Origin of the sequence: Chryseobacterium indologenes, assembly GCF_002025665.1 — a bacterium.
Lineage (GTDB): Bacteria > Bacteroidota > Bacteroidia > Flavobacteriales > Weeksellaceae > Chryseobacterium > Chryseobacterium metallicongregator.
In genome coordinates, this window is the sequence record NZ_CP018786.1 from 4,959,462 (window position 1) to 5,074,804 (window position 115,343).

95 protein-coding genes, 2 tRNA genes, 3 rRNA genes and 1 pseudogene (2 of these 101 cut by a window edge) are annotated in these 115,343 nt (G+C 36.6%); 59 read left to right on the forward strand and 42 right to left on the reverse strand.

All coding sequences use genetic code 11. The features are described from left to right. From BUE84_RS22395 to BUE84_RS22405, 3 genes are all read left to right on the forward strand, one after another. On the forward strand, positions 1-627 hold the 3' portion of the coding sequence (locus BUE84_RS22395) for an FAD-dependent monooxygenase (protein ID WP_079243562.1). Its footprint begins 450 nt before the window's first position; the window shows 627 of its 1,077 coding nt (coding positions 451-1,077); its start codon lies beyond the left edge, outside the window; the stop codon is at positions 625-627. Then, on the forward strand, positions 627-1,787 hold the full coding sequence (locus BUE84_RS22400) for a pyridoxal phosphate-dependent aminotransferase (protein ID WP_238594314.1): 1,161 nt from the start codon (positions 627-629) through the stop codon (positions 1,785-1,787). Before BUE84_RS22395 ends, BUE84_RS22400 begins: the two co-directional genes overlap by 1 nt. A gap of 162 nt (positions 1,788-1,949) precedes the next feature. Then, positions 1,950-4,379, forward strand: a complete 2,430-nt coding sequence (locus tag BUE84_RS22405; RefSeq protein WP_079243564.1) for a TonB-dependent receptor plug domain-containing protein — start codon at positions 1,950-1,952, stop codon at positions 4,377-4,379. 117 nt (positions 4,380-4,496) lie between these two features. Here the strand turns inward: BUE84_RS22405 and BUE84_RS22410 are convergent, their stop codons facing one another. Next, entirely contained in the window at positions 4,497-5,714 is a 1,218-nt protein-coding gene (locus tag BUE84_RS22410) for a PQQ-dependent sugar dehydrogenase (protein ID WP_079243565.1), read from the reverse strand. A gap of 106 nt (positions 5,715-5,820) precedes the next feature. On the opposite strand from BUE84_RS22410, the gene uvrB reads away from it, so the two are divergent. Beyond that, complete coding sequence (uvrB, locus tag BUE84_RS22415; RefSeq protein WP_079243566.1) at positions 5,821-7,812, forward strand: excinuclease ABC subunit UvrB; 1,992 nt, start codon at positions 5,821-5,823, stop codon at positions 7,810-7,812. 82 nt (positions 7,813-7,894) lie between these two features. Here the strand turns inward: uvrB and BUE84_RS22420 are convergent, their stop codons facing one another. The 4 genes from BUE84_RS22420 to BUE84_RS22435 form a co-directional block, all read right to left on the reverse strand. Next, complete coding sequence (locus BUE84_RS22420; protein ID WP_079244015.1) at positions 7,895-8,119, reverse strand: DUF3820 family protein; 225 nt, start codon at positions 8,117-8,119, stop codon at positions 7,895-7,897. Between the two features lie 19 nt (positions 8,120-8,138). After that, complete coding sequence (locus BUE84_RS22425) at positions 8,139-9,218, reverse strand: AI-2E family transporter (protein WP_079243567.1); 1,080 nt, start codon at positions 9,216-9,218, stop codon at positions 8,139-8,141. An 11-nt stretch (positions 9,219-9,229) separates the two neighbouring features. Further along, complete coding sequence (locus tag BUE84_RS22430) at positions 9,230-9,958, reverse strand: beta-carotene 15,15'-monooxygenase (RefSeq protein WP_034692782.1); 729 nt, start codon at positions 9,956-9,958, stop codon at positions 9,230-9,232. Positions 9,959-10,031: 73 nt separating this feature from the next. After that, complete coding sequence (locus tag BUE84_RS22435; protein ID WP_079243568.1) at positions 10,032-10,757, reverse strand: hypothetical protein; 726 nt, start codon at positions 10,755-10,757, stop codon at positions 10,032-10,034. Positions 10,758-10,803: 46 nt separating this feature from the next. Between BUE84_RS22435 and BUE84_RS22440 the strand changes: the two genes are divergently transcribed. Next, positions 10,804-11,781, forward strand: a complete 978-nt coding sequence (locus BUE84_RS22440) for an aminodeoxychorismate synthase component I (protein ID WP_079243569.1) — start codon at positions 10,804-10,806, stop codon at positions 11,779-11,781. Further along, complete coding sequence (locus tag BUE84_RS22445) at positions 11,765-12,391, forward strand: aminotransferase class IV (RefSeq protein ID WP_079243570.1); 627 nt, start codon at positions 11,765-11,767, stop codon at positions 12,389-12,391. Before BUE84_RS22440 ends, BUE84_RS22445 begins: the two co-directional genes overlap by 17 nt. Positions 12,392-12,393: 2 nt before the next feature. Here the strand turns inward: BUE84_RS22445 and menD are convergent, their stop codons facing one another. After that, positions 12,394-14,064, reverse strand: coding sequence for a 2-succinyl-5-enolpyruvyl-6-hydroxy-3-cyclohexene-1-carboxylic-acid synthase (gene menD, locus BUE84_RS22450; RefSeq protein WP_079243571.1), 1,671 nt, complete (start codon positions 14,062-14,064; stop codon positions 12,394-12,396). An 84-nt stretch (positions 14,065-14,148) separates the two neighbouring features. On the opposite strand from menD, the gene BUE84_RS22455 reads away from it, so the two are divergent. Further along, positions 14,149-15,099: an isopenicillin N synthase family dioxygenase gene (locus tag BUE84_RS22455; RefSeq protein ID WP_079243572.1), complete on the forward strand. Its 951-nt coding sequence runs from the start codon at positions 14,149-14,151 to the stop codon at positions 15,097-15,099. Positions 15,100-15,142: 43 nt separating this feature from the next. Here BUE84_RS22455 and BUE84_RS22460 read toward each other — a convergent pair whose 3' ends face one another. After that, positions 15,143-15,412, reverse strand: coding sequence for a hypothetical protein (locus BUE84_RS22460; RefSeq protein WP_079243573.1), 270 nt, complete (start codon positions 15,410-15,412; stop codon positions 15,143-15,145). 223 nt (positions 15,413-15,635) lie between these two features. Between BUE84_RS22460 and BUE84_RS24590 the strand changes: the two genes are divergently transcribed. Beyond that, positions 15,636-15,797, forward strand: a complete 162-nt coding sequence (locus tag BUE84_RS24590) for a bacteriocin-like protein (protein ID WP_167595399.1) — start codon at positions 15,636-15,638, stop codon at positions 15,795-15,797. 682 nt (positions 15,798-16,479) lie between these two features. Here BUE84_RS24590 and rrf read toward each other — a convergent pair. From rrf to BUE84_RS22495, 7 genes are all read right to left on the reverse strand, one after another. Beyond that, positions 16,480-16,587, reverse strand: a 5S ribosomal RNA gene (gene rrf / locus BUE84_RS22465). Between the two features lie 126 nt (positions 16,588-16,713). Further along, positions 16,714-19,470: ribosomal RNA gene (locus BUE84_RS22470) — 23S ribosomal RNA — on the reverse strand. Positions 19,471-19,623: 153 nt separating this feature from the next. Beyond that, positions 19,624-19,697 (reverse strand) — tRNA-Ala (locus tag BUE84_RS22475). An 82-nt stretch (positions 19,698-19,779) separates the two neighbouring features. Beyond that, positions 19,780-19,853 (reverse strand) — tRNA-Ile (locus tag BUE84_RS22480). 192 nt (positions 19,854-20,045) lie between these two features. Next, positions 20,046-21,562 (reverse strand): 16S ribosomal RNA (locus tag BUE84_RS22485). The 16S, 23S and 5S rRNA genes sit together here with 2 tRNA genes alongside, the layout of an rRNA operon. A 1,367-nt stretch (positions 21,563-22,929) precedes the next feature. Beyond that, complete coding sequence (locus tag BUE84_RS22490; RefSeq protein ID WP_079243574.1) at positions 22,930-23,976, reverse strand: PA0069 family radical SAM protein; 1,047 nt, start codon at positions 23,974-23,976, stop codon at positions 22,930-22,932. A 123-nt stretch (positions 23,977-24,099) separates the two neighbouring features. Continuing rightward, positions 24,100-24,294, reverse strand: a complete 195-nt coding sequence (locus BUE84_RS22495) for a hypothetical protein (RefSeq protein WP_034693837.1) — start codon at positions 24,292-24,294, stop codon at positions 24,100-24,102. A 175-nt stretch (positions 24,295-24,469) separates the two neighbouring features. Between BUE84_RS22495 and BUE84_RS22500 the strand changes: the two genes are divergently transcribed. Further along, entirely contained in the window at positions 24,470-24,820 is a 351-nt protein-coding gene (locus tag BUE84_RS22500; RefSeq protein ID WP_079243575.1) for a hypothetical protein, read from the forward strand. Between the two features lie 113 nt (positions 24,821-24,933). On the opposite strand, the gene BUE84_RS22505 is transcribed toward BUE84_RS22500, so the two are convergent. Beyond that, complete coding sequence (locus BUE84_RS22505) at positions 24,934-27,585, reverse strand: hypothetical protein (RefSeq protein ID WP_079243576.1); 2,652 nt, start codon at positions 27,583-27,585, stop codon at positions 24,934-24,936. A 41-nt stretch (positions 27,586-27,626) separates the two neighbouring features. After that, complete coding sequence (locus tag BUE84_RS22510) at positions 27,627-28,424, reverse strand: DUF2797 domain-containing protein (protein WP_079243577.1); 798 nt, start codon at positions 28,422-28,424, stop codon at positions 27,627-27,629. A gap of 89 nt (positions 28,425-28,513) precedes the next feature. Here BUE84_RS22510 and BUE84_RS22515 point away from each other — a divergent pair, with 89 nt between their 5' ends. The 11 genes and pseudogenes from BUE84_RS22515 to msrA all read left to right on the forward strand — a co-directional run bounded on the left by BUE84_RS22515 (position 28,514) and on the right by msrA (position 44,316). Then, positions 28,514-29,542 carry a GDP-mannose 4,6-dehydratase gene (locus tag BUE84_RS22515; RefSeq protein WP_079243578.1) on the forward strand — a complete coding sequence of 343 codons (1,029 nt, stop codon included), beginning with the start codon at positions 28,514-28,516 and terminating at the stop codon, positions 29,540-29,542. A 136-nt stretch (positions 29,543-29,678) separates the two neighbouring features. Then, complete coding sequence (locus BUE84_RS22520) at positions 29,679-29,900, forward strand: DUF2795 domain-containing protein (RefSeq protein WP_002662059.1); 222 nt, start codon at positions 29,679-29,681, stop codon at positions 29,898-29,900. A 123-nt stretch (positions 29,901-30,023) separates the two neighbouring features. Continuing rightward, a complete protein-coding gene (gene secA / locus BUE84_RS22525) occupies positions 30,024-33,098 on the forward strand; it encodes a preprotein translocase subunit SecA (RefSeq protein ID WP_079243579.1) in 3,075 nt (1,024 codons plus the stop codon). 151 nt (positions 33,099-33,249) lie between these two features. After that, positions 33,250-35,439, forward strand: coding sequence for a TonB-dependent siderophore receptor (locus BUE84_RS22530; RefSeq protein WP_079243580.1), 2,190 nt, complete (start codon positions 33,250-33,252; stop codon positions 35,437-35,439). A 33-nt stretch (positions 35,440-35,472) separates the two neighbouring features. Then, positions 35,473-37,683: a TonB-dependent siderophore receptor gene (locus tag BUE84_RS22535; RefSeq protein ID WP_079243581.1), complete on the forward strand. Its 2,211-nt coding sequence runs from the start codon at positions 35,473-35,475 to the stop codon at positions 37,681-37,683. Positions 37,684-37,723: 40 nt separating this feature from the next. Next, positions 37,724-38,923, forward strand: a complete 1,200-nt coding sequence (locus BUE84_RS22540) for a PepSY-associated TM helix domain-containing protein (RefSeq protein ID WP_079243582.1) — start codon at positions 37,724-37,726, stop codon at positions 38,921-38,923. Positions 38,924-39,021: 98 nt separating this feature from the next. Next, positions 39,022-39,303, forward strand: a pseudogene (locus BUE84_RS25080) (TonB-dependent receptor plug domain-containing protein); the annotation flags it as partial. Between the two features lie 288 nt (positions 39,304-39,591). Then, positions 39,592-41,037 (forward strand): TonB-dependent receptor, encoded by a 1,446-nt coding sequence (locus BUE84_RS22545; protein ID WP_409993853.1) that lies wholly within the window; start codon positions 39,592-39,594, stop codon positions 41,035-41,037. Between the two features lie 51 nt (positions 41,038-41,088). After that, positions 41,089-42,300, forward strand: coding sequence for a PepSY-associated TM helix domain-containing protein (locus tag BUE84_RS22550; RefSeq protein ID WP_034693861.1), 1,212 nt, complete (start codon positions 41,089-41,091; stop codon positions 42,298-42,300). Positions 42,301-42,379: 79 nt separating this feature from the next. Further along, entirely contained in the window at positions 42,380-43,348 is a 969-nt protein-coding gene (locus BUE84_RS22555) for an ROK family protein (protein ID WP_034693864.1), read from the forward strand. Between the two features lie 413 nt (positions 43,349-43,761). Then, on the forward strand, positions 43,762-44,316 hold the full coding sequence (gene msrA / locus BUE84_RS22560; RefSeq protein WP_079243583.1) for a peptide-methionine (S)-S-oxide reductase MsrA: 555 nt from the start codon (positions 43,762-43,764) through the stop codon (positions 44,314-44,316). Positions 44,317-44,345: 29 nt separating this feature from the next. On the opposite strand, the gene BUE84_RS22565 is transcribed toward msrA, so the two are convergent. After that, positions 44,346-45,188: a hypothetical protein gene (locus BUE84_RS22565; protein WP_079243584.1), complete on the reverse strand. Its 843-nt coding sequence runs from the start codon at positions 45,186-45,188 to the stop codon at positions 44,346-44,348. A gap of 402 nt (positions 45,189-45,590) precedes the next feature. On the opposite strand from BUE84_RS22565, the gene BUE84_RS24510 reads away from it, so the two are divergent. The 13 genes from BUE84_RS24510 (at position 45,591) to BUE84_RS22620 (ending at position 54,395) form a co-directional block, all read left to right on the forward strand. Further along, positions 45,591-45,758: a hypothetical protein gene (locus BUE84_RS24510; RefSeq protein ID WP_158521394.1), complete on the forward strand. Its 168-nt coding sequence runs from the start codon at positions 45,591-45,593 to the stop codon at positions 45,756-45,758. A 47-nt stretch (positions 45,759-45,805) separates the two neighbouring features. Beyond that, positions 45,806-47,461, forward strand: a complete 1,656-nt coding sequence (locus BUE84_RS22570; RefSeq protein ID WP_079243585.1) for a hypothetical protein — start codon at positions 45,806-45,808, stop codon at positions 47,459-47,461. 13 nt (positions 47,462-47,474) lie between these two features. Then, positions 47,475-48,140 carry a response regulator gene (locus BUE84_RS22575; protein WP_079243586.1) on the forward strand — a complete coding sequence of 222 codons (666 nt, stop codon included), beginning with the start codon at positions 47,475-47,477 and terminating at the stop codon, positions 48,138-48,140. Between the two features lie 144 nt (positions 48,141-48,284). Then, entirely contained in the window at positions 48,285-48,455 is a 171-nt protein-coding gene (locus BUE84_RS24595; RefSeq protein ID WP_167595400.1) for a hypothetical protein, read from the forward strand. Positions 48,456-48,520: 65 nt separating this feature from the next. After that, positions 48,521-48,859, forward strand: coding sequence for a YegP family protein (locus BUE84_RS22580; protein ID WP_079243587.1), 339 nt, complete (start codon positions 48,521-48,523; stop codon positions 48,857-48,859). A gap of 5 nt (positions 48,860-48,864) precedes the next feature. After that, complete coding sequence (locus tag BUE84_RS22585) at positions 48,865-49,935, forward strand: type I restriction endonuclease (RefSeq protein WP_079243588.1); 1,071 nt, start codon at positions 48,865-48,867, stop codon at positions 49,933-49,935. A 12-nt stretch (positions 49,936-49,947) separates the two neighbouring features. Further along, positions 49,948-50,451 (forward strand): SH3 domain-containing protein, encoded by a 504-nt coding sequence (locus BUE84_RS22590; RefSeq protein ID WP_079243589.1) that lies wholly within the window; start codon positions 49,948-49,950, stop codon positions 50,449-50,451. 17 nt (positions 50,452-50,468) lie between these two features. Then, positions 50,469-51,095, forward strand: coding sequence for a PH domain-containing protein (locus tag BUE84_RS22595; RefSeq protein ID WP_079243590.1), 627 nt, complete (start codon positions 50,469-50,471; stop codon positions 51,093-51,095). A gap of 3 nt (positions 51,096-51,098) precedes the next feature. Beyond that, entirely contained in the window at positions 51,099-51,314 is a 216-nt protein-coding gene (locus BUE84_RS22600) for a TM2 domain-containing protein (protein WP_079243591.1), read from the forward strand. An 8-nt stretch (positions 51,315-51,322) separates the two neighbouring features. Beyond that, positions 51,323-51,715 (forward strand): DUF6804 family protein, encoded by a 393-nt coding sequence (locus BUE84_RS22605; RefSeq protein ID WP_079243592.1) that lies wholly within the window; start codon positions 51,323-51,325, stop codon positions 51,713-51,715. Between the two features lie 16 nt (positions 51,716-51,731). Next, positions 51,732-52,139, forward strand: coding sequence for a hypothetical protein (locus BUE84_RS22610; RefSeq protein ID WP_079243593.1), 408 nt, complete (start codon positions 51,732-51,734; stop codon positions 52,137-52,139). Positions 52,140-52,145: 6 nt separating this feature from the next. Then, a complete protein-coding gene (locus BUE84_RS22615) occupies positions 52,146-53,486 on the forward strand; it encodes a beta-carotene 15,15'-monooxygenase (RefSeq protein ID WP_079243594.1) in 1,341 nt (446 codons plus the stop codon). A 9-nt stretch (positions 53,487-53,495) separates the two neighbouring features. After that, positions 53,496-54,395 (forward strand): hypothetical protein, encoded by a 900-nt coding sequence (locus tag BUE84_RS22620; RefSeq protein ID WP_079243595.1) that lies wholly within the window; start codon positions 53,496-53,498, stop codon positions 54,393-54,395. A 60-nt stretch (positions 54,396-54,455) separates the two neighbouring features. Here the strand turns inward: BUE84_RS22620 and BUE84_RS22625 are convergent, their stop codons facing one another. The 3 genes from BUE84_RS22625 to BUE84_RS22635 form a co-directional block, all read right to left on the reverse strand. After that, positions 54,456-54,905 (reverse strand): GNAT family N-acetyltransferase, encoded by a 450-nt coding sequence (locus tag BUE84_RS22625; protein ID WP_079243596.1) that lies wholly within the window; start codon positions 54,903-54,905, stop codon positions 54,456-54,458. After that, positions 54,898-55,521, reverse strand: a complete 624-nt coding sequence (gene yihA / locus BUE84_RS22630) for a ribosome biogenesis GTP-binding protein YihA/YsxC (RefSeq protein WP_079244017.1) — start codon at positions 55,519-55,521, stop codon at positions 54,898-54,900. Before yihA ends, BUE84_RS22625 begins: the two co-directional genes overlap by 8 nt. 62 nt (positions 55,522-55,583) lie before the next feature. Further along, on the reverse strand, positions 55,584-56,345 hold the full coding sequence (locus BUE84_RS22635) for an alpha/beta fold hydrolase (protein ID WP_047426276.1): 762 nt from the start codon (positions 56,343-56,345) through the stop codon (positions 55,584-55,586). A 272-nt stretch (positions 56,346-56,617) separates the two neighbouring features. Here BUE84_RS22635 and mraZ point away from each other — a divergent pair, with 272 nt between their 5' ends. The 18 genes from mraZ to BUE84_RS22725 all read left to right on the forward strand — a co-directional run bounded on the left by mraZ (position 56,618) and on the right by BUE84_RS22725 (position 76,988). Further along, positions 56,618-57,076 carry a division/cell wall cluster transcriptional repressor MraZ gene (gene mraZ / locus BUE84_RS22640; protein WP_062672632.1) on the forward strand — a complete coding sequence of 153 codons (459 nt, stop codon included), beginning with the start codon at positions 56,618-56,620 and terminating at the stop codon, positions 57,074-57,076. A gap of 49 nt (positions 57,077-57,125) precedes the next feature. Beyond that, positions 57,126-58,019 (forward strand): 16S rRNA (cytosine(1402)-N(4))-methyltransferase RsmH, encoded by an 894-nt coding sequence (gene rsmH / locus BUE84_RS22645; RefSeq protein ID WP_079243597.1) that lies wholly within the window; start codon positions 57,126-57,128, stop codon positions 58,017-58,019. 99 nt (positions 58,020-58,118) lie between these two features. Beyond that, positions 58,119-58,484 (forward strand): FtsL-like putative cell division protein, encoded by a 366-nt coding sequence (locus BUE84_RS22650; protein WP_002981890.1) that lies wholly within the window; start codon positions 58,119-58,121, stop codon positions 58,482-58,484. After that, positions 58,468-60,459 carry a penicillin-binding transpeptidase domain-containing protein gene (locus BUE84_RS22655; RefSeq protein WP_079243598.1) on the forward strand — a complete coding sequence of 664 codons (1,992 nt, stop codon included), beginning with the start codon at positions 58,468-58,470 and terminating at the stop codon, positions 60,457-60,459. The genes BUE84_RS22650 and BUE84_RS22655 overlap by 17 nt, the downstream gene beginning before the upstream one ends. A 44-nt stretch (positions 60,460-60,503) precedes the next feature. Beyond that, a complete protein-coding gene (locus BUE84_RS22660) occupies positions 60,504-61,964 on the forward strand; it encodes a UDP-N-acetylmuramoyl-L-alanyl-D-glutamate--2,6-diaminopimelate ligase (protein WP_079243599.1) in 1,461 nt (486 codons plus the stop codon). A gap of 190 nt (positions 61,965-62,154) precedes the next feature. Then, positions 62,155-62,382 (forward strand): four helix bundle protein, encoded by a 228-nt coding sequence (locus tag BUE84_RS24875; RefSeq protein ID WP_238594432.1) that lies wholly within the window; start codon positions 62,155-62,157, stop codon positions 62,380-62,382. A 44-nt stretch (positions 62,383-62,426) separates the two neighbouring features. Next, positions 62,427-63,668 (forward strand): phospho-N-acetylmuramoyl-pentapeptide-transferase, encoded by a 1,242-nt coding sequence (gene mraY / locus BUE84_RS22670; protein ID WP_079243600.1) that lies wholly within the window; start codon positions 62,427-62,429, stop codon positions 63,666-63,668. 62 nt (positions 63,669-63,730) lie between these two features. Next, positions 63,731-65,056 carry a UDP-N-acetylmuramoyl-L-alanine--D-glutamate ligase gene (gene murD / locus BUE84_RS22675; protein ID WP_079243601.1) on the forward strand — a complete coding sequence of 442 codons (1,326 nt, stop codon included), beginning with the start codon at positions 63,731-63,733 and terminating at the stop codon, positions 65,054-65,056. A 64-nt stretch (positions 65,057-65,120) separates the two neighbouring features. Then, complete coding sequence (locus BUE84_RS22680) at positions 65,121-66,359, forward strand: FtsW/RodA/SpoVE family cell cycle protein (protein ID WP_034694212.1); 1,239 nt, start codon at positions 65,121-65,123, stop codon at positions 66,357-66,359. A gap of 1 nt (position 66,360) precedes the next feature. Beyond that, positions 66,361-67,464, forward strand: coding sequence for an undecaprenyldiphospho-muramoylpentapeptide beta-N-acetylglucosaminyltransferase (gene murG, locus BUE84_RS22685; protein ID WP_079243602.1), 1,104 nt, complete (start codon positions 66,361-66,363; stop codon positions 67,462-67,464). A 51-nt stretch (positions 67,465-67,515) separates the two neighbouring features. After that, the gene (gene murC, locus BUE84_RS22690) at positions 67,516-68,874 is read left to right on the forward strand and encodes a UDP-N-acetylmuramate--L-alanine ligase (protein ID WP_079243603.1); all 1,359 of its coding nucleotides are present in this window, start codon (positions 67,516-67,518) and stop codon (positions 68,872-68,874) included. Between the two features lie 203 nt (positions 68,875-69,077). Continuing rightward, entirely contained in the window at positions 69,078-69,455 is a 378-nt protein-coding gene (locus tag BUE84_RS22695) for a GxxExxY protein (protein WP_079243604.1), read from the forward strand. Positions 69,456-69,499: 44 nt separating this feature from the next. Beyond that, positions 69,500-70,468 (forward strand): cell division protein FtsQ/DivIB, encoded by a 969-nt coding sequence (locus BUE84_RS22700; RefSeq protein WP_099049867.1) that lies wholly within the window; start codon positions 69,500-69,502, stop codon positions 70,466-70,468. A 78-nt stretch (positions 70,469-70,546) separates the two neighbouring features. Beyond that, complete coding sequence (gene ftsA / locus BUE84_RS22705; protein WP_079243605.1) at positions 70,547-71,932, forward strand: cell division protein FtsA; 1,386 nt, start codon at positions 70,547-70,549, stop codon at positions 71,930-71,932. Between the two features lie 122 nt (positions 71,933-72,054). Next, positions 72,055-73,968, forward strand: a complete 1,914-nt coding sequence (ftsZ, locus tag BUE84_RS22710; protein ID WP_079243606.1) for a cell division protein FtsZ — start codon at positions 72,055-72,057, stop codon at positions 73,966-73,968. Positions 73,969-74,058: 90 nt separating this feature from the next. Then, positions 74,059-74,505: a GatB/YqeY domain-containing protein gene (locus BUE84_RS22715; RefSeq protein WP_079243607.1), complete on the forward strand. Its 447-nt coding sequence runs from the start codon at positions 74,059-74,061 to the stop codon at positions 74,503-74,505. Between the two features lie 452 nt (positions 74,506-74,957). Next, positions 74,958-75,368 (forward strand): BrxA/BrxB family bacilliredoxin, encoded by a 411-nt coding sequence (locus tag BUE84_RS22720; protein ID WP_079243608.1) that lies wholly within the window; start codon positions 74,958-74,960, stop codon positions 75,366-75,368. Between the two features lie 105 nt (positions 75,369-75,473). After that, complete coding sequence (locus tag BUE84_RS22725) at positions 75,474-76,988, forward strand: GH3 auxin-responsive promoter family protein (RefSeq protein ID WP_079243609.1); 1,515 nt, start codon at positions 75,474-75,476, stop codon at positions 76,986-76,988. Between the two features lie 69 nt (positions 76,989-77,057). On the opposite strand, the gene BUE84_RS22730 is transcribed toward BUE84_RS22725, so the two are convergent. The 10 genes from BUE84_RS22730 to BUE84_RS22775 all read right to left on the reverse strand — a co-directional run bounded on the left by BUE84_RS22730 (position 77,058) and on the right by BUE84_RS22775 (position 86,468). Continuing rightward, positions 77,058-77,468, reverse strand: a complete 411-nt coding sequence (locus BUE84_RS22730; protein WP_079243610.1) for a hypothetical protein — start codon at positions 77,466-77,468, stop codon at positions 77,058-77,060. A 29-nt stretch (positions 77,469-77,497) separates the two neighbouring features. Then, a complete protein-coding gene (locus BUE84_RS22735) occupies positions 77,498-77,860 on the reverse strand; it encodes a hypothetical protein (protein WP_079243611.1) in 363 nt (120 codons plus the stop codon). 4 nt (positions 77,861-77,864) lie between these two features. Beyond that, complete coding sequence (locus BUE84_RS22740) at positions 77,865-78,836, reverse strand: endonuclease/exonuclease/phosphatase family protein (RefSeq protein ID WP_167595401.1); 972 nt, start codon at positions 78,834-78,836, stop codon at positions 77,865-77,867. Positions 78,837-78,909: 73 nt separating this feature from the next. Further along, the gene (locus tag BUE84_RS22745) at positions 78,910-79,899 is read right to left on the reverse strand and encodes an endonuclease/exonuclease/phosphatase family protein (protein WP_238594315.1); all 990 of its coding nucleotides are present in this window, start codon (positions 79,897-79,899) and stop codon (positions 78,910-78,912) included. Between the two features lie 9 nt (positions 79,900-79,908). Further along, entirely contained in the window at positions 79,909-80,637 is a 729-nt protein-coding gene (locus BUE84_RS22750; RefSeq protein ID WP_079243613.1) for a rhomboid family intramembrane serine protease, read from the reverse strand. A gap of 5 nt (positions 80,638-80,642) precedes the next feature. Next, on the reverse strand, positions 80,643-82,439 hold the full coding sequence (gene mutL, locus BUE84_RS22755) for a DNA mismatch repair endonuclease MutL (protein WP_079243614.1): 1,797 nt from the start codon (positions 82,437-82,439) through the stop codon (positions 80,643-80,645). A 315-nt stretch (positions 82,440-82,754) separates the two neighbouring features. Beyond that, positions 82,755-83,582 carry a YoaK family protein gene (locus tag BUE84_RS22760; RefSeq protein ID WP_079243615.1) on the reverse strand — a complete coding sequence of 276 codons (828 nt, stop codon included), beginning with the start codon at positions 83,580-83,582 and terminating at the stop codon, positions 82,755-82,757. Positions 83,583-83,612: 30 nt separating this feature from the next. Then, positions 83,613-84,107: a hypothetical protein gene (locus tag BUE84_RS22765; RefSeq protein WP_079243616.1), complete on the reverse strand. Its 495-nt coding sequence runs from the start codon at positions 84,105-84,107 to the stop codon at positions 83,613-83,615. 234 nt (positions 84,108-84,341) lie between these two features. Further along, positions 84,342-85,757, reverse strand: coding sequence for a sensor histidine kinase (locus BUE84_RS22770; protein ID WP_079243617.1), 1,416 nt, complete (start codon positions 85,755-85,757; stop codon positions 84,342-84,344). Between the two features lie 3 nt (positions 85,758-85,760). Continuing rightward, positions 85,761-86,468 carry a response regulator transcription factor gene (locus BUE84_RS22775; protein WP_079244020.1) on the reverse strand — a complete coding sequence of 236 codons (708 nt, stop codon included), beginning with the start codon at positions 86,466-86,468 and terminating at the stop codon, positions 85,761-85,763. A 192-nt stretch (positions 86,469-86,660) separates the two neighbouring features. On the opposite strand from BUE84_RS22775, the gene BUE84_RS22780 reads away from it, so the two are divergent. The 6 genes from BUE84_RS22780 (at position 86,661) to BUE84_RS22805 (ending at position 95,921) form a co-directional block, all read left to right on the forward strand. Next, positions 86,661-87,230, forward strand: a complete 570-nt coding sequence (locus BUE84_RS22780; protein WP_079243618.1) for a helix-turn-helix domain-containing protein — start codon at positions 86,661-86,663, stop codon at positions 87,228-87,230. Positions 87,231-87,695: 465 nt separating this feature from the next. Next, positions 87,696-90,521 (forward strand): TonB-dependent receptor, encoded by a 2,826-nt coding sequence (locus BUE84_RS22785; RefSeq protein ID WP_079243619.1) that lies wholly within the window; start codon positions 87,696-87,698, stop codon positions 90,519-90,521. Between the two features lie 9 nt (positions 90,522-90,530). After that, complete coding sequence (locus BUE84_RS22790; protein WP_079243620.1) at positions 90,531-91,835, forward strand: DUF5690 family protein; 1,305 nt, start codon at positions 90,531-90,533, stop codon at positions 91,833-91,835. Between the two features lie 11 nt (positions 91,836-91,846). Then, a complete protein-coding gene (locus BUE84_RS22795) occupies positions 91,847-93,001 on the forward strand; it encodes a TIGR03364 family FAD-dependent oxidoreductase (RefSeq protein WP_079243621.1) in 1,155 nt (384 codons plus the stop codon). A 7-nt stretch (positions 93,002-93,008) separates the two neighbouring features. Beyond that, positions 93,009-93,677 (forward strand): HAD-IA family hydrolase, encoded by a 669-nt coding sequence (locus BUE84_RS22800; RefSeq protein ID WP_079244021.1) that lies wholly within the window; start codon positions 93,009-93,011, stop codon positions 93,675-93,677. Between the two features lie 390 nt (positions 93,678-94,067). Then, entirely contained in the window at positions 94,068-95,921 is a 1,854-nt protein-coding gene (locus BUE84_RS22805) for a LamG-like jellyroll fold domain-containing protein (RefSeq protein WP_079243622.1), read from the forward strand. 76 nt (positions 95,922-95,997) lie between these two features. Here the strand turns inward: BUE84_RS22805 and BUE84_RS22810 are convergent, their stop codons facing one another. The 8 genes from BUE84_RS22810 to BUE84_RS22845 form a co-directional block, all read right to left on the reverse strand. Next, entirely contained in the window at positions 95,998-96,483 is a 486-nt protein-coding gene (locus tag BUE84_RS22810) for a GNAT family N-acetyltransferase (RefSeq protein WP_079243623.1), read from the reverse strand. Between the two features lie 14 nt (positions 96,484-96,497). After that, a complete protein-coding gene (locus BUE84_RS22815; RefSeq protein WP_079243624.1) occupies positions 96,498-97,913 on the reverse strand; it encodes a PLP-dependent aminotransferase family protein in 1,416 nt (471 codons plus the stop codon). A 41-nt stretch (positions 97,914-97,954) separates the two neighbouring features. Then, positions 97,955-98,323: a hypothetical protein gene (locus BUE84_RS22820; RefSeq protein WP_079243625.1), complete on the reverse strand. Its 369-nt coding sequence runs from the start codon at positions 98,321-98,323 to the stop codon at positions 97,955-97,957. A 221-nt stretch (positions 98,324-98,544) separates the two neighbouring features. Beyond that, a complete protein-coding gene (locus BUE84_RS22825; RefSeq protein WP_079243626.1) occupies positions 98,545-103,347 on the reverse strand; it encodes a DNA repair ATPase in 4,803 nt (1,600 codons plus the stop codon). Between the two features lie 155 nt (positions 103,348-103,502). Next, positions 103,503-105,524: a flotillin family protein gene (locus BUE84_RS22830; protein WP_034693954.1), complete on the reverse strand. Its 2,022-nt coding sequence runs from the start codon at positions 105,522-105,524 to the stop codon at positions 103,503-103,505. Positions 105,525-105,647: 123 nt separating this feature from the next. Beyond that, positions 105,648-106,304 carry a hypothetical protein gene (locus BUE84_RS22835; RefSeq protein WP_079243627.1) on the reverse strand — a complete coding sequence of 219 codons (657 nt, stop codon included), beginning with the start codon at positions 106,302-106,304 and terminating at the stop codon, positions 105,648-105,650. A 3-nt stretch (positions 106,305-106,307) separates the two neighbouring features. After that, complete coding sequence (locus tag BUE84_RS22840; RefSeq protein ID WP_079243628.1) at positions 106,308-107,009, reverse strand: PspA/IM30 family protein; 702 nt, start codon at positions 107,007-107,009, stop codon at positions 106,308-106,310. Positions 107,010-107,028: 19 nt separating this feature from the next. Continuing rightward, positions 107,029-107,424 carry a YbjN domain-containing protein gene (locus tag BUE84_RS22845; protein WP_079243629.1) on the reverse strand — a complete coding sequence of 132 codons (396 nt, stop codon included), beginning with the start codon at positions 107,422-107,424 and terminating at the stop codon, positions 107,029-107,031. Between the two features lie 122 nt (positions 107,425-107,546). Here BUE84_RS22845 and BUE84_RS22850 point away from each other — a divergent pair, with 122 nt between their 5' ends. Next, positions 107,547-108,176 carry a helix-turn-helix domain-containing protein gene (locus tag BUE84_RS22850; RefSeq protein ID WP_079243630.1) on the forward strand — a complete coding sequence of 210 codons (630 nt, stop codon included), beginning with the start codon at positions 107,547-107,549 and terminating at the stop codon, positions 108,174-108,176. 144 nt (positions 108,177-108,320) lie between these two features. Then, positions 108,321-109,067 carry a ThiF family adenylyltransferase gene (locus BUE84_RS22855; RefSeq protein ID WP_079243631.1) on the forward strand — a complete coding sequence of 249 codons (747 nt, stop codon included), beginning with the start codon at positions 108,321-108,323 and terminating at the stop codon, positions 109,065-109,067. A 4-nt stretch (positions 109,068-109,071) separates the two neighbouring features. On the opposite strand, the gene BUE84_RS22860 is transcribed toward BUE84_RS22855, so the two are convergent. The 4 genes in view from BUE84_RS22860 to BUE84_RS22875 are tightly spaced (at most 16 nt apart) and all read right to left on the reverse strand, a layout consistent with a single transcriptional unit that may run on beyond the window. Next, entirely contained in the window at positions 109,072-110,166 is a 1,095-nt protein-coding gene (locus tag BUE84_RS22860; protein ID WP_079243632.1) for a DUF7005 family protein, read from the reverse strand. A gap of 16 nt (positions 110,167-110,182) precedes the next feature. Beyond that, on the reverse strand, positions 110,183-113,095 hold the full coding sequence (locus BUE84_RS22865; RefSeq protein WP_079243633.1) for an NHLP bacteriocin export ABC transporter permease/ATPase subunit: 2,913 nt from the start codon (positions 113,093-113,095) through the stop codon (positions 110,183-110,185). 11 nt (positions 113,096-113,106) lie between these two features. After that, positions 113,107-115,299: an NHLP family bacteriocin export ABC transporter peptidase/permease/ATPase subunit gene (locus BUE84_RS22870; RefSeq protein ID WP_079243634.1), complete on the reverse strand. Its 2,193-nt coding sequence runs from the start codon at positions 115,297-115,299 to the stop codon at positions 113,107-113,109. Positions 115,300-115,315: 16 nt separating this feature from the next. After that, positions 115,316-115,343, reverse strand: partial view of an NHLP bacteriocin system secretion protein gene (locus BUE84_RS22875; protein ID WP_079243635.1) — the final stretch only. It continues 1,235 nt past the right edge of the window; 28 of the gene's 1,263 nt are visible here — the last part of the coding sequence; its start codon lies off the right edge, out of view; its stop codon occupies positions 115,316-115,318.

The window sequence follows — 115,343 nt, forward strand, 5'->3', positions numbered from 1 at the left end:
AGAAAACATCTTTTTAAAGATGAAATAATGAGAGCAGTAAGAGAAAGTGAAGTAGTGAATATCATTCAAAACAAAGAAATTGCAGATTCTGTTGAAAATGATTTTATGAAGTTTCACCATGAAGACGGAGGCCTTACTTTCGGGATTCTTAAACTTTCTGATGATATTGTTCTTTGGTATTCACAGTTTGACAACCAAAAATATATGATCAATGAATGTTCTGTGGAGAACTTAAGAAAATACATGGTTGAAGTTTTTGAAAGCTGGCATCCTCTAGTCCCGGAAATCATCCAAAAATCAGACTATAAAAATGTACATTTATGGAATGTTTATGAACTTGAAAAACTCAATCCATTTTATCAGGAAAACACAGTATTCATAGGCGATGCAGCGCACCCACTGATTCCATTTACCAGTCAGGGAGTCACCTCTGCTTTGAAAGATTCGCTCTTATTAACTAGGCATTTAGTTGAAGAAGAAAATATACAGACCGCTTTCAGTAAGTACGAAGTAGAGAGAAAACCTGAAATCGAGGTTCATATCAACAACGGAAGGATATTACTCAATCAGTTTCTGCTCCCGCTAAGTCAACAAACAGAAAATATTTTACCCATATCTTATAAATAATGATGTTCACCAATAACGATATCAATTTTGAAGCCCTGAAAAGAAAGGCGTATAACGGAAGATGGGCTACGCTCGAAGACGGAATCATTCCTCTTACGGCAGCTGATCCCGACTTCAGAACAGCACCTGAAATAGAACAGGGAATTATTGAATACCTGAAAGACGGTTACCTCAGCTATGGCCCGTTTTCCGGACTTCCTGAGTTTAAGAAAAGCGTTGCGGATCATTTTAACATGGAAAAACATGGAAGTTTCTCACCGGAGAATGTTCTGGCTGTCAACAGTGCTGCCCAGGGAATGTTCCTTATTGCATCTTATGTTCTCAATCCCGGAGATGAAGCCATTATTCTGGATCCTGTAGATTTTCTTTTCAAAAAATCAGTAGAAATTGCTGGTGGTAAGGTAATGCTCTGCCCTGTGGATACGATAACAGGAGAAATTGATTTTGAAAAACTGGTTTCATTAATCAATCCAAAGACTAAACTTATCAGCATATGCAATCCTCACAATCCGCTTGGAAAAGTTTATTCTAAAGAAGTATTGATAAAAGTAGCAGAAATTGCATCCTCTCATGACCTTTGGGTAATGAGTGATGAAATCTGGAGTGATATTATTTATGATCATAAAGACTTTTATACGTATTCTTCCGTTTCGGAGAAGGCAAAGAGAAAGAGTTTTACCGTGTATGGGTTTTCAAAATCATTCGGAATAGCAGGATTAAGAATTGGGGCTGTACTCTGCAATGATCAGGACATTCTTGAAGACTTCACAGAAAAATCCAATTTCAACTCCACAATAGAAGGGGTTTCTACGCTGTCTCAGATTGCCGGAAGTGTAGCACTGGAGAAAGCAAAACCATGGTACAAAGAATTTTTGACTCACTTACAGAGCAACAGAGATCTTGCTTTCAGATTATTAAACCGTTCAGAAATTGTAACCTCTAATCTGCCTGAAGCCACTTTTGTACTGTTTCCAAAGATAGAAAACGGAATGTCCAGTGATGAATTTGCCCAGCACGTCTTAAAACATGGAAAAGTAGCGATTGTTCCCGGATCAGAAAGATGGTTCGGAAAAGGAGCAGAGGGACATATCAGAATTTGCTTTTCTACATCCCAGGAAATTTTAGAAGAAGGAATTAACAGAATCATTACCAGCTTTTAACATTAAAAATTTTAATTAAATTAACATAATAGATTATTATTTTTCCGAATTTATCACAAATCAAAACAAAATTAAGATATCCATACTAAATATTTTATTTTCGTGTTGATTTAAAAATAAATATTGATAATTTTGATTAAATCATCACTCAAAATTATTAATATGAAAATAAAATACATCAGCATTATTTTCCTTGGAGTTTCTGCCTTCTCCTATGCCCAGCAGGTAAAAGATACTTTGAAAGAATCAAAAATTGACGAAGTTGCCATTACCGGGAGCCGAAACAAGAAAAGAACAGTTGTAAACACGCCTGTTCCTATTGATATTATAGACATTAAACAGGTAAGCCAGTCAACGGGACAGGTGGAAATCAACCAGCTTTTACAGTTTTCTGCACCTTCTTTCAACTCCAATAAACAATCAGGATCCGACGGTGCTGATGCTGTAGATCCCGCGACGTTAAGAGGTCTTGGCCCTGACCAGACCTTACTTTTGTTAAATGGAAAAAGATATCACCAGTCTTCATTGATCAATCTTTTCGGAACTAAAGGAAGAGGAAACACCGGATATGATATGAATACCATTCCGATTGGCGCGATAAAAAGAGTGGAAGTTCTTCGTGACGGAGCATCAGCTCAGTACGGCTCTGATGCTATCGCAGGAGTTATCAATGTTATTTTGAATGACAGAGACAAAGGTTTTGAAGGAAATGCTTTTTATGGAATGAATCTTTTCAAAAGCCCCGGAAACAATGATGTTGTATCAGACCATAAAGTGGATGGAAATACCTTTGATTTCAGTGGAAACCTGGGAACTAAAATAGGTTCAAAAGGAGGCTTTGGAAACTTTACGGTAGAATTTATGAACAAAGATTATGCGATACGAAACGCAAATCCTGACATGTATACCGCACCAAGACAACGTTTCGGAGATGCAAAAGCTCAAAATATTTACTTTTTCGGAAATATTGAAGTTCCTTTATCAGACGGACTGAAATTCTATTCCCGCCAAGGATTTTCGCATAGAAATACCAAGGCTTATGCCTGGACCAGAACACCGGATGCAGATGGTAATATTCCTGAAGTTTATCCTACAGGATTTAACCCGATTGAAGACACTAGTATTACAGATTTCACGTTTGACAATGGCTTAAAATTCAAGGTTGCCGATTGGGATGTAGATGTTTACAATGCTTTTGGCAACAACAGATTTACCTACCAGATAGATAATACCATTAATGCAACTTTAGGAGTCAAATCACCTACAAGCTTTAATGCCGGAGGGCATTCATTGCTGCAAAATACAACTGGTTTTAATGCTGTAAAACAGTTTAAAGTACTGGAGGGGCTAAACGTTGCTTTTGGATCAGAATTCAGACATGAAAAATTTGACATTATCAAAGGTGAAGAAGCCTCCTACGCAATGTATGATATCAATGGAAATGTAGTTACAAAAGATACTCCTAAAAATTTATGGGTAACAGTTCCTGGTTCTAACCCTGAACGTTATCGTCCAGGGGGTTCACAAGGGTTTCCCGGCTATTCTACTGATATTGGCAAAAGCAGAAATAATTTTGCCGCCTATGTAGACACCGAATTGGATGTGACTAAAAACTGGATGATAAGCATTGCCGGAAGGTTTGAAAATTATAATGATTTCGGAAGTACTTTAAATGGTAAATTTGCCACAAGATATGCCATTACTCCGCAGTTTGCCTTCAGAGGTTCCATTTCTACAGGATTCAGAGCGCCTTCTCTGGCTCAGAAATACTACAGCCAGCAGTTTACCAATTTTCAAGGTGGTCAATTGGTTACTGTTCAGCTTGCTGCTAATGACAGCAAGCTTGCAAGCAGTTTGGGAATTCAATTGAAACAGGAAACCTCTGTAAACGGGAGTGCTGGATTTACGTTCAATAAAGGAAAATTTACAGCAACTGTTGATGGATATTATATTCAGGTAAAAAACAGAATCGTTCTGACCGGATATTTTGCACAAGCAGACTTGCCGGCAGATGTTCAGGCAGAGAACCCATTTATTGACCAGGTACAGTTCTTCTCTAATGCCATCGACACGAAAACAAAAGGAGTTGATGTGATCTTAAGCTATACAGAAAATATCGGTTCAGGAAAACTGACCGCTACCCTAGCCGGAAACTATAATGATATGGAAATCACAAAAGTGAATACCTCAGAACAACTGGCAGGGAAAGAAGACATTTACCTGAGCTCAAGAGAAAAAGCATTCATTCTTGCTTCTGCTCCGAAGACAAAAGTGAATTTAAACCTTAATTACAGACTCAACAAATTCAATGTAAACCTTCAGATGGTAAGGTTTGATAAAGTAACGCTGATTGGCTATGACGACTCAGAACAGGTATATAATCCAAAAGTTACCACCGATCTTTCTTTCGGATATGAATTCTGTAAGAACCTGAATCTGACTTTAGGTAGTAAAAACCTATTCAACAGATACCCTACTTTACAGACCACTCATGTATCCGACGGAAATACGGAAGCCGGAGGTATTTTTGATCCTGTACAGATGGGATTTGCCGGAAGACAGGTTTTTGCCAGACTTAATTTTAAGTTTTAAGAAATGAGGGAAGCCAGATGATGGAAGTTACATCAGGGAGAAATTCATTTTAAACCACTATAACTTCCAGCCTCCAGCTTCCTTACAAAAGCCTACAGAAAATCTCTGTAGGCTTTTTTATTTTTTTGAAATTTTATAAAGCTTACCACTGTCTGTTACAGCATACAGATTTCCGTCCATCCCATTCAGTACATCACGGAAACGTTCTTTCTGATCAGCAAGAAGGCGTTCTTCTCCTACTACTTTATTATCTTTCATTACGATTCTGTTGATATGCTCACCACTCAGACATCCGATAATAAGATTTCCTTTCCATTCATCAATATTCCCCGTGTAAAAGGTAATACCACTTGGTGAAATCACAGGATCCCAATAATAGACAGGTTGCTCAGTTCCTTCTTTTTGGGTGATTCCCTGCCCTACTTTATCTCCTGAATATTCAATCCCATAAGTTACATCTCCCCAGCCGTAATTTTTTCCCGGCTGGATCAGATTGATTTCATCACCACCTCGTGGTCCCATTTCCACATCCCACAAATTTCCGTTGGGATCTATAGCCATTCCCTGCGGATTTCGGATTCCATATGCATATATTTCAGGTTTATAACCAGATTTTCCAATAAAAGGATTTCCTGGTGCAGGTTTACCATCTTTGGTAATCTTTAAAATTTTTCCAAGATAATTATCTGTTTTCTGCGCATATACACGGGTAACTTTGTCTGATCTTTCTCCCGTACTGACAAATAAATTTCCATCTTTATCAAAAGCCAGACGGCTTCCGTAGTGCTTATCTCCGTCATAAGAAGGTTCAGCACGGAAAATAACTTTTACTTCTGAAATATTTTTAAGATCTGCAGATAGTTTACCTTTTGCTACAGATGTTAAGTTTCCTTTTCCAAAAGGTTCCGAAAAACTGAAGTAAATAATATTGTTGGTTTTAAAATCAGGATCAAGCGCTACATCCAGCATTCCACCCTGCCCTTTTGAATCTACCTTTGGAAAACCTTCTATTTTAGACACTTGTTTACCATCTGTTGAAACAACATTCATATAACCTTTCTTATCTGTGATGAGAAATTTTCCATCAGGTAGATTGACAATCCCCCAAGGTCTTCCTAAATCTTTATTCAATATTTCAACATTATAGGCTGTGGTTGTCTTTACAGCTTTAATTCTTGTCTGCCCTTTAAATGCCGGCTTATAGTCAGAATTAGGATTATCAGTTTCCACACTTCCGTCATTTCCTGTCCTTTGAGCATTAGCATGATTCTCTTTGCATGAAGATAAAAAAAGTAAAAGGCTTACTACAGGGATGTAAAATTGATTGATTTTCATAGCATTATGATTAGGTGATTGTAGGCTATGAATGGAAAAATAATGCCACAAAACATTATACGGTCTAATAATTTCTTTCGTATTTTTGTTGTATACATTCTTTTCTATGGATTTTAAGCTTCAATCAGAATATAAACCTACAGGAGATCAGCCTCAAGCTATTGAAAAACTTACCGAAGGAATAGAGATCGGTGAGAAATATCAAACGCTTCTTGGGGTAACAGGTTCCGGAAAAACCTTTACCGTTGCAAATGTAATACAAAAGGTACAACGTCCCACTTTAGTATTGGCACATAATAAGACTCTTGCGGCACAGCTTTTTATGGAATTTAAAGAATTTTTCCCGGAGAATGCAGTGGAATACTTTGTCAGCTACTATGACTACTACCAACCCGAGGCCTATATTGCCACTACAGGAACTTATATTGAAAAAGACCTGAGCATCAATGAAGAAGTTGAAAAGTTGCGTCTTTCTGCAACTGCCAGTCTTCTTTCAGGAAGGAGAGACGTTTTGATTGTAGCTTCTGTTTCATGTATTTATGGTATCGGGAACCCTACGGAATTTCATAAATCATTAATTTCTATAGCGATTGGTGAAAAGGTGACGAGAACAGCTCTTCTCCATTCATTAGTTAATGCATTGTATGCCAGAACCCTCAATGAGTTTCAAAGAGGAACATTTCGTGTAAAAGGAGATGTGATTGATGTTTTCCCTGCCTACACGGATAATGCGATCAGAATTCAGTTTTTTGGAGATGAAATTGAAAAAATTCAAAGTTTTGATCCTGTTACAGGCAATGTAGAGGATAATTTTGATCAGATACAGATTTACCCTGCCAATCTTTTCGTAACGTCGAAGGAGACTTTAAATGGAGCGATTAAAGACATTCAGGATGACATGGTAAAACAGGTTGATTTCTTTAGTTCTGTCGGAAAGCCATTAGAAGCAAAACGACTTCAGGAAAGAACGGAACTGGATCTTGAAATGATTAAAGAACTGGGCTATTGCTCAGGAATTGAGAACTACTCTAGGTATCTGGATGGCCGTCTTCCGGGAACAAGACCGTTCTGTTTGATTGATTATTTTCCTAAAGATTTTTTAATGGTTATTGATGAAAGCCACGTTACTGTTCCGCAAGTTCATGCTATGTACGGAGGAGACCGAAGCAGAAAAGAAGCATTGGTGGAATATGGTTTCAGACTTCCGGCAGCAATGGACAACAGACCTTTAAAGTTTGAAGAATTTGAAGCCATTCAGAATCAGGTAATTTATGTTTCTGCAACGCCGGCTGATTATGAACTGGAAAAAACCGGAGGAGCTTATATTGAACAAATCATCCGACCTACCGGGCTTCTTGACCCGATTATTGAAGTAAGACCCTCATTAAATCAGATTGATGACCTGATGGAAGAAATCCAAAAAAGATCCGATGCAGATGAAAGGGTTCTGGTGACTACTCTAACAAAGAAAATGGCAGAAGAACTTACAAAATACTTTACCAAATTCGGAATCAGAACAAGATATATTCACTCGGATGTTGAAACACTGGAACGTATTCAGATCATGCAGGATCTTCGTTTAGGACTTTTTGATGTATTGATTGGGGTTAATTTATTGAGAGAAGGTTTGGATTTACCTGAAGTTTCTCTGGTTGCCATTCTGGATGCTGATAAAGAAGGAATGTTGAGAAGCAGAAGATCAATGATACAAACTGTGGGACGTGCCGCAAGAAACGTGAATGGAAAAGCAATTATGTACGCTGATAAGATTACAAAATCCATGCAGGCCACTCTGGATGAAACCGAATACCGTCGTGCTAAACAAATGCAGTACAATGATGAACATGGTCTGAAGCCAACAGCTTTAAATAAAAAGATTTCTGAAAATCTTGTGGGAAGAAGCAAAGACTTCCCTGATGAAAAATATACCCAAAAAGAGATTCTCCAAAAAGTAGCGGAAACAAAAGCAACTTATGCCAGTGAAGATATTGAGAAAATGATTGCTCAGAAACAAAAAGAAATGGAATCTGCAGCAAAAAATCTTGACTTTATTAAAGCAGCCAAGCTGAGAGATGAAATTGCAGCTTTGAAAGCTTAAAAGGATTAATGATAAAATAATTTCGGCGGCATCTTCGATGCCGCCGAAATTATATACTAAAATGGGTATACTTTAATTTTTACTATCCATTTCTCACCGATGCCCTGATGGGAGCCAAAAGATCCATCAACCCGTTTAATTTGATCTCATAAACTGTTGAAAGCTGCATTCCCAGTTTTCCCTTTGGCATTCCGTTTTTATTGAACCATTCAAGATAGCTGATCGGAAGATCAATAAGAACCGTTCCTTCATACTTACCAAAAGGCATTTTCATTACACAGATTTCTTTTAATATTTCGGGATTCAGTCCTTCCACTTTTATATAATTAAATTAATTTTTCTTTAATATCATCCTCACCGGGTAATTCAAGATCCGGAGGGGTTTCTTCATCCGAAAATTCATTTCTGTATACCTGAACCAAAAGAAGGGTCAGGGAGATCAGAATAGGACCAAAAATAAGCCCCATGAAGCCAAAAAGATTCATTCCCATGATGATTCCGAATACGGTATTCAATGGGTGAATATTTTCCAGCTTCTTTAAAAGGGTAAAGCGAAGCAGATTATCTGTAAGCCCTACCACCACAAGACAGTAGATTGCCAAACCAATTCCTTGTCCGGTATTGCCTTCCGCGATCATAAAGATACACACCGGAACATAGATAATAGCTGTTCCTACTACAGGAATCACAGAAGCGGCAGCCGTTAATGCAAAAAGCAATGCTGCTCCCGGTGCTCCAAAAATCAGATAACCGATGAGAGCAACAATACCCTGTCCTATAGCTACAACCGGAATCCCGATAGCATTGGCCATGATCAGTTTTCTCATTTTATCGCCTATCAAAGAAATGTTGGATCTCTTCAACGGTGCTGAAGAAGTAAGGATCTTTTCAAAAAGCCTTGGTCTTTCCAGCATAAAATAGAGAATAAAATACATGGACATCACTACTGTAAGAGTATTGAATGTACCGCTGACAGCAGAAGTAGAAACTTTTCCTACATTATCTTTCAGCTTGGTCATATTTTCTTTACTCAGAATATCAAATCCTGTTTTAGAGAAAATATAAGAATGAATTTTATCCAGGAAGATATTGAACTTGGCCATATAAGCCTGTGCATTTCCCAGCTTATCAATAATCAGATCAGCAATAAAATAAATCGGAAGAATAAGAACAATAAGACTTGCAAACATCAATGCAAAAGCCGCAAGTGACGGTTTCCATTTTTTTTCTTCCTGCAGATAAAAATTATACTTCCTGCAGACTACATAAATGGTAATTGCTCCCAAAACCGAGGGAATAAACAATGCCAGATTAAAACAGATCAATCCTGCCAATACCAGAATGATTGCCAGCAATGACATCTGCTTTATCGCAACACTGCTTATTTGTTTGTCCTTATTCATCATGTATTTTTATTTTATTTGCTGTACATAATTTGTCTTGGTTTTCCTAAGAAAGCACAATAAGTAGAGTACATTACAATCATAATAAACGGAGCTGTCAGGATAACTCCTATACCACAAAGAATAACCCCTGCAATAGAAATCAAAAATCCTAAAAATCCTGTCAATAAGAAAGTTCCATAGTTTTCTTTAGCAATGTTGAACGACTTTGATAAAGCTTCTGTAGCTGAAGCATTTTCAAATAACAGAATCGGATATCCTATTAAAAGGAAAGGATATACAAAAATGATAGGTAAAACGCACAATGCCAGAGCAATTGAGGAAATAATCCAGGCAAGAAGACTGTAAATCAAAATGTTTACAAAATTCTGGCGGTATCCGATAAAAAGATCAGAAAATTCAATCGGGCTTTTGGTATTGTATTTATTGACCATGTAGATCAATCCTACATACAAAGGAGATAATAAAAGGCCGAAAAGGCTGGAAGCCCCCATATATAAAGGAAGCCCCGGAGCACTCCAATAATTAAAATCACCTCCTGAAGATTTCATCTCTTCTACCATAGAAGCAGAATCAAACCCCGTAAGCATCTGAATAACAGATCCTCCAATTAGATAAATAATCATAGCTACAATTCCGTAACCGAAAACGCCTTTGTACATTTCAAAAGCATGAGAAATAATTGATCCCGTATCTCTATTAGGTACAGAGCCTTGCTGATCAAATTCGTTAAATTCAGACATAGTTTAAATATTTAATGATTTTACCAAATTTACTTTTTTTTAGTAAAAACATCACATTAAACACGAATGAATTTTAACTTTTCTCCGAAAAGACAGTTTTATAAAGTGAGTAAATCATTGCATTCCAAAAAGGAAAAGTGAAAAGTCCACCTATCAGAAACAAGGCAAAACCTAAATACTTAAATAGAAAAGCTACGATCACACACACCATGATTTCAACGAAATACATTTTAAGAGCTTTAAAATTCAGGGAAATGGCTTCAAAAATTCTTTTATTGGTAAAGAACATCAATGGAGCAACAAAGATGGTTACAGCAACCCAAATTACTGCCAATACAACGGTAGGAATGGTAAATCTGTAAATGAAGAACCAAAAAAGAAAATATCCCACATACTTAAAAAAGTTAAGCCCGTTATACCCTGCAAACAAATCTCCTATCACAATATTCTCTTTAAGATCAAGCTTACGGAAGATCTGGAACATTCCAAGATTCAAGGGATACAGAAAAGCCGTCGTTCCCCAGATTGCCAATGTAAACATCTGATAATTTTCGGTAGCTGTTATTTGCTCCATTTTTTTCAGATAAACCTGAGTGCCTTGCATAAAAGCTTCCTGCAATTCTTTATTATAAGAAAAAATATCATACTTCTCTCCGAAAAGCATCACTCCGGTAAGCAATATTCCAAAAAATACGATGGAAAACATCAACTGAAAAACGAGTGTCTTATTCCAATAAAAAAATGCCTGCTTCAATATAAAATCTATTCCCGGTTTCTGAGGATATTTATTCTGCATCATAAAAAAAATTTATGCAAAAGTAAACATCAATAAGTACTTTTGCAGAATGTTTTCAGTGAATCATCAAAAATTTATGGAAATGGACGAACTTTCTCTTCAGAAGGTTCCCTATTTTTTCGTAATCGACTTTCTTTCGGAGAATGTTGAAATCTATCAGGAGCATGAAATTGAAAAAGAAGGTTTAATCATTGATTTTCAAGAGTTTTCAAACGCCAGAGAGACACATAAACTGGACAAAAAAATAGTCTGGAAATCCTTTCCTGAAACATTGGAGAGCTTTCAAATTGGTTTTGGTAAGGTTCAGAAAAATATTCGTCTGGGAAACTCTTACTTAGTAAATTATACTAGAAAAACGAAGATAGAGACCAATTTAACCTTAGAAGAAATTTTTTACCACTCAAATGCTAAGTACAAAGTTTTTTATAAAGATTTTTTTGTATTTTTTTCTCCTGAAACTTTTGTAAAGATCATCGACGGAAAAATTTTCACCTATCCTATGAAAGGAACAATTGACGCATCTATTGAAAATGCAGCAGAAATTCTGAAAAATGACAGAAAGGAGAAGGCAGAACATTATACCGTAGTAGATCTTCTCCGGAATGATCTGAGTATGGTAGCTGATGAAGTAAAGGTGGACCAGTTCCAGCATATTGACTTTATCAAAACCCAACAAAAGGATCTATATGCAATGAGTTCTGAAATTTCAGGAATGATAAAACCTGAATATGAAGGAAAAGTAGGAAGTATTATGCAGAAACTTCTTCCTGCGGGCTCTATTTTAGGAGCTCCCAAACCTAAAACACTGGAAATAATTCTGGATGCGGAAGGATATGACAGAGGATATTACACGGGAGTTTGCGGCTGGTTTGACGGCCAAAATGTAGACAGTTGTGTAATGATACGCTTTATAGAAAAAGAGGAAGACCAACTTTATTTCAAAAGCGGAGGCGGTATAACGCACATGAGTAAATTAGAAGACGAGTATCAGGAAATGAAAAATAAAATCTATGTCCCAATTCATTGAAAGCATTAAAGTAGAAGATCAGGAGATTTTTCTATTGGATCTACATCAGAAACGTGTCAATCAAACATTTTCCCATTTCGGGAAGGAAGACTCTATTGATCTGGCCAAAATCTATAAAAATCTGCAGCATGATGAGGATGGTCTTTTCAAGTTAAGAATTGCTTATGACCTTGACAAAAAAATCAGAACACAGATGATTCCTTATGCAATTCCGGAAATACAGGATTTCAAACTGGTAGAAAATAACAGCTTCGATTATTCATTCAAGTTCGAAGATCGTAAAGAGCTCGATAAAATGAAAGCTAAGGCCAAAGCTGAAGAAATTATCATCGTTAAAAACAACCATATCACCGATACTTCTTTTTCCAATCTTTTGTTTCTGAAAGGAAAAGACTGGTTTACTCCTTCTACTTATCTGTTGAACGGAGTACAAAGACAGTATCTTTTAAAGCAAAAAAAGATCAAAGAAATGGAAATTACTTTACAGAATATAAAGCAATTCACCCATTTCCAGATCATTAATGCGTTGAATGACTTTGATGATATGTTTATCTATCCTATCGACAGAATTATCAATCTGCCGGGGAATGAAGAATATCTTGATCTTTAAATCTATTTCATAAACTCAAAATACGACTTCAGTACATCTGCACTATTTTTCCCGTGAGTATTTACTTCCAGGATTTTTGGCTGTGCATCAGGTTTAAAAAAATTCTCAAGAACTCTGTCCAGAGTAAGCTCATCCTCTACTCTGATATAGGAAAATCCGAAATGTTTCGCCAGAGATTCGGCATTCTTGCGGTGTTTGGTGGCAATAAATTCGTCTAAAGTATTCGGGTTGGCATTTCCAGGTCCCGGAATGATTTTAAAGATATTTCCTTCACCATTATTGAAGATCATAATTCTTACAAATGGAGGAATATATTGATTCCAAAGACCATTGATATCATAGAAGAAACTCAGGTCTCCTGTGATCAATAAAGTTGGATTTTCATTTTTGATGGCAAATCCCATTGCTGTAGAAGTAGATCCATCAATACCACTTGTTCCTCTGTTACAATACATTTTTCTCTTTCCGAAATCAAACAGCTGAGCATATCTGATCCCAGATGAATTACTGAAGTGGATGTTATAGTTTTCAGGAATCGTCTGTGATGCTTTATTGAAGAAATAAAAATCCGAAAAATCAATTGTATTCAGAAACTGCTCGTGCTTAGCATCTTTTTTATCCCTTAAAACATCCCAAAGATTAAAATAAGGTCTTGGTTCCAGATTGATAAATTTCAGTAGCTTTGAGAAGAAAACTTCCGGTTTCACTTCTATTTTTTCTGTCAGTGAGAAATAAGTATCAGGCTGCCAAACTTCATCCAAATGCCAATGTTGTTTTGGGCGGGCACTTCTCAGAAATTGTTTTACTTTCTTGGAAACCACATTCTGCCCTATCGTAATCAACAGGTCTGGAGCATATGTTTTATAATCCTCTTCCGTAAAATTGAAGATATAACGGTCTATATGTTTGAAGAACTTCTCATGATGTAAATTTGAATTGGCTTCACTCAATACTACCACGGAATGGTTTTTCACCAACTGAGTCAGCTGGTTTTCCAGTTCCGGACTATAATCTCTTGTTCCTACCAACAGCATAATTCTTTGTGAAGTATGCCATTCCGCAATCAGATTGGATGGGATTTCATACTCTTTATGCTTGATTGTTTTCTCCACAGTTGGAAAAGTAGGAAGCTCTGACACCAAATCATATAAAGGCTCTTCCAAAGGAATATTAATATGTACCGGACCTTGTTTTTCAAAACAAAGTTCAATAGCTTTTTTAATGATATCAAAATTAATATCTTCTGCATTCTCCTTGCTGTCTTCCAAAAGCTGGAAATCCCCATAGGAATGCTGATGAAAAACATCCTTCTGCCTTATCGTCTGCCCATCGAATATATCCACAAAATCGGTCGGCCGATCTGCTGTCAGTACCAAAAGGGGAACATTCTGATAGAAAGCTTCGGTAATCGCCGGATAATAATTAACAACTGCTGATCCGCTCGTACAGGTAATCGCTGCAGGCTTTTTCTCACTTTTTGCCATTCCCATTGCCACGAAAGCAGCACTTCTTTCGTCTACAATGCTATAACAGTTGAAACTATCTACCTCTGAAAAATGGATGGCCAAAGGAGCATTTCTTGACCCCGGAGAAATTACGATATCTGCAATTCCGTACTGCTGAAGAAGATGTGCAAGTATTTGGATACTTCTCTTAGAAGAATATTTTTTCATACAGCAAATTTAACTTATAAATAATGATTTTAAAATCATTTAAATTAAAAAAAATGTAATTTTGCTGTTCGTAAATTTCTAAAAATGGATAAAATACCTAGTGTAGACCTGCGTGATTTCCTTTCGGGCAACCCGGAACGCAAACAGAAATTTGTAAATGAAATCGGAAAAGCTTATGAAGAAATTGGTTTTGTAGCCTTAAAAGGCCACTTTCTTGATGACAACCTGGTAGAAGATTTGTATGGAGAGGTGAAAAACTTTTTTGAACAACCAGTGGAAACGAAACAAAAGTATGAGATTCCAGGAATTGGTGGCCAGAGAGGTTATGTAGGATTCGGTAAAGAAACTGCTAAAGGTTTCAAAAAAGGAGACTTAAAAGAATTTTGGCATTTTGGGCAGTATCTGTCTGATGATTCAAAATACAGAACTGAGTATCCGGACAACGTAATCGTTGATGAGCTTCCAAAGTTCAACGAAGTTGGTAAAGAAGCATTCCAAATGCTTGAGAAAACAGGACAGTATGTGTTAAGAGCCTTAGCATTACACCTTGGTTTGGATGAATTTTATTTTGATGACAAAATCGCAGAAGGAAATTCTATTTTAAGACCTATTCATTACCCACCAATCACAGAAGAACCGGATGATGCGGTAAGAGCTGCTGCTCATGGAGATATCAACCTAATTACTCTTTTAATGGGAGCACAGGGTAAAGGTCTTCAGGTTCAGAACCACAACGGAGAATGGATTGATGCTATTGCAGAACCAGATGAACTGATGATCAACGTTGGAGATATGCTTTCAAGACATACCAACAACAAATTGAAATCTACCATCCACAGAGTGGTAAACCCACCAAGAGAAATGTGGAGCACTTCAAGATATTCAATTCCTTTCTTTATGCATCCTGTCAGTGCCATGTCTTTAAATGCACTTGAAAACTGTATAGATGAAAACAATCCAAAATTATACGAAGATACCACTGCCGGAGAATTCCTGCACGAAAGATTGATCGAACTGGGATTGATTAAAAAATAAAAAGAAACGGCTGTCTCTATTTGAGGCAGCCGTTTTCATTATACTATCCTGTTATACAATAAAATTCAGGACATGGTGTAGGTTGTGTAAAAGTACCCCACGGACAGATGCAGGTGTATGTATCTCCACCGCCACCAGGATTTTCTCCACCTCCAGGATTTTCGTAAGGAACACATTTTCCCCCTGAGCAGATTTGTCCTGCAGAACAGCCTCCTTCTCCCGGTCCACCGCCTTCTAAGCAATAGGCTGGAAAATTGACCCCCGCAACAATACTTCTCTTGTCGTCTCTTGAAAGTTTTTTAAAATTTTTCATAGTTATAGTTTTAATTTTCCTACTCTATAAGCTTTTCGGATAACGCTAACTTAAAAATAGCATTTATTTTACTAACAATCAAATATTTAGGTAAAAATCATTGATCATATAGCTCTCAAAACTGTTTATTATATTAATTTTTTATTTTTAATCTAATAAACGTTATTAATTAAAAATATTTTAACTATTTTTACTTTACTTACAAATTTTCAATTAAAACAATATGAAAAATCTAAAAAAACTAAAAAAAGACCAATTAAAAAACATTTCTGGAGGTGCTAACCTTCCTGAAACAGATTTCTGTATGTATTATTGCAATGGAACAATTGTTTGTGCAACCTGCAGCGATGATTTCAAATGCCCGGATACCAACAATGATATGTAATTTTTACAATCACAATGTCATAAAACTAAACCGTTTCTTTATAGAAGCGGTTTTTTATTTCTTTTGACTTAAAATAAGGTGAATTTTGAGGGATTAAATCTCCTTTATATACCTGAATTAACATTCAAATACAATAAGCGATTTATGAGCTTAAAATGATAGAGGGCTTAATTTCCGGGTACGGGGTTCGAGTTACAGAGATTAGACGTCAGAGTTGCAAATGTGAGAATACATCTTTATTCTAATTTTGTCATTCCCTAAGAATCAAGGTTGATGTATGAGAGGTTTAAAGGAAGTAAGATGACAGGATAATGTGTAAGTTTTTCAGGAGTTAGTATTAGCAGTGTCATGCAGAGCTGAGTCGAAGCATCTTAATTAAGAAAAAATTATATTTCTGTTATTTTAATTCTACCGAAGAACTTTGTTTAGACTCCTACGGAGTGACAGGATTTGGCTGGAATAAAGAATAGTATTGAAGGTAAAGACCAATTGTTAGTTAAAGAATAGAAAAAAGAGGGCTGGAAGCAGGAAGCTGGAGGCATAAAGACAACGGAGATTAGTCATAGTGACTTATTATCTATTACTCATTGCTCATTGCTGATTACTTATGTGTCTGTTGGTGTAGGTATACAACAAAAAAACCTTTATCGTAAAGATAAAGGTTTTTTAAAAATAAAATAAAAACTGGCGGCGGCCTACTCTCCCGCGTTAGCAGTACCATCGGCGCTGGTGGGCTTAACTTCTGTGTTCGGAATGGGAACAGGTGAGCCCCACCGCTAAAACCACCCTAAAGGTTGTATATAGCTTTAAGCATTAGGACTGAAGCCTGAAGCTTATTGCGTTTTTAAGCGATAAAAACTTTCACAAAGACAAAACCTTCACTGCGCATAAAGCACTTGGTTTATTAGTAACCATAGACTATAAATCTACGGGTAATTAGTACTACTTGGCTATGACATTACTGTCTTTACACCTATAGCCTATCAACGTCGTCATCTACAACGACCCTTAAAAGATGTCTCATCTTGAGGCGAGTTTCGCACTTATATGCTTTCAGTGCTTATCTCTTCCAAACGTAGCTACTCAGCGGTGCACCTGGCGGTACAACTGATACACCAGAGGTTTGTTCAATTCGGTCCTCTCGTACTAGAATCAAGCCCTCTCAAACATCTAACGCCCGCAATAGATAGAGACCGAACTGTCTCACGACGTTCTGAACCCAGCTCGCGTGCCACTTTAATGGGCGAACAGCCCAACCCTTGGGACCTTCTCCAGCCCCAGGATGTGACGAGCCGACATCGAGGTGCCGAACCTCCCCGTCGATGTGAGCTCTTGGGGGAGACTAGCCTGTTATCCCCGGAGTACCTTTTATCCTATGAGCGATGGCCCTTCCATACGGAACCACCGGATCACTATGTCCTGCTTTCGCACCTGATCGACTTGTAGGTCTCACAGTCAAGCACCCTTATGCCATTACACTCTACGCACGGTTACCAAGCGTGCTGAGGGTACCTTTGAAAGCCTCCGTTACTCTTTTGGAGGCGACCACCCCAGTCAAACTACCCACCACGCAATGTCCTTCTAAAAGAAGTTAGGCTCCAAGTAAGTAAAGGGTGGTATTTCAACGTTGGCTCCACAAACACTAGCGTGCCTGCTTCAAAGCCTCCCACCTATCCTACACATTACTTACTCAAAGTCAATACGAAGTTATAGTAAAGGTTCACAGGGTCTTTTCGTCCCATTGCGGGTAATCGGCATCTTCACCGATACTACAATTTCACCGAGCTCGTGGCTGAGACAGTGCCCAGATCGTTACACCATTCGTGCAGGTCGGAACTTACCCGACAAGGAATTTCGCTACCTTAGGACCGTTATAGTTACGGCCGCCGTTTACTGGGGCTTCAGTTAATGCCTTCGATTTAACTCTAAGCACCTTCCTTAACCTTCCAGCACCGGGCAGGTGTCAGACCCTATACAGCATCTTTCGATTTAGCAGAGTCCTGTGTTTTTGATAAACAGTCGCCTGGGCCTCTTCACTGCGGCCAACATTGCTGTTGGCGTCTCTTCTTCCGAAGTTACGAGACTATTTTGCCTAGTTCCTTAGCCACGACTCACTCGAGCACCTTAGGATTCTCTCCTCGACCACCTGTGTCGGTTTTGGTACGGGTTGCTTCACTTCGGCTTTTCTTGGATCAGATTACACTACAGCAGCTTCGCCCGAAGGCTAGGCCTTGACTATTCCGTCAGTCTCCAGCAGCTACATCCAACCGTCCCCTTTATTCGTGAGCAAGTATGGGAATATTAACCCATTGTCCATCCACTACCCCTTTCGGGTTCGCGTTAGGTCCCGACTAACCCTCAGCTGATTAGCATGGCTGAGGAAGCCTTGGTCTTTCGGTGAGCAGGTTTCTCGCCTGCTTTATCGTTACTTATGCCTACATTTTCTTTTCTATCCGCTCCACAATACCTCACAGTACTGCTTCGGCGCAAATAGAATGCTCTCCTACCAGATGTATCTAAAATACAAATCCATAGCTTCGGTAATATGTTTATGCCCGATTATTATCCATGCCGGACCGCTCGACTAGTGAGCTGTTACGCACTCTTTAAATGAATGGCTGCTTCCAAGCCAACATCCTAGCTGTCAATGCAGTCCAACCGCGTTGTTTCAACTTAACATATATTTTGGGACCTTAGCTGTTGGTCTGGGTTCTTTCCCTCTCGGACATGGACCTTAGCACCCATGCCCTCACTGCCGTAGAACATTTATTAGCATTCGGAGTTTGTCAGGAATTGGTAGGCGATGAAACCCCCGCATCCAATCAGTAGCTCTACCTCTAATAAACTTATATACGACGCTGCACCTAAATGCATTTCGGAGAGTACGAGCTATCTCCCAGTTTGATTGGCCTTTCACCCCTACCCACAGGTCATCCGAAGACTTTTCAACGTCAACCGGTTCGGTCCTCCACTCTGTGTTACCAGAGCTTCAACCTGCCCATGGGTAGATCACAAGGTTTCGCGTCTAATCCTACTAACTATGCGCCCTATTCAGACTCGCTTTCGCTCCGGCTCCGGTACTTAATACCTTAACCTCGCTAGTAAAATTAACTCGTAGGCTCATTATGCAAAAGGCACGCCGTCACAGCTGTATGCTGCTCCGACCGCTTGTAGGCGTACGGTTTCAGGTTCTATTTCACCCTTCTATTCGAAGTGCTTTTCACCTTTCCTTCACAGTACTTGTTCACTATCGGTCTTTCAGGAGTATTTAGCCTTGGAGGATGGTCCCCCCATATTCAGACAGGATTTCACGTGTCCCGCCCTACTCATTTATCATCTTAATATGCCTTTCATATACGGGGCTATCACCCTCTACGGCTGTTCTTTCCAGAACATTCTATTAAACATAAAAAGACTTTTGGGCTAATCCGCTTTCGCTCGCCACTACTTACGGAATCTCTTCGATTTCTTTTCCTCCGGGTACTTAGATGTTTCAGTTCTCCGGGTTTGCTCCTCTTACGAGGTGACATGTCTTCAACATGCCGGGTTGCCCCATTCGGATATCTGCGGATCAATTCGTGTGTGCCAATCCCCGCAGCTTTTCGCAGCTTACCACGTCCTTCGTCGCCTCTGAAAGCCTAGGCATCCGCCATACGCCCTTAACGATTTCTTTCCTATTGGTTACTCAAGCGCTTTATGCGCTCGGTTTTCTCTTTGTGATGTCTTTACCGTTAATGTCAATGATCTTAATTTCTTTCTTTCAAACTGATGAACAAATGTTGTTTTTGGCTCCATTCGTAACTTTTAAATCAGTCGTCCAAAACTGTGGAGAATAAGGGAGTCGAACCCTTGACCTCCTGCGTGCAAGGCAGGCGCTCTAGCCAGCTGAGCTAATTCCCCCTCTAGTTGCTGCTAGCTTTTGGCTTGTTGCTTTTGGCTTAATGCCTCTAGCTATAAGCTATTTGCTATCCGCTTTAATTAGTAGTCTCGGGCAGGCTCGAACTGCCGACCTCTACATTATCAGTGTAGCGCTCTAACCAGCTGAGCTACGAGACTTTTTATGAGTAATGGGTGATGAGTAATAAGTAATACTTTTCCTCTTCTTCATTTCTCAATCTCTTCCCTATACTAATTTCTAGTGGGTTTTGTATTTTTATATATCAACCAAACAAAAAACTAAAGCTATACTTTAAGTAAGTATAATGTATCTTACGATACTGATTTTGTTTAACGTCTTAAGACGCTCTAAAATGAGATGTTCCAGCCGCACCTTCCGGTACGGCTACCTTGTTACGACTTAGCCCTAGTTACCTGTTTTACCCTAGGCAGCTCCTGTTACGGTCACCGACTTCAGGTACCCCAGACTTCCATGGCTTGACGGGCGGTGTGTACAAGGCCCGGGAACGTATTCACCGCGCCATGGCTGATGCGCGATTACTAGCGATTCCAGCTTCATAGAGTCGAGTTGCAGACTCCAATCCGAACTGAGACCGGCTTTCGAGATTTGCATCACTTCGCAGTGTAGCTGCCCTCTGTACCGGCCATTGTATTACGTGTGTGGCCCAAGGCGTAAGGGCCGTGATGATTTGACGTCATCCCCACCTTCCTCTCTACTTGCGTAGGCAGTCTCACTAGAGTCCCCAACTTAATGATGGCAACTAGTGACAGGGGTTGCGCTCGTTGCAGGACTTAACCTAACACCTCACGGCACGAGCTGACGACAACCATGCAGCACCTTGAAAAATGTCCGAAGAAAAGTCTATTTCTAAACCTGTCATTTCCCATTTAAGCCTTGGTAAGGTTCCTCGCGTATCATCGAATTAAACCACATAATCCACCGCTTGTGCGGGCCCCCGTCAATTCCTTTGAGTTTCAAACTTGCGTTCGTACTCCCCAGGTGGCTAACTTATCACTTTCGCTTAGTCTCTGAAGCTTGCGCTCCAAAAACGAGTTAGCATCGTTTACGGCGTGGACTACCAGGGTATCTAATCCTGTTCGCTCCCCACGCTTTCGTCCATCAGCGTCAGTTGTTGCTTAGTAACCTGCCTTCGCAATTGGTGTTCTAAGTAATATCTATGCATTTCACCGCTACACTACTTATTCCAGCTACTTCAACAACACTCAAGACTTGCAGTATCAATGGCAGTTTCACAGTTAAGCTGTGAGATTTCACCACTGACTTACAAATCCGCCTACGGACCCTTTAAACCCAATAAATCCGGATAACGCTTGCACCCTCCGTATTACCGCGGCTGCTGGCACGGAGTTAGCCGGTGCTTATTCGTATAGTACCTTCAGCTAGATACACGTATCTAGGTTTATCCCTATACAAAAGAAGTTTACAACCCATAGGGCCGTCGTCCTTCACGCGGGATGGCTGGATCAGGCTCTCACCCATTGTCCAATATTCCTCACTGCTGCCTCCCGTAGGAGTCTGGTCCGTGTCTCAGTACCAGTGTGGGGGATCACCCTCTCAGGCCCCCTAAAGATCGTAGACTTGGTGAGCCGTTACCTCACCAACTATCTAATCTTGCGCGTGCCCATCTCTATCCACCGGAGTTTTCAATATTAAATGATGCCATTCAATATATTATGGGGTATTAATCTTCCTTTCGAAAGGCTATCCCCCTGATAAAGGCAGGTTGCACACGTGTTCCGCACCCGTACGCCGCTCTCAAGATTCCGAAGAATCTCTACCGCTCGGCTTGCATGTGTTAGGCCTCCCGCTAGCGTTCATCCTGAGCCAGGATCAAACTCTCCATTGTATGTTTGTCTGACTCACTCAAAGTTTTTAACGCTTTAGTTTTTCCTTACTTGGTTGTTATATTGTATGTCAATGATCTTTATATCTTTCGCTTTTTAACGCAGCAATCTTTCTGTCAGTGTTGCTCCGTATTTGCGAGTGCAAAAGTAAAACTTTATTTTTAATTGACCAAATGTTTTTGAAGAAAATTTTAAAGTTTTTTAAGTAACCTTAATCCTTCCAAAACCCTCAATCCATCTACTCCTGCGCTCCCTCTAATTGGGACTGCAAAGATAATAACTATTTTTTAACTGACAACTTTTTTTGTAAAAAAAATTAAAGTTTTTTTTCGTCCTTATCTTATGAAGTAGTTTATGTTTCTGCCTTTCTAAAGGCGCTTCTGCGCTACTGAATGTATTTCGTTTTTCAGTGGGGCAAAGATAGAAACTTCCCATACACTACGCAACTTTATTTAACTTAAATTTTACCTTTTATTAATATTTAGGCCTAAACAACTGGATAGCAGGGTGAAAAATTTTAAACATTTGTTTGGAGGATCAGGTGAGAGTGTCGGAGGGTTAGAGAGTTTGAGCGTTGGAGAGGGTGAGAGGCATGTTTCGGGGAGCGGGATGCGGGCTTTTGGGGTCGAAGGATCAAAATGAGGTATATAGAATTATATTAGAATGGCTTTTTTAAATTAATAACCTATATATAAGCTTTGGCTAAAGCCAAACTAAGGAATTATTTTTTTACTAAACGGGCTAAAGCCCGCTCCTATTGAATAGTTATAATGAACCACAGATGGCACAGATTGACACAGATAAAATGTTTGCTTTTATATTATATATAGAATGGAAAATATGAAAGAGTACATTATATATAATTAATAGGATTTAACTCCTATACCCGTAATTAATTAAAATGTTTCGACTCTGCTCAGCATGATTGCTAATACTAACTGCTGAAAGGCCTTAGATATTATACTGTCATTTTACTTCCTTTAAGGCTCTTGTAAAGAAGTTGGGATTTCTGCGGAATGACGCAATGGAAATAGAGATGGATACTCTATAACCCGCTTCCATAGAAATCAGCAAGATGAAAATTCATCACCAATGTTCCTTTTATACCTGGAAACCCGAAACTCATCATTCATTATTCATAATTTACAACTCCTACCCTAGCCCTGATAGTAATGGTTACCCCGCAGCTTGGTTGGAGTGTGGGTAGGTTTGGGTGTGGGAATGCGCGGGCGCGAGGAGTAGAAATGGATAGCAGGATGAAGCTCCTAATTGGATTGGAGAGTTTGAGAGTTTGAGAGTTGAAGTGTGGGAGGGTTTGAGTAATAGGGCTTGAAGAAATGTCAACAAGATTATACTATATAAGATAAGCTTAATCAAACAGTTTCAGCTGCTGATCGCGAGTTCCTGTAAAATTAGATGTTGAAAGCTTTGGAAATTCTTTGCCTTCAAAAAACTTCTTTTTGCCGATCTTAAAAGTAGCGTGAATCATTTCTGCAATATTTCCTTCTCCTTTTTGTCGTTCAAAATATCTTTTATCGCCAAGTTTTCCACCTCTCATGGAGCGGATAAGATTTAAAACTTTTTGTGCCCTGTCCGGAAAATGGGTTTCAATCCAGTTCACAAAAACCGGCTCGACGGTATCATTTAGCCTTACGAGGGTATATCCGAATCCTAAAGCACCGGCATCCGAAATAGCTTTCAATATGTTTAAAGGTTCATCACTATTGAGCCCTGGGATAATGGGCGCTACCATTACATGTACGGGAATATTGTTTTCAGAAAGAATTTCCACAGCTTTTAATTTATTTTTTGCTGAGCTTGTTCTCGGCTCCATCTTTCGTCTCAGTTCTTCATTGATTGTTGGAATGCTTAGAGAAACAGATACCAGATTCTGTTCTGCCATGGGTTTTAAAATATCGAGATCTCTCAGCACCAAAGCGTTTTTTGTCAGAATATTGACAGGATGTCTGTAATCAAGACAGAGCTGCAGTAATTTTCGGGTAATTTCAAATTGTCTTTCGGCCGGCTGATAGCAGTCGGTATTTCCAGACAATAGAATCGGGGCGGCTTTATAGCCTCTTTTATGAAAAAATTTTTCCAGTAATTCGGGTGCATTTTTCTTTACCATGATTTTTCTTTCAAAGTCAACCCCGGCACTATATCCCCAATATTCATGGGTAGGTCTTGCAAAGCAGTAAGAGCAGCCATGTTCACATCCCTGATAAGGATTCATGGAATATTCCATTGGAAGATCTTCGCTTTTAACCTGATTGACAATAGTTTTGGGAAATACTTCCGTGAAAGAAGTCTTCACAGTCTCGAAATCTTCATCTTCAGGCTCATAGGTATACCTGTCGAAACGATTAACAACGTTTCGCTGAGCTCCCTGACCTTTTATGAAATTTTCGTTTTGCATTCTGATGTAAAATTAGAATGGAATTTTTATAAAATAATGAGTTTTAACAATAAAGTTTTCCACAAAGAAAATCCAACACTTTCAAAAGCGTTGGATTTAAACATAATTAAATATATTTTTTTACTACTTCACTGCGTAAAATTCCACTCCGTGTGTTTCGTCGTCGTGGTTCTTTTCATCAAAGTGTCTGTGATAGTCCGAATAGGAATCACTATATTTTTTATCTTTTTTTGTCAAAATTTTTTTAATACTAATTAAACTTAATACTGCCAAAAGACCAACTCCCCCTGCCAGTAAAACTCCAACTTCTTTTTTCATATTTTCTTTGATTTATTATTGATACCATTGCAAAAAGCATACCTATTTTATTTTTTCAAATTATAAATTTTGTTAACATTAAAGTTTATTTTTAGAAAAATCACAATCTGTTATTTTTCTTATATTTAGAAGTTGCAATGGTTTAATTATTGTACTTAAAAATAAAAATATTATTATGGAAAATTCAGAGAATTTTGATAGAATGACAACTTTAAGCGAAGTTATGAAAACGCTTTCTGAAAGAGGAATACAAAGGGAATTCAGGATGAATGAAAACTGTGAAATGAAGTTTGAAAATTCGGACAAAATTTATCAGCCTGCTGAGTTGGTCATTCTAAAAACATATCGTTTCGAAGGAGACAGCAATCCAGATGATAATGCAGTACTTTATGTGGTAAAGGATAATGCAGGCAATCGGGGAATGATTATAGATTCTTACGGAGCAGACAGCAATTATCCGGGAGAAGAGTTTGATAAATTTTTAAGAGATATTCCTATTTTGGAAAGTGATGAATTCAATTTCTAATCAAATCCATCTTTTCTTATATTGATTTTTTAAACCATTAAGTTCGTTTTTATTAACACATTGCCTTCTTTATATAAATGGTAATGAATAAGCAGACGTAATGGTTTAAAGAATTATTCTTCGGCCTTTTCTTTTTTCTTGAATAAATTATTCAGAAAACCCTTTTTTTCTTTTTTTTCTTCTTCCCGCTGGGGAGTTTCTTTTTTATTTTTTATTTCCTGTTTTATTTCTTTTACCGACTGCTTCATATCTTTCACAGAAGAAACAGCCTCTTTCACCTTTTTCTCCGTCTTTTCTACATTTTTACCAATAAGGGTTTTCTTTAATCCCTGTTCAATTCCTCTCCAGAAAAGATTAAAGAAAGACTTTGTAGGATCACGTTCTACATTTTCTACAGTAACTGCATCAGGGAAATTTCCTGAGTTTGATTTCAGAAAAACATTAGCAACGGCTGTTAGAAACCCTTTTTTCTCATGGTTATTTTTATTTAATACTGCAATTTTTAAGTCTTTATGTTTAAGATTAAAAGTTCCGTGTAATCCGGCAGGGTTTCCTTTGAAGCTAAAAAGCATTTCCTGAATAGTTCCTGCAGTAGCAGTCACATGAAGATAAGGCCTGATAAAGGGATTGATTCCACTAGCGGGAAGATTGGACGTTTTCCCGGAGATTGCAAATCTATCATTCTGATCAGCTACATCAAAGTTCCAGTTGACGGAAAGTGGTGAGAGGTTCATGAAAGAACAATTGATTTTAATGTCCACTTTTGTTGGTTTTCCTTTTCTTTTGGCAGAGTTCAGATTTTTAACGTTCATATTAAAATTACTGAAGGTCAGTTTTCCGGGCCCCATACTTTCCGGAGTATCTTCTTCGTATACCAGGATAGAATTTTTGAGATCAAGATTATGAATTGTCATCGGAATTTTAATAGAACGCAGCATTTTAGAATATAATGCTTTTATTTTTGGATCGTCCTTGGGAATTTTGCTTCTGAAAATATTGGCATTTGCAAACTCAATGTCTACCTGGGAAGCGTTTACCATTTTGTTGTGAGAAAAAAGATCCCACTCTCCTTTTGCAGTAATTTGTCCGGCTTTTAAATCATACAGATCTCTCTCAACTGGTATCATTTTGATAAACTGTGCTCTCGAAACGAGAGGTTTCATGGCAAAATTGTTAATCTGTACCTTATTTTTATTCAACTTCAAAAGCCCAAGGCTCATATTGTAAAACTGCGTTTTATAAACCAGGTTTCTGGTAGTGATATAATAATCTTTTACTTTGAAGGACAACCCTGGCTGATTGGGTTTAGGTGATAATTCAATATCATTTACCGTTGCATTAAGATCATGGAAAGTCAAAGGCTGTTTTCCTTTATCATAAGTAATGTTTGAGTTTTTTAAGGATGTTTTTCTTATGATAACGGAATTAATAATCCCTGGTCCTGCAGATTTATTGGTTGTTTTTTCACCTGCTTTAAAGGTTCCGTTAACATTTTCTACAAGAAGATCTTTAACATCCACGTTCAGTTTTTTATCAACGAATTCCAGTTTATTGATATTAAAAGCAATATGATTTGTTTTTAACTCTGCTGCTGCTTTTCCTGTTGCTGGATGGCCAGGCGTCAATACAACATCCCAGATTTCCCCATTTGTCGGCTTCAACGCTAAGCTTCTTACTGTAATATTCTGAGCATTGGAGTATTCAATATTCTTTCCTGCAATGGTAAAATCTTTATATCCTATAGGAATGACCTGTTCAGAAGTTTCTTTATTAAACATCAACTGATTGATATTTACAGCAAGGCTCCCGACTGACAGAAGATTATTTCCATCCGGTTTTGTGACCTTTACTATGGCATTATTCAGCTTTATATTTTTTAAATCAACTTCAAAATTTGATTTTTTTTCAGCTTTCTTAGTCTTAACTCCTGTATTGTAGACTTTCAGAACAGGATTCTCAAAGTCTGCATTCGTAAGTGAAACTTTGTTTTTGTTTAAAATAACATCCGTAAAGTCCATTTTTGGAACGGCAAATTCAAATAACTGAGCCTTCGCAGGATAAAACTTTTTAAACTGAGCAAAAGAGAGCAGCGGAGTCAGCCTGAAATTCTCAACAGTCATCTGTCCATTACTTGTATTGATACTACTGATGGTAATTGCATAGGTTTTCTCTGGGCGGAAAAAAAAATTATCCCCTTTGATGCTGTATCTGTCAAAAACGATGGGTAGTTTATTTTCTACAGATTCTTCCGTCATCTGTAAATTTTCTACAAACAGATCCAACTGTTGTACAGAGAGAAATTTTTGCTTTGTATGTTTGAAAACAGCAATTTTACCTTCGTTGATCCTTATATTTTCAAATGAAACCGGATTCCTTTTCTTTCCGGTTTTACGATCAATAGGTTTTGCAAGAATGATGTTTAAAACAGGTTTTGCCAGCAACAGATCTGACGAGCTGATTCTTTTATTAAAAACAGCATCATAAATTCCAAAACGGTTTATCTTCAAAGTGTCAACAGTTCCCTGTAAACCAATAACGTCTGTATTTTGCGGATCTTTACTGTTAACCGAGATTCCTGTCGCCAAAATATTTCCTGTTCCCAGATCAACATCCAGCGTTTTGTAAGAAACTTTATAGTTTGTATTTTTTTTGATGTATTCCGGAAGTTGGGTTTTGAGCCATAGATTCAGTCCGAAATTCGCAGCAAGAAGAATTCCTGCCAGTATTCCGAAACTTATCAATAGTCTTTTAACCCATTTTTTCATATTTTGTGATTTGATTCTTTCCTATTATACAGTTATATAGATCAGTTCTTTATTTCCAGCTCTATTACATACCCTTCATGTCCTCTTACATTGATAAAATTGCCTCCTTCAAATCCAAGATACTGACCTTTAATTCCAGTAAGCTTTCCTGTAAACTCAGGTTTTTTATCTAATGTAAATGATGAAACTTTTTCCGGTTTTTCAAAAGGATAGTCAAACATCCACAGTTCTTCTCCTTCGCTATAAAATTTCTGAAAGTCTTCAGGAAAATATTCTTTTATTTTTTGTCGGAAATCAGCTAGATCTACTTCTCCTTCAAAATCGTCCTGCAGCATTTTCCTCCAATTGGTTTTATCCGCCAGATGTTCTTTTAAAGCCACCTCTATCATTCCTGCTTCATAACGGTTTTCCGTTCTTGCGATAGGCAATGCAAAAGTTGCACCCTGGTCAATCCATCTTGTAGGAATCTGTGTATTTCTGGTCACTCCTACTTTTACATCTCCTGTATAAGCAAGATAAACAGTGTGTGGTTGCAGCTGAATTTGTTTTTCAACTTCCAGATCTCGCTCTGCAACTCCTAAATGAGCTGTAGAAAGTTCAGGACGAATAATGGTATCACTGGCATATGGGCTTTCAAAAAAGCAGCTTTTGCAGAATCCCATTCTGTAAATAGGCTTATTCAGTCCGCAATTTACACATTGAAATCCGGTATGTTTGATACTTAACTCTTTTCCAAACAGCTCATTCATATGGATCAGATCTCCAGAAAGATTGAGGTAGTATTGAATTGGCTTAGCATCGACGCTTGTCATCTTTAAAATTTGCCCTTGAAACTGCATATTATATTTATATTACTTTTTTAAGTAAATTTAATGATTATATTTTTCAAAAAGTAAAATTTATATTTTTGTACTAATAAAAAATACAAATGGTTTATCTTGTAACAGGCGGTAGTGGGTTCATCGGTTCCCATTTAGTTGAACGATTATTAAGAAATGGACATTCTGTCATAAACATTGACAATTTTGATGATTTCTATGACTATCAGGTAAAAATTAAAAATACTTTAGAGTCAATCGGTAAAAATTCGGATTTTGAATTCTCGGATAAAGAGACGGATATTCCGCGTTTGGTTTCCCTCACTCATTCTGACCAATATTTCCTCTATTGGCAGGACATCCGTGATAAAAAAGGTCTTGAAAACATCTTTAAGAATCATCATATTGATATGGTAATTCATCTGGCAGCACTTGCCGGAGTGCGTCCCTCTATTGAACGCCCTCTTGAATACGAAGAAGTAAATGTACGGGGTACTATGAATCTTTGGGAACTGTGTAAGGATTTTAATATTAAAAAATTCATTTGCGCATCTTCTTCAAGTGTTTACGGAAATAATGAAAAAGTTCCTTTTGCAGAAACAGACAATGTAGACAATCCTATCTCACCCTATGCAGCAACCAAGAAAAGTGGAGAGGTTATAGGGCATGTTTACCATAATCTATACCATATAGATATGATCCAACTCAGGTTCTTTACGGTATACGGACCAAGACAAAGACCCGATCTTGCAATCCACAAGTTTGCCAAGCTTATTTCCGAGAATAAGGAAATCCCTTTTTATGGTGACGGAAATACGGCAAGAGACTATACGTATATAGATGACATCATTGATGGAATTACCAAATCTATCCTTTATCTGGAAAACAATTCCGGGGTTTATGAAATCCTAAATCTGGGAGAAAACCAGGTAATTACTTTATCTGAGATGGTGACCACTATAGAAATGGCACTTGGAAAAAGTGCTATCAGAAAAATTCTGCCAATGCAACCTGGTGATGTCACAAAAACGAATGCCGATATTACCAAAGCAAAGGATTTAATAGGGTATAAACCTGCCACAGACTTCCAAAATGGCATAAAAAAATTTGTGGAATGGTTTTTGAGAAAACGACAATAAGTAAATTGCTGACACAGCTGCCAGCCAGTTTGTGACAGTCATTTATAAGAAAATATTATAAAAAGAATTGAAAATCAAGTATAAAAAAGTTTATTATACAACCTATTTTTATACTTTTGCAAAAAATTAGAAAATTATGTACTGGACATTAGAATTAGCTTCATATTTAAGTGACGCACCTTGGCCAATGACAAAAGCAGAGCTTATTGACTACGCAATCAGAACTGGTGCACCAATGGAAGTAGTAGAAAACCTTCAGGCAATCGAGGACGAAGGAGAAATTTATGAATCTATCGAAGAAGTATGGAGTGATTATCCTACTGACGAGGATTTCCTTTGGAACGAGGACGAATATTAATAAAGCGATAAGCTTTAGGCTGCTTGCTTAGAGCTTTTTTGCCCTTTTTATATATTAATTTACACGATAAGTGTTATTTAAAACGCTTAAAGCATTTTGCATTAAGCATAAAGCAAAAAATTTATGAGTTTTTTAAACAAAGTTCTTAAAGGGTTTTTGGGAGACAAGAAAGCGCAGGACCTAAAAGAAGTAAAAAAAGTTGTAACAAAAATCAGAGCTGTAGAACCTAACATTCAACAATTGTCGGATGATGGGTTGAGACAAAAAACTGCTGAGTTTAAAGAGAATATAAAATCTGCAACCAGTAAGATCACAGCTCAAATAGAACAGATAAGAGAGCAGATAAAAACTTCAACCAATGTTGATGAAAAAGAAGCTCTTTTCACAAAAATTGAGGCTCTAAAGAAAGAATCATACGAAATTGAAGAGAAAGTTCTGGTTCAGGTTCTTCCCGAAGCTTTTGCATTGATTAAAGAAACGGCAAGAAGATGGGCTCAGAATGGAGAAATTCGTGTAACAGCTAGTGACTGGGATAGAGAACTTGCTGCTACAGGAAAAGATTTCGTTAGCATTCAGGGAGACACAGCTGTTTGGAAAAACTCATGGGACGCTGCCGGAACTCCTGTAGTTTGGGATATGGTCCACTATGATGTTCAGTTTATCGGAGGGGTTATTCTTCACAGTGGTAAAATTGCCGAGATGGCAACCGGTGAAGGTAAAACTTTGGTAGGAACATTACCTATTTATTTAAATTCACTTCCGGAAAGAGGAGTACACGTTGTAACCGTGAACGACTATCTTGCAAAAAGAGACTCCGCATGGATGGGACCTCTTTATCAGTTCCACGGAATGTCTATCGATTGTATCGATAACCACCAGCCAAACTCTGACGGAAGAAGAAAAGCATACAACTCAGATATTACTTATGGAACCAACAACGAATTCGGTTTCGATTATTTGAGAGACAACATGGTGACATCACCTTCAGAACTGGTACAAAGAGAACTGAACTTTGCTATCGTGGATGAAGTTGACTCTGTATTGGTAGATGACGCAAGAACACCATTGATCATTTCCGGTCCGGTTCCTCAGGGAGACAGACAGGAGTTCGATGTTCTTAAACCTTCTATCGACAGAATTGTTGAAGTACAAAAGAAAACCGTTTCTACCATTTTCAATGAAGCGAAAAAATTAATCGCTGCAGGAAATACAAAAGAAGGTGGATTCAAATTACTTCAGGCATACAGAGGTCTTCCAAAAAACAGACAATTAATCAAATTCTTATCGGAAAGCGGAAACAGAGCATTGCTTCAGAAAGTTGAAGCACAATACATGCAGGACAACAACCGTGATATGCCGATCGTGGATAAAGATCTTTACTTCGTCATCGAGGAGAAAAACAATCAGGTAGACCTTACAGACAAAGGTGTTGAATACATGTCTCAGGGTAACTCTGATCCAAACTTCTTCGTACTTCCGGATATCGGAACTGAGATTGCTGAAGTAGAAGCTAAAAACCTTTCTAAAGAAGAAGAGTTTGAAGCAAAAGAAAGACTTTTCTCTGATTTTGCTGAAAAATCTGAGCGTGTTCACACAATGAGCCAGCTATTAAAAGCATACACATTATTTGAAAAAGATGATGAGTATGTAGTCATTGATGGTGAAGTAAAAATCGTTGATGAACAGACAGGTCGTATCATGGAGGGACGTCGTTATTCTGACGGTCTTCACCAGGCAATCGAAGCGAAAGAAAATGTAAAAATTGAGGCAGCTACTCAAACTTTTGCAACGGTTACGCTTCAGAACTATTTTCGTATGTACAACAAGCTTGCGGGAATGACAGGTACTGCTGAAACTGAAGCTGGAGAGCTTTGGGAAATCTATAAATTAGATGTGGTGGTAATTCCTACCAACCGTCCTATTTTAAGAAATGACAAGCAAGACTTGGTTTTCAAAACTAACAGAGAAAAATATAATGCTGTAATAGAGGAAATTGAAAAATTAACAGCACAGAAAAGACCAGTATTGGTAGGTACTACTTCTGTTGAAATTTCTCAATTACTATCAAAAGCACTTCAATTAAGAAAGATTCCACACCAGGTATTGAACGCGAAGCTTCACAAGAAAGAAGCAGAGATTGTAGCTGGAGCAGGACAGCCGGGAGTTGTAACCATTGCAACCAACATGGCAGGTCGTGGTACGGATATCAAGCTTTCTAAAGAAGTAAAAGATGCAGGAGGTTTAGCGATCATCGGTACAGAAAGACATGATTCAAGACGTGTTGACAGACAGTTAAGAGGTAGAGCGGGACGTCAGGGAGATCCTGGAAGTTCTCAGTTCTATGTATCTCTTGAAGATAACTTAATGCGTTTGTTCGGTTCTGAGAGAATCGCTAAAATGATGGACAGAATGGGTCATAAAGAAGGAGAAGTAATTCAGCACTCTATGATCAGTAAGTCTATTGAAAGAGCTCAGAAGAAAGTGGAAGAAAATAACTTCGGAACAAGAAAGAGACTTCTTGAGTACGATGACGTAATGAACAAACAACGTGACGTAATCTACAAGAGAAGAAAAAATGCTCTATTCGGAGACCACTTGAAATATGATATCACGAATATGATTTTCGATGTTGCTAATTCTATCGCTGCGAAAGGAAAAGCTTCAGGAAATTATAAAGATTTTGAATATGAAATTATTAAAACATTTACTATGGAATCTCCGGTTTCTCAAAGTGATTTTAATAATAAAAATGTTCAGGATCTGACGAATATCTTATTCAAAGCAGCTCAGGAAGACTACAAAATGAAGCTGAACCTATTGAAAGAAAAATCATTCCCAATCATTGAGAATGTATACCAAAATCAAGGTTCAATGTTCAAAATGATCCAGGTTCCTTTCACAGACGGACACAAAACAATGACAATTGTAGCTGATCTTAAAGAAGCTTACGATACTCAGTGTGAAAGCTTAGTGAATGATTTTGAAAAGAATATCACTTTATCAATTATTGATGAAAACTGGAAGCTTCACCTTCGTGAGATGGACGACTTAAGAAGATCTTCTCAGGGAGCTGTATACGAGCAGAAAGATCCACTGGTAATTTATAAGCAGGAATCTTTCCACTTATTCAGTGAAATGATCGATAAATTAAACAAAGAAATTATTTCTTTCTTATATAAAGGAGAAATTCCGGCTTAAGAAAAATTTAATAATATCATACAAAAACCGCTCTGGCATTGGCCATAGCGGTTTTTTGTTATTCAGTATATAATAATTTTATGATAAATATCAATCTCATTATTTATTTAGAACAGTTAAAAATAATATATTTGCAGAAAATTTGACTTTCATGAAAAATGTACTGATCTGTGCTTCCGCACTGGGAACAATGCTGGTTTCTGCCCAAAAAAAAGATACATTAACCACTAAAAGCATTGACGAGGTAATCATCAATACATATGTAAAGAAAGATAGTGAATACTCTAATAAGATGCCTTTAAAAGCTATAGAGGATCCTCAGGTATATTCTTCCATTGATAAAGGAATACTGGAAAACCAATTATTATTTACCGTAGATGATGCTTTCAGAAATGTAGCAGGTGCCCAGAAAATGTGGAGTGCTACAAACAGAGCAGGAGATGGAGGGATCTATCTTAATTTAAGAGGTTTTGTAGCCGGAAACTCTATCAGAAATGGTATGGTAGCTCCTATTACTACTTCTATGGATGCTATTAATGTAGAGCGAATTGAAGTTTTAAAAGGACCTTCTGCTACCTTATTCGGAAGTAATGTGACCTCTTACGGAGGAGTCGTGAACAGAGTGACTAAAAAACCATTTGAAACTTTTGCAGGTGCTGTTTCTCTGGCAGGTGGAAGCTATAACTACTACAGAGTGCAGGCAGATGTAAATGCTCCTCTTACGAAAGATAAAAAATTATTATTCAGATTAAATACAGCCTATACCAACCAGGGAACCTTTCAGAGAACCAATGCAAAGAACTCTTTCTATGCATTCACTCCATCCCTTACTTACCGTCCTACAGATAATTTAGAGATTAATGCTGAGCTGGAAATGTTTGAAACCAATTCATATCCTGAAACCGCTTTCTTCTTTTATTATCCGAGCTCACAACTTGGAGCAGACAGTATGGACAAACTGGAGAAATTGGGTTATAACTATAAGCAGTCTTATACCGGAGAAGGTCTTAAAACTGTTGGTAAAGCAAGAAACTTCTTTGGACAGGTTAACTATAAGATTAATGAGCATATCAAATCCTCTACGAATGTAAGTACTTCTTATTCTTACTCAGACGGATTTAACCCCTATTTCTATTTTGCTCCAAACCCTGCAAACAGTTCAGAAATTGGAGTAGCAAGAGCTGACCAGTCGACCAAAGACAGCAAAAGAACGTATTTCCAGGTTCAGCAGAACTTCAATTTTGATTTCAATATCGGAAATGTAAGAAACAGAACGGTAGCAGGTTTTGATTATATGAGAATGAATGATAATCAGTATTTTCTATTTACAGATTTTGACTGGGTACCATTTAATGCCACAGATTATTCTAATATGAATGGCCAGACATTGGGAGCAAAATACACTGCACTACAAAGCGGATCTGATTTTGAGAAAAACAATACTTATATAAATACTGGTAAAAAAGATACCTATAGCGGTTATATTTCTAACGTTATAACACCAATAACCGGTCTTAATATTCTTGCTTCTGTAAGATACGAAAGTATAGATTTCAAAGGAGGACAAACCGGACAAATTCCAACTAAGGCATATAATCAAGGAGCTTGGTCACCTAAATTGGGAATTGTTTACCAGATCATTCAGGATAAAGTATCTGTTTTTGGAAATTATCAGAACAGCTTTACGAGCAATGGATATTATATTTCAGATGCAGATTCTAATGTGACATTGTCTGATCCGGAAACCGCTAACCAGTTTGAAGGAGGGTTCAAAGCAAGCCTGATCAAAGGAAGAATCAGTACAACATTAAGTTATTATAATATCAAAGTAAAAAATACTCTTCTTAATGTTGGTTACACATCACAAGGAAGAGCAATTCAAAGACAAGCAGGTTCACTTACCAGCCAAGGAGTAGAATTGGAAGCAAATGCTTATCTGATCAAAGGATTCTCCGTTATCGCCGGAGTAAGCTACAATGATATGAAATATACGGAAGCTGATGAAACAGTAATCGGAAGAAGACCTGCTACGGCATCATCTCCATGGCTAGTTAACTTCAATGCAAGCTACCAGTTCCTTGACGGAAAATTAAAAGGATTAGGATTCGGAGTTGGAGGAAACTATGCGAGCGACAATAAAATTGTTAACTCTACAACGATGGGTACTTTCATCCTTCCAAAATATCTGGTATTGAATGCTAACGCATTTTATGATACTAAAAAATTCAGAATCGGGGTAAAAGTAGACAACTTTACGAACGAACACTACTGGAGCGGATATACAACTGCTAATGCTCAGGCTCTTGCCAATGTATTAGGTAGTTTCACTTATAAATTTTAAAACTGTTAGAATAAATTATTCCCCTTATAAACAATGAAAAGAATAACAATAGGAGCTGTATTATTAACTTCCATGTTAAGTTTTGCACAGGAAAAAAAAGACACCATCAAATCCAACGATATTGAAGAAGTAGTTGTTAACGGAAGATATTATAAAAAATATGTAGAAAAACAAGGTTCTTCTTCTCTTCGACTGGATGAAGCTCTTATCAAAATACCTCAAAACATTTCAATTATTACTAACAAAGCTTTAGAGGATCAACAGGTAACGACTTTAAGCGATGGAGTTCTAAGAAACGTTGCCGGAGCTCAGAGATTAGAACACTGGGGAGATATGTATACAAGAGTCAATATGAGAGGTGCTAGAGCAGCAGCTTTCATGAATGGAGTAAATGTAACTTCAAATTGGGGACCTCTAAGTGAAGACATGAGTTATGTGGATCACATTGAATTTATCAAAGGGCCTTCAGGATTCTTAATGTCAAACGGTGAACCAAGCGGTATTTATAATATTGTGACTAAAAAGCCAACAGGAAATGCTTTGAATGGTACCGCAAGAGTAACATTAGGAAGCTTTAATATGTACCGCGGAGAGGCAGATGTTGATACTAAAATTACCGATAAAGTAGCTTTTAGGTTGAATTTAATGGCTCAGAATAAAAACAGTTTCAGAGACTATGAATTCAATGACAGATATATTATCAATCCTTCATTAAAAGTAAAGCTAAGTGATAAAACAACTTTAACGGCTGAATATATTTATCAGAAAGCGAAAATGTCTGAGGTAGGTTCAGCATATGTATTCAGTTATCAGGGATATAAAGCAAAGCCTGTTGAATATACTCTTACAGATCCCGGCATTGACCCAACTAAAGTTGATAACAATACAGTAAATGTCAATTTACAGCATAATTTTAATGAAAACTGGAAATTAACTTCCCAGTTAACGTATGTAAACGAATATACGATGGGAAGCGACCTTTGGCCAAGTATGTTTGAAGGAAACTATATGATTCGTCGTTTAAATTATTGGGAAGCTGATAATACAATGAAATTTGGGCAGGTTTTCTTAAATGGTCTTGTAAAAACCGGACCTGTTTCACACAAAATATTAGCTGGACTTGACCTTGGAAGCAAAAAATATATGGCGGACTGGTCACAGGGATATAATTTGGATAAGTTTAATGCGAATGGAGATTTTGATGCCATCAATAATAATGTGGCTGATCACAGCTATTGGTATAACATTGATACCAATAATTACGATAGTAATGGAGAAGGTTCTTATTATGGGCCAAACAATACTGCAGCTTATAAAACATTCAACAAATCTACTCCACTTTCAGTAAGAGCAGGTGCTGGTAGTACAATCGATCAGAAATATACAGGATTATACTTACAAGATGAACTAGGTTTCTTCAATGATGCATTAAGACTTACATTAGCAGCTCGTTACACCAATGTAAAAGAAGTAAACTACGGAACAAAGTCAGAAGCCAACAGAATTACTCCTCGTATTGGATTAAGCTACTCTATAGACGAAAATATGTCTGCTTATGCATTATATGATCAGTCATTTGTACCACAAGCAGGTTTGTTCAGAGATGGAACAACAGCGTCACCACTAACCGGGAATAATATTGAGGTAGGGTTCAAGAAAGATTGGTTTGCCGGTAAATGGAATACTGTCCTTTCATTATATAACATTAATAAAAATAATGAAATCACAGGTGATCCGGACCTCACAAATAATCCGAATGGCAAATATTCTATTCTTCTTGGAAAAACAAGAGTACAGGGAGTAGAATTTGATCTTAAGGGAGAAATTGTAAAAGGATTCAATGCGATCTTCAATTATGCCTTTACAGAGAATAAATTTACAGAAACAACAGCTACAAGAAAAGAAGGAGACAGAGTTCCCGGATATGCTAAACATACAGCAAATGGCTGGCTAAACTATACTTTCAGTAATAATATTCTTGAAGGTTTCGGTTTAAGCTTCGGAGGAACCTATATGGCTGATAGAAGCAGCTGGGATTGGGGAAGTAAAAACACCTTACAAATGGATGATTATGTAAAATTTGATGCAGGGGCTTCTTGGGAAAATTCAAAATTCAGAGTGAACTTCAATGTATTTAATATCTTTAACAGGTATTTATATTCTGGTTCACCGTATGCAGGATATTACTACTATCAGGCAGATGCTCCAAGAAATTTCAGATTATCAATAGGATATAAATTTTAAAAAATCAGAGGTTAGCCCCTCATGGGGTTAACTTTTTGCTATGAGAAAAAAGCATCACCATAAAAAGAAAGCTCCTTCAAAAAAATGGTCTGCCAAGCTGCATTTGTGGTTGGGTTTGTCTGTTGGTTTCATTGTATTTATAGTCTCTCTTTCAGGGACATTATATGTTTTTAAGGATGAAATACAGAATAGCTTACGTAAAGAAGCCATTGATCTGAAAAAAGAGGATATCGGGACAAACCCTTTACCTATTCATCTGCTTCGTGAAAAAGTATCATTGGAACTTAATGAAAAATATCCTGTAAGTGCTGTAGAAATTCCTTTGGATAAAAATAAATCCTACCAGTTTGAGTACTATGAAAAAAGCAAAAAGGGATGGAACTATTTCCAGCAGGTACGTATCAATAAGAAAGCTTATGTGAATCCGTATAACGGGCAAATCCTTGCTGTTTATAATGAGAAATATGATGTATTCAATATTTTGAAATATATCCACTGGGGACTTTTGCTTAATTCAGAATGGGGACCGTATACTGTAGGAATTCCAACCGTGCTTTTCATCGTTATGCTGATAACAGGAATTATTTTATGGTGGCCTAAAAATAAAAATGCCAGAAAAGGACGCTTTTGGTTCAACTGGGAAAATGTAAAAAACTGGAAGCGTAAAAACTACGATCTTCATAATATCTTAGGATTCTATGCATCATTTATTGCATTGCTATTAAGTGTTACAGGGCTTTATTTTGCGTATCCTTATGTAAAAAACACCTTTACTTTTGCTTTATCTGGTTCATGGGAACTTCCAAAAGAAAAGGAAAGAAAATCCCCAGACTCATTGATGGCAAAGAATGAAGCTGTTTTTGATCTCGCTGCAGCACAGACTGAAAAACTGTATGCAAAATCATCCAGCTTCAGAATTACCCTAAACGGAAAGAATAAGAAAGGAAAAGAACTGAAAAATCTTCCGGTAACAGTTTACGGAATGGATGGAAGATACAGTGAAAGAAACATCCTGACATTCGACAAATACTCTGGAAAACTACTGGCCAACAAACCTCATCACAAACTTACTACTGCCGAGAAATACTCCAACGCCAATTATGACATCCATACCGGATCCTACTTCGGAATCATTGGAAAGATCATCTGGTTTATGGCCGGCCTCACATGTACATCACTCCCTGTAACCGGATTCCTGGTTTGGTGGGGAAAAAGAAAGAAAAAAGGAAAGAAAATATAATGAAAAAAGTGCTTTTATCAGCTGCCTGCTTAGGAACTACTACCGTTTTTGCCCAGGTAAAAGATAGTTTACAAACTAAAAATGTAGACGAGGTTGTCATGACGGCCTCCAGAAAAAAGGAAAACATTAAAGAAGTTCCAAGCTCCATTACCGTAGTGGGAGAAAAGCAGATTCAGTCTCAGCTGACTGTGAACTCAGACATTACAAGCATTCTGCAATACACTGTTCCCAGTTTAGGAACCAATTCAGGGCAGACTTCCAATTCGGGACAGACATTAAGAGGTCGCCAGGTTTTGGTTTTGATTGATGGAATTCCACAGTCTACCCCACTTCGTAACGGTGCAAGAGATTTAAGGACTATTGACCCTTCAGCCATCGAAAGAATTGAGGTGATCAAAGGAGCTTCTTCCATCTATGGTAACGGAGCAGATGGAGGGATCATCAATTATATTACAAAGAGAAACAAAACAGATAAAAAGATTTCCGGAATTTCACAGATTGGTCTTACAGGACAGCCTTATGGTGGTACTTTAGGAGTAAGAGCCAGCCAGCTTTTAACCGGAAAGATTAAGAAGTTTGATTATACCCTTTCATTAGCCTACGAAAGAACTGGATATACAAAGGACGGAGATGGCGTTTTAATAAGCCCTACTTATAGTATTGCCAAGATGGACAACTACAACGGCTTGCTGAAGGTAGGGTATGACATTAATGAAAATCAAAGAATTGAAGCGTCTTACATTGGTTATTCTTCAAGATCAGATCTGAATGTAGGATTAAAAACCGGAAAATACGGTACCACGCCTACCATTGGTGAAGGAATTGGAAAAGGATTGGAAACAACCCCTCAGGGAACTCCAAAAAATCACAACATCCGAGTGAGCTATGACAATAAGAACCTCTTTGCAGGAACTTCTTTGAATATTAACCTTTACTATCAGGATTTCAAAACAGTTTACGGATACAGCGATACCTTTTTCAATGGTGGACAGTCTAATGTAATTTCAAAAAAAGCAGGAGCAAGATTCAATTTTGATACTCAACTTTGGAATTCAGCCAATTCTCAGGCAGAAATCATATATGGAGCTGATATTCTGAATGATGAAACGGTACAAAAGCTTGAAGACGGACGTTTCTGGACTCCGAATATGAACATGACTAATATTGCACCTTTCGTATTGGCAAAAATTGATCTGTTTAAAAAGTTCACCATCAAAGGAGGACTTCGTTACGAAAACATCAAAGTAAATGTAGATGACTTCAATACACTTTCTACCCTTAAAAGTGACGGAACTTTCACGAAAAGCATTCCTGTTGCAGGTGGAAAACTGAACTACAATGCACTGGTAGGAAATATTGGTGTCCGTTACAATATTGAACCTTATATCAATCTTTTCGGAAGCTTCTCTCAGGCCTACTCTATCAATGAATTAGGAAGAATCTTAAGAACCTCAACTTCCGAAACTATCAAAAGTCTGGAGACAAAACCAATCATTGTCAACAACTACGAATTGGGAGCTACAGGACAACTTTCCAGCTGGCTGAACTATGAATTAACTTCTTACGTGAGTACCTCTAAACTGGGAGCATCATTCGTACAAAGTCCGGACAGAGCATTAATGATTCAGAGATCTCCCGAGATTGTATACGGGGTAGAAGGATTTTTACACTTTACGCCTACAAAATGGATTCAGTTTGGTGGAAGTTACAGCTGGATGGAAGGAATTACCTCTGTAAAAGACGACGGCGATTATTCAACCAAGATTAACAACAGCAGAATTTCTGCACCTAAAGTATTGGCTTATGTTCAAGCAAGACCTGTTCCTGCTCTATCCGTTGGTCTTGATATGCTTCACTCTTTCCAACAAAACAGATTCGAGCCTAATGCTAAAACGGGATTGTATGCTTATGGTGAAGGATATGTTCCTGAATATACTGTCTTTAACTTCAAATCAAGTTATGAAGTTAACAACAACTGGAGACTGTCATTAGGTGTTGAAAACATTTTTAACAAAGTATATCAACCCGCTATTTCATGGTGGACAGCAAGAGACAGTGACTTCACGAATGCTCTTGGACTAAGAGGGACATTCATGATCGAATATAAATTTTAATTAATCTAAATAAAAAGTAAAGCATATCTTTGCTTTACTTTTTACTGTTATATGAAGAAAAACCATCATCATAAAAAGAAACCGGGCTTTTTCAAAAAATGGTCAGCTAAGCTGCACCTTTGGTTCGGATTGGGAATAGGATTTCTGATCTTTATTATCTCTATTACCGGAGCATTATATGTATTTAAGGATGAGGTGGAAAACATCACCCGAAAAGATGTCATCTACCACCATGAGCAAAATATTGAACAGAAACAGGTTCTTCCTATCAGAGTGATGGAAAAGGCTGTCGCACAACAGGTAAAAGAGAAATATCCTATCCACTGGGTAAATGTTCCTATTGACAAAACGCAATCTTATATGTTCTTCTGGTATGAGCATAATACAGATGCCTGGAATTATTTTGATGAATTTCCTATCTATAAACAAGCTTATGTAAACCCGTACACCGGGAAAGTACTAAGAGTTTATGATGAGAAAAACGGATTCTTCAATATTGTAAAAATGATCCACTGGAGCTACCTTTTGAAACAGGACTGGGGAACTTATGTAGTAGGAATTCCTGTTATCATTTTTATCATTATGCTGATCTCCGGGATTATCCTATGGTGGCCAAAGAACAAAGCAGCAAGAAAACAACGTTTTGCCTTCAAATGGAAAAATATTAAAAGCTGGAAACGAAAGAATTATGATCTTCATAATGTCTTAGGATTTTACGCATCTATATTTGCTTTAATCTTTTCTATTACCGGATTATTCTATGCATTCTTTGTGGTGCAGGCAATGATCTATGTGATATTTTCCGGTGGAGAAACCAAGTATCCCGACTTCTCACACATTAAAACAAAAGCTCCTATTGAGCTGAGAACAGAAGGAACACTGGATAAAATCATTAATACTGTACAGACAAAATATCCGGATTCTTATGGTTTTGCTATAGATTTGGGACATCCGCATATGGATGACCACGAACATCCCAACTTTGAGGTGTATGTGAAACACCTTTCTTATTCTTACCATAAAAGCAGCAGCTTAATCTTTGATGAAAACTCTGGAGAATTGCTACACACTCATGATCCAAAAGATAAAAACTTTGGAGAAAAGGTTGTGAGTGCCAATTATGATATTCACGTAGGAGCTATTTTAGGACTTCCTACTAAGATTATTGCTTTTATTGTAAGTATTATCTGTGCTTCTCTTCCGGTTACCGGATTTATGATCTGGTGGGGAAGAAAAAAGAAAAAACCAATAAAAACAGCTTAAAGTATTAAATAAAACCTACTTAATAATCCATTAATACAATCTTTTTTATAATTTTAGCCCTTAGAATTTAATAATAGAAATGTCATTAATAGATTTATCAAAACAAGTTGCCCTTGGAGTTGACATCGGCGGAACCAATACTAAATTCGGAATCGTAAATCACCGTGGTGAAGTTCTGGATAAAGGAAATCTGAGAACTGATGCCTATGACAAAGTGGAAGATTTCATCGATGCTTTATATGAACATGTTCGTCCAATGATGGAAAAGTATGGTACTGAAGCACACTTTGACGGAATCGGAGTAGGCGCACCAAACGCGAACTATTACAAAGGAACCATAGAACTGGCCCCTAATCTTCCATGGAAAGGTGTTATTCCTTTCGCTGAGCTGATGACGGCAAAATTCGGTCTTCCTTGTACAGTAACCAATGATGCCAATGCTGCAGCACTGGGAGAAATGCTTTTCGGAGCTGCAAGAGGAATGAAGGATTTTATCATGATTACCCTGGGAACAGGAGTAGGAAGTGGAATTATCGCTAATGGAAGCTTAATCTATGGACATGACGGGTTTGCCGGAGAATTAGGACATACGATTGTAAAACCAGGCGGAAGAAAACACTGGAGCACAGGTTCTGAAGGAAGCCTGGAAGCCTATGCTTCTGCTACAGGAATTACCATTACAGCAAAGAAAATGAGAGCGGAGTTCCCGGAATCTATGTTGAACCAATATCCTGAAGATGAGATCAATTCTAAAACAGTATACGAATGTGCTATCAAAGAAGACCCAATTGCTATAGAGGTTTTCAGATATACAGGTCAGAAGCTGGGTGAAGCAATAGCTAATTTTGTAATGTTCTCTTCACCAGAAGCTATTCTTTTATTCGGAGGAGTAATCAAAGCTGGAGATTTTATTTTAAAGCCTGCCAAGCTTCATATGGAAAGAAACCTTCTTCCAATTTTCAGAAATAAAGTGAAACTGGTATTCAGTGAACTTGACGAAGCAGATGCTGCCATTCTTGGAGCGAGTGCTTTGGTTTGGGAAAAATAACTGAAAGCCTTTTAAATAATATAGAGCATCCTTTTTAGGGTGCTTTCTTTTTTCCCGCAGATTACGCAGATTTTCACAGAGGATTGGGCTGTATTTTTATTGTGTTTATTTGTGAAAGCATTAGTGCTATTCGTGTTTAAAATTAAAGTGCTTCGACCCCGCTCAGCATGACAATGCTAATACTAACCTCTTTAAAATATTTTGCGGAGAGTAAACGAGAGTATTTGCATTCTCTTTTCCTTGTGCTATTTGTGAAAACATTGGTGTTATTTGTGTTTAAAATCATTTGTCACATCTATCATTGTAATTTGAGTTTAAGACGCAAAAGCACGTTCAAATGAAAAAGTTTTTCATATTTTTGATTGGCCTTTTCCGGATTAGGAAAGGATAATAAAACAATATAATTACCCAAAATGGATAACAATAATTTAGAACAGATTACTTTCGGAGGTGGATGTTTCTGGTGTGTGGAAAGCTGCTTCAATATGCTTAAAGGAGTACAATCTGCTATTTCAGGATATTCCGGCGGACATAAAGATAACCCGACGTATCAGGAAGTTTGCACTGGAGAGACAGGACATGCAGAAGTGGTTCAGATCACTTATGATCCTGCTGTTATTTCTTACGAGCAGTTAATGGATGTATTTTTCTTTCTTCATGATCCTACTCAACTTAACAGACAGGGAAATGATATCGGAACCCAATACCGTTCTGTAATTTATTATAAAGATGCTGCTGAGAAAGCAAAAGCTGAGGAAGCCATCAAAGTGTCTCAGGAATCAGGAAGATGGACTGGAACGTATGTAACAGAATTAACCCAATTCGACAAATTCTGGCCGGCAGAGCAATATCATCAGGGATATTATAATGAGAACCCAACACAACCTTATTGCAGCGCTGTGGTAGGTCCTAAAATCCAGAAGTTTAAAAAGCATTTCGGGGAACTGGGAATGCTGAATGCAGAGTAATACAGAGCGAAGAGAAATCTTCGCTTTTTTTATGGATATGAAATATTCATATATTTTTTAGCACTGTCTCCGGCATATTTAGTAAGCATATGTTTTGATGCATTGTCCAGATCTTTTCCATTATCCGGATTAGTTCCATCTATTGTGAAAAATTCTACTATATTATCAGATTTTGAATACCAAACTTTTCCAAAAGCGTTTTTCACAGTTAATGTATCAGGTCTGGTGATCTTCTTAAAATACTTAAGTTTTACAGTATCTATAGGGATAACTTGATGATGAGGATTTTTATCCTCACAGGATGTTATCTTATATTCAGTCCCATCCCAATACATACAGTTTCTCTCTACTACCAGATCATTGAATAAACTTAATCCAATAACATTCTCCACCTTATCCTTTCTTTTAGGCAAATTGTAGTTTCCTAATAAAACGCTACATATAAGAAGTATTCCGACAACACCCAATCCATTTTGTTTCATGAATTCTGGTAGATTGAAATGTTGAGTAATAAAAATTCTTATACCTTTTCCAAACAGCTCATCATTTTCATCTACATCAATTCTTACAGTAGTTGACTTCTCTTTTTCCTCTTTTTTAATAAATGCATTGGAAAAATGGGTAAAGTCTCTATAACCTACATATTCACTAAGCTTATTCAGAATTTTTAGATCTTTTATGTTGGGCTCATTATTATCTCGAATGCAAGCATTATAATATCGAACAAATGTCTTTTCATTAATTATAAATTTCCATTTTTTTTCAAAATGGTCAACAAGTTCTTTACACCAACCATTCTTAGTGCTTTCAGCGGGAAAATCTTTTCTTGCCTTCTCAAATACCTCATGAATTAGTAGTTTTTTCTTGGACATATATAGTTTTTTCAGTCTTTACAAAATAGGTGATTATCTCTCATACCACATTACGGATTCCCATAAAGAATTCGTTGTCCATTTCGTGTCCATAGATGTCCAGAACGTGTCTAACACCTGCGTCATGTTTTGTTGCATCTTTGCTTCAGAAATCAGTGACAAACAAAACATTACAAAAACAAATTTACAAAACTGATTTCGAAAATCACCAGATAAAACGGAGGAAAAACTCCGGGTTGGGAAGCAGATGTTTCTCCTCCGTTTTTGAAGGTTCACTTCCCAAAAAATTTAGAAGCGCTTCAATTTTTTTTAAACGTATAAAACTATCTGCGATCTGCTTCGCAGGGAAGAATACGAATGCTTTAACAATAAATTTTTTGAAAAATGTTAGAAATTATATTGATGCTATTCGGTTTAGCATTCTCAAACAATACTGCCAATACAACAACAACAAATGATAATGACCCAATAACTGTAACAACTCAGAATTTAGGAATGGGAGAAGACCCGGATACGGGAGGTAGCGATACGGGAGGAGATACAGGTCCAGTTCTACCACCTAAAAAATAAAAAAACAAACCGTTCTTTATTAGAGCGGTTTTTTTTATTTTAGTGAGATGATACGATATTTATTTTTTATTCTGTTATTTTTTATTGCTTGTGAAAAGAAAATAGTCATTCATAATGCTCCAGAAGCAGATAAATTATATGATGAAGGAACCAGTCTTCTCCTCAAAGATAATATTGAAGCCTATAAAAAGCTTCAGGAAGCTTTAAATTATTATTATAAAACAAGAGATTCTTCTAATATTTCTAAAAGTTTGATATGCCAAGCAATAGCTCAAAAATATACTGGTGATATATTTGGGGCAGAAGCTACTTTAGTAGATGCCCTCACTTTTATGAAAGAAGGAGATGAAAGTCTTTATTCTGCATATAGTACGCTTGGAGATATAAAATATGCACAAAAAGAATATGCATCTGCGGAAGAATGGTACGCCAAAGGTCTTTCTGAAAAAAACACTTCTGAAAAGGACAAATTTGATATGCTTAATAATAAAGGAGCGGCTGAATACAGACAAAAGAAATATTCAGAGGCTTTAAAAACATTAAGAAGTATAGACCCTAAAAATGTAAATGATATCAATCTAAAAAATAGAATAAAAGAAAATATTGTATATACTCAATGGCTTCAAGATAAAAATTATCCTGCTCAATCAGAATTTGAAGAACTCCTAAAACTTAAGTTAAAAAACAATGACAATTGGGGAGCAAATTCTAGCTATTCGCATCTAGCTGAAATAAATCAAGATAGCAATCCTAACATCTCTTTATATTATGCACACCAAATGCTCAATACAGCTGAAAAAATAAAAAGTCCTGACGATAGACTAGAAGCAATAGAAAAAATATCATTAGTTGACAATCCTTCTAATGCTATTAAAAACTTTAAACAATACAAGCATCTATCAGACAGTATTCAAAGTTATAAAAATGACAATAGAAACAGGTTTGCTTATATAAAATATGATGGAGAAAAGAAGGAAATAGAAAATCAAAGATTAAAGGCTGAAAAGGTTGAAAAAGAATTTCAATTACTTTGGCAATATTTTCTTTCAGGGCTACTTGTTGCTCTAATAATCATTATTATCATTTTATATAAAAAAAGGCAAAAAAAACTTCAACAAGAAAAAGAAATTGAAGTAAAAAATACCCAGCTTAAAATGTCCAAAAAGGTTCACGACGTAGTTGCCAATGGGATTTATCAGGTGATGACAAAAATTGAAAATCAGGAACATTTTGATAGGGATAAAGCACTTGACGAACTTGAATTTGTTTACGAAAAATCCAGAGACATTTCCTATGAAAAACCTGATGCTAAAGACATTGTAGAGTTTGATGAAAAAATATCCGGACTTATTGGTTCTTTCAAAAACGAGGATGTGAATACCTTTCTGGCTGGAAATGAAAAAAATATCTGGAACGGAGTGAATGATTCAGCGAAAGATAATGTCTACCAGGTAATCCGTGAGCTTTTGGTGAATATGAAAAAACACAGCCATGCAAGCCTTGTTGCTTTTAAATTTGAAAGAAATAGTAACCTTATCAAAATTCAATACACAGACAATGGAATAGGTATCCCCGGAGATCTTTCCTACAAAAATGGATTGAGGAATACGGTTTCCCGTATTGAAAACATCGACGGAGAAATTACTTTTGACAACACAACAGAAAAAGGGTTGAAGATTTATATTTCATTCCCTGCATCGTAAAAAAACAAAAAGAATGTTCAAAAAAATTTTAATAGCCGAAGACCACGAAAGCAGCAGTATCTCTGTACAGAAAACATTAGAAGATCTCAACATTATCAATGCAGACTATGTGTATTATTGTGATGATGCCCTAGCCAAAATTCAAAAATCTATCCGGGAAAATGATCTATACGATTTGTTGATTACTGATCTTTCCTTTGAAGAGGATCACCGTGAACAAAAAATTAAAGATGGTAAGGAGCTTATCAGTGCTACCAAAGAGCTACATCCTTCACTGAAAGTCATTGTCTTTTCAGCAGAACACAGATCCGGGATTATAGATTCTCTTTTCTCAGAATATGGAGTCAATGGCTTTGTTCGTAAAGCCCGAAATGATTCCAGAGAGCTGAAAAAAGCAATCGCTTCTGTATACGTTAATGAAAACTATCTTTCTCTTGATCTCAAACAAGAAGTAAAGAAGCTGAACAGCTATGAGTTTTCAACCTATGACATTACGCTGGTCTCTCTTTTGTCTCAGGGAGTTCTTCAGAAGAATATTCCTGTGTATCTTCAAAATAATGATATCAAACCCAACAGCCTGAGCAGTGTAGAGAAAAAGCTCAACAACCTAAAAGAAGATCTTCAGATCACTAGTAATGAGCAGCTTGTTGCTTTTTGTAAAGATTTAGGGATTATTTAAGCCTCTCCTATTAATCCTGTGATATACAAACCTTTCATTTTTGAAAGGTTTTTTTATGAAGTAATTGCAGTTTACGGTTTTCCGTAATGAATCAAGATTTAATGCTCATAATTTTGAAGTGTTAAACCAATAAAAATTTTTGCAATGGAAAAAAAACCATTAGGAACAAAAGCAAAGACAGGAGAAAACTGTCCTGAATCTGGAGTTTGGAAAGTCGTTGGAAACCCGTCTACTACAGCCCCAATTTCAAAAGGAAATAGAATGCCTCCTTATGATGCAAAAGCAGTTACCTGGGAATTAATTCGGTACGCTTAACTAAGTCTTTATTTCCAGCGATTATTAATAAAAATATCGCTGGATTTTAATTAAAAAAAATAATCATGGGAAAATTTATCATCACACAAAGAATCAACAAAGAGTATCAGTTTAATCTGAAAGCCGGAAATGGTGAAATTATTTTAACTAGTGAAGGGTATGTTCAGAAAGCATCATGCCATAAAGGTATCGAATCTGTAAAAGTCAATTCTCAGGATCTTTCAAGGTACGACAGAAGACTTGCAAAAAATGGAAAAGACTATTTCGTTCTAAAAGCAAGAAACGGTGAAATTATCGGGAACAGCCAGATGTATAGTACAAAATCTGGAATGGAAAACGGTATTGCTTCTGTAAAATCAAATGCCCCGACAGCTGCAATCATTGACGAAACTTTAAAAAACTAAACACTATGGATCTTAAAATTAAACTGGAGCAATTGCAGCAGAAAGTAATGGGGCTTAAAGACCAGATCGGAACTGAAGAAGCCACAAAGAATGCCTTCGTAATGCCTTTTATACAAATTCTGGGATATGATATTTTTAATCCCACAGAAGTGGTTCCCGAGCACGTTTGTGATATCGGAACAAAAAAAGGAGAAAAGGTAGATTATGTGATCAAAAATAATGATGAACCTATCTTCATTATCGAATGCAAACACTGGAAGGAAAGTGCAGATGCCCATAATTCACAGCTTCACAGATATTATCATGTTTCGAAAACGAGATTTGGTGTTTTGACTAATGGTATCGTGTATAACTTTTATACAGATCTGGAAAAGCCTAATATTATGGATGAGAAACCATTCTTCACTATTAATATTGAGGATTTAAAAGACAGTTCCATTAAAATTCTGGAAAGCTTCACCAAGAAAGATTATAACCTGGAAAGCATTCTTGATTCTGCAGAAGCATTAAAGTATATCAAAGCTATCAGAAAAGAATTCGAAAAGGAAATTGAAAATCCATCTGATGAATTAGTAAAACTTTTAGTAAGCCGTTTCTTTGAAAAGCCTTTAACGGCTAATAGAATGATTTCTTTTAAAGAGTATGCTAAAAAAGCATTAACTACTTCTATTAATGAATCGATCAGTTTCCGGTTAAAGTCCGCATTGAGCATCAATGAACAAATAGAAAAAAAGGAAGACGATGTGAAAACATCACAGTCTATTGATCAAAATAACGATTCTAGAATTATCACCACAGAAGAAGAGTTGGAAGGTTTTCAGATTGTAAAAGCCATTCTGAGAGAGAAAATTCCTTCTTCGAGAATTGCCTATCGGGATACTTTATCCTATTTCGGGATTTTATTAGATGACAATAACAGAAAACCACTTTGCAGATTACACTTCAATACAACAAATAAATATCTGGAAACTTTCCACAACGGAAAAGAAGCAGGAGAAAAGATTTTATTGAATACCCTTGATGAAATCTATAATTACAGAAATCAGCTTCATCTGACGCTGGAAAACTATGGATAAAAATTAATAGCCATGAAAAAACTAATTCCATTCATATTACTCATCTTCACTTTATTTCCATTAATTTCTTGTTTTAAAGCCAATGACAATGTAGGATACGGTGGGAGATGCACCGGTTCCGCCAATTGTACGGCCTGTTCAAATTGCTCAGGCTGTGGACACTGCAGCAGCGGAGGAGCCTGTGGAGTCTGCCGTGGTGGATCTTCCGGGAGGAGCTCTTCAAAAAGCAAGTCTAAAAAAGATAAATCTTCGGATTCCTACAAATCTTCAAAGCCCCACACTGGTAAACCTCCAAAAGTATTTATTGATAAGGTAAACATCAATCTTAACAACAGATACATTGCAGGCACTGCAAAAACAAATGTTTATGAAAAACCGACTTTTAAATCTAAAGTAATAACAACAGTTCCTAAAGATACCAGACTAACACAGCTCTCAAAGGAAGGATCATGGTATAAAGTACAGGTTAAATCAAGTAGAAAAGTAGGATATGTTTTCAATAAAGATGTCAAATAATCAAAAAACAAAATAACATGAACTTAAAAAAATTTTTAAATGAAGAACAGGATCCTCAAGCTGTTGAAAAGCTGTTAGGAAGAATCAACAGTTTACTTACCTCACAAGAATTTGTAGAATATATAGCTGTTCAGAAGAAACCTGTGATCAATTTATCTCCTGATTGTATTGCTCTAACCAATAGAAGAATTATTTTCTGCAGGCCCAAAACCTTTGGCTTATCCATGGATTTTCAGGATTACAACTGGGTAGATATAGCTGATTGCCACATTAAGGAAGGAATTGTTGGTGCTACCTTTATTATGAGAACAACAAACAACTTTACCAATATGATGGATTATCTTCCTAAAAACCAAGCCAGAAAGCTATATCAGTTTGCACAGGAAGTAGAAGAAAGAATGCGTGGTGTAAGAAGAGAAAAAAATCTTGAAACTTTGAGAGCTTCCGCAGGAGGGGTTACTGTAAACAATGCGACCCCTATTATCACGCAACCTCAACAATTTCAGGAAGAAAAAAAGCCACTGCTAATAGAAAATGAAGATCCTTTTGCCTTATTGCAGAAGTTGAAAGACTTAAAAGAGAACGGAATAATCTCTCCCGAAGAATTTGAAATAAAAAAGAACGAAATTTTATCCAGAGTTTAAATTATGAAATCAAAATCTACCGCCGCATTACTTGCTTTTTTCCTGGGAGGATTAGGCATTCACAGATTCTACTTAAATCAGAATGGTATGGGAATACTTTATCTTGTATTTTGCTGGACATTCATTCCCGCATTAGTTGCATTTTTTGATTTCTTCGTACTTATTTTTATGTCTGAAAACCGTTTTAATTGTAAATATAATTTTAATACAGGATTTTAAACAGCATCATGAAACCATTTCTCACCTTCTGTGCGTTATGTTGTTTCGCTGGTATTTTCAAACTTCCTATAGAATATTATACTTTTCTTAGAATTATTATTTCCATTGGAGCTTTATTGGTTTTATACAATACGCTGAGCTCTAAACAACATTATTTCAGTATACTATTTCTAATCATTCTCATTCTTTTCAATCCCGTTTTCCCGATTTATCTGTATCGGAAAAACATTTGGATCCCAATTGATATTATAACGGGAATTTTATTTCTGCTGATCAATTTCATAGAAAGAAAAGAACAAAAAAAAGAAGAAGAAGAAATTATCGAAGAAACCTCAGAGCACTTACCTCCCATACACCAAAGAACTGTTTCCAGAGACAGAATTATTAATCCTAAAAAATAAGACAAGAATAACCATCATGGAAAACAATCAAATAACAGAATGCCTCAAAGCTCACTTTCTAAGACTCTATCAAATGGCAATCTGTGATGACGATTTCAGTGCATTAGAGCTGAAAATGCTTTATAAATGTGCAGAAGAAAGAGGTATTTCATCAAAAAATTTAGACGACATACTCTTAAATCCTATCAATTTAAAGTCATTGATACCCAAAACGATCGAAGAAAAGGTTGATTATCTGTATGACCTCACCGCCATGATCTGGGCCGACGGAGTTGTTTCTCCGAATGAATATTCTGCCATGCAAAAATATGTTCTGATGTTTGGATTTCTGGAAGAAAATACAACAGCTATTGTAGATTACCTCATTGAAGCCATAAAAATTGGCAAGAATAAAAGCGAAATTTTATATGAATTAAAAAACTAACACATCATGGATACCACCAGTATAAAAAATTTATTCAAACTCAAATCCGTTCCGATAGAACCAACATCGGAACCGTTTCCTCAAAACAATAACAATCCGGACAATGAATCTCTGGAAGAAACCCGGAAAAGAACCTATCATGAATCAGGGTACAGAGACAGCTCGCGAACCAACGGAAATCATTCTACCCTATCTATCTGTCTGGATGCTGTTTATTCAAAATTTCAGAATGAAGAAAAAGAAATGGTTGAAAAACAAAAAAATCTAAAAGAATCCTATGTAAATGAACAAAAGAACCGGGAAACTGAAATTAAAGCTTTATTCGTTTCACAAGAGACCAAAGAGGAACAATTAAAAAACAAAAGCACAGAAATTGAGAATCATCAGCATACCATTGAAACATTAAAAGCTGAGATCCTTGATCTTCCCAGGAACCCGGAAAAATATAATATAAAAGCTACAAGAGGTGCATCTGCAAAATTCTGGATCGGCCTGATTCTTTTGATTCCCATTACTCTATATTTAACAACATTTTATATATCAACATCATATTCAGCTTTCTTTAAAAGCTTCGATGCTAAAAGTACTATAATTCAAAGTGTTTTAGATGCTCAAGCTTTCAGTAAGGCATGGAACGAAGGAGTTATTGAAGGTGCTTTCGTTACCCTTATTCCGTTTGTATTTCTTGGATTAGGTTATTTAATTCATATGTTCTGGGAGAATAAAACGAGAGCCAACTATATCAAGCTTGGATTATTATTTATTGTAACATTTATTTTTGATTGCATTTTAGCCTACGAAATTGAATCAAAATTATATGAATTAAACAGAACCTTTAATTCTCCATCTTTTGATCTTAAGATTGCTTTTACCAAAATTCAGTTTTGGGGAATTATTTTTGCCGGATTTATTGTTTACATTATTTGGGGGCTGGTTTTTGATTTTGTAATGAAAGAACATCGTGAAAAGGATAAGATTAAAAACGAACAGGAAATCAGACAGAAAAAAGTCGAATTCTTTCAGGAAAAGATTAATGTTTTGAAAAAAGAAATTGAAGAAATCCTTGCCAGTATCGGAACGATAAAAGAAACCGTTATCAAGACACGAGGAAGAATCGAAGAGCTTCAGAATATTATCGACGGAGTCATCATTCCAACCAAAGATTACAAACTGTATGCTTCGGAATATGTTCAGGGCTGGATTACTTTTATTGGTGAAAAAATAGCCGTTTCAAGAACGGAAAAACAAACAATGATCGATGACTGTATTGTCACCTACAATACCAATTTAGAAACCGTAGGTGCTAATTCCGACAATCAGAATTTAGTGTATTTATCATCTTTATAACTGAAAATTATGAAAAAGATATTCTATTTATTATTCATTATTTCTTTGGCTTCTTGCTGTAAAGGTAAAGATGACGGAACAGAGATAGAAAAGAAAAATACTATTGTTGTTGATTCAAACAATATCAACCTCAGTATCCTGATTGATCTTTCAGACAGAATTGATCCGGCAACCAACCCTAATCCTACAATGCAATACTTTCAACGGGATACAGAGTATATTAAAGCCATTGAAAAAGGATTTTTAAATCATGTTAAATCAAAAAAGATCATCACTTATGACGATCAGATGCAGGTTTTCTTTAACCCTGAGCCTTCAGACCCAAAAATAAATGATTTCACAAAAGAGTTGAAAATTTCTTTTAATAAAGATATTCCAAAGAGCTATTTTGATTCTGTTGATAAAAAATACTCAGAATTACCTATAAACATTTATCAGTCAGCTATAAAAGACGGCAAATATGTCGGTTCGGATATCTGGGAATTCTTTAAAAACAAAGTTAATGATTATTGTATCAAACAAGATAAAAGAAACATTCTGTTCATTCTGACAGATGGTTATATGTATCATCAAAATACCAAGTTTGAAGAAAAAAAAGAAAATTCATATAAAACTTCCTATTTAACAACCAAACTTATAAAAGCCAACAACCTAACAACATCTGGTTTTAAAGATGCTATTGAAAAAAACGGCTATGGATTTGTAAAAGCAAATGAAAACCTGAGTAATCTCGAAGTCATTGTTTTAGGAATCAATCCGGAAAAAGGTAATCCTTTTGAAGAAGCTGTCATTAAGCAATATTGGGAAAATTGGTTTAAAGAAATGAAAATTAAAAAGTACCAGATCAAATCTGCTGATCTCCCATCCAATCTGGAGCCAATTATATTAAAATCTATTTCAGGGAAATAAAAAACACACTCCAATATATTTAACTATAAAAAAGCGAAGAATTAAATTTCCTCGCTTTTTTTATTTTCTTATCATTTCCGTATGGGGAATATCATCTTCCAGATATTTTTTTCCTGTATCTACAAATCCGAATCCACTATAAAATCTTAACAGATAATCCTGTGCAGATATTTTGATTTCAGAAGTATGAAAACGGTTTTCTATAGTTTCCACAGCATATTGTATTAACTGTTTTCCCAGGCTTTTTCCTCTTGCCTGCTCTGTAGTCAGCACCCTGCCGAAAGAAGTTTCATCATACTTTATCCCTTTGTCAAAGACACGGCAGTATGCCAGTACCTGTCCGCCTTCTTCTGCCCAGATATGAACCGCTTTCTGATCATAGTTATCCAGATCAGGATAAGGACAGTTCTGCTCAATAACGAAAACATCAATACGCGCCTTCAGTACCGAATACAATTCCGGAACAGTGAACTCATCAAACGTTTTGATTTTCCAGACCATATTACTCATCGAAACTTATATTATTATTCGTTAGAAATTCATTGGTCTTTTGTATAAAATTAAGAATGTTGTCTCCTCCTTCTTTCTTTTCTGCTGAGGTAACGTACAGTTCAGGAAGATCTTCCCAGCTCTTATGAAGCTCAGTTTTATAATCTTCAACATTTTTGACCACTGCGTTCGGTTTTAGTTTGTCTGCCTTGGTAAAAACAATCGAGAACGGGATTCCACTTTCTCCACACCATTGGATGAATTCCAGATCAATCTTTTGCGGAGTATGTCTTACATCTACCAGCACAAAAAGGTTAACCAGATTTCTTCTGTTCAGAATGTAATTGGTGATCAGCTTTTCAAAATCTTTTCGCTGAACCTTTGAAACCTTTGCATAGCCATATCCTGGTAAATCGGTAAGATACCAGTTTTCATTTACCAAAAAATGATTGATCAGCTGGGTTTTTCCTGGGGTCTGTGATGTTTTAGCAAGATCTTTGTGATTCATCATTGCATTGATCAGTGATGACTTTCCTACGTTCGACCTTCCGATAAAAGCATATTCGGGAATATTTGGTTCAGGGCATTCCTGCCATTTTCCACTACTCTTTACAAACTCTGCTGTCTTGATAATCATTTTTGAATGTATTTTAGAAAAATAAACCATTAAGAAAAGCTCTTAATGGTCATTTATATGTTTTAAACTTTATCTTTTATCCAGTTATACAGGATCTCATTGAATTCATCCGGTTTTTCCATCATGGCAGCATGGCCGCATTTATCAATCCAGAATAAGTCGGAATTAGGAATAAACTTGTGCATATCTTCTGCCACTTCAGGAGGAGTAACATTATCCTGTTTACCCCAGATCAGACAGGTAGGTGTCACAATCTTCGGAAGATCATTCAGCATATTGTGTTTGATGGCACTTCTTGCCAGCATTACGGTCTTGATTCCTTTCATTCTGTCATTCACTACTGCAAAAACTTCATCTACAAGATCTTCTGTGGCCACCTTAGGATCATAGAAAACTTCTTCCGTCTTCTTTCTGATGTAAGAACGGTCGTTCTTTCTCGGAAAACTGTCCCCGAAAGTTCTTTCATATAGTCCGGAGCTTCCTGTAAGAACCAGATTTTTTACCAGATCAGGTCTTGCCAAAGTCAGAATAAGCCCTACATGCCCTCCCATTGAGTTTCCTACAATAGTAACAGGACCGGAAATATGGCTCTCTATAAACTTGATAATATATTTTGCGATAGTGGTAAGATTCGTATTGAGTACCGGCAGATCATAGATCGGCAACTGAGGAACATATACTTTGAAGCCTCTATCCGAAAAAAAATCTACCATTTTATCGAAATTACTCAAACCACCCATTAACCCGTGCAACAGCACTAATGGATGTCCTTCTCCCGCTTCTACATAGGAATATTTCTTTTCTTTTTTTGTACTAAATATCATAAAACGCCTTAATAAAGCCCTGCAAAAATACAAATTAAACCTCAAAAAAATTTTGATTATCCTAATTTAAGATAAAAATAATATAATATTCTCCTTTTTAACTTTTTTTTTCAAAACGGCTTTATTATGGCTTAAATAGCACTTCCAACAAGTCTCTTCATATCAGCATTTTACATTATTGAAATTCAATCTTTAATAAAACTTATTAACATTGAGTCAAAAAGTGGGAAAAAGTGGGAAATTTTGGAAATTATTATATAAATTTGTCCCAAATGAAAAATTTCATTGGGACATATGAGTGTAAAATTGACGACAAAGGCCGCTTAAAAGTTCCTTCATCTTTAATCAAACAGATGGAAAACTTCGACGATAAGGCGTTTGTAGTCAAAAGATCTGTGTTCCAACCTTGTCTGGAAGTCTATCCTATGAATGCATGGGACAAACTGATGGGCAAAATTAATAAACTGAACAGGTTCATAAAAAAGAATGCTGATTTCATACGAATGTTTACGGCAGGAGTAAAAACAGTAGAATTGGATAATGCAGGAAGGCTACAGATCTCTAAAGACCTTACGGTTTTCGCAAATCTCCAAAAAGATATTGTGATTACCAGCGCAGGAGAGCTCTTCGAAATTTGGGATAAAGATGCCTATGAAAAGGTAATTTCCACCAATGAAGCTGATTTTGCAAGCCTTGCCGAAGATGTAATGGGCTCTTTCGATGAAGAATAACTGTAGGTTATTAATTGATTATAGTATTAAATAAAAAACACAATTAAGCATGTATCATAACCCCGTTTTGTTGAAGCAGAGTGTTGATGATTTGGTGACGAATCCTGACGGAATATATGTGGACTGCACCTTTGGAGGCGGAGGCCATTCAAGAGAAATCTTGAGCAGACTTTCCGATAAAGGGAGATTGTTCAGTTTTGATCAGGACCTAGATGCACTTAAAAATACAATTGATGATTCCAGATTTACATTGGTTAATCAGAATTTCAGGTTTCTGGAAAACTCATTACTGATGTATGGCATTTCACAAGTGGATGGTGTTTTGGCAGACTTAGGTGTGTCTTCTCACCAGTTTGATGAAGCAGACAGAGGTTTCTCCACAAGAAGCAATGCTCCTTTGGATATGAGAATGAATGTGATGCAGAATCTGGATGCCAAAAGAGTGATTAATGAATATGAAGAAAGCGAACTTGCAGACCTTTTCTATCATTATGGAGAATTAAGAGAAGCAAGAAAGCTGGCGAGAGAAATTGTTCACCACAGAAAAACTAAAAGTATAGATACTACGGAAGATCTGAAAAAATTGTTCAGCTACATTCCGCCTCATAAGGTTAATAAATTCTATGCTCAGCTTTTTCAGGCGATAAGAATTGAAGTAAACCAGGAACTTGAAGTATTGAAAGAAATGCTGGTTCAGGCTTATAATGTTTTAAAACCGGAAGGAAGATTAGTCGTTATTTCTTACCATTCTCTGGAAGACCGTTTGGTAAAAAGATTCCTGAAAAATGGAATGTTCGAAGGAGAACCGGAAAGAGATATCTACGGAAATTATAAAAAGGCATTCGAATTGATAAAGAGTAAAGCAATCATTCCTGATGATCAGGAAATCGAAGAAAACTCAAGAGCAAGAAGTGCCAAGATGAGAACAGGAATAAAAGTATAAAATGTGAATGGGTGAATCGTCAATAGTGAATCATTTAACAAAATAAAATTGACCATTGACATGAAGTAAATTCACTACAAAGCAAATTGACATAATAAATTGGCTAAAAGAACAACAAATCGCCCCCAGAAAAGACTCACTTTTATAGACATTATAAAAGGAAACTTTCTGAATCGTGATGAGATCAAAATACATTACAAGTATTTTCTCCTCTTGTTTGTTCTGATGATGGCCATGATTTATACCAACCATCTCGTCAATAAAAAAATAAAAATTGTAAACGCCTTAAAGGAAGAAACAGAAGAATACAAATCACGAAACGCTTACGCCCAGAGTAAGCTGATCAAAGTAAAAATGGAATCAGAGCTGGGGAAAGAGGTCGCCCGGGATTCATTGATGACCCTGGAAAACCACCCTCATAAATTGCTAATAAAACTGGACAGTACAGATGCAAAAGCAAAATGAATACGACAATAAACGTAAGAAAACGTTACGATGGGGCTACCTCTTTGCAGTGGTAGCTTTGTGCGTGTTTGTCATGTTCCTGGCAAGAATTGTCATCCTACAGAACACCAATGTCCAGGAAATAAAAGACGATTACATTAATAAAAATTATCGTGAAGCCACTTTAAAAGCTGCCCGAGGTAACTTGTTTGCTTCTGACGGTTCTATCCTTGCAACAACGGTGATGAGATATGACATCTATCTTGATTTCAAAACAATGAAAGATACGGTGTATTCCAACAACATTGGAGCACTGACGGATTCTTTGAGCAAAATGTTCGGAAAATCCAGAGGAGAATTCAGACAGAAGTTTGACGAACAGAAGAAAAAGAAAAACCAGTACTATACTCTGGTAAAAGGACTGGATTTCGATCAATACGACAGAATCCGAAAGTTTCCGATCTTCAAAAGAGGAAAAAATAAGGGAGGATTTATCGTTGACAGAAATTATAAAAGAGAATTAGCCACTTCAGAAATCGGAGCCGGAACCATCGGTATGGATAACGGAGAGCTTAGATCAGGACTGGAAGGAGCTTTCTCAAAATATTTAACAGGAACAGACGGAAAAAGACTGGAGCAAAGAATCAACTCTTCCCAATGGAAGCCTATCGACTTCTGGAAAGTTCAGGAACCGGTAGACGGAGAAGATGTTTATACAACTTTAGACCTTAGAATTCAAGACATTGCGCACTCCGCACTGGAGAAGCAGCTGATTAATTTCGAAGCTAAACACGGAACTGTCATTGTGATGGAAGTGGAAACCGGAAAAGTACGTGCTCTTGTTAATTTAAGAAGAACAGAAGAAGGAGAATACGAAGACTCTTATAACTATGCTCTGAAAGATAATATCGAACCTGGATCTACCTTTAAAACCATTTCGCTTTTAGCAGCAATGGACGACGGATTCATCGATGAAAACACAACGGTGAACGTAGGAAACGGAGTCTGGGTATATGCAAAACAGAGAATCTCTGACGGCCACGGAGGAGGAACATATGATATCAGTGATGTATTGGCAAAATCCAGTAACGTAGGAACTTCAAAGCTGATCACAAAGTATTATGCAGAAAAACCACAGATCTTCCTTGACCACCTGAAACGTTGGAAATTATTCGACAAGATGGATATAGAACTTCCGGGAATCACAAAACCGAAAATTGTAACTCCACAAAATAAAAGATGGAATGCCGCTACACTGGCTTCTATCTCTTATGGATACTCTTCCAACATCAACCTGCTACAGTTGACAACCTTCTACAACGGAGTGGCCAACGGAGGTAAAATGCTTAAGCCTTTATTCATTGATAAAATCATGAAAGATGGTAAAGTAATGTACAATGCGAAACCTGAAGTAATGGTGAACAAAATGGCTTCTGAAAAAGCCATTAAAATGATGACAAGTGCTTTAACCAAAGCGGTAGAAAAAGGAACAGGACGAAGCATCTTTACTCCCAACCTGAAAATGGCTGGAAAAACAGGTACTGCAAGATTTGAATACTGGCTGCCTGGTCCAATGAAATATCGTGCATCATTTGCAGGGTTCTATCCGGCTGATGCTCCAAAATATACATGCTATGTCATGATTAGTGAACCCAACACCGCAAAAGGATTTTATGGAGGTTCCGTTTCAGCTCCGGTGTTTAAAGAAATTGCAGGAAAAACATTCCTGAAAACACCTCAGAATATTGAAAAAGAAATGCTGGTAGACAAAAAGGTAAACCTGAGCAAAATGGTGGAACCGAATGTTAAAGTAGCAGTCAATGATAAGCAAATGCCCAATGTAGTAGGATTAATCGGTAAAAATGTAATCCCACAATTGGAAAACTTAGGCTACCGTGTCGATTATAAAGGAGTAGGAAGAATTAAAGAACAATTCCCTATGGAAGGCACAACAATCAGTAAGAACCAGAGAATTTATTTGTCTCTGCAGAATTAAAATAAAGATTTAAAACAAAATAAGGCAAAGCCTTATTGATAAAGATGATTATAACAGAATTAGTAAACAGAATCCCAGTAATCGAAATTCACGGTGATAACAACCGTGAGGTGACTGAATTGGTGATCGACAGCAGAAAGGTTATAGAAAACTCTCTTTACATTGCCATGAGAGGAACAGTGGTGGATGGTCACTCATTCATTGCATCTGCTATTGAAAAAGGAGCTGCCGCAATCGTTTGCGAAGAATTCCCTGAGACATTGGCGGATAATGTAACCTATGTTCAGGTAAAAGACTCATCTAAAGCTTTAGGCCATCTTGCCTCTAACTTCTATGGAAATCCTTCACAGAAACTGAAGCTGATAGGCGTTACAGGAACTAATGGAAAAACATCTGTTTCTACCCTTCTTTTTGATGTTTTCAAAAACCTTGGATATCCGGCCGCTTTACTTTCCACTGTAGAAATCAGAATTGGTGAAGAGATTATTCCGGCTACCCACACCACTCCTGATGTGATTACCATCAACAGGATTCTAGCCGAGGCTGTAGAAAAAGGATGTGAATTTGCTTTCATGGAAGTAAGCTCTCACGGAATTGCCCAAAACAGAATTGAAGGATTACACTTCAAAATAGCAGGCTTTACCAATCTTACTCATGATCATTTAGACTATCATAAAACCTTCGATGAATATTTAAAAACAAAGAAAAGATTCTTCGACCAATTAGAAGATACAGCCATTGCCATCACCAATGTAGATGATAAAAATGGAAACGTCATGCTTCAGAACACTAAGGCTAAAAAGAAGTCTTATGCATTGAAAACCATGGCAGACTATCACGGGAAATTATTGGAAGTAGATTTCAACGGAATGCTGTTGAATTTCAACGGAAAAGAATTCTGGACGACATTAACCGGGAAATTCAATGTATACAACTTACTGCTTGTATTCGGAATTGCTGAAGAACTTGGTTTTGAACAAGATGAGATTCTTCAGGCCATCAGCAAATTAAAAAGAGTTTCCGGAAGATTTGAAACCTTCAAATCCGATGGTGGAATTTTCTTTATCGTAGACTATGCGCACACGCCGGATGCTTTGGAAAACATTCTGGACAGCATCAACGATATCAGAACCAAAAACGAAAGATTAATCACCGTATTCGGATGCGGAGGAGACAGAGATCACTCCAAAAGACCTGAAATGGGAAATATTGCCACCAAAAAATCAACACTGGCAATCATCACTTCAGATAATCCGAGAACAGAAGATCCCACACAGATCATCAAAGAAATTGAAGCAGGTGTTGAACCTCAGAACTTCAGCAAATACACTTCAATTCCGGACAGAAAAGAAGCCATAAAAATGGCCATAAAGTTTGCAGAACCTAAAGATATTGTTTTAGTTGCCGGAAAAGGCCACGAAACCTATCAGGAGATCAATGGTGTGAAACATCATTTTGATGACAAAGAAGTAATTAATGACCTTTGGAAATTAATGTCCAAATAAATTGAAAGATTGAATTCATTGAAAGATTTAAAAATTTGATAATGACAAAGAATTTTGAAAATTTCCCAGTATATATCAAAAGTTTAGATCTTATTGAAAAAGTTTATTCATTTCTTCAGAGTCAAAGTTTTGAAAAAGAATTTGAATTAATAACCAGATAAAAAGAGCGAGCTTTTCAATTAGCAACAATATTGCAGAAGGCTCAGAATATAACAATAACAGACAATTTATTAGATATTTAAAAATTGCAAAAGGCAGCTGTGCTGAAGTAAGAAGTATGCTGATTGTAAGTAGAAGATTAAAATTAGGTAACGAAAATAAAGCGGAAGAAATCATTACCCTTTCAAGAGAAATTTCTTCAAACATATCAAACTTTATTAAGTATTTAAGTGAAAATATTGAGAAACCCAATCTTTAAATCTTTAAATAAATTAAATTTTTAAATAATAAAAAAATAGAAACATGCTATACTATCTATACGAATATCTAACCAACCATGGAATTCACGTTCCGGGATTAGGATTGTTGAAATACATTTCCTTCCGTGCCGGAATGGCTGTATTATTCTCGCTTATCATTGCTCTTGTCTACGGAAAAAGAGTAATCAATTATCTGAGAACAAAACAGATGGGAGAATTGGTGCGTGATCTTGGATTGGATGGGCAGAAACAAAAAGAAGGAACTCCTACCATGGGAGGGCTTATTATTATTTTGGCAACCATCATTCCGGTATTGTTGTTTACAAGAATCACCAACGTGTACATTGTATTGTTGTTAGTTTCAATGTTCTGGATGGGTGCCATTGGTTTCCTGGATGATTATTTAAAGAAAATTAAAAAAAATAAAGACGGTTTAAGTGGTAAATTCAAAATTGTAGGCCAGGTTGGTTTAGGACTAATTGTAGGAATTACCATGTATTTCCACCCGGACATTACCGTAAAAAGAAAATATGCAGATGCTAAAGTGGTCAACAGAAACAATGTAGAGCAAAACTTTATGCCTACAGAAAAAATTACCGTTTCTACCGTTCCATTTGCAAAAAATAATGAGTTCGACTATAGCGGAATTTTATTCTGGATGAATGATAAAGATGCCCATGAGTGGGCATGGATGGTCTTTATTCCGATCGTCATCTTCATTGTAACAGCCGTTTCAAACGGAGCCAATATTACAGATGGAATTGACGGTCTGGCAGCGGGAACAAGTGCCATTATACTGCTCACGCTGGCTCTTTTCGCCTACCTTTCAGGGAACATCATTTTTGCAGACTATCTCAACATCATGTTCCTTCCCAACATGGGAGAAACCACCATTTTTGCTGTGGCAATGGTAGGTGCTGTGATCGGATTCTTCTGGTACAATACTTATCCTGCACAGGTTTTCATGGGAGATACCGGAAGTTTAATGCTGGGAGGAGTGATTGCCGTTTTAGCCATTATTTTAAGAAAAGAATTGCTGATTCCTGTATTATGTGGAATCTTCTTAATTGAAAACCTGTCTGTAATGCTTCAGGTAGTTGTTTTCAAATACAGAAAAAGAAAATACGGGCTGGAATATGCCCAAAACAATAGACTATTCAAAATGTCACCATTACACCATCATTATCAAAAAGAAGGATTTCACGAAAGTAAAATCGTGAACAGAATGATCATCATCGGAGTAATATTGGCTATTGTATGTCTGATCACACTAAAAATGAGATAAAAATTAAAAGCTGTAAGCAATAAGCGTAAAGCTTAAAGTCTATAGCACAAAGCTTTTATAATATGAAAATAGTTGTTTTAGGAGGTGGAGAAAGCGGATGCGGCGCTGCTTATTTGGCTAAAAAGAAAGGTCTGGAAGTATTTCTTTCAGATAAAGGAGCTATTAAGGATAACTATAAGCAGTTTCTTACCGATAATGAAATTGAATTTGAAGAAGGAAATCACGATGAAGAAAGGATTTTAAATGCTGACTGGATCGTAAAAAGCCCGGGAATTCCGAAAAAGGCAGACATCATCAACAAAATTCATGACAAAGGAATCAGACTTTCCTCTGAAATTGAATTTGCCTCTGAATTTACAGATGCAAAGATCATTGCCATTACCGGAAGCAACGGAAAAACAACCACTACTTCCCTGATCTATTACATCCTGAAAAATGACGGATTGAATGTAGGTTTAGGAGGAAATATAGGATATAGCTTTGCCAAGCAGGTTGCAGATGAAAACCATGAATATTATGTACTGGAAGTAAGCTCTTTCCAGCTGGATGATATTCAAAATTTCAGACCCTATATCTCTTTATTGTTAAACCTGTCTCAGGATCACCTGGATCAGTACAACTACAATTATGAGGAATATGCTTTAGCTAAATTCAGAATAACAGAAAACCAGGAGAACGATAACTTCTTCATCTACAATAAAGATGATGAAATGAGTAAGAATCTTCTTGAAAAGCTTGAAATAAAAGCTAAAATGATTCCTTTCTCAACCAAAGAAAAGTTACCTGAAGGAGGTTTTGTGAACGCGGATGAGATTATAGTAAAAATGAAAGACGAATTCGCAATGAAAGTTGATGAATTGTCTCTTTTAGGAAACCACAATGTAGCGAACAGCTTAGCCGCTTCTATTGCCGGTAAGATATTAAAAATCAACAATGAAAGCATCAGACATTCATTGATGACATTCCAGGCCGTAGAACACAGATTGGAATTTGTAGCTGAAATTGATAGTGTAAAATATATCAACGACAGTAAAGCAACCAATGTAAATGCTACTTACTATGCCTTAGAAAGTATGAAAACACCAACCGTTTGGATTGTTGGTGGATTAGATAAAGGAAATGACTATACCGAAATTGAAGATTTAGTCAAAAGAAAAGTAAAGGCAATCGTTTGCCTTGGAGTAGATAATAAGAAGATCATCGATTTCTTTAAAGACAAAAAAGAAGTTATTTATGATACTTCAAGCATGGAAGAAGCCGTGAGAATTTCAAAATCACTGGCTAAAAAAGGGGATACTGTTTTATTATCTCCATGCTGCGCAAGCTTTGACCTGTTCAAAAGCTATGAAGACAGAGGACGCCAGTTTAAAGAACAGGTATTAAAGTAAAAATGTAAAATGTCAGATGTAAAAAGTACATTTTACTTTGTACATCATACATCAATACAAAATTATGGACGAACAGAACACAGAAAGCAGATTTGAATTTCTAAAGGGCGATAAAGTACTTTGGATGGTCATCCTTGTGATCTCCATTTTTTCTATTTTCCCTGTATACTCTGCAAGTTCAAATCTTGAATACATTGTTAATAACGGGACCACAACAGGTCACGTTATCAAACATATGTTCTTTGTAGTCTTGGGATTAGCAATTATGAGACTAGTGGGAACTATAAAATATGAATACATCGGAAAGCTCAGCAGTATTCTGCTCGGCCTTATGATAGTTCTGTTGATTGTTACCATGTTTACCGGGCAAACCATTGATGGAGCCAGTGCTTCCAGATGGCTGAAAATTCCGGGAACGCCAATCTCTTTCCAACCTTCCTCATTTGCCTTTTTAATGCTCATCATTTATCTGTGCAGATATTTGACCAAAAAAATCACCAGAGAAAGGCTTCCGATAGAGAATATCATGTATATTTTTGGGCCTATCCTGCTTGTTTTTGTATTGGTAGCCAAAGATAACGGTTCCACAGCATTAATGATTTTAATGGTTTCCGTAGTTGTTCTTATCATTGGACAGCTCCACTGGAAATACATTGCAGGATTTATTTCAGCCTCATTTGTAGCCATTGTATTATTTTTATTAATAGCTCTGAATACGAATATGATTGGCGGAAACCGTGTTCACACATGGATGAGCCGTGTAGAAACATTTACCTCAAGCAAAGCAAAATCAGCCGATGTAGATGATGAAAGCGTAAAAGCAAAAAATTATCAGGTAATGCAAGCCAAAGCAGCCATTGTTCACGGCGGGATTACCGGAATGGGACCAGGAAAAAGTGCCTTGAAACAAATGCTTCCTCAATCTGCCTCCGATTTTATTTTCGCAGTGATCGTAGAAGAATACGGAGTGATAGGAGCCGCTTTCCTGATCAGTTTATACCTGATCATGATGATAAGGATTGTAATGATTGCCAGTAAAATGCCGGCGTTCTTCGGATCGTTGCTCGTACTCAGTCTCGGGGTGATGATATTCATTCAACTTTCGGTAAATATTGCTGTTGCTGTAAATCTGATCCCGGTAACCGGACAGCCCCTGCCTTTGATCAGTTATGGAGGAACCTCAATGCTGGTGACCTATTTGCAGTTAGGTATTATTTTAAATATAAGCTCAAGGATTCAGATTTATGATGAAGAAGGAATGGGCAAAAAACAAAGTATAGCAGAAATAAACGATATCGCTTAAAATGGACAAAAAATTGAAAATACTATTATCAGGCGGAGGAACAGGAGGACATATCTTCCCGGCCATCGCCATTGCTGATGAGATCAGAAAAAGATTTCCTGATGCAGAATTTTTGTTCATTGGTGCCAACGGGAAAATGGAAATGGAAAAAGTTCCACAGGCAGGCTATAAGATTGAAGGAATTGATATTGCCGGAATCGATAGAGGAAATCTTTTATCCAATCTGGGACTGCCTTTCAAGATTCTGAAAAGCTTATCAAAATCCAAAAGGATTATTAAAAACTTCGCTCCCGATTTTGCAGTAGGAACAGGAGGATTTGCCAGTGGACCCGCTCTTTATGAAGCAAGCAAAATGGGAATTCCTATTTTCATACAGGAACAAAATGCCCATGCAGGAGTAACGAATAAAATTTTAAGCAAAAAAGCGAAAGCTGTCTTCACCGCTTACCCAAAAGTAGAAGGTTTTCCGGCAGAAAAAATAAAATTTCTGGGAAATCCGATTCGTGAAAATATTATTTCAGGAATGCAGGATACCGCTCAGGCAAAAGAAAAAATGGGATTAAATAAAGACAAACTTACAATCCTTTCTGTAGGAGGTTCTTTAGGCTCCAGAACATTGAATAATGCCTGGAAATCACATTTAAAAGAAATCGCAGATAAAGATTATCAGCTGATCTGGCAGACAGGAAAGCTTGATTATAAAGATATTGTAAACGAAACAAAAAATATAGGCACCAGAAATATTCAGATCCTTGAATTTATTAAAGATATGGAACTGGCTTATTCATCTGCAGATATCATTGTTTCCAGAGCTGGAGCTATTGCCATTTCAGAGTTGGCTGTAGCACAAAAACCGGTGCTTTTGGTTCCTTTCCCTTTTGCAGCGGAAGACCACCAAACCAAAAATGCCATGAATCTGGTGGAAAAGAATGCAGCCAGAATGGTGAAAGACTCTGAAATGCAGGAAAAATTCTGGAATACATTATCAGAAATCTGCGATAACGAAAGTGTAAGAAAAGAGATGTCTGACAATCTTAACTATTTTGCCAAGCCGAATGCCGCAAAAGAGATCGTAGACGAGATTTTTAAAGTAGTAACGAGATAATTTGAATAAGAGGAAATCTTTTAATCATTTAATCTTTCAATTTTTAAATAAATGAATAATTTACAAACATATCAGACTTTTTACTTCGTTGGAATCGGAGGTATCGGAATGAGTGCATTAGCGCGCTATTTCAATGCATCCGGAAAAAAAGTATTGGGCTACGATAAAACCAATACAAAATTGACTCAGAATCTGATGAATGAAGGTATTGATATTGTTTTTGAAGACCTTATTGATGAAAGGATAACTTCCCTTCAGAAAGAAAATACATTGGTAATCTATACCCCGGCTATTAAAACGCTTGGAATTTTAGACTATTTCAATCAAAATCAGTTTGAAGTTCTAAAGAGAGCTAAAGTTTTAGGATTAATTACAGAAAATACAGACTGCATCGCTATTGCAGGAACCCATGGGAAGACAACAACATCTACTCTCGTGGCTCACCTATGCAAAGAAGCAGATCTTCCTTTCTCATGCTTTTTAGGAGGGATTTCTGAAAACTTTAAATCCAACTTTCTTTACAATGGCTCCACTTATTCCGTAGTAGAAGCTGATGAATATGACAGAAGCTTCCTGAACCTGTCTCCGGACTGGGCAGTTGTGACTTCTACAGATGCTGACCACCTGGACATTTATGGAGATAAAAGCCATATTGAAGAAGGATTCAGACAGTTTGCAGCTTTAGTACCTCAGGACAAACAACTTTTTGTAAGAAAAGGACTGGAAATCGGCAGAGGACATCAGACTTATGCCGTAAATGAGCCCGCAGACTACTATTCGGATAATCTCCGTATGGATCATGATAAAATCTATTTTGACTTCCATACTCCAACGGAAACAATAAAAGATTTTGTCTGGGAAATTCCGGGAATTCATAATGTAGAAAATGCTACTGTGGCACTGGCTATTCTGCATAATTTAGGCGCAGATTTTGATACGCTGAAAAAAGCAATTGCCAATTTTAAAGGAATTAAAAGAAGATATACCAAACATATTTATCAAAACGGTAAAATTTACATTGATGATTATGCTCACCACCCTACAGAAATTAATGCTGTAATGGGCTCAATCAAAACATTTTATCCTGATAAAAAACTATTGGTAGCTTTCCAGCCCCATCTTTTCAGCAGAACAAGAGATTTCGCAGATGGTTTTGCAGAAAGTTTAAGCAAGGCTGATGAACTGATCCTTCTTGATATTTACCCTGCAAGAGAACTTCAGGAGAACTTTGAAGGGGTTACCTCAAGCTGGCTGTTGGAAAAAGTAACATTAGATAAAAAAGAAGTATCAACATTAACTGATGCTTTTGAAAAAATAAAAGAAAAAGATTTTGACATCCTTCTTACCGTAGGAGCAGGAAATATAGATACCCTGTATGATCCTATTTGTGAGTGGATAGACAAAATTTGAATATAATAAGTATAAACGCAATGCACGCAAAGAAAGAATAAGAATTTGTTCGCAAGGGCGTTTCACTTAGCAAAATGATAAAACAATACTTTTTGCTAAAAAAATTATAATATATAGCCACAGCTGAGTGAAACGCCTTAGCGAACGGATAAAATAATAAGATTGCTTTGCGATCATAGCGTTAAAATAAAAACACAAAATGTATGATAGAAAATGAAATTTCAGAAATTGTTTTCAATGCTGGAATGAAAATACATCGTACGCTTGGAATTGGACTTTATGAAAATGTATATGAAGAATGTTTAGTTTATGAGCTAAAAAATAGAGGATTAAATGTAGAAAGTCAAAAAAATATTGACATTGAATATGAAGAGTTGAAAATTTCTAAAGCGTTCAGAGTAGATTTATTAATTGAAAACAAGGTAATAATTGAAATAAAGGCAGTTCAGGAAATTAATGACTATCATTTTTTTCAGCTTTTAAGTTATTTAAGAATAACAGATATAAAACTTGGAATGATTTTAAATTTTCATTCAATGTTATTTAAAAATGGGGTAAAACGAGTTGTAAATAAATTATAAAGAAAATAAAATTGCTTTACGTCCTTTAGTGGCTAAAGAAAAATATGAAAAATAAATACAGAATATTAAAAATTGTTGTCACTGTAATTATCTTAGGATTGTTACTAAGCTTCTCATTGCGCAGATTCAGTCGTGAGCAGATTACGGACAATAAGATTTCTGTAAAAATGAGCGAGAAAACTCCGGTATATTTTGTTGACGAAAAAGACATCAGGGAAATTGTGAAAAAGGAAAATCCTTCAGGAAAAGTGGGAGATCTTAACATTCCTTCTTTGGAAAAAAAGATCAATTCCCTGCCAGCAGTAGACAGTGCCAATGTTTATCTGAACCTGAACGGAAAACTCAATCTGGATATCAAACAGAGAGTCCCTGTTTTCAGATTAAATAAAGACGGAAAAGACTTTTATGTGGATGAAAAAGGAATTGAATTTCCTATTTCAAGAACCTATTCACACCCATGTATGCTGGTAACCGGAAACGTACATCCGGATGAATATGAAAAGCTGGCGGAACTGGTAGAAAAGATAGACAAAGATGATTTCAGTAAGAAATATTTTATCGGAATCTCTAAAAGTAAAGATAGCTATAGCCTTCTGACAAGTGAAGGAAACTACAGAGTAGAAATTGGAGACCTTGATAATATTGATTTTAAAGTAAAAGGATTTAAAACCTTTGTAGAAAAATACCTTGTGTATCAAGACCCTCAGAAATACAGCATGGTTTCTGTAAAATATCAGAATCAGATTGTCACTACTTTAAACCCCTATTTTAAAGAAAATGACAGTATTTTAAAGGCAGGAAAGATGGAATTGGCAAAAGTTCCTTCCCCAACAGCCGCTAAAAAGACGGAAGCTAAACCCAAAATAGCAGAGGTAAAAAAAAGTAACTCCACTTCAGTAAAACCGAAAGAGAGTACCAAACCGAAAGGACCAACAAAAGAAACTAAAAAAGTAGAGAAAAAGCCACCCGTCAAGGCGCAGTCCAAGCCTAAGGCAAAAGTAAAAATAGAATAAGTCCCTCAGGGCATTTAATACACAAATAGGAGCCTATCCTTATAGATAAAAAAGTAGAAAAAATCAAATCGATATAAAATGGAAAATCAAGAGTATTCAGTAGGTCTGGACATCGGGACAACGAAGATAGTCGCGATTGTCGGAAGAAGGAATGCACACGGGAAAATAGAAGTTCTCGGTGTAGGAAAAGCTAAAAGTCTTGGTGTTCATAAAGGTATTGTGAATAATATTTCACAAACTATTAATTCAATCAAGGCTGCAGTATCCGAAGCACAATCCAGTGCTGGAGTTCCTATCCGCAAAGTTACGGTAGGTATTGCAGGAAAACACATCCGTTCTCTGCAGCACTCCGATTATATTATGCGTGAACATCCTGATAAATTTATTACAGACGATGACATCGAAGCATTAAAAGATCAGGTAAAAAAGCTGGTTATGCTTCCTGGAGAAGAAATTATCCACGTACTTCCTCAAGAATACAAAGTGGATTCCGAGGGGGAAATTCAGGAACCTGTCGGAATGCATGGAAAACGTTTAGAAGCCAACTTCCATGTTGTAGTAGGGCAAATGGGCAGCATCAGAAATATTGCAAGATGCGTTCGTGAAGCCGGACTAGAAATGGAAGCCCTTACTTTAGAGCCATTGGCATCTTCAGAAGCTGTCCTTACAAAAGAAGAAAAAGAAGCCGGTGTAGCCATTGTTGACATTGGTGGTGGTACCACAGATATTGCAATCTTCAAAGATAATATCATCCGTCATACCTGTGTGATTCCATACGGAGGCGGAATTATTACCGAAGATATCAAAGAAGGCTGTTCCATCATAGAGAAACATGCAGAACAACTGAAAGTAAAGTTTGGTTCGGCAGTTCCCGAATTAGAAAAAGACAGTACTTTTGTAACCATTCCCGGGCTTCACGGAAGACCGGATAAAGAGATTTCTTTAAAAACATTAGCGCAAATCATCAACGCAAGAGTAGAAGAAGTTTTGGAAATGGTAAATACAGAACTGAAAGCTTACGGTGCTTTTGAACAAAAGAAAAAACTGATTGCCGGAATCGTTCTTACAGGTGGTGGTTCAAACCTTAAACACCTTCGTCAGCTGGCCAATTACACAACAGGTTTTGATAGCAGAATCGGTTTTGCGAATGAATATATCGCCAATGATAAAAATCAATATCTGAAAGGCCCTGAATTTGCTACCTCTATCGGATTACTGATGGAAAGTTTAAAGATCAGAGACAAAAAACAGAATACTGATGAAGAGATAGAAGTTGTTGCTGAGCAGCCTAAACAAGAAACAGCTGCAGTACAGCCGGAAACGGTTCAGCCTATTCAACAGGCAGTACCCGTTCAGGAGCAGCAGTCTTTTGAAAATGAAAAGCAAGAGAACAGAAAAGCGAAATTGACCTTTGGACAATCGCTTATGGAAAAAGTAAAAAAATTCTTTGAAGAAGTAGAATAAATATAAATGATACAAGATTAATGGTTAATGATAGTTGGAAATAATTTAATATTTATTAATTTAATAACGAATATCATTCATCAGTAATCATCTATCACTTATCAATTATTAAAAGTATAGTTATGGAAAATATAGGTACACAAGGATTTTCATTTGATTTGCCCAAAGGAAATTCATCCATCATAAAAGTAATCGGTGTAGGAGGCGGTGGAAACAACGCTCTGAAACACATGTACGAGAAAGGAATTCACGGAGTTGATTTCGTGATTTGTAATACAGATGCTCAAACGTTAGATAATAACCCGGTAGCCAATAAAGTTCAGTTGGGAACTTCTATCACAGAAGGTCTTGGAGCTGGAGCCGATCCTGAAGTAGGAGAAAAATCAGCCATCGAAAGTATTGAAGATATCAAGGCTGCTATGGGCCAAAACACCAAGATGGTGTTCATCACTGCCGGAATGGGTGGTGGTACAGGTACCGGAGCCGCTCCTGTCATTGCAAAAGTAGCAAAAGACATGGGAATTCTTACTGTAGGTATTGTTACCGTTCCTTTTAGTTTTGAAGGTAAAAGAAGACTGGATCAGGCTGAAAATGGCCTTGATAAACTAAAAAATAATGTTGATTCATTAATTGTGATCAACAATGACAAGCTAAGACAACAGTTTGGAAACCTTGGGTTCAAACAAGGGTTTTCAAAAGCTGATGAAGTTTTAGCCAATGCTGCTAAAGGTATGGCAGAAGTTATTACAGGTTACTTTGATGTAAACATTGACTTTAGAGATGCTAAATCTGTACTTCAGAATTCCGGTACAGCATTGATGTCTACTGGAACTGCTTCAGGTGAAAATAAAGCCGAAGAAGCCGTAAGAAAAGCCCTTGATTCTCCGTTATTGAATGATAACAAGATCACAGGTGCTAAAAACGTATTGTTATTGATCAGAAGTGGGGCTGAAGAAGTTACCATGGATGAGATCGGTATCATCATGGACCATATCCAGAAAGAAGCAGGAAACACAGCAGATATCATTTTCGGGGTGGGTGCTGATGAAGAATTAGGAGATGCTGTAAGCGTTCTTGTGATTGCAACAGGATTCTCTAACGATAATAAGAAATTTGCAGGACCTACAGAAAAAATCAGAATCAGTCTTAACGACAGTTTTGAAGCTCCAAAAAACTCTCCTTTCAAAACAAGAGAAGAAAGAGAATCAGCTCCTGAGACAACTCATGATTTTGGAGGAAAAAACCTTTTCAGACTGGATGACGAAGACCATGATACTCCGTTCAATGTGACGTCTACTGAAAAAAAAATGATTATTGAAGAAGAACAGCCAAGAACTGAAATAAAATTCTTTGATAAAGAGGAAGATACGGTAAATGCACCGGAACAAAACTGGAGAAATGAAGAAGAAGGAGAAGAAGAATACAGCTTATTAGCTATTGATGAAGAACATGACGACCCTAACGATCTTGAGATCCAGTCTTTCTCATTTGATTTTGAAAATAAGAAAGAGGAACCACAATCCGGAACTCCATTCAACAATTCATTTTCAAATGAAAAACCTGTTGAATTCAGTTTCTTTGTAAATGAGCCTATCAGAAATGAGCCTAATAGCGATTTTGGACAGCCTAAAGCAGAATTTAACACTCCTACCAATGCTGCGGTAGCTGAACCAGCTCAAAAGATTGAAACATTCTACCAGAAACAGGAAGAACCAAAGGTTGAAACAAGATCAACTTTTGAAAACAAAACAGAAATTGAAACGCCGAAAACTGAAGAATCAGAATTCACTTTCGTGAATAAAACGATTGATCAGGACAGAGTAATTGAAAGAAGAAATAAATTAAAAGAATTCAACTCCCGTTACCAAAATTTTGATAGCACAAGTGAATTCGAATCTATTCCTGCTTTTAAAAGAAAAAATATTTCTATCGACGGAAACAATGCATCAGACCAGAATATCAACACTTACCTGTCTGATAACAACGGATCTATGCAGATCAGAGAAAACAGATTTTTAAATAAAGATGTAGATTAAACGCTATAAGCTATACGCAGTAAGCTATAGGCTATTCTGGCCGAATCAAAAAGCTTACTGCTTATTGCCTAAAGCCTAAAGCATATAAAAATGAGTTTAGAAAATACAATAAACGAAGCTATAAAAACAGCAATGAGAGCCAAAGACAAGGTGGCTTTGGATTCTTTGCGTGCTGTGAAGTCTCAGATATTACTGCTTAAAACGGAAGCCATCGGAGCTGAAGTAACAGCAGAACAGGAAATTGCTATTCTTCAGAGAATGGTAAAACAACGTAAGGATTCTTACGACCAATTTACTGCACAGGGAAGAAATGATCTTGCAGAAGTAGAAGACGCTCAAATGAAAGTTATTGAGCAATTCTTACCTAAACAGCTTTCTGCTGAAGAATTAGAAACAGAAATTAAAAATATTATTTCTGAAACCGGAGCTGAATCTGCTAAAGATTTAGGGAAGGTAATGGGAGTTGCCTCAAAAGCATTAGCCGGAAAATCAGACGGAAAAAGTATTTCCGAGATGGCTAAAAAGCTCCTTTCTTAATGGTGATATGCGTTTAAACTTAGATTTATTGCAAAGTTTAAAAACGCTTCTCACTCCATAACTATAGGATATACAACCTTTGCATATCGATTTGATTAGAAGCCCGGAACTGTTCAGTTCCGGGCTTCACTTTCTTTGGATATTAAAGTTTGTTAATCAGTTTGATTCTAAACTGAAAGAGAATTAAGCTACTACCATATTTCAGAGAGTATTTAAGTGATTGATTGCTTGAGGGAAAGCTTCAAATGTTTTTTTCACGGTCGTTTGTTTTTCAGAATCATTTCAAATTTAATAATAATATTTTATTATTCCTAGCGTTAATTCACTTTTTTTAGAATATTATTACAATATTAATACTTGGTTAATTTTATATGACTAATCAATTGATAGTTTTTATATATTGAACAAACGCAAAGAATTGCTTAACTTTGTCGAGATAAAAAACAAAATATATGTATCCAACAGATTTAGTAATGCCTATGAAGGCAGAGCTTACAGATAAAGGTTTTCAGGATTTAACAACTCCTACTCAGGTAGAAGATGCGTTAAAACAATCCGGAACTACATTATTGGTCATCAACTCTGTATGTGGTTGTGCCGCAGGTGCCGCAAGACCAGGAGTAGTATACTCTTTAACAGGAGACAAAAAACCAGATCATTTAACTACTGTATTTGCAGGATTTGATACTGAGGCTGTAGTAGAAGCAAGAAAACATCTTGCTCCATTCCCTCCAAGTTCTCCATGTGTAGCACTTTTCAAAGATGGTGAGTTAGTTCACATGCTGGAAAGACACCACATTGAAGGAAACCCTGCAGGAGCTATCGCGGCTAACCTTCAAGCAGCATACGACGAATATTGCTAAGAAGCAACCAACTAAATATCAAACCGTTACAAATTTTGTAACGGTTTTTTTATTTAATCACGTAAAAAATTTTCTGAAAATTCAAATATCATTATATTTGTTGAAATGGCAACCAAAGCACTTTTCAATACCGTAGTGAACTGGTTCATCCGTCAAAGGATTGACCAGATACAGAATTTTATGGACCATCCTATTGAAACCCAGAAAGGTATACTCTTTTCTCAGCTGTTTCATGCGGAGGATACAGAATATGGCAAGTTATACGGATTCAATTCTATTTCGAGTTATCAGGATTTTAAAAACAAAGTTCCTATTGTTACCTATGAAGAAATGGAACCTTTTATTGAAAAAGCAAGACAGGGATATAAAGATGTAAGCTGGCCAGGTCTCATTAAACATTTTGCCAAATCATCGGGTACCACCAATGCTAAAAGCAAATTCATTCCGATCTCTGCAGAAAGCCTTGAATACTGCCATATGAAAGCCGGAAAAGACATGGTTTCCATTTATGCTAACAACCATCCCGAAAACCAGCTTTTTAATTATAAAAACTTACGTTTAGGCGGAAGCTCTGAGCTGTACGCTGATTTCAATACAAAATTTGGCGATCTATCTGCTATTCTCATTGATAATCTTCCCTTTTGGGTAGAAATCACCACCACTCCGAGTAAGAAAGTTTCTTTGATGGGAGAATGGGAAAGCAAGCTTAAAGCAATCACTTCCGAAGTAAAAAATGAAGATGTAGGAAGTATCCTTGGAGTACCGAGTTGGATGATGGTTCTTCTGCAAAGGGTATTAAAGGAAACTCATGTAGAAAGTATTTCTGAGCTGTGGCCAAATTTAGAGGTGTTTTTTCACGGTGGAATCAGCTTTAAGCCTTACAGGGAGCAATTCAGACAGATCATCGGAAAAAACATCAATTACTACGAAATTTACAACGCTTCCGAAGGTTTCTTCGGTATTCAGGACAGATCAGACAGTGATGAGATGTTGCTGATGCTGGATTACGGAATATTTTATGAATTCATCCCAATGGATCAGTTCCATTTTTCAAATCCGAAAGTCGTAAATCTGGAAGATGTGGAAACAGGGAAAAACTACGCAATGGTGATTACCACCAATGGAGGACTGTGGAGATATCTGATTGGCGATACCGTTGTCTTTACCTCGATCAATCCTTTCAGAATAAAAATAACAGGAAGAACAAAACACTATATCAATGCTTTTGGGGAAGAACTAATGATCACCAATGTGGAATCCGCCCTTTCCAAAGCCTGCGAGTTAACAGGAGCACAGATCACAGATTTTACAGGAGCTCCGGTTTTTATGAAAGGAAATAAAGGAGGTGCCCACGAATGGATTTTTGAATTCAGTCAGCACCCTGATAATCTGGATCATTTTATTGATGCTTTTGATAAACATTTAAAGACCATCAATTCAGACTATGAAGCGAAAAGATACAACAATATGACTCTTAAAAGGCCGATTGTGCATATCGCCAAAGAAAACTTGTTCTATCACTGGCTGGAAGCAAAAGGAAAGCTAGGCGGACAAAATAAAGTACCAAGGTTAAGCAATGACAGAGAATATATTGATCCATTGCTGGAAATGAATAAATAAGAGAGAAAGATTCCTAACTCTCATTGCATATTAAAAAGCCGTAATTCTATTGAACTACGGCTTTTTTATTTATTTGCTTAAATCTTCTTTCACTTTTTTTGCAGCTTCTTCTACTTTCGAAGCTCCTTTTTTCGCAGCTTCTTTTGCATCTTGCCCTACTTTGTTAGCTTCAGCTTTGATATCCTGACCTGCTTTATTAAGATCTTGTTTTGTCTTATCTGCAGTGGCATCAATCTTATCTTTTGCTTTCTGAGCAGCATTGTCAATCTTATTACCAGCTTCATCTACTTTAGCTTTCACATCTTCTTTTGCATTGTTGATTTTTGCAGTATCCACAACATTAGGGGTTTCTGTAGTGGTAGTTGTGGTTGTGGTAGTAGATCCGTCAGGGTTTTCTACCTGTTCTGTTTTTGTAGTTGATTTTGTACATGCTACAGTGAACACAGAGATCACTATTGCGGCAATAATTTGCTTTTTCATATTGTATATTGTTTAATGGTAATTTAAAATTATTCTGTTTTCGTTTCCTGAGTAACTGGTTTTTCTGCTGTCTTCAGCTTCTTTTCTGCATCTGCTTTTTTCTTTTCCTCTTCCTGTTTTGCTTTGTTTTCCTTTTCAAGTTCTGCTTTAAGCTTATTTTCTTCCTCCTGAAGCTTTTTAGCCTGTTTTACAGAATCAAGATACTGAGGAGAAGACATTCTTATTTTTCGTGCGATATCTACTGAAACAGCTCCTGTAGAAAAGGAGTCAATAGCAGTTGTATCATAACGTACTCTCACTTCCTGTTCAGTCCCAAAACCCGGAGATTCTTTCTTGGAACACGCAGTAAAAAGAATAGTAAAAACAAAAATCGCAGCCAGTAAATTTTTCATGGAACTAATTTAGCAGAAATTCTGCAATTACAGGATAATGATCCGATAATTTCACAGACTGGTCTACTTTATAGCTTAAAGGAATGATTGATTTTGAAGTGAAGATATAATCAATTCTTAAAGGGACTTTATAATCATGAAAACTGCTCGCACTACCCTTTCCTGCTACTAAGAATGCATCCTGAAGATCTTTTCCAAGATTATAATACTCGTATGAATTCGGAACAGAGTTAAAATCTCCTGCCAGAATAACAGGATAAGGAGATAAATCTATCATTTTTCTGATTCTTTTTACCTGATCTTCATGAGCTTGGAATGTAGGAGTCATATGAGTAAGTAATGTTGAAACATTTCCTAAACCTAATTTATCAAGTTTCGTAAACATCGATTTATGAAGCCTGAAGGGTTCAAGATACACATTAATAATTCTTATTACTTTTCCATTAATGTCTATATCAGCATAAAATGAATTTCCACGGGCTTTCTCATCAATAAGTTCTGCCTGTCTTACAATTTTATGCTTAGTTTTAAGAATAACCGACGGATATTTTATCAGATCACGTTTTATAACACGATTTGTATCTTTTTCCTGTACCAGAATAATATCTGCATCCTGTGCTTTAATATAATCTTTTACTTTATCCCAACCATATTCTCCATATTTCACATTAAAAGTCAGTACCTTAATATCCCGTATTGTTTTTAAATTTTCTGTTTTGGGAGAAAAGTTAACCCATCGTCTGATTGGATTATAGAAAATAAGTGTACCCAATGCAAAAGCAATAGCAATTTTTTCTTTTTTTAAGATCCAGATCAGTGTAAGAATCAAGTGTGACAGAATCAGATAAGGAAAACCAAGAGACAGAAGATTCAGATTGCCTAAAATATTGGGTGGAATCCATGCATTCCCCAATGTGCATAACAGCAAAACAGCAACAACGATATGTATAAATAGTAATATCTGGTTCGACTTCATGAAAAAACGGTCTTGGTACGGTTTTCTTTCAACAAAAATCCTACCAAGCAGATAATTTTAACTATTTTTATGATTATTTGCTCTCCGTAGAAAACTTAACTGTGACAGGATAATGATCTGAAATACTTACAGAACGGTCAACTTTATAAGATATTGCCTTTAAAGTTTTTGAAGAAAAAATATAGTCGATTCTAATGGGGAATTTATAGTCGTGAAAACTGGTTGCACTTCCTTTTCCTGCAGTCAGAAATGCATCTTCAAGCCCGTCTGATAAATGATAATATTCGTAAGAATTGGGTACAGAATTAAAATCGCCCGCTAGAATTACAGGATAAGGAGAATTATCAATTGCCTCACGAATGAGCGCCACCTGATCCTGATGTTTTTTAAAAGTGGGAATCAGCCTTTTAACAACATCTTTTATTTTTTGTTCATCTGTATCGGTATTTCCATTAAGTCTCACCATATCTTTTTGAAAGCGAAAAGGATTGAGATAGACATCAATGAACCTGTAGGTCCTGCCTTTAATTTCTATATCAGCCAGCACACCAGGAATTCTTACCTCTTCATCTTGTGGATCTATAATCTGCTGTTTAATGATTTTATGCCTGGTCAGAATTGTTAAGCCTCCCCCGGGATTTGCTTTTTGATAGCCTTCAAATTGATATTTAATACCCGCATCCTCCTGTAAAAGAAGAACATCTGCGTCCTGAGATTTCAGGAAGGGTTCGAGCTCTTTGTTTCCTATTCTTCCAGCTCTTGTATTGAAAGAAACCACTTTTATTTCGGAACTTCCTTTCTTATCAGAATAGTTAACCCAACGTTTTACAGGATTTATAAACGCTAACCCTGCAAACATAAACACAAATGCTCTTTTTTTCCAGCTAAATACCCAGAAAACCGTTAGAATCACATATACTATAATAAGCATAGGAAAGCCTAAGGAAAGCAGATTAAACCAAGGAAAAACTTTTGGTGGAACATAAGCGTTCAATAAAGTACCCAACAGCAGAAATAAAATTCCCAGATGGACAATCAATACTATAAGTCGGAAAATCTTCACAATACTATTTTAGTTGAATCTGTACAAATGTTTTTTCCAAATTCTTGCCAACAGCCATCCCACCAAAGCTCCACCTACGTGAGCCAAGTGAGCTATTCCTCCTCCATTTCCTGATAATCCAAGATATATTGAAATTACCACAATAATGGGTAACAAATATTTTACTTTAATCGGAACCGGAATAAACATAATTCCGATTTTAGAATCCGGATATAATGTTGCAAATGCCGCTACTACTCCAAAAATAGCTCCGGAGGCACCTACCATTGGTGTTGCCACAATACCTTTTAAACTTTCAAGTAACTCTTTCTGTTTAAGAATGGAAGTTGTATTTCCTGCAAATTCAACGCTTGCACCGGATAAATAGGCATTGACATTAAATCCCAGTTGCTCCAATTCGCGGGAAAGTTGCTGAACTTCTACAAAGTTCCATAAATTAAAAAGGAAAAATGCTCCCAAGCCACTTGCAAAGTATAGAATCAAATACTTTTTGTCACCTAAAGTCTGTTCCAGAATAGGACCAAAACTAAAGAGTGTCATCATATTAAATAAAATATGCATAATACTTCCGTGCATAAACATATGGGTAATAACCTGCCATGAATGGAAAAAGGGAGAGAACGGATAAAATCCGGCGAGATAACCAATAATCTGGTTTCCCATAAAGTAAGTAACAATAAATACTATAACATTGATTATAATAATATTCCTTGTAATTGGCGGTATATTGTTAAACATGTTTTTTAAAATTTGTTTTTAAAGTCGTTAAACGGAACTTCATAAAAGCATCTTTTGCCGTCCGGTAAAAATTCCGGGAAGCCTAATGCTGTAAAGTCTTTAATCAACTGTTCCGCATCTTTTTTATAAATAAAGTCAAATCTTGACTTCGACTGCATTTTATTCCATTGGTTATGGTAATACTGCAAAAATTCTTCTTCCGTCTTGTAGTCCAGGATCTCAAAAAGGTTTTCAAGGAACTTCATAGCCTGCGTTTCTTTCAGTCCTTCTGGAAGTGAATCTATTCGAAGTACACTTTCATGAGCAATTTTCATGTCAAACCCTAATTCCGGAAGATATTTTTTTATCGAATTGTATTTTGTCTTTTCGATTTCATTCATATGATACTCCAGAGAAAAAAGAAGAGCATGGCTATTTGTATTGGATTTTCTGGTGGATTTATTTCCTTCAGAAACCAACAGTCTGTGCATTCTTCCCAAATCCAGCATTAATGTAACATCTCCTTTATTGAAAAGCCAGTATCCATTGGGAAGTCTCATCAGATCTTCATCAAAATCTTCATCTTCAAAGAGATTAATCTTTGAAGGTTCTGCCGTTATATTCTGATGGTACATTTCTGTAAGGTTCTGAATTTCCTCCGGATGAACTACATTTTTTTCTTCCAGAAACGGATTATAGTCTTTATCTACAATGATTTCCGGCATTTTGAAAACACCTCCACCGGTTCCGCCTCCATTGCTTTTGCTCGGAATAGGTTTATTCATCATTTCATCCAGTTCCGGATCTCTATCGAAATCCAGGCTTGGAGAAACATTATAAATTCCTAAAGATCTTTTTATGGTTGAACGAAGCAGAGCAAAAATAAGATGCTCGTCCTCAAATTTCACTTCTGTTTTCTGTGGATGAATGTTGACATCTATCTTCTCCGGATCAAGCTCCAGGAAAAGGAAAAAAGACGGTACATATCCAGGTTGAAGAAGCCCTTCAAAAGCTTCCTGTACTGCTTTATTAAAGTATGGACTTCTGAAATATCTTCCGTTTACGAAAAGAAACTGCTCACCTCTTGCTTTCTTAGCGCCTTCAGGCTTGGCAACAAAACCATGAAGTTTACACCAGATAATATCTTCTTTAATGGGAATCAACAGTGGCTGTAATTTTCTTCCGAAAACATCCACAATACGCTGCATCTGACTTCCTTTTCTTAGTCTGAAAACCGCTTCATCATCATGGAACAGGGAAAACTCAAGGTTTTCATGAGCTAATGCAACACGCTGAAATTCATCAATTACGTGTCTGAATTCAATATTATTATTTTTCAAAAACTTCCTTCTTGCAGGAACGTTATAGAAAAGGTTTTTTACCAAAAAGTTTGATCCGTCTGCTGTCTGAACCGGGTCCTGAAACTGGAAAACTCCTCCTTCAATATAGATATTGGTCCCGATGGAAGTATCTTTCTGTTTGGTTCTGAGCTCCACCTGGGAAACTGCTGCAATAGAAGCCAGAGCTTCACCACGGAAGCCTTTTGTGGCAATCTTAAAGATATCTTCTGTTCCTTTGATTTTGGAGGTAGCATGTCTTTCAAACGCCATGCGGGCATCTGTTTCAGACATTCCTTTTCCGTCGTCTACCACCTGGATAAGGTTTTTTCCGGCATCTCTGATGATCAATTCAATTTTCGTTGCATCGGCATCAATAGCATTTTCCAAAAGTTCTTTCACGATGGATGCAGGCCGCTGCACCACCTCTCCTGCTGCAATTTGGTTGGCTACATGATCCGGTAAAAGCTGAATAATATCTGACATAAAAACGTAAATCAACTTACAAAAATAGTTAATGAAAACGGGAATTAAAATACTAAAATCGTGATTTAATATTTAATTATCAACATTTTTACCTATTTATCCCCAACTGATTTTTTTAATGTTTGTAATGAAGGGCGTTAGCAAGTCGATAAGTCAGATCAGAAAACTTTCATTTCAACCGTCAGAAAAATATGGTAAAAAATAACAGAAACGCTTATACTAAAGACCAATTTTCATAAAAACACCCCTATTTCATCACAAAATAAGGGCATTTACAGCTAGTTTATACAAAAAATTAATAGTGTGTTTTCTATTTTAATCCTCAAAGACAAGTTTTCTTTTCTTCTCTCTTTTAGGAATTCCATGGATTTTCTCATACAGATAAGCAAAAATATTGGGCTTTCTGTAAATCCTGTTGTATCTGTACTTCGTGTTGAAGTGACGGATATGAATTTTATAAGCATCGTAGCCGATGACAATCAGAAGACATATACTGATGACATAGAAGACTCTGAATTCCAGATAATAGTAAGTCAACCCTGAAAATACAGCTCCCATTACATAAGCAAGCATAATACTCATCAATAGTTTGGCTCTGCCAATCAACTCTCCGTTTTTTCTGTATTTTTTCTGGGTAAACATGGATACCAGAATTCCCAGATCGGTAGTTGTTCCCGTAAGGTGGGTTGTTTTTACAGAGAAGTTGGAGATACTTGCCGTTAACCCGTTTTGAAGTCCGGTTGCGAAAAGCATCAATGCGACTAAATATTCTGTTTCTTCTAATGTTTTCTGATAATAAAACTGCCCGTATATTCCTACAAAAAGAAGACATATAATTTCCAGCACAATGGGCATAGAATGGGCAAAATATTTACTTTTTTTATTAAAATTGATGACAATGAAGTTGGATAGAAAGCTTCCGAAGAAGAACAAAAAGATCCATCCTCCCACAACTCCTACCTGCGTCCAGTTTCCTTTACTGATTTCTGCCGCCAAAATTGCGTAGTGTCCCGTTACGTTTGACGTAAAAGAGAGAAATATTAATAGGGATGCGATATTTATAGTACCTGCCGTAAAGGCAGTCAGCGTCCCCAACCTGATATTGTCTCCCAGTGTCCTGCTGTTACTATAATTTCTTAACATTTTTAATCGTTTTTAAATTGTGTTTAATCTTTAGACCTCTACAAAGATCTCTGCCAGCCTTCCTCTTTCCGGAAGTTTTTCTCTTACTTCAACAGTAATTTCATGAGACTTCAGCTCTTTGCATTTTTTGATATAAGGAATCAGATCAAATTTGCCTTTTCCCTTGCTTTTGATGGATGGAGAATAATAAGCTTCCTCAATATTTTCCGCCTTTACATACTGGTTGAATGTTCTTTGAAAACTTCCTGTAAAGACATCACAGATGATTTTATTAACCAGATGAGGATATTTATTACTGATAATTCCAAAGGCATCACAAAATTCTGTTGGCCTGATTTTATTGAAAACAGATGTTTTGGTGCTGAACAAAAGATCTCTGATAGAATCTCCGGAATCATACCCGGAAGTCAAAAGAATATTATATTGGTTCTGATCTTCTGCTGCATCTTTCTCTTTAAGTACTTTTTTCAATATATTCAATGACTCAAGAGAGTAATCTGTTGCAATTAAAATTGTTTTAGTCATGTTCTTATTATTTTGTATTGTGTTTATCTTTTTTGATGATACAAAACTAGAACGACCATATTAGAAGATCTTTGGAATGGAATTAAAATGTGATTAAAGAGATTAAAATGAGATTAGAAAATTGTTAAGGGGAATTAATATTGGAAAAATCAAAAATCAAAAACAGGAAATAACAGCTTGTTTTTCAGAACCAAACAAACTAAAACAGATAGAGAAATGCTAAAATAGTGATTCTTATTTGTCCATTACTTCGCCTTTCTGCATCATGCTATAGAAATTCGGGAACTTCATCTGTACCGTTGTCCCCTGATTCTCGTGCGAGCTTACAATTAGTTCTCCGTGATGCATTCTTACGATGTTTCGCGCCAATGGAAGTCCGATTCCGTAGCCTTCATAGTTATTTGTATTAGAAGCTCTGAAGAACGGATCATAGATTTTGTTCATTTCCACTTCAGGAATTCCAATACCATTATCTTTTACAATAATGTACACATCCGAATTGGTCGCTCCCAGAGATACTTTAACCTGCTGGAAATTAGAATATTTACAGCCATTACTGATAATATTAGCTACCGCAAGATGCAATAACTGCTCATTCCCCTGTACTTTTAGTTTCTTCGGATTATCAGGAAGCATACTGATATCGAGATAGATATTATTTCGGGAATCAATTCTTCTTAGGGTTTCAATAACGTCCCAAAGCAGCTGATCAATTCTTACCTTATCCATTTTCTGAACCTTTCCGTCAAATCCGGTTTGGGCAATCATTAATAAGGCTTTGATCTTTTTATCCAGCTTTTCGGCTTCATCCAGAATGATTCCCAGGGTTTCTTTATATTCGTCCGCTGTTCTGCTGATAGAAAGGGCAACATCAGCTTCTCCCATAATAGACGTAAGAGGAGTTCTTAGCTCGTGGGAAACATTTCCAATAAGGTGATTCTGGGTTTCGAAAGAAGTTTCAATACGGTTGAGCATATCATTAAAGGTATCCACCAGCTCGTTAAGTTCTTTATTATCAGGCTGAGACTCAAGTCTTAAGTGAAGATTTTCAGAACTGATCTCCTTTACTTTTCCAGTGATTTTTAAGATCGGTCTGAATAAAGTTTTAGATAAATAAAAAGAGAAAATCATACTAAAGAACAGAGACAGTACGATACAGGTAAGCAGTGTTCGCTTTAAAAAACCCAGATAATAAACGACATAATGGTTTTTAGCAGAAGCAATAGCAATATAATCTTTATCATCATATCTGAAACTCTGTCCTATATAATAAAATTCTTCATCATTATAATTGGACTCTCCTTCTTTGATGATATTTTTAAAGAAATAGGCAGGAATATGAACTTCCTGAGATATTTTTTTGAAATTGGAATCTGTAGGAACGGCAAAAACATAGTCTTTTTCCATCGGAAGCTCTTCATCATTCAGGCTGCTGAGAACATAATTTTCCGGAAGGTCGAGATGATCTTTGCTTTTTTCGATCTGAACAATTGTTGCTGTTCTGATCTTCAGCAACTCATAAAACCTCTGGTGCGAAAAATTAACAATTGAAAAGTACACCAAACCACTGAACAACAAAATGATGGCGGTAAAAACCAACATCAAAAGTACCATCGTTTTGGTCTGATTTGTAATAACTTTATTAAACATTCATTATGTCTTTTTCAACACATATCCCATTCCTATCACAGTATGAATCAACTTATTATCATCCTGGCTATCCAGTTTCTTTCTTAAATAATTTACATACACATCTACCACATTGGTTCCCAGCTCGTAATTTACACCCCAAACTGCATCCAGAATTTCGGCTCTTGAAATTACTTTTTCCGGGTTATTCAGGAAATACAGCAAGAGTTTATATTCTGTGGAAGTAAGGGAAATATCTTCACCGGCACGGGTTACTTTCTTGGTGTAGTCATTCACCATCAGATCCGAAAACTGAAAAACATGTTCATTATCCGGTTCAGGTTCAGTGATTTCCATTGGACCGTTGTTATTGCTTCTCCTTAGTAAAGACTTTACACGGGCTACCAGTTCAATGAATTTAAAAGGTTTCACCAGATAATCATCTCCGCCACTTTCCAATCCGAGAACAATGTTTTCAGAAGTTCCCAAAGCAGTTAGAAATAAAATCGGAACGCTCTGATTGGTTTTTCTTATTTCTTTACATACGTCCAGACCATTCATTTCCGGAAGCATAATATCTAAAATTACCAGATCGAAATCATTAGCCTGCACCAGCTGCACTCCTGTACGCCCGTCAAAGGCAACAGAAATTTCATATCCATTTTCCTGAAGTCCCTTTTTAATAAAGGAAACTACACTGGTTTCGTCTTCGATAAGAATAATTTTTTTCATAGATGAAATAAGGAGTTTTACAAAAATAGGGAAATTTTCTTGGGGAGAAAAGGCGAAAAGATCTGAGAAAGCCAAAGGCAAATAATAATTTTCAATGAATTGATTCTTTCCCATATCCAAACTCTATAGAATAATATTACCTTTGTTTTGAATATAATGATGAAAAAATAATCAGGTTAAATTGCACACAGTATGAATGACTTTTTAATAGGTATCGGCAAGAGACTAAAGGATATTAGAAAAAAGAATAATTTAACCATTAATGAATTGGCTTTCAAAGCTAATGTGAGCAACGGCCTTGTTTCCAGGATTGAAAACGGAAGAACGATCCCTTCCCTTCCTGTTCTCTTAGATCTGATCCAATCGCTGGAGATTGATGCCAGTTATTTTTTTGAAGGGGTTGAAAAAAAGTCCAACGCCAAATTCATCTATGTTCCAAAGGAAAGCCAGCAAGTCATTGAAAAAGAAGTAGAAGCTGAGGGATTCAAATACATGCATATCTTCAGCAAGAGTCTTCATTCTTTAGGCTTTGAAGCCGTATTGCTGACTCTTGAACCCAATTCTAAAAGAGAAAAGGTCATTACCGATGCCTGGGAATTCAAATATATTCTAAAAGGCGAAGTAAAATATGTAATTGATAATGAGGAAATCATCCTTAAAGAAGGAGATTCGCTTTATTTCAACGGAAAATTTCCTCACGTTCCGGTAAGTATTAGTGATGAAAGCTGTGTGATGCTTGTTCTTTATTTTTATACGGCTTAAATACTTTTTTTAACGCAAAAGAATACGCAAGGAAAATATAAAACTTAGCGTATATTTCTTGTTCGCAAGGGCATTTCATTCAGCAATGCATCAAATTATAATCGCTTTATTCAGCTATTTTCTATATCATTCCTCAAATTCCGATTTCCAAACCATTACAAAAGTTTACAAATATGCAACTTTTGATTTTCTCTTTTCTTCTAAGATGAACGAAATATGAACTAAAACAAGCCTTTTTTCAGCATGTTTCTATTCCTGATATTTTGGGAAAACATTTACTAAAAACGTTGAAATAGTCACTTTAAACCCTATTTTGTAGAATTTTCAAAAGGTAACTTCAATTGATTGTAAAGTAAAAAAGACGTAATAAATCGGGTTTATTTGTTAAATAATACTTAATATAAAATATTTATATATATTAAAATTATTAGCGTGATTTGCATAAAAAATTTAATATATGTAAAAATGAAAACAAAATTAGAGAAATTACTTACCCTTGTTTTTGTCTGTTTCATTGTCTTTGTTTCAGCGCAAAAACAGTTAATTATAGGAACTGTTCTTGACGGCAGCCAGCCTCTCCCCGGGGCTACCATCAAAATAAAAGGCTTATCTAAAAATATAACTACTGATATCGAAGGAAAATTTACCATCAACGATATTAAAGAAGGCCAATACACATTACAAATCAGCTATATAGGTTATGAATCTTCAGATATTACTATTGATCTGAAACCAGAACAAACGGTTGACTTAGGAATTATTAAACTTTCACAACCTAGAAAAAATATTGATGAAATTGTCGTTACCGGAACGTTGAAAAATACAGAAGCGAGAGCTTTAAACCTTCAGAAAAATGCCATCAATATTACCAATGTGATTGCCTCAGACGGAATTGGAAAGCTACCGGACAGAAATGCAGCAGAAACCGTACAGCGTGTGCAGGGAGTTTCTATTGAAAGAGACCAGGGAGAAGGAAGATTTGTTTCCCTGAGAGGACTTCCGCCATTCTGGGCATCCACAACCATCAATGGAAACAGACTTCCCACTGCAGAGGAAGAAACGACTTCCAGAGCAACAGCATTCGATTTTTTTCCTACAGAACTGATCTCCTATGTACATGTAAACAAATCTTTTACCCCAGATATTGAAGCTGACGGAATAGGCGGTGGTGTCAATTTCATCACCAAAATCCCACCGATGAAAACAGAATTTAAAGCCACTGTGGGAACCGGCTATAATGCAAAGTCTGACAAAGGGGTTTACAACCTTGGATTTTTGTACGGAGGAAGAACGAAAGATAAAAAATTCGGGTATTTATTCAACTTTGCTCATTTCATCAGAAATTGGTCTACAGATAATTTTGAAGCACGAAGAAGTGGTGACGAAGGCGTTTTCAGGCTGGAACTTCGTGATTATAACGGGGTGAGAAAAACAACCGGGATCAATACAGCTTTTGAATATGTGTTGTCTCCAAAAACAACCTTCTATTTAAAAGGAATGTATGGTACTTTATCGGATGATGAAACCCACTATAAACACAGAATCCGTTTTGATAAATTCAGCAGTGCTAATAATACAGCAAGAGTGGAGCTTCAGAATATCCATAACTTACTGATTACAGAGCTTACTTCTGTTTCTTTGGGAGCAGTTCATAACTTAAATAAAGGAAAAATTGACTGGGATTTATCTTACTACGACAACAAATTCAAGTATGGAAATATTCCTGATAAGCAGAACAACTCTTACTATGTCATCAAGTACACTCAGTCTGGTGTAGGTATTAATCCTGATTATATTTCCAATCATGGAAATGGTCCCAGAGCCTATTGGAAAGCTGACGGTGGTAAATTAGATTATAAAAATCCTGATGCATTGTTTGGTTTTTACAGTGATCCAAACTTTAAAATGGATGCTTCGCAGATGAGATTTACAGATCTTGAATTTTATAAGGTTTTTGTAGAGGAAAAGGATAAAATCGTAGCGGCTTTCAACCATGAGATCAATGCTTCTGATCAACTGACCTTAAAATATGGTTTTAAATACCGAGATAAAGAACGTAATGCAAGATTTTCAGACATTTTCTACAACTGGGGCAGTGGTACAGCACCTCTTTTGTCTGATTATTCTCAATATATCACAACACAGCCCAACGGACCGAAATATTTAAGTGAAATGAATGCCCACATCGGAAACACTTTCGGGCCTGTACTTTCTACCGCAGGAATGAACCAGTTTTGGTATGATCAGCAGGGAAATCTGAAAATTAATACAGCTGATTCTGAAGCATTGGAATATAATAAAGCATTAGGGAGAAACTTTGATGTGTTTGAAAAACATGCAGATGCTTACGGAATGGCAACCTATAAACTGAATGATAAAATCATCATTTTAGGAGGAATCAGATTATCAAATACCCATACCAAAGTAAGGGGATACAGTGTGAATGATAACGTTCTGACACCGGTAGAAAATACCAAAAACTATCTGGCTGTTCTTCCGATGATTCATTTTAAATATACGTTGAACGATAAAACCAATCTTCGTTTCGCTGCGACAAGAACTTTTTCCAGACCGAATTTTGGTGATCTGACTCCGGGAGGAACTTATATTGAAGCAGACAACGAGTTCAAAGGTGGAAACCCTAATCTTAATCCTACGTATTCTTTGAATTTTGACCTGATGGGAGAATACTATTTTTCCAATGTCGGAATTCTGAGTGGCGGTGTTTTCTATAAATCAATTACTGATCCTATTTTCCAGGATTCTTTTATCGGAGATTACAATGGAATCAACGGGGTACAATTTACAGCTCCTAATAACGGAAAAGCAGCATGGCTGGGAGGAATTGAGTTGGGAATTAATAAAAGATTTGACTTCCTTCCGGGGTTTTTACAATACTTTGGAGTACAATTGAATGCCACCTTCATGACTTCCGAAATGGAAAAACCAAGCGGAAGAACGGTAGCCCTTCCCTACCAGGCCAAAGAGTTGTATAATGCGCAACTTTTCTTTGAGAAAAAAGGATTCAATGCAAGACTGGCTTACAACTACAAAGGAAAGTATGCCGTAGAATATGCAGAAGAAGATATCAATGATTCTTATTATGGTAAATACAGCAATCTGGATTTCGGAGGTTCTTATCAATTTACCAAATACCTGACTTTGTATGCGGATGTGAACAATATTCTGAACAAACCGCTGATCTATCACTTCGGAAAAAGCGAAGATCGTCCGGAACAGGTGGAATATTATGGAGTCCGATTCAATCTTGGAATAAAACTGAACTTCTAAACCATTACCATGGCCAGAACAATCAATAAAAAAACATTAGTAACACTGAAAGCCGCTTTTGCTGCTTTCGGTGTTTACTTCTGCATGTATGGTTTCAGAAAACCTTTTACCGTAGCTTCTTTCGAGGAACTTTCTTATTTTGGGGTAGATTATAAAATTCTGATTATCATTGCCCAGGCTGTAGGCTATTTTATTTCAAAATTCATTGGGATCAAATTTATTTCCGAACTGAAACCTCAGAAAAGACTCACTTATCTGTTTGTTTTCATTGGCATTGCAGAACTTGCATTATTAGGATTTGCAGCTGTTCCTGCTCCTTATAATATTCTGTTTATGTTGATCAATGGTATTCCGTTGGGAATGATCTGGGGAATTGTTTTCTCTTATATTGAAGGACGAAAAACCACAGAAATCATCGGACTATTTTTATGTTCAAGCTTTGTAGTGTCTTCAGGTTTTACAAAATCGGCAGGAAAATTTCTGATGGATACTTTCTCGGTTTCAGAATTCTGGATGCCTTTTTCAGCCGGACTTATTTTCATAATTCCATTGATTCTTTTCGGGCTATTGCTTGAAAGAATCCCCCAACCTTCGGACGAAGATATTTTACTTAAAAACAAGAGACAACCGTTGAATGGATCAGAAAGAAAAGCTTTGATTCAGCAGTTTTTTGTTCCGATCGTATGTATCATCTTTTTATATATCAGTTTAACGGTTTTAAGAGACTTCAGAGATAATTTCAACCGAGAGATCTGGGATGGACTGCATTTTAGTTTCGACAGCTCTATTTTCACCTTAACGGAAATACCTATCGCCGTAATGGTTCTGGTGATTTTAAGCTTTATGGTAAAAGTAAAAAACAATAAAAAGGCATTTGCCTATTATCATTATATCCTTTTTGCAGGCATTCTTACGGTAGGACTTTCTACGTATCTGTTTCAGCAAGGTTCTCTATCGCCTTTTTTATGGATGACAATTTCCGGCTTCGGAATGTACATCTGTTATATTCCTTTTAATGGAATTTATTTTGATCGGATGATTGCCGCTTTTGAGATCAAAGGAAATGTAGGTTTTCTGATCTATATTGTGGATTCTTTCGGGTATCTGGGAAGCGTTCTGGTTCTATTGTACAAAAACTTCGGATCAGCTCAGACCTCGTGGCTTACTTTTTATATCAATTTAAATTACATTATAACAATAACGGTTTTTATTCTTTCTGTGGTTGCTTTTCTGGCTTTCAGGAACAAATCAAAGCCGAAATCAAACTCAAACTCTAATCAATTCATCAATTTCGATACGTCGAAAATTTTATAAATTATAGTACAATGACAACAAAATTTGATTTACTCGTTGTAGGAGGTGGAATTTTAGGAACATTCCATGCTTATCATGCGCTGAAGAAAAATCTTAAAGTAGCTTTACTGGAAAGAAACTCGGTTCCTCAAGGTGCTACGGTAAGAAATTTCGGACAGGTGGTACCTTCCGGAATGGATCTTAAGTGGCAGAATTTCGGAAGAGAAAGTCTGGCCATATACAATGAACTTCATGATCAGGCAGATCTTACTATCAGACAAAACGGTTCGGTATATATTGCTTCCAATGATGAAGAGCTTCAGTTGATTGAAGAACTTTATGAAATCAACAGAAACAATGATTATGAATCTGTTTTATTATCCAAAAATGACTGCATCAAGAAATTTGATGGACTTCGTTCAGACTATTGCAAAGGAGGTTTGTTTTTTCCACAGGAACTTTCCGTAGATTCTGCAGATATGATTGTAAAGCTTCACAAGCTGCTTCAGGAAAAAATGGGACTGCAGATTTTCTACAATACAACGGTTCTTGAAACCCATGAAGATGATCTGAAATGTATAGCTATTACTGCAGATGGAACAGAATTCAATGCTTCCAAAATCATCATCTGCGGTGGACACGAGTTTAAAACTTTATATCCTAAAGTATTCAATGACAGCGATCTTGAGGTGAGTAAACTTCAGATGCTTCAGACCAAACCTCAAGGAATCTATTCTCTTCAGGGAAATATCCTTACAGGGCTTTCTGTGAGAAGGTATGAATCTTTCAGCGAATGTCCTTCTTTTCAGAAAATCAAGGCTTTAGAAGACCCCAACTCATTTGAAAAGAAATACGGAGTTCATATTTTATTCAAACAGGCTCTTGATGGTTCTATCATCATAGGAGATTCTCACGAATATGCAGATGCTAAAAACGCAGATGATTTGGGATATGATCTTAATATGGAGATTGATGAATTCATGATTCATGAGGCAAAAAAAATTATTGATCTTCCCACCTATGAAATTCAGAGACGATGGTTCGGAATCTATTCTCAATGCAAAACGAAAGATATTTTTGAGCACAGCCCATCTGCCAATATTCATATTGTAACAGGGATCGGAGGAAAAGGGATGACCGGAAGCGGTGGCTTTTCCAAATTTAATATTGAAAAAATATACGCATAACATTGACATGAAAAATATAGAATTACTCGTTCTGGATATGGCCGGAACAACAATTGATGAGGATAATGTAGTTTACAAAACGCTTACTAGTGCCGTGAATGATTATGGCTACAATGTAAGCCTGGAAAAAGTATTATCCAGCTGTGCCGGAATGGAAAAACTGGAAGCCATTACCAGTCTTTTAAAGGAAATCAATGGGAACGAAGAAGATGCTCCTGCTATTTTTGAGAATTTTTCTGATCAACTGAAAGAATCTTATCAAAATCTGGATGTAAAACCTATTAACGGAGCAGAAGATTTCTTATTGAATATGAAAGCTCAAAACAAGAAAATCGTTTTGAATACAGGCTATACCTCAGAAATCGCCCATCAGCTTCTCAATAAACTCAACTGGAAAGAAAATATTCATTTTGATGCTTTGATTACTGCTGATGATGTTTCAGAAAGCCGCCCAAGCCCTGAAATGATCCAACTTGCGATGAAGAAATTCAATATTACTGAAGCAAGTAAAGTTTTAAAGGCTGGTGATTCTGTTATTGATATTGAAGAGGGAAAAAATGCAGGTTGCGGATTAACAGTAGCCGTACTTTCCGGAGCTCAAACCCAGTCAGCGCTTGAAAAAGCATCTCCGGATTATATTCTGAATACCATTTCTGAAGCTGAAGGTATTCTTTAATCCATTTTTTCAGATTATTTTTAAATACTTCTTGACACAAATGTTTTCATGGTTTTTCCATTGGAAATGTTTGTGTTTTTACCATCCCGTCAAATTTTCAATTTGACACCCGGGAATATCGTACGTTCGATTTAATATTTGTCAAAACCGGAGATTTTCGGATGCTTTTGTGAGCTTTATTTATATTCGCAAAGCCTAGAACTTAAAATAAATAGAGTCATTTTCTTTTGTGACTTTTGTGGTTAGTATTCAGCTTTTTTTGTGAACTTTTTAATTATCAATTAATTAACTTTCTGTTCATAAAAATTTACAAATAGTAAACTAATTTTACAATAGTTAAAAATAAATTACTATTTGTAAACTTTTGTAATTCTAAAACCTTATTTCCCCATGAAAACAAAACTATTCTCAATGGCTGTTGTAATGAGCTGTTTCCTTGGAGCTCAGACCAAAAAAGTCCTTTTTATTGGTATTGACGGATGCCGTGCAGATGTTATGATGTCTACCCCAACTCCTAACATCCAAAACCTTATCAGTCAGTCAATTTACTCTATTGACGGGCTTTGCGCCGCCACTACCTGGAGCGGAAACGGATGGAGCACCATGCTGACGGGTGTATGGCACACCAAACACAATGTTCAGGACAATAATTTCACCAGTCCGAACTATGTTAATTATCCGGATTTTTTAACAAGAGCAGAGACTTATAATCCAGCTCTAAGAACTATTTCTCTGGCTCATTGGTCGCCGATCAACGATAAAATCATCCAAACCGCGGATGTAAAAACCAATCTGGCAACGGATCTTGCTGTAAAAAATGCAGCTGTTACGGCTTTACAAAATGATAATCCGGATATTCTCTTCGTAGATTTCGATGATGTAGACCATGCCGGACATTCTTATGGGTTCTCATCTACTGTTTCTCAATATGTAAATTCTATTAAGACTACAGATTCTTATATCGGAGAAATTGTGACTGCTATGAAAAACAGACCTTCTTATAATAATGAAGACTGGCTGGTAGTATTGACTACAGATCACGGAGCTATTGAAAGTTCTCATGGAGGCGGAAATCTTACAGAAAGAAATATTTTTACGGTGTACTCCAATCCTGGATTTACCCCACAACAGATCAGTAAAACCATTCTGGAATCCAATAAAACATTCAATCAGCTGAATTTCCCTGCCGGAACTTATGCAAAACCAGCCAATCAGACTTCTTTTAATTTTGGAGCGAATCAGGATTTTACCATTGAATTTTGGGTGAAACCGAATGCTGCTTACTCCAGTGATCCGGTGATGATCAGTAATAAAAACTGGGTTAATGGGAAAAATAAAGGATTTGTATTCTCAGGATATTCCGGCCAGACTTTCAAGATGAATATTGGAGACGGAACGAACAGGATTGACCTTGTAGGCGGAAAAGTGGAAACGAATAAGTGGAAACATATTGCGGCAAGCTTTGACAGAGATGGTCTTGTAACCCTGTACGAAGATGGTGTTCCGGTAACTTTTGCTAAAATGAATACGATCGGAAATATTGATTCCGGTCTTCCTTTGAGCTTAAACCAGGATGGAACCAATGCTTACGGAATTAATCTGGCGGCTTCTTATAAAGATGTAAGAATCTGGAAATCGGCTCTTCCCAATGATGTCATCGTGAATTGGGCGAACCAGGATATTACAACTTCGCATCCTTATTATTCTCAATTATTAGCCAATTGGAAATGTAATGGAACTTCAGGCAATATGGTGACAGACTCTGGTCCAAACGCCAACAATATGACTGTGACAGGATCTCCTACTTATAATGCAGGTACAGTTAATAATTTTAGGATCTATGATTATACCTCAACAACGAGAGAAACAGACCACTTCCCTACGGTACTGAACTGGCTTTGTATTCCGGTGCAGTCTTCATGGGGAATAGATGGAGTGAATAGAATTCCGGCATGTTCCAAAGAAATATTATCAGCAAAAGAGACGAAGGTAATCGCTGAAGATTTTAAAATGTATCCGAATCCTGTTTCAACATTCATTGGAATCCAGTATCAATCTGAGGATAAGGAAATTAAAGCAGAAATCACAGACAGTAAAGGATCAAATGTTTTAACAACACATCTAAAGTCTTCAAGAGGTTTTTACGATGAAAAAATCAATATCGGAAATCTTCCGGCTGGTGTGTATTTCATTAAAATCAACGGAAGCAAAAAAGCACTGACCAAGACATTCATCAAGAAATAAAACAGTAAAGCAATTAGATTTAAATTTGATATTAGAACAAGGATATTCCTATCCGAGTTCTAATATTTTTTTTTGTTTATATACTGAAAATCAACTCCATTCTGACATCTGCACGGTCGTAATCAGCATGACCGATAGGTGTATGGATAAAGCCAAGCTTTTCATACAACTTAATAGCCGGAACCAAAATAGAATTGGTAACTAAAAACACTTTTTCTGCATTTAATTCTTTCGCTTTTTCCACTAAAGCATCTCCCAGCAGATATCCTAATTTTTTTCCTTGTGCTTTAGGACTTACCGCCATCTTTGACAGCTCAAAAGTAAGAGGGTTATCCTCCGTTTTTACCAATGCGCAGGTTCCTACAACTTCTCCATCCAGCAAAGCAAAGGCTATATGTCCGCCTTTATTTAAAATTTCCTCTTCGGGATGATCCAGAAGCTTGTAATCTCCTGCTTCCATCACAAAAAACGTTTTGATCCATTCCTCATTCAAAGCTTTGAAAGCTTCTTTATACTGAGGTTCATAGGTTACAATTTTTACTTCATTCTTACTATCATTCATCGCTATAAGGTTTATTAAATTCTGTTTTTTATCATTTTTCCCAGCTTTTCCAGGTCACTTTCCACTCTGTCTGTCCATTCTAATGCATAATTTAAGCGCATACAGTTCTGATACTGATTATATTGTGAAAAGATTCTTCCCGGGGCAAAGTTTACTTTCTGACTGACAGCCAAATCATAAAGATCTTCCGTACAGATTCTCTTATCCAGTTCCAGCCAGAGCATAAAACCGCCTTTGGGTTCTGATATTTTTGTATTATCCGGAAAATATTCAATCACCGATTTCTGGATCTGAAGGTAGTTGGCATACAATTTCTTTCTGAACATTCTCAGGTGATGATCATAACGTCCATGAGCAAGGAAATCCGCAATCACATCTGAAAATAAAGAAGGTCCGCTCACCGTCTGAACCAATTTTTGGCGAATAATTTTCTCTTTAAATTTTCCCGGTGCTACCCATCCTACTCTAAATCCTGGAGCCAGCGTTTTGGAAACCGAGCCTACCCACATCACAATTCCTGCTTCATCATAAAACTTACAAGGCTTCGGTCTTCCTGCTCCGAAATAAATGTTTCCGTAGACATCATCTTCCACCAAAGGAACATTGTGTTCGGTAAGCATTTTAACCAGCTCTTTTTTGTTCTCGTCCGGCATCTGAAATCCCAACGGATTATTATAATTTACCACAAAACAACATGCAGACAGCTTGGGAAGCACTTTCTTCAGAGCATCCAGATCCACTCCTGTAATAGGATGCGTAGGAATTTCAACTGCCTTCAGTCCCAATAATTGAATGGCCTGAAGAATTCCGAAATACACAGGGCTTTCTACTGCTACTGAATCTCCTGGTTGTGTCACGGCCATTAAACAATTATAAACAGCATTCATCGCTCCGGAAGTAATGACCAGATCATCTTCTGTAATTTTCCCCTCCATAACCATGGACCACTTGGCTATTTCCCGGCGCAGCACTTCGCTTCCCTGCACAGGTTCGTAATTGGTACCGCTGTCACTTTTCCTTTTCATCACATCAATCATACATTTCTTCATTTTGGCAACCGGAAGGAGACTTTTCCCGGGAATTCCAAGGGCAAACTGTGTGACATCTGTCCCTCCGATACTCCCGAACACCTTGTCAATCAAATCCTGAGGGGTATTTTTACCTTCTGAAACCTTTATCTGTGTCACAGAAGGAAGCGCCAGTTTTCGCTGGGAGGTCTGGCTTACATAATATCCATATTTCGGGCGTGATTCTACCAGCGAACGGCTTTCGAGTTCCATATACGCTTGTTTTATGGTATTCAGACTTACATTGTATAATTTCTGGGCACTTCTCAATGAAGGCAGCCTGTCTCCAAACTGCAGGGTTTCGCTTTTAATCTGCTCTGTGACAGAATTGGCTATTTTAAGGTACAGAACATCTTTAGACATAGGATCTGGGTTTTAAGTAAATGTACAATTTTATCCTGTTTTTATTCAGGATTCAACCAACTGATCATACTGTTGATACTGCTTTTTAATTGTTCCGGATCCTTAAAATTGGGTGTATTATTATTTTTGCAATATCTTTCAGCACGGGAATAAAAATTCCTTTTTTCTGATTCCGTCATTCTGTTTTTATCATAGATTTTAAAAGATATTTCATCCTTTTCATTGATGATAAGACTGGCAAAAGCAACAGTTTCTTTTCCGTTTTTAGCCAAAAGAAAAGGAAGTCCGAAATTCTGATCTGCTTGCTTCAAATTCTGCGTTTGCAGAAAAATGTTTTTCAGCTCCAACATATCTGATACATAAGCCTCAGCATATTGAAACTGTTTCTGATGTTGAGTGATTGTGTCCATATTTTCTTCTTTAGCTAAACAAAATTATGGAGTATTTAATTTTGGATACAGATACAGAACTATACAATATTATGGATACAGGTTTTTTTATTTGGTCTTTTTACCCTCGCTGATAAAGCAGATTTCGCAGATTTTCTCTTCATACAATTGATAAGCATAGAAATAAAAAACAGGCTGCTTCTTCCGAAACAGCCTGTTTGCAACTATTTAAAGTTTCATGGTTATTGTTCTGCTTTTTTAAGGGCTTCTTTGATTCCTTCCAGTCCGTCTCCAAATTGGGCAAGCAGTGCTACAATCTGCGACATTCTATCACTCTCACCCAGTCCTTTCAGGGTTTTATTTTTAACAAAGGTTTTCTTTATCTCATTCCAGCGTTCGGTTTCTTCTTCTGAAAGAACCCCTATCAGTTCTTTCATTTTCAACATATTGGCTTCTGCTCCGGTTGTCAGCGTCTGAGATTCATTTTGATAATGATTCAGCACAATCTGAATGACTTCATTATCTTTCAGGATCGGTTGTATCTGTGCAATCAGCTTATTCATATTACGGTAAGATCCCTGCAGCTTGAATGGTGGTTCATTTCGGTAATCGTCTGACATGGCTGCGGATGCGATATATTCTTTATTCACCTTCAACACCATATTTCTCACTCTGATTGTGTTTTTCAGTACTGTTCTGAAATCTGATATTTCACTGGAGCTAAAATTTCCTTTCAGGTTATCGGCAGGATTATCTGTAATTACACAATCATAGAGTTCATATAGATTTTCCATTCCCGGATTGGTCAGCCTGGTCAGGTATTCATTAGACATTAAAGCATTTTCAATAAGACTCAGGTCAAAAAGGTCTGTTTTCGATCCGGATATTTCTCCCAGATTGTAAGTATCTGAACGGTTGGCCAACATGTCCGGGATTTTAAACTTTTCTCCACTCTCCGTGTATGGATTTCCGGCCATGACAAGGCAAAATCTCTTGGATCGTAGATCATAAGTTTTACTTTCTCCATTGTAGATTCCTTCAATCTTTCTCTGTCCGTCTGCAAGAGAGATGAATTTCTGTAAAAATTCCGGATTACAATGCTGAATATCATCAAGATAAAGCATAACATTGTCTCCCATTTCCAGAGCAAGATTCAGTTTTTCAAGCTCCTGTCTGGCCCCTGCATTTCTGGCTTCAGAAGGGTCCGTTGATACAATATCGTATCCTAAAGATGGTCCGTTAATCTTCATAAATACCAACCCCATTCTTTCTGCCATATATTCCATCAGGGTTGTTTTTCCGTATCCGGGTGGAGATACCAGAAGCAGCATTCCCATTCTGTCTGTTCTTTTATCTGAACCTGCTGTTCCCAATTGTTTCGAAAGGTTGGCTCCGATGAGAGGAAAATAGACATCATTGATCAGTTTATTTCTTACAAATGAGCTTAAAATCTGAGGTTTGAAAGTATCTAATTTCAGTGCTTTTTTCTTTTCATCTACCCAACTATATTTCAATTCCTGAAGACGTTTGTATTTCGGAACGGTAACGGTATTAAAGTGACTCAGTCGGGATACAAATTCAAAGTAGTTAAGATAATATTCCGTGTCTTTTTCAAGAGACTTCAGCTCTTTTATGGCGACTTCATAAGCAATATGTTTGATATTTTTCGGATCAAACTTTTGAGTAATGATAAATGCTGCAGCTTCCTGTATGATATTTTCATCAGCCTCCGGATCAAATGCCTGTAATGCGCTTTCGGCAATGTAATAACATGCTGAAGGATACTGATACATAACCTGTATCTGAGTAATAAACTCCAGGTCTTTTCCTTTTTCTTTCAGTTCTTTCATGAACAATTCATACAAAGCAGCAGCTTTTTCTGAGATCAGCGGGCTTTCTTTATCTTCTTTTTTAAGATATATGGCAGCATTGATATAATCCGTCTCCAGAAAAATACCATGCGCTGATGCAAAAGATTTCATTTCTTCCGAAAGTTCTCTGCTCAGATATTCAAATCCCTGTTTTACAGTGAATGATTGAGCAATAATAGCTGCTGCCTCAAACTGTTTGGTATAGTATTCTTTTCTTTCACTTTCAAGGAAAAACCAGAAAATCTGGGCTAAAGCTCTCTCCCGTGCTGTAAACCTCATCAGTCCCAGTTCATTATGGACTTGCTGAAGTTTCAAAACAATAGTTTCAGCATCTTTATCATGAATTCCTTTTACCAGTCCTTCTCCGAAATGCTCTGCTGTAAACTGCTGCACTGCCATTTCGTTTTCAATCTCTGAGGTTATTTCCTTGTGAGCTGAAAATACATTCCAGGCAAGGTATTCAAATCTTTTTACCTTGTTGTTTTCTGAAACAAATTCCTGGTTCCAGACTTCTTTGAATTCGTCTGCCGTAAAGTTCAATGGTTCATAAAAACTTGTTCCGGTAAGGTGATAATAATATTGAGCATTTCTCAGTACCAGCGTAAGATCCAGCTTCTGCTGATTGACTGCAAATTTATAATCCCCCAATGCAATGACGCTTTCTCCGTCTGCATAGATCTCTTTCTTATCTTTCAGTTTCCTTACGGTTTCCTGTTGCAATGTTTTTAGCAGAGTCTGAATCTCTTCCGATTTTGCTGAATCTTCCCATTCTGCAAGTTGTCTGGAGAGATCTCTCAATTTTTCAACCATCAGATCTGCAGCAAAATAGCCATTAATCTCATTTTCTGAGTCAAAAGATTCTGCTTTGGTCTGTACCGATTTCAGGATTCTCTGCGCAGCATCAAAAAGATTCTGAGTTCTTTTATTTCTTGCTTCGGTAAGCTGTACCCTTTTATTCTGGAAATGTCCGTAAACCTCTTCTCTTTTGGTTCCTATCTGCTGAATAAACTCTTCGAAATCAATAAATTTCGTTTCCATTTCTTCCAACTGAATAGAGAGTTTGGTCAGATATTCATCACATTTCTCAGGAGTTTGTGAAAGTTCCAGAAAATTAATCACAGACTGGTCAAATAGGGTAATCTGAGCCTGAAAATCTGAAGCCAGTTCTTTTCCTGAAATTTCTCTTTTTCTTTTGCTGAGCTCAAGCCTTTCCTGATTCAGTCTTGCAAAGATTAAAGAGATGTTTTCAATAATCTGGGTAGACTGGGAGGTGTCTTCAATTTTAAGGTTATTGACAATATCCACCAACAATTCCAGTTGTCCTGAAAGAGTATTGATATTTTCTTCAATTGTTTTGGCATCGATAGCTTTCTGGAGTCCAATAATATCTTCGGAAATCTGCTGTGCTCTTTCTTCGTATGGCAATAATGCCCCTTCCTGAAGCAGAAATTCCACACAGGCATTTGAAAGTTCTGTATAACGACCTGCAAGAGATTTTTCCAATCTATCCAGCAAAGCTGTGTCTGCATATTTAAGCTCTCTTGCTCCTGTCACTTCTCCTCTTAATGTTCTGATCTGAGAAAGAGCATCAATATATTCTGTAAGCTGAGAATAGTGAAGCCTTTTGGTATCATCAAGAATTTTATCACAGGATAATTTTATTTTTTCTAAAGTTTCCTCTGTATTCTTCCTTTGTTCTACTACTTTTTCGTACTCATTGATGGCCGAATGCGCAATCGCTCTGATCTCTTTTAATGGCATATCCAGCTTCTGAACTTCTTCTTCCCCAAGAAAATAGTAAGTATCAAGAATAAAGGTTGAGAGCTTTACAATATCATCATACAAACCACTGTAAGAATCTTTTTTATTCAGAAGGGTTATCAGCTCCTGACTCTCAGCCATTACTCTTACAATATCCTTATTTCCTATTTTGTAAAGTAAACTGTCTGCTTTTTCCATATTGGGCAACAATTCTTTGGAAAAAGGAGTCTGCCAGATCTGAGACAGATGATGTTTTGTGGTTTCGATGCTTTCTCTGAGATAAATGAGTTTCCCGTCATTAAGAAATGTAAAACCGCTGCATCGTATCGGGGTTTCTATAGTCTGAGTGATGATATTATAGGAGATCAGCTGATAATTGTTGGTCTTATCATCGTAGAAAACGTATAAAAAATTCTCTCCGTTGGGTTCTGCAATAGTTTTCAGGTAATAAAGCCTGTTCTGATCCTGAGAAATCACTTTTAATCCTCCGGTCTGAAGAGCATATCCGTTTGAAAATAATACACCTTGATTTTCGGGAAGCAAAAGTCCTGAATATTTAAGGGCATCTGCCCTGGAAACGGTTTTTTCTTTGTGATTATAAATGAAATAGCGTTCCGTTTCCTGGTAAGGCTTTATTTTAAACAAAACAAGATTATCCAGATCACAGAAATGAATCTCTGCATCATCCAGATTCTGATCTTTATGAATTACATCTTCAGAGTAAATTCCTTTTCCACTATCTGTATTGTCTTCTACTTTGATGGTGATATCTCCACCGATGCTTTCTACAAAAACTTTATCTGCTAAAGAAATATGAGGATGTTTTCCCGACCTTTGCATATCTCTGGTTGCCTTTGTCCATACAAAGCCATGCTGCTGAGGATATGAGGTTTCGGAGGCACTTCTTGAGTCTACATAGACCAGTTGATTCTCTTTGATCAACCATTTAAAAGCTTTGATATCTGTGGTACTTTCTGACAGCTGAAAAACCATATAAAGATAGTTTTCCGTGAAGGTAAATCTGGCAAAGAAAGTATTTCTGTAATATTTGTAAAGATTTCTGAACTCATCGATGAAAACGTCATCATTGATGAGGGTCTGATCCTGAGGTTCAAACCGGTCATTATTGATTTTATATATTGAAAAAACGTCCGAAATATTGATTTCCGTCTGAAGTCCCAGGTGTGCATTAGATCCAAAAATCAGAAGATCACCCAGTGAATAGATATCTTTGGCAATACAGCTGTGATCCGTCGAAATTCTTTCATTGGCAATGAGAGAGAAATCTACTCCGCCAAATATATTTTTACGGCTTTCATTAAGCTGCTGAAGTCTCTGAACTAAGTCATTCTTCTGCTCATTTAAACGGTTCTGAATAATTTCGTAAGTTCCGGAATTAAGTTGTTCTGACATCGTTTTTATTTAGGTTGTCATGACTGCTGTAGAACAGCTGGTCTTTGTATAACTTGTGGTACTTTGAAAATTTTTTTGATATAAACCTTATAGGCTTTGGAAACCTATAAGGTTTGAAGCTTAGAGTTTCTTAAAGCATCTAAAGCATTCCTGCATTAAACATGGTTGTTATTCACCGGTTTGTGCTCCACTCCCAGGTGTTTAGCCATGTCAAGTGCTCTTTCCAGAATTCCTTTTTCCTGTTGATTGGCAACGCCGTTCAGTTTAAAGATCAGGGAAGCAATGCTCATATTTTTGATGTCGTCAGAAGAGATTTTATATTTATCCACCATTCCCATCACTTTTCCAATGATATTTTCTCCGTCACCCAGAAGGTTTTCTTTTACAATCTGTGCGTTTTCACTGTGGCTGATGAATTTATCTAATCCTTTTCCAGCAGAAACTTGTCTGATAACGTTATCGAAGAATGTATTATCACCTCCTACGATATCAATTTTTGCAGATTTGAAGGCTTCTGCGAGTACCATAGACTGTGCTTCTGCAATATCTTTCTGAATAGCAATCTGAGCCAATTCAACATCTTTTTCTTTGGCAAGCTGAAGACGGAATTCTTCGTGATCTTTTCCGGCATCATTCAGTTTCTTCATCGCTTCTGCTTTCTCTGTAATTCCTGCTGCTTCTGCCAATGCTTTTTCTTTGATAACTTCTGCCTGAGCAATTCCTTCTTTTTTGTTAGCATCTGCTTTTTTCTCAATCACTGTAGCTTCTGCAACCCCTTGTCTTTCCGCAGCATCTGCTTTCGCATGCATTACCTGAGCTTCTGATAATCCTACTGTTGCTTCTTCTTTTGCTTTTGCATCTGCAATAATTTTACGCGCTTCAGCTTCTTTTTCTGCAGCATCTCTTTTCGCCTGTGCTTCAATTACATATTTCTGAGCATCTTTTTCAGCCGCTAATCTGCGGGATTCTGCAGCTCTTGTTTCTTCAATGAGTTTTTTCTCTGCTTCCTGAGTGGCAACAGTAATTTCTACCTGCTTATTTCTTTCTGCCGTTTTGAAAGCTTCAAGATCTTTGATTCCCTGCTGCTCTTCCACTACGGTTTTTTCCATGGTTAAACGCTCGCGGATCGCATCCTGAATACTTTTCTTCTCCAGTTCTATTGCTTTCTCCTTTTCAATCTGAGCCAGGGAAACTATTCTTTCTCTTTCTGTTGCTTCAAGGGCTTTATCTTTTAATACTCTTTCGGTTTCTACCAAATCTGCACGTTCTTTATTTTTAGCAGCAATAACCACCTGACGAAGTTTATTTTCTTCTGCAATCTGTAATTTTTCTTCTGTAGCAATACGCACTGTTTCATATCTCAGACGTTCTTCTTCTTCTACTTTCAGAATTTCTGCATTTTCACGCGCTTTGATATTGGCTACTTCTCTTTTTTGAGATTCTTCTTTTTCTGCCAGCTGTTTTTCAAGTTCCAGAATGGCTTCTCTGGCTTCTACATTTTGTTTTGTAATGGTTTTTTCTTCATCACGACGAACCTGATTGGCTTTAATATTTTGGGTAGCTGTAAGTTCGGTGATCTTTTTAATCCCTTCAGAATCAAGGATATTGTCTTTATCCAGTTTATCAATAGAAGTCTGTTCAAGGTAGTCTATTGCACAGTCATCCAGCACATATCCGTTAAGGTCTGTTCCGATGATATCAAGAATTTCCTGACGGAATTCGCTTCTTGCTTCATATAGTTCTGTAAAATCAAATTTCTTTCCTACTGTTTTAAGAGCTTCTGAAAATTTAGCTTCAAACAATTCTCTTAGTGTCTGGGCATCTGAAGCACGCTGGCAACCAATGGTTTGACCTACATTCACAATATCATCTACTGATTTATTGACACGGATAAAAAATGCTACCTGAATATCTGCTCTCATATTGTCTTTACAGATTAATCCTGCTCTTCCTTCTCTTGAAATCTCCAGTTTTTTTACGGAGATATCCATAGATTCCATACGATGGATAATGGGAATGACAATACCGGCATTAAAGAAGACTTTTGTACCTCCATAACCAGTTCTTAAAATAACGATTCCCTGAACAGTTTTTTTATACATCGATAAAATCCAGAAAATCAATCCGATTGTTGCTACGACGGCAACAATAATTCCAGCAATTAAAGGTAAGTTCATAGTTTTATAAGTTTATAGTTTATATAGATGTGTTTTTTTGTTTTATAAGAATTGGAAGATGATATCCAGGATATAATTCAGCAAGATCAAAAAAATAGTTAGCATGGTTATTAGTTTTTTATTTTAATATCTTATTGATTTCTGTACATAGTAAATCCTTTTTTCGGGGTCCTCATCTACAATCATAACTCGGGTTCCATGTTCAAGTTTACTTCCGTCATTGCTTCTCACCATCAGCGTCATAGGATCGCTTCCGATGAAGACCTCCATCATTCCTATTTTATCATCCTGAATGCTTGACTTTAAGCGTCCTTCTCTCCCTAAAAAGGCATAGGACAATTCTCCTTTATGATTGATCTCTTTAAAAAAGGGATTCAGGGGTTTTAGAATTATTTTGGTTAATAGCATTCCTCCAATCATCATTGGAAAGAGACTCAGTATTCCTGCCCATGTGGGAAGTGGAATGAAATAATTCAGATAAAATGAGCCCAGCCAGGTAATCAGCAATGAAAGTGTTAGAAAGTATGTTACCGGAACGATATCCAGATTCAGAAACTTCAGGAAATGCATCCATGCCGAAGGATCATGATCAGGTGCGTGAAGATGGCCATCCGGAACGTCTATATCTGCATCTGCATCCAGATCGGAATGAATTCCTACATCGATATCCAACCCTGTAAGAATGGTAAAAAGCCAATAGACCACTGAAAGCCCAAGAAGGACGGACAGCACCGTATTCACCGGAGAAAATGCTACATTTAAAAATTCCTGAAAGGTCATATATTAGCCTTTTTTAAGGGTTTCTTTTAATCTGTTTAAAGCTTCTTCAGCTTTTGTATCATTACTGTTTACCATGGCATCTATCTCTTCATCAATGCTTTTTCCTGATTTTGAAAGATCAGAATAAGCTTCCGCAAGGGCTTCCTGCTGTACAACACGATCCTTCAGTTTTTCCAGCATGCTTACCGCACTTCCGGTGTCCATCTGGGTCATCTTCTGATTGATATCTTTTGTGGCTTCACTCACCTGAACTCTTGCTTTCAGGGTTTTCAATTCATTTTCCCATTTGGCAATACCTGATTTCAGATGGTTAATATTACCCTGTAACTTTTCGCAGTCATCATACAGTTTCTCATGCTCTTTCTGAAGAGCTGTTGCATTTTCCAAAGAAGAGGTCTGTTTTTTCAGTGCTTCTTTAGCCAGACGATCTGCTTCTAGAGCTTCCACTTCTCCTTTTTCTGCTTTCTGAACAATGACTATGGCTTTATTATAGTAATCATTGGCGGTCTGCTGTTCTGTTTCTGCTTCATTCTTTTTACGTATGGCAAGCGCTTTCAACTGAGCAAGTGCTTCTATACTTTTCCCAAGCTGTTCTTTCATTTCACGGATTCCCTGTTCCGTTAAATTGATTGGGTCTTCAAAGCTGTCGATCACAGAATGGATCTCTGCTTTTCCTATCGTTAACAATCTTTTAAAAATGTTCATTTTAAATATCTTTTGTGAATTACTTACTCATTTCAAGCATTTCTGTTGTAAATTCCCCCACAAGGATTCCTAAAGAGTTGATGGAAGCCATCACTTCGTTTTGTGCCATATTATCGGTTGGGAGTGTATCTCTGAAAATCACCCTCCTTCCGGTTCCGTCCAGTACAAATGCTCCGTGAACGATGTCTCTGTTTTTCTGAAGGAGTCTCAAAAATATTTTTTCGGATGGGTTTTTGATTTCAAAAAGAAACTGCTCCATGATCAGAATAGAATCTGATATTATAAGGATCATGTTTTTTATCCCGTTGGATTCTTTTTCGATGATTAAGATTCTCTGAGCCTCATCTTCCAACGTGATGGTAAACTCATAATCTAACAACCACTCTTTGACCGTTCTGAATATTTGATTTCTCATGATGGCTGGTTTAGTGTTTTATTTTTCGTCTACACAAATATAAAATAAAAATTCCAAAATGCAAATATTATTAGCAATTATTTATTTCAGATTCTCTATCTTTGCAAAAAAGATTAGACAAGATGAGCTTCTTTGGAACTAATATTAAAAAAATAAGACAGGTTAAAGGACTGAGCCAAAAGGCTTTTGCCGATTTATTTGATTTAAACAGAGGAGTGATAAGCTCTTATGAAGAAGGGCGCGCAGAACCTAAGATAGAAACTATATTAAAGGTCGCTAATCATTTTAACCTTAATCTTGATAAATTACTCACCGAAACCTTACAGGTAAACCAATTAGTAAGTGTTTCAGACATTGATCAGCTCATGCTTTTCCCGGAATTAGCTATTCAAAATAGTAAAGAAGCACAGATCGCAACAGAAAAAACCAGCCCAAACGAATCTATTGTGCAAAAAATATTAGCATCTGTTGATCTGATTTATGAATTTACCTCTGAAAAAGCATTACTACCACAATATCAATATGGCGATATTTTATTTTTGAACAAAGCAGATCAGAAAACAGAATCTGTCAATAGCCTTCTCATTTATCAGGATGGAAATCTTTCATATGACATTGATAAGCAAACAATAAACAAACCTCATCCTGGCTATTATAAAATTGTAGGATACGTTTCTATGGGTGAGAAAAATATTTTCACCAGCATTTTTGAAAGACTGGAAAACCTTGAAAAGAAAGCCGGGAGCAGATAAAATAAACAAGTGCATGGCCAGATTATTCTTGTAAAAATTAAAATTATTCCTTTATTCTTTTTATTGTAAAAAACGCAAAAACTAAACTTTTGTGTAGTAGTAATTCTCTCCCATACCTATATTTTTGTTCTTAAAATATAAATAATGGAAGAGCAATACTCCCGAAACAGGCTATATGTAAAAGAAGAGGAGCAGAAGACTATCAAAGATTTTTCTATTTTACTAGCCGGATGCGGTATTGGAAGTAATATAGCAGAATGTGCCTTACGTTTTGGTTTTGAGAACATTACACTTGTGGATGGCGACACCATTGAATTGTCTAATCTGAACAGGCAGAATTATACCTACCAGGATATTTCTTCTTATAAAGCAGAAACTTTATATCATCGGTTGAAAAGCATTAATCCAAATGCCAATATCCGCTTCCACAGTGAGTTTATTACTAAAGACAATGCTGAGAAAATCATTGGAAACCATAATATAGCTATCAATGCCCTTGACTTTTCAACAGAAATCCCAATTATTTTCGATAAGATGTGTCAGGAGAAGAACATCCCTGTTCTGCATCCTTATAATCTGGGCTGGGGAGCGTTGGTTATGGTAATCAGCGAAAGTATGGGATTAGAATCTTTGCAGAAAGATGATGAAACTTTTAATGAACTAAATGTTGTTCAGTACGTTTCCAGCCACATGAGATATTGGGGAAACCCTCAGCAATGGCTTGAAGATGTTGTAGAAAGTTACATTAAAGAAAACAAACAACTTCCTCCGCCGCAATTATCAATCGCTTCATTTCTTGCAGCAGCAAGTTGTGTAAAAATAGCGTTCAATATTGCAACAAATCAACCTGTAAAAAAATTCCCTGAATTTTATTTAACGACTGTCAATTAACTAATTAGCAGCTATACGCAACCTTTTCATTATACTTTATCATTAGCATATGGCCTCCTCTTTTGGAGGCTATATCGATAAGATCGGTTTCACAAAGGGCTTCAATCCTTACTATCTGATCTTGTATTGATTGTATACTCCCTAACTCTTCGTCAAACCCTGCAATGGTTTCAATAGCATTTTTGATAATCTTAGTAAGGTCTTGAAAGCGATCTCCGGAAATATCAATCCGATCTATATAATTTTCCAGTCTGCTTCCTTCCCTGTATTGAGGATAGTTTTCCAGTCCCATGAATGCAAGCATCCATTCTTTATTATAATTTCCTAAAGTTTTGGCTATCCCAATATAATCAGCAATAAGTTCATCATGAAGGTTATTAGAAGCACAGCCATACCTTTGTAAGGTGTACAAATGAGTACATTCATGCTCAAGTCTTATGGAATAGGAATATGCTTTCCATTCATCTTCTGAAAGCCCCAGATGAGTTGCCTGAATATTACTGTAAGGTTTTGTGCTTACTACTATTATTTTGTCTTTATAAAGCTCCGGAATGGGTAGAATATTTTTGGAAAACTCATTATTCCAGTTGTTTGACGGACGATTTTCTATCCATTCTTTTTTTAAAGCATGAATTCTCTCCCAGTTATTGATTCCGTTTGCAAGAAATGCTCCCATAGAGGAAGGAATTGGCTTTGGATTATTCTTGTAAAGAAGGCTTTGGGCAATGACAACAAAATCCTGACTGTCGTTTATCGAAATCACCGGAATAGTCCCTGAAATGTCCTTGTGTAGTTGAATTGATATTCCTTCAGCATGATTCAAAAATAAATGTGCTTGTAAATTTTTAAAAGAATCTTTTCCTTTCAAAACAGCATTGATATAATCTTCTGTTTTATTTATTTCTGTCTCTATCGGGAAGTATAATTGAGGATAAAAGTCTTTTAAGATCTGAAAATGGGACTCATCTGTTTTTTGAAGGTAATATTTCCAGAATTCCACACAGGCATTTTCTTCAGAAGCTACTGTTTTCAATCTCTCTGAAGAAAATTTGTTCTGCAGATAGGTCTCAAGTTTTTCTATATTTCTAAGTACGGACATCTATTCTATTTGTACATTAAGCAATCTGTCTTTTTGCCAATTGAGAGAAAAGTCCTTCAAGCTCCATCAGTTCATCATAAGTTCCTGTTTCAACAATCGTTCCTTTATCCATCACATAAATACGATCTGCATTTTTAATAGTGCTTAGTCTGTGCGCGATGATAATACGGGTTGCCTGAAGTTTATCAAGGCTTTCTGAGACAATATTCTGGGTTCTGTTATCCAGTGCACTGGTAGCTTCATCCATAAATAACAACCTTGGTTTATGAACAATTGCTCTCGCAATCATAAGACGCTGTCTTTGTCCTCCTGAGAAGGTTCCTGCTCCTTCACTTACAACTGTATGCATTTCCATAGGCATTTTTTTGATGTCTTCTTCCATTCCGGCCATTCGTGCTGCTTCCCATGCATCATCTAATGTCAATTCTGAATTTCCGACAATGTTTTGATAGATACTTCCTGACATCAAAGATCCATTTTGCAGTACGACTCCGATTTGTCTTCTAACCAATTCTTTATTCATTGAATCAAAAGAATCACCATCAAAATAAATAGATCCCAGTTCAGGATACTCAAATCCTAAAAGCAATCTCATAATGGTAGATTTTCCTGAGCCTGAAGCACCTACAAAGGCAACCATTTCTCCTGGTTTAATTTTAAAAGTGACATTATTCAAGACCAGAGGCTGATCTTGATTATATCTGAAGGAAACGGAATTCATTTCTATATCCCCGGCTAGTTCACCCGGATCCACGCTTTGTTCTGCAGATTCTGTCTCCTCTTCCAAAATAGGTTTTACTCTTTCATACAGAGTGACCACATTGAGAGATGTTATTAAAGCCATGCTCAGCTTTAGACTATCATTCAGAAATTGATTAAATGCTGTAATGAATGCCATAAATGCCCCAACTGTTAACATTGCCGTTGCGGTATCAGAATTAAGTACTGTATAATACAGGAAAGAGAAAAAGAAAATACTTGTAAGAAGCGGATAGGAGGCATTAAATGTCTCCACAAAGTTCTGATAACTTCCTGAAACAAATCCTAATTTTTTTAGCTTTGAAAACTTATCTGCCCAAAGAGCGAAAACCCTTTTTTCTCCACCTGTTATTCTAATTTTAGAAATACCTGATAAAAACTCAAACAGAAACCCTTGTATTTCTCCCTGATATTTGGAAACTTCTCTATCATATTTCAATTTCAAGCAACCAATAGTAATCATAAAAATAACTGCAATAAGGCCTAGTATTACACCTATCAAAGCTAGTTTTGAATCATAATAAAAGAGAAGTGCGAGATTCACAAAAGAAAATGCTCCACTCAATACCGCTGTCATCAGCGTGCTTGAAACAATCTGACGTATAGCATTAATACTTAAAACTCTGTTTGTAAGATCTCCTGCACTAAAATTTTTATAAAAAGTAACAGGCAATCTTAGCATATGATCCATAACGCCTGCCTGTAAATTAATACTGGATTTGGTTTCCAGTCTTTGCTGCAGAACACCTTTCGCAAGATTTAATCCTGCTGTTACCAGAGCCATCATAATCATAATGGAAAAGATCTCAATATGGAGAGACCTGTCTGCTGTAGGAATTACATCATCATACATTATTCCAGATAAGATGGGTACTAATAACCCCATCATACTTCCTGCTAAGGCGGCAAAAATCAATAATTTTGCATCTTTTCTTACTCCTTTTGTAGCAAAACGGGCTACTTTCCTTATAGAATTCATTTTTCCGTCAAATCCAGAGAAGAACATATAACCAATTGGCTCTAATGTTTCTGCAATCTCATTATTAACGGTTGATTCTATACCAGTAGATAAATTTTTTATAATATAGCTATTGGATGTTGCCTGTAATAAAGCTACAGGTGTTTTGTCTTTTTTTGTAAATGCTAAGAGATGTCCGTTTTCATCTTTCCACCAGACTCCCCTCAGTATAATTTTTCTTATTCTTATTTTAGAACTTTTGGCTATGGCATATAATTGATTCGTAACACTATTTTCATAGGATTCTATATGCCTGGGCTCGTCCATTTTAAATCCGGACTGCTCTCCTATTAAGCGGCAGGTAGAAAAAAGAATATTTTTTTTATTAAATAGGGTTGAGTTTTGGATATGAACATGCTCCTCATTACCCGCTACAATAGACCTTATTTTCTGTAATGTAGCCCTGATTCCCTCTTCTTCTATTAAAAGTTTCTCCTGAAAATGTTTACTTTCTTCCTGTTTCTGGGTCTCTATAATCGTATTAAGCTGGTTATAAAAATGTTCTTCCAGCTTTGTTAATGAAAGCAAAAAGTAAATTTCATCCTGAAGGACTTCTCTTGTACTTAATACCTTCACTTCAGTTCCATCAGTTAGCGACCTGATCCACAACTTATTAGATACCGGAGTGAGAAACCCAGGAAGTTTATCATAGCTAATATTTGTACTTTCCGCATATATGTTGACCTCTCCCTTTAAAATATGTATCCAATTGATTCCACTTGACGGGAAGGCGATACTATTTTTCTCTAATTGTGTTATTTTATAATCATCTAATGCCTTGTAAACTCTGGGACTATTGCTATTGCATACGATAGAGGTTGTCTTTGAAATCCACTTATTCATCATATTCTTTAAAAAGAAATGATCCATCTCCAGAAGGTTGCTCTTATCAATAGGCAGTAGCTTGGCTTCATTTGAAAAAGCAATAAGCCTTGTGTTATTTCCAGCATTGTTTTCTGTTAATAAGCTGAATATGATTTCTCCTTTCTGCACTGTATAAAAGTGCTTTAACGGGATAAGATAATTGCCTTCTTCATCAACTTTAGTATAGAATACATTTACCTCACCTGAAAGTACCATCCAAAATTTGTTGATATCATTTAGGGTAAAAGGATTTTCAACATTTATATATATCTTTTCTTTTACGGGCATGGTATTAGATTTTATTTCGTTTCGATTAATTTGGAGTAAGCTCCATTTTTTTTCATCAATTCATGGTGTGTTCCTCTTTCTACTATTTTTCCATATTCCATTACGATAATCTCATCACAATCAATAATTGTACTCAGCCTATGCGCTACAATCAGACAGGTACAACCTCTTTTTTTTATATTATCCATAACGATCTTTTCTGCAGTTGGGTCTAATGCGCTGGTAGCCTCATCCATTACCAGAATTGAGGGGTTTGTAGCTAAAGCTCTTGCAATTTCTAACCGTTGTCGCTGTCCTCCGCTAAAATTGGATCCACCTTCTAAAACAGAGCTGTCATAAGCATCATTTCGGGATGCAATTACGTCATGAATAGCAGCATCTCTGGCAGATTGAATAATACTTTTATCAGAAATAGTGGTATCCCAAAAAGAAATATTTTCTTTGATAGTTCCGTTGAATATCAGGACGTCCTGATCTATTACGGCTAATGATTCTGTAATAATATTTCTTGGTATTTCTTCTCTGTTTTTTCCATCAAGTAAAATTTCGCCGGTCCAGGGTTTGTGTAATCCGGAGGCTATTTTAGCGACGGTTGATTTTCCACTTCCTGATCCTCCCACCAGGGCCACTCTGTTTCCGGGCTTTAACTTTAAGTTGAAATTTTCTATAAGAGCGGGTAATGTTGTATTATAACCGAAGGTAACATTCTTCATTTCAAAATAGCCTACCAGTTTATTGTCCATTTCAGCTTTAACTATAGGTGTTCCATCTTGAAATTCCTTAAATTGATCATCCACTTCATAATTGATAACATCGTCTATTCTGTTCATATCACTTTCTGTTTCATGTAACATCGCTCCTACAGAAATCAGTTGATTAACAGGTGATATAAAATTGCCCATCAAATAGGTGAAAGCTACCAGTGCACCAAGAGTCATCTCGCCATCCATAATTCTTAATGCTCCTACTCCTAAAATGAATGTAGTGGTAAGAGAGGTAACAAGAGGAGGAATTGCATTAAGCCTGATCGTAAGCCATCCAAGTTCTTGCTGTGCGTTCGTTACCTTTGCAAGATATCCTACCCAATTGGTAAAAAAATCATTTTCTCTTCCTGATGCTTTCAGGGTTTCAATCATACTGATTCCAGATGTTGTCGTTCCCAGAAGCTTACCATTTTCATTACTCAGACGTCTGTTGCCATCTTTTCTTGCGGTAGAGACATATCTTAAGACCATTACATTGATACCTGCCATAAATATCCCTATCAAGGTCAAAGGAATATCATAGGAAAACATCAAAAAGGCATAAAAAACGACTACAATTATATTAAGTGCGGCGTTGGCAAGATCTCCACTTAATAATTTGGCTACTTTATCATTAAGAGAAACTCTATTTCCAATTTCTCCGCTGTAACGTTGGGTAAAAAAGACGATTGGTAAATGAAATACATGCCACAAAAATTTGCTGGAAGTAGTAAGGGCGAGCTTTGTTTCTAATTTCAATAGATAATATTGCTGGATATATACCAATACCGAGTTAACTATTAAAACGGCTCCCATTATAAGAAGTAATGGCATTACAAATCCTGAATATCCATTGATCAGATATTTATCTATAAATATTTTGATAAAGGATGGGATCACCAGCCCGGGAATAACTAAGAATAAACTGGCTAATATAAGATAGATAATACTCAGCTTAGAATTAGATATTCTGGCTGCTAAAGAAGACATTAACCCTCTTTTTTCGTTTCCTTTTTCAAATTTATCACCTGGATTAAAGGTAAGCACTACCCCTGTATAAGCTTCATCAAACTCATCATGAGTCACCTGATATCTTCCTTGTGCAGGATCACTTAAATATACTTTTTTCTTTGTAAATCCTTCTAAAACCAAAAAGTGGTTAAAATTCCAAAAGATAATAGAAGGCGTTTGAATTTGCATAAGTTTTTCGATGGATTTCGAATATCCTTTTGCTTCCAGCCCAAATTCTTTGGCGGCTTTTATAATATTGGTAGCCTTTAATCCGTCTCTGGATACTCCGCAGGCAATTCTTAATTTTTCCAGCGGCACAAATTTTCCATGATGTCCTAAAATAATACTTAATGCCGCAGCTCCGCACTCTACACTTTCCATCTGCAAAACTGTAGGAACTTTTACAGGCCTCGCCAGCTTTCCTATCACAAAATTTGTATTCTTTTCCATCCGTAAAACTCAATTATTAGTATAGATCAAAAAATTTCTTAAAT

Bases quoted from the DNA above. Each gene is read 5' to 3' on its own strand.
- BUE84_RS22615 (WP_079243594.1), top strand. From the start codon at position 52,146: ATGGATACCACCAGTATAAAAAATTTATTCAAACTCAAATCCGTTCCG.
- BUE84_RS22715 (WP_079243607.1), top strand. From the start codon at position 74,059: ATGAGTTTAGAAAATACAATAAACGAAGCTATAAAAACAGCAATGAGA.
- murC (WP_079243603.1), top strand. From the start codon at position 67,516: ATGAATAATTTACAAACATATCAGACTTTTTACTTCGTTGGAATCGGA.
- BUE84_RS22815 (WP_079243624.1), bottom strand. From the start codon at position 97,913: ATGTCTAAAGATGTTCTGTACCTTAAAATAGCCAATTCTGTCACAGAG.
- BUE84_RS22870 (WP_079243634.1), bottom strand. From the start codon at position 115,299: ATGGAAAAGAATACAAATTTTGTGATAGGAAAGCTGGCGAGGCCTGTA.
- BUE84_RS22425 (WP_079243567.1), bottom strand. From the start codon at position 9,218: ATGATGAATAAGGACAAACAAATAAGCAGTGTTGCGATAAAGCAGATG.
- BUE84_RS22740 (WP_167595401.1), bottom strand. From the start codon at position 78,836: ATGAAGTCGAACCAGATATTACTATTTATACATATCGTTGTTGCTGTT.
- mraY (WP_079243600.1), top strand. From the start codon at position 62,427: ATGCTATACTATCTATACGAATATCTAACCAACCATGGAATTCACGTT.
- BUE84_RS22750 (WP_079243613.1), bottom strand. From the start codon at position 80,637: ATGTTTAACAATATACCGCCAATTACAAGGAATATTATTATAATCAAT.
- BUE84_RS22810 (WP_079243623.1), bottom strand. From the start codon at position 96,483: ATGAATGATAGTAAGAATGAAGTAAAAATTGTAACCTATGAACCTCAG.
- menD (WP_079243571.1), bottom strand. From the start codon at position 14,064: ATGAAAAAATATTCTTCTAAGAGAAGTATCCAAATACTTGCACATCTT.
- BUE84_RS22835 (WP_079243627.1), bottom strand. From the start codon at position 106,304: ATGACCTTTCAGGAATTTTTAAATGTAGCATTTTCTCCGGTGAATACG.
- BUE84_RS22440 (WP_079243569.1), top strand. From the start codon at position 10,804: ATGTTTTCAGTGAATCATCAAAAATTTATGGAAATGGACGAACTTTCT.
- murD (WP_079243601.1), top strand. From the start codon at position 63,731: ATGAAAATAGTTGTTTTAGGAGGTGGAGAAAGCGGATGCGGCGCTGCT.
- BUE84_RS22735 (WP_079243611.1), bottom strand. From the start codon at position 77,860: ATGAAAAATTTACTGGCTGCGATTTTTGTTTTTACTATTCTTTTTACT.
- BUE84_RS22510 (WP_079243577.1), bottom strand. From the start codon at position 28,424: ATGCAGTTTCAAGGGCAAATTTTAAAGATGACAAGCGTCGATGCTAAG.
- BUE84_RS22805 (WP_079243622.1), top strand. From the start codon at position 94,068: ATGAAAACAAAACTATTCTCAATGGCTGTTGTAATGAGCTGTTTCCTT.
- BUE84_RS22520 (WP_002662059.1), top strand. From the start codon at position 29,679: ATGTACTGGACATTAGAATTAGCTTCATATTTAAGTGACGCACCTTGG.
- BUE84_RS22790 (WP_079243620.1), top strand. From the start codon at position 90,531: ATGGCCAGAACAATCAATAAAAAAACATTAGTAACACTGAAAGCCGCT.
- BUE84_RS22850 (WP_079243630.1), top strand. From the start codon at position 107,547: ATGAGCTTCTTTGGAACTAATATTAAAAAAATAAGACAGGTTAAAGGA.
- BUE84_RS22445 (WP_079243570.1), top strand. From the start codon at position 11,765: ATGTCCCAATTCATTGAAAGCATTAAAGTAGAAGATCAGGAGATTTTT.
- BUE84_RS22565 (WP_079243584.1), bottom strand. From the start codon at position 45,188: ATGTCCAAGAAAAAACTACTAATTCATGAGGTATTTGAGAAGGCAAGA.
- BUE84_RS24595 (WP_167595400.1), top strand. From the start codon at position 48,285: ATGGAAAAAAAACCATTAGGAACAAAAGCAAAGACAGGAGAAAACTGT.
- murG (WP_079243602.1), top strand. From the start codon at position 66,361: ATGGACAAAAAATTGAAAATACTATTATCAGGCGGAGGAACAGGAGGA.
- BUE84_RS22500 (WP_079243575.1), top strand. From the start codon at position 24,470: ATGGAAAATTCAGAGAATTTTGATAGAATGACAACTTTAAGCGAAGTT.
- BUE84_RS22625 (WP_079243596.1), bottom strand. From the start codon at position 54,905: ATGAGTAATATGGTCTGGAAAATCAAAACGTTTGATGAGTTCACTGTT.
- BUE84_RS22545 (WP_409993853.1), top strand. From the start codon at position 39,592: ATGGACAACTACAACGGCTTGCTGAAGGTAGGGTATGACATTAATGAA.
- BUE84_RS22655 (WP_079243598.1), top strand. From the start codon at position 58,468: ATGCAAAAGCAAAATGAATACGACAATAAACGTAAGAAAACGTTACGA.
- BUE84_RS22820 (WP_079243625.1), bottom strand. From the start codon at position 98,323: ATGGACACAATCACTCAACATCAGAAACAGTTTCAATATGCTGAGGCT.
- BUE84_RS22590 (WP_079243589.1), top strand. From the start codon at position 49,948: ATGAAAAAACTAATTCCATTCATATTACTCATCTTCACTTTATTTCCA.
- BUE84_RS22410 (WP_079243565.1), bottom strand. From the start codon at position 5,714: ATGAAAATCAATCAATTTTACATCCCTGTAGTAAGCCTTTTACTTTTT.
- BUE84_RS22845 (WP_079243629.1), bottom strand. From the start codon at position 107,424: ATGAGAAATCAAATATTCAGAACGGTCAAAGAGTGGTTGTTAGATTAT.
- BUE84_RS22575 (WP_079243586.1), top strand. From the start codon at position 47,475: ATGTTCAAAAAAATTTTAATAGCCGAAGACCACGAAAGCAGCAGTATC.
- BUE84_RS22540 (WP_079243582.1), top strand. From the start codon at position 37,724: ATGAGAAAAAAGCATCACCATAAAAAGAAAGCTCCTTCAAAAAAATGG.
- BUE84_RS22840 (WP_079243628.1), bottom strand. From the start codon at position 107,009: ATGAACATTTTTAAAAGATTGTTAACGATAGGAAAAGCAGAGATCCAT.
- rsmH (WP_079243597.1), top strand. From the start codon at position 57,126: ATGTATCATAACCCCGTTTTGTTGAAGCAGAGTGTTGATGATTTGGTG.
- BUE84_RS24590 (WP_167595399.1), top strand. From the start codon at position 15,636: ATGAAAAATCTAAAAAAACTAAAAAAAGACCAATTAAAAAACATTTCT.
- BUE84_RS22830 (WP_034693954.1), bottom strand. From the start codon at position 105,524: ATGAACTTACCTTTAATTGCTGGAATTATTGTTGCCGTCGTAGCAACA.
- BUE84_RS22600 (WP_079243591.1), top strand. From the start codon at position 51,099: ATGAAATCAAAATCTACCGCCGCATTACTTGCTTTTTTCCTGGGAGGA.
- uvrB (WP_079243566.1), top strand. From the start codon at position 5,821: ATGGATTTTAAGCTTCAATCAGAATATAAACCTACAGGAGATCAGCCT.
- BUE84_RS22865 (WP_079243633.1), bottom strand. From the start codon at position 113,095: ATGCCCGTAAAAGAAAAGATATATATAAATGTTGAAAATCCTTTTACC.
- BUE84_RS22435 (WP_079243568.1), bottom strand. From the start codon at position 10,757: ATGATGCAGAATAAATATCCTCAGAAACCGGGAATAGATTTTATATTG.
- BUE84_RS22460 (WP_079243573.1), bottom strand. From the start codon at position 15,412: ATGAAAAATTTTAAAAAACTTTCAAGAGACGACAAGAGAAGTATTGTT.
- BUE84_RS22570 (WP_079243585.1), top strand. From the start codon at position 45,806: ATGATACGATATTTATTTTTTATTCTGTTATTTTTTATTGCTTGTGAA.
- BUE84_RS22770 (WP_079243617.1), bottom strand. From the start codon at position 85,757: ATGTTTAATAAAGTTATTACAAATCAGACCAAAACGATGGTACTTTTG.
- BUE84_RS22550 (WP_034693861.1), top strand. From the start codon at position 41,089: ATGAAGAAAAACCATCATCATAAAAAGAAACCGGGCTTTTTCAAAAAA.
- BUE84_RS22490 (WP_079243574.1), bottom strand. From the start codon at position 23,976: ATGCAAAACGAAAATTTCATAAAAGGTCAGGGAGCTCAGCGAAACGTT.
- BUE84_RS22515 (WP_079243578.1), top strand. From the start codon at position 28,514: ATGGTTTATCTTGTAACAGGCGGTAGTGGGTTCATCGGTTCCCATTTA.
- BUE84_RS22720 (WP_079243608.1), top strand. From the start codon at position 74,958: ATGTATCCAACAGATTTAGTAATGCCTATGAAGGCAGAGCTTACAGAT.
- BUE84_RS22555 (WP_034693864.1), top strand. From the start codon at position 42,380: ATGTCATTAATAGATTTATCAAAACAAGTTGCCCTTGGAGTTGACATC.
- BUE84_RS22585 (WP_079243588.1), top strand. From the start codon at position 48,865: ATGGATCTTAAAATTAAACTGGAGCAATTGCAGCAGAAAGTAATGGGG.
- BUE84_RS22455 (WP_079243572.1), top strand. From the start codon at position 14,149: ATGGATAAAATACCTAGTGTAGACCTGCGTGATTTCCTTTCGGGCAAC.
- BUE84_RS22765 (WP_079243616.1), bottom strand. From the start codon at position 84,107: ATGACTAAAACAATTTTAATTGCAACAGATTACTCTCTTGAGTCATTG.
- BUE84_RS22610 (WP_079243593.1), top strand. From the start codon at position 51,732: ATGGAAAACAATCAAATAACAGAATGCCTCAAAGCTCACTTTCTAAGA.
- ftsA (WP_079243605.1), top strand. From the start codon at position 70,547: ATGGAAAATCAAGAGTATTCAGTAGGTCTGGACATCGGGACAACGAAG.
- BUE84_RS22635 (WP_047426276.1), bottom strand. From the start codon at position 56,345: ATGATATTTAGTACAAAAAAAGAAAAGAAATATTCCTATGTAGAAGCG.
- BUE84_RS22660 (WP_079243599.1), top strand. From the start codon at position 60,504: ATGATTATAACAGAATTAGTAAACAGAATCCCAGTAATCGAAATTCAC.
- BUE84_RS22775 (WP_079244020.1), bottom strand. From the start codon at position 86,468: ATGAAAAAAATTATTCTTATCGAAGACGAAACCAGTGTAGTTTCCTTT.
- BUE84_RS22605 (WP_079243592.1), top strand. From the start codon at position 51,323: ATGAAACCATTTCTCACCTTCTGTGCGTTATGTTGTTTCGCTGGTATT.
- mutL (WP_079243614.1), bottom strand. From the start codon at position 82,439: ATGTCAGATATTATTCAGCTTTTACCGGATCATGTAGCCAACCAAATT.
- BUE84_RS22505 (WP_079243576.1), bottom strand. From the start codon at position 27,585: ATGAAAAAATGGGTTAAAAGACTATTGATAAGTTTCGGAATACTGGCA.
- msrA (WP_079243583.1), top strand. From the start codon at position 43,762: ATGGATAACAATAATTTAGAACAGATTACTTTCGGAGGTGGATGTTTC.
- BUE84_RS22725 (WP_079243609.1), top strand. From the start codon at position 75,474: ATGGCAACCAAAGCACTTTTCAATACCGTAGTGAACTGGTTCATCCGT.
- BUE84_RS22680 (WP_034694212.1), top strand. From the start codon at position 65,121: ATGGACGAACAGAACACAGAAAGCAGATTTGAATTTCTAAAGGGCGAT.
- BUE84_RS22400 (WP_238594314.1), top strand. From the start codon at position 627: ATGATGTTCACCAATAACGATATCAATTTTGAAGCCCTGAAAAGAAAG.
- BUE84_RS22795 (WP_079243621.1), top strand. From the start codon at position 91,847: ATGACAACAAAATTTGATTTACTCGTTGTAGGAGGTGGAATTTTAGGA.
- BUE84_RS22595 (WP_079243590.1), top strand. From the start codon at position 50,469: ATGAACTTAAAAAAATTTTTAAATGAAGAACAGGATCCTCAAGCTGTT.
- BUE84_RS22695 (WP_079243604.1), top strand. From the start codon at position 69,078: ATGATAGAAAATGAAATTTCAGAAATTGTTTTCAATGCTGGAATGAAA.
- BUE84_RS22785 (WP_079243619.1), top strand. From the start codon at position 87,696: ATGAAAACAAAATTAGAGAAATTACTTACCCTTGTTTTTGTCTGTTTC.
- BUE84_RS22860 (WP_079243632.1), bottom strand. From the start codon at position 110,166: ATGTCCGTACTTAGAAATATAGAAAAACTTGAGACCTATCTGCAGAAC.
- BUE84_RS22780 (WP_079243618.1), top strand. From the start codon at position 86,661: ATGAATGACTTTTTAATAGGTATCGGCAAGAGACTAAAGGATATTAGA.
- BUE84_RS22530 (WP_079243580.1), top strand. From the start codon at position 33,250: ATGAAAAATGTACTGATCTGTGCTTCCGCACTGGGAACAATGCTGGTT.
- ftsZ (WP_079243606.1), top strand. From the start codon at position 72,055: ATGGAAAATATAGGTACACAAGGATTTTCATTTGATTTGCCCAAAGGA.
- BUE84_RS22700 (WP_099049867.1), top strand. From the start codon at position 69,500: ATGAAAAATAAATACAGAATATTAAAAATTGTTGTCACTGTAATTATC.
- BUE84_RS22405 (WP_079243564.1), top strand. From the start codon at position 1,950: ATGAAAATAAAATACATCAGCATTATTTTCCTTGGAGTTTCTGCCTTC.
- BUE84_RS22495 (WP_034693837.1), bottom strand. From the start codon at position 24,294: ATGAAAAAAGAAGTTGGAGTTTTACTGGCAGGGGGAGTTGGTCTTTTG.
- yihA (WP_079244017.1), bottom strand. From the start codon at position 55,521: ATGATTATCAAGACAGCAGAGTTTGTAAAGAGTAGTGGAAAATGGCAG.
- BUE84_RS22620 (WP_079243595.1), top strand. From the start codon at position 53,496: ATGAAAAAGATATTCTATTTATTATTCATTATTTCTTTGGCTTCTTGC.
- BUE84_RS22825 (WP_079243626.1), bottom strand. From the start codon at position 103,347: ATGTCAGAACAACTTAATTCCGGAACTTACGAAATTATTCAGAACCGT.
- mraZ (WP_062672632.1), top strand. From the start codon at position 56,618: ATGAAAAATTTCATTGGGACATATGAGTGTAAAATTGACGACAAAGGC.
- BUE84_RS22580 (WP_079243587.1), top strand. From the start codon at position 48,521: ATGGGAAAATTTATCATCACACAAAGAATCAACAAAGAGTATCAGTTT.
- BUE84_RS22730 (WP_079243610.1), bottom strand. From the start codon at position 77,468: ATGAAAAAGCAAATTATTGCCGCAATAGTGATCTCTGTGTTCACTGTA.
- BUE84_RS22535 (WP_079243581.1), top strand. From the start codon at position 35,473: ATGAAAAGAATAACAATAGGAGCTGTATTATTAACTTCCATGTTAAGT.
- BUE84_RS22855 (WP_079243631.1), top strand. From the start codon at position 108,321: ATGGAAGAGCAATACTCCCGAAACAGGCTATATGTAAAAGAAGAGGAG.
- BUE84_RS22800 (WP_079244021.1), top strand. From the start codon at position 93,009: ATGAAAAATATAGAATTACTCGTTCTGGATATGGCCGGAACAACAATT.
- secA (WP_079243579.1), top strand. From the start codon at position 30,024: ATGAGTTTTTTAAACAAAGTTCTTAAAGGGTTTTTGGGAGACAAGAAA.
- BUE84_RS24510 (WP_158521394.1), top strand. From the start codon at position 45,591: ATGCTATTCGGTTTAGCATTCTCAAACAATACTGCCAATACAACAACA.
- BUE84_RS22430 (WP_034692782.1), bottom strand. From the start codon at position 9,958: ATGTCTGAATTTAACGAATTTGATCAGCAAGGCTCTGTACCTAATAGA.
- BUE84_RS22760 (WP_079243615.1), bottom strand. From the start codon at position 83,582: ATGTTAAGAAATTATAGTAACAGCAGGACACTGGGAGACAATATCAGG.